The 115,343-nt window shown below is 52.4% G+C and carries 107 protein-coding genes, 2 tRNA genes and 3 rRNA genes (1 of these 112 only partly in view); 50 read left to right on the plus strand and 62 right to left on the minus strand.

Translation table 11 applies throughout. From position 1 onward, the window contains the following. Positions 1 to 55: 55 nt before the first annotated feature. The 4 genes from OLG56_RS21020 to cpxP all read right to left on the minus strand — a co-directional run bounded on the left by OLG56_RS21020 (position 56) and on the right by cpxP (position 3,946). Positions 56 to 1,045 (minus strand): sulfate ABC transporter substrate-binding protein, encoded by a 990-nt coding sequence (locus OLG56_RS21020; RefSeq protein WP_000758713.1) that lies wholly within the window; start codon positions 1,043 to 1,045, stop codon positions 56 to 58. A 203-nt stretch (positions 1,046 to 1,248) separates the two neighbouring features. After that, the gene (gene pfkA, locus OLG56_RS21025) at positions 1,249 to 2,211 is read right to left on the minus strand and encodes a 6-phosphofructokinase (RefSeq protein ID WP_000591793.1); all 963 of its coding nucleotides are present in this window, start codon (positions 2,209 to 2,211) and stop codon (positions 1,249 to 1,251) included. A gap of 184 nt (positions 2,212 to 2,395) precedes the next feature. Then, positions 2,396 to 3,298 carry a CDF family cation-efflux transporter FieF gene (gene fieF, locus OLG56_RS21030; RefSeq protein ID WP_001077322.1) on the minus strand — a complete coding sequence of 301 codons (903 nt, stop codon included), beginning with the start codon at positions 3,296 to 3,298 and terminating at the stop codon, positions 2,396 to 2,398. 147 nt (positions 3,299 to 3,445) lie between these two features. Continuing rightward, a complete protein-coding gene (cpxP, locus tag OLG56_RS21035) occupies positions 3,446 to 3,946 on the minus strand; it encodes a cell-envelope stress modulator CpxP (RefSeq protein ID WP_001233463.1) in 501 nt (166 codons plus the stop codon). A 150-nt stretch (positions 3,947 to 4,096) separates the two neighbouring features. Between cpxP and cpxR the strand changes: the two genes are divergently transcribed. Continuing rightward, positions 4,097 to 4,795, plus strand: a complete 699-nt coding sequence (gene cpxR / locus OLG56_RS21040; protein WP_001033731.1) for an envelope stress response regulator transcription factor CpxR — start codon at positions 4,097 to 4,099, stop codon at positions 4,793 to 4,795. Beyond that, positions 4,792 to 6,165, plus strand: coding sequence for an envelope stress sensor histidine kinase CpxA (cpxA, locus tag OLG56_RS21045; RefSeq protein WP_000580402.1), 1,374 nt, complete (start codon positions 4,792 to 4,794; stop codon positions 6,163 to 6,165). Before cpxR ends, cpxA begins: the two co-directional genes overlap by 4 nt. A gap of 50 nt (positions 6,166 to 6,215) precedes the next feature. Here cpxA and OLG56_RS21050 read toward each other — a convergent pair whose 3' ends face one another. The 3 genes from OLG56_RS21050 to sodA form a co-directional block, all read right to left on the minus strand. After that, a complete protein-coding gene (locus OLG56_RS21050; protein ID WP_000133441.1) occupies positions 6,216 to 6,611 on the minus strand; it encodes a nuclear transport factor 2 family protein in 396 nt (131 codons plus the stop codon). A gap of 11 nt (positions 6,612 to 6,622) precedes the next feature. Next, the gene (gene yiiM, locus OLG56_RS21055) at positions 6,623 to 7,312 is read right to left on the minus strand and encodes a 6-hydroxyaminopurine reductase (RefSeq protein WP_031602029.1); all 690 of its coding nucleotides are present in this window, start codon (positions 7,310 to 7,312) and stop codon (positions 6,623 to 6,625) included. Between the two features lie 69 nt (positions 7,313 to 7,381). Further along, positions 7,382 to 8,002, minus strand: coding sequence for a superoxide dismutase [Mn] (gene sodA / locus OLG56_RS21060; protein WP_000122632.1), 621 nt, complete (start codon positions 8,000 to 8,002; stop codon positions 7,382 to 7,384). A gap of 328 nt (positions 8,003 to 8,330) precedes the next feature. Here sodA and OLG56_RS21065 point away from each other — a divergent pair, with 328 nt between their 5' ends. The 3 genes from OLG56_RS21065 to OLG56_RS21075 are packed head-to-tail and all read left to right on the plus strand — an operon-like array spanning position 8,331 to position 11,148. Beyond that, positions 8,331 to 9,314, plus strand: coding sequence for a TRAP transporter substrate-binding protein (locus OLG56_RS21065; protein WP_001661631.1), 984 nt, complete (start codon positions 8,331 to 8,333; stop codon positions 9,312 to 9,314). Positions 9,315 to 9,332: 18 nt separating this feature from the next. Next, positions 9,333 to 9,848, plus strand: coding sequence for a TRAP transporter small permease (locus OLG56_RS21070; RefSeq protein WP_001091413.1), 516 nt, complete (start codon positions 9,333 to 9,335; stop codon positions 9,846 to 9,848). After that, the gene (locus tag OLG56_RS21075; RefSeq protein ID WP_000566800.1) at positions 9,841 to 11,148 is read left to right on the plus strand and encodes a TRAP transporter large permease; all 1,308 of its coding nucleotides are present in this window, start codon (positions 9,841 to 9,843) and stop codon (positions 11,146 to 11,148) included. Before OLG56_RS21070 ends, OLG56_RS21075 begins: the two co-directional genes overlap by 8 nt. 157 nt (positions 11,149 to 11,305) lie before the next feature. On the opposite strand, the gene OLG56_RS21080 is transcribed toward OLG56_RS21075, so the two are convergent. Continuing rightward, positions 11,306 to 11,989 carry an oligogalacturonate-specific porin KdgM family protein gene (locus tag OLG56_RS21080; protein WP_072274997.1) on the minus strand — a complete coding sequence of 228 codons (684 nt, stop codon included), beginning with the start codon at positions 11,987 to 11,989 and terminating at the stop codon, positions 11,306 to 11,308. A 618-nt stretch (positions 11,990 to 12,607) separates the two neighbouring features. Between OLG56_RS21080 and rhaT the strand changes: the two genes are divergently transcribed. After that, complete coding sequence (gene rhaT / locus OLG56_RS21085; RefSeq protein ID WP_000063541.1) at positions 12,608 to 13,642, plus strand: L-rhamnose/proton symporter RhaT; 1,035 nt, start codon at positions 12,608 to 12,610, stop codon at positions 13,640 to 13,642. On the opposite strand, the gene rhaR is transcribed toward rhaT, so the two are convergent. Both rhaR and rhaS read right to left on the minus strand, forming a co-directional pair. Further along, complete coding sequence (gene rhaR / locus OLG56_RS21090; protein WP_000013292.1) at positions 13,639 to 14,487, minus strand: HTH-type transcriptional activator RhaR; 849 nt, start codon at positions 14,485 to 14,487, stop codon at positions 13,639 to 13,641. The genes rhaT and rhaR overlap by 4 nt on opposite strands. Before the next feature lie 152 nt (positions 14,488 to 14,639). After that, positions 14,640 to 15,476, minus strand: a complete 837-nt coding sequence (gene rhaS / locus OLG56_RS21095) for an HTH-type transcriptional activator RhaS (RefSeq protein ID WP_001636299.1) — start codon at positions 15,474 to 15,476, stop codon at positions 14,640 to 14,642. Between the two features lie 287 nt (positions 15,477 to 15,763). Here rhaS and rhaB point away from each other — a divergent pair, with 287 nt between their 5' ends. From rhaB to rhaM, 5 genes are all read left to right on the plus strand, one after another. Then, on the plus strand, positions 15,764 to 17,233 hold the full coding sequence (rhaB, locus tag OLG56_RS21100; RefSeq protein WP_000143965.1) for a rhamnulokinase: 1,470 nt from the start codon (positions 15,764 to 15,766) through the stop codon (positions 17,231 to 17,233). Beyond that, on the plus strand, positions 17,230 to 18,489 hold the full coding sequence (locus tag OLG56_RS21105; RefSeq protein WP_000211472.1) for an L-rhamnose isomerase: 1,260 nt from the start codon (positions 17,230 to 17,232) through the stop codon (positions 18,487 to 18,489). The genes rhaB and OLG56_RS21105 overlap by 4 nt, the downstream gene beginning before the upstream one ends. Positions 18,490 to 18,631: 142 nt before the next feature. After that, positions 18,632 to 19,459, plus strand: a complete 828-nt coding sequence (gene rhaD, locus OLG56_RS21110) for a rhamnulose-1-phosphate aldolase (protein WP_024154911.1) — start codon at positions 18,632 to 18,634, stop codon at positions 19,457 to 19,459. Positions 19,460 to 19,584: 125 nt separating this feature from the next. Continuing rightward, positions 19,585 to 20,733, plus strand: a complete 1,149-nt coding sequence (fucO, locus tag OLG56_RS21115) for a lactaldehyde reductase (RefSeq protein WP_000009252.1) — start codon at positions 19,585 to 19,587, stop codon at positions 20,731 to 20,733. Further along, complete coding sequence (rhaM, locus tag OLG56_RS21120; protein WP_000619473.1) at positions 20,730 to 21,044, plus strand: L-rhamnose mutarotase; 315 nt, start codon at positions 20,730 to 20,732, stop codon at positions 21,042 to 21,044. Before fucO ends, rhaM begins: the two co-directional genes overlap by 4 nt. A gap of 88 nt (positions 21,045 to 21,132) precedes the next feature. Here the strand turns inward: rhaM and OLG56_RS21125 are convergent, their stop codons facing one another. Further along, positions 21,133 to 21,681, minus strand: a complete 549-nt coding sequence (locus tag OLG56_RS21125; protein ID WP_001517951.1) for a helix-turn-helix domain-containing protein — start codon at positions 21,679 to 21,681, stop codon at positions 21,133 to 21,135. 100 nt (positions 21,682 to 21,781) lie between these two features. Here OLG56_RS21125 and OLG56_RS21130 point away from each other — a divergent pair, with 100 nt between their 5' ends. Beyond that, the gene (locus OLG56_RS21130; protein ID WP_000683586.1) at positions 21,782 to 22,441 is read left to right on the plus strand and encodes an AzlC family ABC transporter permease; all 660 of its coding nucleotides are present in this window, start codon (positions 21,782 to 21,784) and stop codon (positions 22,439 to 22,441) included. Further along, positions 22,441 to 22,764: an AzlD domain-containing protein gene (locus OLG56_RS21135; protein ID WP_000527677.1), complete on the plus strand. Its 324-nt coding sequence runs from the start codon at positions 22,441 to 22,443 to the stop codon at positions 22,762 to 22,764. The genes OLG56_RS21130 and OLG56_RS21135 overlap by 1 nt, the downstream gene beginning before the upstream one ends. Positions 22,765 to 23,119: 355 nt before the next feature. Here the strand turns inward: OLG56_RS21135 and OLG56_RS21140 are convergent, their stop codons facing one another. Together OLG56_RS21140 and fdhD are read right to left on the minus strand one after the other, a co-directional pair. Continuing rightward, positions 23,120 to 24,220: a YiiG family protein gene (locus tag OLG56_RS21140; RefSeq protein WP_061377451.1), complete on the minus strand. Its 1,101-nt coding sequence runs from the start codon at positions 24,218 to 24,220 to the stop codon at positions 23,120 to 23,122. A gap of 192 nt (positions 24,221 to 24,412) precedes the next feature. Continuing rightward, the gene (gene fdhD, locus OLG56_RS21145) at positions 24,413 to 25,249 is read right to left on the minus strand and encodes a formate dehydrogenase accessory sulfurtransferase FdhD (RefSeq protein WP_001059743.1); all 837 of its coding nucleotides are present in this window, start codon (positions 25,247 to 25,249) and stop codon (positions 24,413 to 24,415) included. A 194-nt stretch (positions 25,250 to 25,443) separates the two neighbouring features. Between fdhD and fdnG the strand changes: the two genes are divergently transcribed. From fdnG to fdhE, 4 genes are read left to right on the plus strand one after another with little or no spacing between them, the layout of a single operon-like run. Beyond that, positions 25,444 to 28,494, plus strand: a complete 3,051-nt coding sequence (gene fdnG / locus OLG56_RS21150; RefSeq protein ID WP_077248424.1) for a formate dehydrogenase-N subunit alpha — start codon at positions 25,444 to 25,446, stop codon at positions 28,492 to 28,494. Positions 28,495 to 28,506: 12 nt separating this feature from the next. Then, positions 28,507 to 29,409 (plus strand): formate dehydrogenase subunit beta, encoded by a 903-nt coding sequence (fdxH, locus tag OLG56_RS21155; protein WP_000331361.1) that lies wholly within the window; start codon positions 28,507 to 28,509, stop codon positions 29,407 to 29,409. After that, a complete protein-coding gene (gene fdoI, locus OLG56_RS21160) occupies positions 29,406 to 30,041 on the plus strand; it encodes a formate dehydrogenase cytochrome b556 subunit (RefSeq protein WP_023205206.1) in 636 nt (211 codons plus the stop codon). The genes fdxH and fdoI overlap by 4 nt, the downstream gene beginning before the upstream one ends. Further along, positions 30,038 to 30,967, plus strand: a complete 930-nt coding sequence (gene fdhE / locus OLG56_RS21165; protein WP_000027730.1) for a formate dehydrogenase accessory protein FdhE — start codon at positions 30,038 to 30,040, stop codon at positions 30,965 to 30,967. Before fdoI ends, fdhE begins: the two co-directional genes overlap by 4 nt. A 46-nt stretch (positions 30,968 to 31,013) precedes the next feature. On the opposite strand, the gene OLG56_RS21170 is transcribed toward fdhE, so the two are convergent. Together OLG56_RS21170 and OLG56_RS21175 are read right to left on the minus strand one after the other, a co-directional pair. Next, entirely contained in the window at positions 31,014 to 31,304 is a 291-nt protein-coding gene (locus tag OLG56_RS21170; protein WP_000362050.1) for a helix-turn-helix domain-containing protein, read from the minus strand. Beyond that, positions 31,305 to 31,616 carry a hypothetical protein gene (locus tag OLG56_RS21175; RefSeq protein WP_023205205.1) on the minus strand — a complete coding sequence of 104 codons (312 nt, stop codon included), beginning with the start codon at positions 31,614 to 31,616 and terminating at the stop codon, positions 31,305 to 31,307. A 217-nt stretch (positions 31,617 to 31,833) separates the two neighbouring features. Here OLG56_RS21175 and OLG56_RS21180 point away from each other — a divergent pair, with 217 nt between their 5' ends. The 3 genes from OLG56_RS21180 to OLG56_RS21190 all read left to right on the plus strand — a co-directional run bounded on the left by OLG56_RS21180 (position 31,834) and on the right by OLG56_RS21190 (position 33,603). Beyond that, complete coding sequence (locus OLG56_RS21180; protein ID WP_001631559.1) at positions 31,834 to 32,763, plus strand: alpha/beta hydrolase; 930 nt, start codon at positions 31,834 to 31,836, stop codon at positions 32,761 to 32,763. Positions 32,764 to 32,848: 85 nt separating this feature from the next. Next, positions 32,849 to 33,160: a type II toxin-antitoxin system HigB family toxin gene (locus OLG56_RS21185; RefSeq protein ID WP_000558166.1), complete on the plus strand. Its 312-nt coding sequence runs from the start codon at positions 32,849 to 32,851 to the stop codon at positions 33,158 to 33,160. Beyond that, entirely contained in the window at positions 33,157 to 33,603 is a 447-nt protein-coding gene (locus tag OLG56_RS21190; protein ID WP_001259009.1) for a helix-turn-helix domain-containing protein, read from the plus strand. Before OLG56_RS21185 ends, OLG56_RS21190 begins: the two co-directional genes overlap by 4 nt. A 14-nt stretch (positions 33,604 to 33,617) precedes the next feature. On the opposite strand, the gene fabY is transcribed toward OLG56_RS21190, so the two are convergent. The 6 genes from fabY to OLG56_RS21220 all read right to left on the minus strand — a co-directional run bounded on the left by fabY (position 33,618) and on the right by OLG56_RS21220 (position 38,427). After that, positions 33,618 to 34,559 (minus strand): fatty acid biosynthesis protein FabY, encoded by a 942-nt coding sequence (gene fabY, locus OLG56_RS21195; protein ID WP_001518251.1) that lies wholly within the window; start codon positions 34,557 to 34,559, stop codon positions 33,618 to 33,620. Between the two features lie 44 nt (positions 34,560 to 34,603). Next, positions 34,604 to 35,041: a D-aminoacyl-tRNA deacylase gene (dtd, locus tag OLG56_RS21200; RefSeq protein ID WP_000560969.1), complete on the minus strand. Its 438-nt coding sequence runs from the start codon at positions 35,039 to 35,041 to the stop codon at positions 34,604 to 34,606. Further along, positions 35,038 to 35,910 (minus strand): virulence factor BrkB family protein, encoded by an 873-nt coding sequence (locus tag OLG56_RS21205; protein ID WP_000921423.1) that lies wholly within the window; start codon positions 35,908 to 35,910, stop codon positions 35,038 to 35,040. Before OLG56_RS21205 ends, dtd begins: the two co-directional genes overlap by 4 nt. Then, positions 35,904 to 36,503, minus strand: coding sequence for a glucose-1-phosphatase (gene yihX / locus OLG56_RS21210; RefSeq protein WP_000965695.1), 600 nt, complete (start codon positions 36,501 to 36,503; stop codon positions 35,904 to 35,906). Before yihX ends, OLG56_RS21205 begins: the two co-directional genes overlap by 7 nt. 190 nt (positions 36,504 to 36,693) lie before the next feature. Further along, on the minus strand, positions 36,694 to 37,497 hold the full coding sequence (locus OLG56_RS21215; RefSeq protein ID WP_023137059.1) for a DeoR/GlpR family DNA-binding transcription regulator: 804 nt from the start codon (positions 37,495 to 37,497) through the stop codon (positions 36,694 to 36,696). A gap of 33 nt (positions 37,498 to 37,530) precedes the next feature. Next, a complete protein-coding gene (locus OLG56_RS21220; RefSeq protein ID WP_001520529.1) occupies positions 37,531 to 38,427 on the minus strand; it encodes a sugar kinase in 897 nt (298 codons plus the stop codon). Between the two features lie 164 nt (positions 38,428 to 38,591). Between OLG56_RS21220 and yihU the strand changes: the two genes are divergently transcribed. The 14 genes from yihU (at position 38,592) to OLG56_RS21290 (ending at position 53,990) form a co-directional block, all read left to right on the plus strand. Further along, positions 38,592 to 39,488: a sulfolactaldehyde 3-reductase gene (yihU, locus tag OLG56_RS21225; protein WP_000268248.1), complete on the plus strand. Its 897-nt coding sequence runs from the start codon at positions 38,592 to 38,594 to the stop codon at positions 39,486 to 39,488. Between the two features lie 22 nt (positions 39,489 to 39,510). After that, positions 39,511 to 40,389: a sulfofructosephosphate aldolase gene (yihT, locus tag OLG56_RS21230; RefSeq protein WP_001067413.1), complete on the plus strand. Its 879-nt coding sequence runs from the start codon at positions 39,511 to 39,513 to the stop codon at positions 40,387 to 40,389. A gap of 15 nt (positions 40,390 to 40,404) precedes the next feature. After that, positions 40,405 to 41,646, plus strand: a complete 1,242-nt coding sequence (yihS, locus tag OLG56_RS21235; protein ID WP_000870942.1) for a sulfoquinovose isomerase — start codon at positions 40,405 to 40,407, stop codon at positions 41,644 to 41,646. A gap of 3 nt (positions 41,647 to 41,649) precedes the next feature. Then, complete coding sequence (locus OLG56_RS21240) at positions 41,650 to 42,507, plus strand: aldose-1-epimerase (protein WP_015406200.1); 858 nt, start codon at positions 41,650 to 41,652, stop codon at positions 42,505 to 42,507. A 43-nt stretch (positions 42,508 to 42,550) separates the two neighbouring features. Further along, on the plus strand, positions 42,551 to 44,587 hold the full coding sequence (locus tag OLG56_RS21245; protein ID WP_061377452.1) for an alpha-glucosidase: 2,037 nt from the start codon (positions 42,551 to 42,553) through the stop codon (positions 44,585 to 44,587). 45 nt (positions 44,588 to 44,632) lie between these two features. Then, positions 44,633 to 46,015 (plus strand): MFS transporter, encoded by a 1,383-nt coding sequence (locus OLG56_RS21250; protein WP_000084245.1) that lies wholly within the window; start codon positions 44,633 to 44,635, stop codon positions 46,013 to 46,015. A 45-nt stretch (positions 46,016 to 46,060) separates the two neighbouring features. Beyond that, positions 46,061 to 47,482 (plus strand): MFS transporter, encoded by a 1,422-nt coding sequence (locus OLG56_RS21255; protein WP_207011595.1) that lies wholly within the window; start codon positions 46,061 to 46,063, stop codon positions 47,480 to 47,482. Between the two features lie 67 nt (positions 47,483 to 47,549). Beyond that, positions 47,550 to 48,242, plus strand: coding sequence for a porin OmpL (ompL, locus tag OLG56_RS21260; RefSeq protein WP_000838828.1), 693 nt, complete (start codon positions 47,550 to 47,552; stop codon positions 48,240 to 48,242). A 156-nt stretch (positions 48,243 to 48,398) separates the two neighbouring features. Further along, positions 48,399 to 49,247 (plus strand): STM4015 family protein, encoded by an 849-nt coding sequence (locus OLG56_RS21265; RefSeq protein ID WP_061377453.1) that lies wholly within the window; start codon positions 48,399 to 48,401, stop codon positions 49,245 to 49,247. A 12-nt stretch (positions 49,248 to 49,259) separates the two neighbouring features. Then, positions 49,260 to 50,285 carry an STM4014 family protein gene (locus OLG56_RS21270; protein WP_077948852.1) on the plus strand — a complete coding sequence of 342 codons (1,026 nt, stop codon included), beginning with the start codon at positions 49,260 to 49,262 and terminating at the stop codon, positions 50,283 to 50,285. Beyond that, the gene (locus tag OLG56_RS21275; protein ID WP_061377455.1) at positions 50,278 to 51,153 is read left to right on the plus strand and encodes an STM4013/SEN3800 family hydrolase; all 876 of its coding nucleotides are present in this window, start codon (positions 50,278 to 50,280) and stop codon (positions 51,151 to 51,153) included. The genes OLG56_RS21270 and OLG56_RS21275 overlap by 8 nt, the downstream gene beginning before the upstream one ends. A gap of 1 nt (position 51,154) precedes the next feature. Beyond that, complete coding sequence (locus tag OLG56_RS21280) at positions 51,155 to 52,396, plus strand: STM4012 family radical SAM protein (RefSeq protein WP_061377456.1); 1,242 nt, start codon at positions 51,155 to 51,157, stop codon at positions 52,394 to 52,396. Then, entirely contained in the window at positions 52,393 to 53,271 is an 879-nt protein-coding gene (locus OLG56_RS21285; protein WP_039519504.1) for an STM4011 family radical SAM protein, read from the plus strand. Before OLG56_RS21280 ends, OLG56_RS21285 begins: the two co-directional genes overlap by 4 nt. Next, positions 53,256 to 53,990: a Cof-type HAD-IIB family hydrolase gene (locus OLG56_RS21290; protein WP_017441906.1), complete on the plus strand. Its 735-nt coding sequence runs from the start codon at positions 53,256 to 53,258 to the stop codon at positions 53,988 to 53,990. Before OLG56_RS21285 ends, OLG56_RS21290 begins: the two co-directional genes overlap by 16 nt. 54 nt (positions 53,991 to 54,044) lie before the next feature. On the opposite strand, the gene typA is transcribed toward OLG56_RS21290, so the two are convergent. Next, the gene (gene typA, locus OLG56_RS21295; RefSeq protein WP_000572060.1) at positions 54,045 to 55,868 is read right to left on the minus strand and encodes a ribosome-dependent GTPase TypA; all 1,824 of its coding nucleotides are present in this window, start codon (positions 55,866 to 55,868) and stop codon (positions 54,045 to 54,047) included. Positions 55,869 to 56,243: 375 nt separating this feature from the next. On the opposite strand from typA, the gene glnA reads away from it, so the two are divergent. The 4 genes from glnA (at position 56,244) to OLG56_RS21315 (ending at position 60,618) form a co-directional block, all read left to right on the plus strand. Next, complete coding sequence (glnA, locus tag OLG56_RS21300; RefSeq protein ID WP_061377457.1) at positions 56,244 to 57,653, plus strand: glutamate--ammonia ligase; 1,410 nt, start codon at positions 56,244 to 56,246, stop codon at positions 57,651 to 57,653. Positions 57,654 to 57,927: 274 nt separating this feature from the next. Then, positions 57,928 to 58,977 (plus strand): nitrogen regulation protein NR(II), encoded by a 1,050-nt coding sequence (gene glnL / locus OLG56_RS21305; protein ID WP_000146189.1) that lies wholly within the window; start codon positions 57,928 to 57,930, stop codon positions 58,975 to 58,977. 8 nt (positions 58,978 to 58,985) lie between these two features. Then, on the plus strand, positions 58,986 to 60,395 hold the full coding sequence (gene glnG / locus OLG56_RS21310; protein ID WP_001188782.1) for a nitrogen regulation protein NR(I): 1,410 nt from the start codon (positions 58,986 to 58,988) through the stop codon (positions 60,393 to 60,395). A gap of 112 nt (positions 60,396 to 60,507) precedes the next feature. Further along, a complete protein-coding gene (locus OLG56_RS21315; RefSeq protein WP_001578131.1) occupies positions 60,508 to 60,618 on the plus strand; it encodes a YshB family small membrane protein in 111 nt (36 codons plus the stop codon). An 89-nt stretch (positions 60,619 to 60,707) separates the two neighbouring features. Here the strand turns inward: OLG56_RS21315 and hemN are convergent, their stop codons facing one another. The 3 genes from hemN to OLG56_RS21330 all read right to left on the minus strand — a co-directional run bounded on the left by hemN (position 60,708) and on the right by OLG56_RS21330 (position 63,128). Beyond that, positions 60,708 to 62,081, minus strand: a complete 1,374-nt coding sequence (hemN, locus tag OLG56_RS21320; protein ID WP_061377458.1) for an oxygen-independent coproporphyrinogen III oxidase — start codon at positions 62,079 to 62,081, stop codon at positions 60,708 to 60,710. Positions 62,082 to 62,269: 188 nt separating this feature from the next. Beyond that, positions 62,270 to 62,785, minus strand: coding sequence for a Der GTPase-activating protein YihI (yihI, locus tag OLG56_RS21325; RefSeq protein ID WP_000743292.1), 516 nt, complete (start codon positions 62,783 to 62,785; stop codon positions 62,270 to 62,272). Positions 62,786 to 62,903: 118 nt separating this feature from the next. Continuing rightward, complete coding sequence (locus tag OLG56_RS21330; protein ID WP_001541209.1) at positions 62,904 to 63,128, minus strand: hypothetical protein; 225 nt, start codon at positions 63,126 to 63,128, stop codon at positions 62,904 to 62,906. A gap of 239 nt (positions 63,129 to 63,367) precedes the next feature. Between OLG56_RS21330 and yihA the strand changes: the two genes are divergently transcribed. Further along, entirely contained in the window at positions 63,368 to 64,000 is a 633-nt protein-coding gene (gene yihA, locus OLG56_RS21335; RefSeq protein ID WP_000183327.1) for a ribosome biogenesis GTP-binding protein YihA/YsxC, read from the plus strand. Between the two features lie 120 nt (positions 64,001 to 64,120). Here yihA and spfP read toward each other — a convergent pair whose 3' ends face one another. Then, positions 64,121 to 64,168 carry a small protein SpfP gene (gene spfP / locus OLG56_RS22425; RefSeq protein WP_071892919.1) on the minus strand — a complete coding sequence of 16 codons (48 nt, stop codon included), beginning with the start codon at positions 64,166 to 64,168 and terminating at the stop codon, positions 64,121 to 64,123. Between the two features lie 166 nt (positions 64,169 to 64,334). Then, on the minus strand, positions 64,335 to 67,121 hold the full coding sequence (gene polA / locus OLG56_RS21340; RefSeq protein WP_061377459.1) for a DNA polymerase I: 2,787 nt from the start codon (positions 67,119 to 67,121) through the stop codon (positions 64,335 to 64,337). A gap of 387 nt (positions 67,122 to 67,508) precedes the next feature. Here polA and yihG point away from each other — a divergent pair, with 387 nt between their 5' ends. After that, positions 67,509 to 68,417, plus strand: coding sequence for a 1-acylglycerol-3-phosphate O-acyltransferase, YihG family (gene yihG, locus OLG56_RS21345; protein WP_058344369.1), 909 nt, complete (start codon positions 67,509 to 67,511; stop codon positions 68,415 to 68,417). Positions 68,418 to 68,429: 12 nt separating this feature from the next. Here the strand turns inward: yihG and dsbA are convergent, their stop codons facing one another. The 3 genes from dsbA to OLG56_RS21360 form a co-directional block, all read right to left on the minus strand. Beyond that, on the minus strand, positions 68,430 to 69,053 hold the full coding sequence (gene dsbA, locus OLG56_RS21350; RefSeq protein WP_000725364.1) for a thiol:disulfide interchange protein DsbA: 624 nt from the start codon (positions 69,051 to 69,053) through the stop codon (positions 68,430 to 68,432). A gap of 16 nt (positions 69,054 to 69,069) precedes the next feature. Then, positions 69,070 to 70,056 (minus strand): serine/threonine protein kinase, encoded by a 987-nt coding sequence (locus OLG56_RS21355; protein ID WP_061377460.1) that lies wholly within the window; start codon positions 70,054 to 70,056, stop codon positions 69,070 to 69,072. Positions 70,057 to 70,132: 76 nt separating this feature from the next. Then, a complete protein-coding gene (locus tag OLG56_RS21360) occupies positions 70,133 to 70,402 on the minus strand; it encodes a YihD family protein (protein ID WP_000649858.1) in 270 nt (89 codons plus the stop codon). A gap of 69 nt (positions 70,403 to 70,471) precedes the next feature. On the opposite strand from OLG56_RS21360, the gene mobA reads away from it, so the two are divergent. Next, positions 70,472 to 71,056: a molybdenum cofactor guanylyltransferase MobA gene (mobA, locus tag OLG56_RS21365; RefSeq protein WP_023219928.1), complete on the plus strand. Its 585-nt coding sequence runs from the start codon at positions 70,472 to 70,474 to the stop codon at positions 71,054 to 71,056. Beyond that, the gene (mobB, locus tag OLG56_RS21370) at positions 71,053 to 71,568 is read left to right on the plus strand and encodes a molybdopterin-guanine dinucleotide biosynthesis protein MobB (protein ID WP_072197361.1); all 516 of its coding nucleotides are present in this window, start codon (positions 71,053 to 71,055) and stop codon (positions 71,566 to 71,568) included. The genes mobA and mobB overlap by 4 nt, the downstream gene beginning before the upstream one ends. Positions 71,569 to 71,871: 303 nt before the next feature. Here mobB and rrf read toward each other — a convergent pair. The 9 genes from rrf to pepQ all read right to left on the minus strand — a co-directional run bounded on the left by rrf (position 71,872) and on the right by pepQ (position 81,612). Next, positions 71,872 to 71,987 (minus strand): 5S ribosomal RNA (gene rrf, locus OLG56_RS21375). Positions 71,988 to 72,182: 195 nt separating this feature from the next. Then, positions 72,183 to 75,187, minus strand: a 23S ribosomal RNA gene (locus OLG56_RS21380). Between the two features lie 182 nt (positions 75,188 to 75,369). After that, positions 75,370 to 75,445: transfer RNA gene (locus tag OLG56_RS21385), tRNA-Ala, on the minus strand. Positions 75,446 to 75,554: 109 nt separating this feature from the next. After that, positions 75,555 to 75,631, minus strand: a tRNA-Ile gene (locus tag OLG56_RS21390). 69 nt (positions 75,632 to 75,700) lie between these two features. Continuing rightward, positions 75,701 to 77,242: ribosomal RNA gene (locus OLG56_RS21395) — 16S ribosomal RNA — on the minus strand. Together the 16S, 23S and 5S rRNA genes with 2 tRNA genes alongside form the textbook arrangement of a ribosomal RNA operon. A gap of 377 nt (positions 77,243 to 77,619) precedes the next feature. Next, on the minus strand, positions 77,620 to 78,165 hold the full coding sequence (gene hemG / locus OLG56_RS21400; RefSeq protein ID WP_000853983.1) for a menaquinone-dependent protoporphyrinogen IX dehydrogenase: 546 nt from the start codon (positions 78,163 to 78,165) through the stop codon (positions 77,620 to 77,622). An 11-nt stretch (positions 78,166 to 78,176) separates the two neighbouring features. Beyond that, complete coding sequence (gene trkH, locus OLG56_RS21405; protein WP_000545688.1) at positions 78,177 to 79,628, minus strand: Trk system potassium transporter TrkH; 1,452 nt, start codon at positions 79,626 to 79,628, stop codon at positions 78,177 to 78,179. Positions 79,629 to 79,666: 38 nt separating this feature from the next. Then, complete coding sequence (locus OLG56_RS21410) at positions 79,667 to 80,281, minus strand: IMPACT family protein (RefSeq protein ID WP_000378893.1); 615 nt, start codon at positions 80,279 to 80,281, stop codon at positions 79,667 to 79,669. Next, the gene (gene pepQ, locus OLG56_RS21415; protein WP_000444529.1) at positions 80,281 to 81,612 is read right to left on the minus strand and encodes a Xaa-Pro dipeptidase; all 1,332 of its coding nucleotides are present in this window, start codon (positions 81,610 to 81,612) and stop codon (positions 80,281 to 80,283) included. The genes OLG56_RS21410 and pepQ overlap by 1 nt, the downstream gene beginning before the upstream one ends. A gap of 189 nt (positions 81,613 to 81,801) precedes the next feature. On the opposite strand from pepQ, the gene fadB reads away from it, so the two are divergent. Then, a complete protein-coding gene (gene fadB, locus OLG56_RS21420) occupies positions 81,802 to 83,991 on the plus strand; it encodes a fatty acid oxidation complex subunit alpha FadB (protein WP_061377487.1) in 2,190 nt (729 codons plus the stop codon). Between the two features lie 9 nt (positions 83,992 to 84,000). Beyond that, on the plus strand, positions 84,001 to 85,164 hold the full coding sequence (fadA, locus tag OLG56_RS21425; protein WP_000438778.1) for an acetyl-CoA C-acyltransferase FadA: 1,164 nt from the start codon (positions 84,001 to 84,003) through the stop codon (positions 85,162 to 85,164). A gap of 196 nt (positions 85,165 to 85,360) precedes the next feature. Here fadA and OLG56_RS21430 read toward each other — a convergent pair whose 3' ends face one another. The 3 genes from OLG56_RS21430 to ubiD form a co-directional block, all read right to left on the minus strand. Continuing rightward, entirely contained in the window at positions 85,361 to 87,184 is a 1,824-nt protein-coding gene (locus OLG56_RS21430) for an aryl-sulfate sulfotransferase (RefSeq protein WP_000669888.1), read from the minus strand. A 253-nt stretch (positions 87,185 to 87,437) separates the two neighbouring features. Beyond that, positions 87,438 to 88,139 (minus strand): NAD(P)H-flavin reductase, encoded by a 702-nt coding sequence (gene fre / locus OLG56_RS21435; RefSeq protein WP_000209836.1) that lies wholly within the window; start codon positions 88,137 to 88,139, stop codon positions 87,438 to 87,440. Between the two features lie 83 nt (positions 88,140 to 88,222). Next, a complete protein-coding gene (gene ubiD / locus OLG56_RS21440; protein WP_000339760.1) occupies positions 88,223 to 89,701 on the minus strand; it encodes a 4-hydroxy-3-polyprenylbenzoate decarboxylase in 1,479 nt (492 codons plus the stop codon). Positions 89,702 to 89,886: 185 nt separating this feature from the next. Between ubiD and rfaH the strand changes: the two genes are divergently transcribed. Next, positions 89,887 to 90,375 carry a transcription/translation regulatory transformer protein RfaH gene (rfaH, locus tag OLG56_RS21445; protein WP_001192410.1) on the plus strand — a complete coding sequence of 163 codons (489 nt, stop codon included), beginning with the start codon at positions 89,887 to 89,889 and terminating at the stop codon, positions 90,373 to 90,375. Between the two features lie 7 nt (positions 90,376 to 90,382). Here the strand turns inward: rfaH and tatD are convergent, their stop codons facing one another. From tatD to udp, 9 genes are all read right to left on the minus strand, one after another. Beyond that, the gene (gene tatD, locus OLG56_RS21450; RefSeq protein ID WP_000459642.1) at positions 90,383 to 91,165 is read right to left on the minus strand and encodes a 3'-5' ssDNA/RNA exonuclease TatD; all 783 of its coding nucleotides are present in this window, start codon (positions 91,163 to 91,165) and stop codon (positions 90,383 to 90,385) included. Between the two features lie 41 nt (positions 91,166 to 91,206). Next, a complete protein-coding gene (gene tatC / locus OLG56_RS21455; RefSeq protein ID WP_000257554.1) occupies positions 91,207 to 91,986 on the minus strand; it encodes a Sec-independent protein translocase subunit TatC in 780 nt (259 codons plus the stop codon). A gap of 2 nt (positions 91,987 to 91,988) precedes the next feature. Beyond that, positions 91,989 to 92,537 carry a Sec-independent protein translocase protein TatB gene (gene tatB / locus OLG56_RS21460; protein WP_000459615.1) on the minus strand — a complete coding sequence of 183 codons (549 nt, stop codon included), beginning with the start codon at positions 92,535 to 92,537 and terminating at the stop codon, positions 91,989 to 91,991. A gap of 3 nt (positions 92,538 to 92,540) precedes the next feature. Then, the gene (tatA, locus tag OLG56_RS21465) at positions 92,541 to 92,795 is read right to left on the minus strand and encodes a Sec-independent protein translocase subunit TatA (RefSeq protein WP_000508972.1); all 255 of its coding nucleotides are present in this window, start codon (positions 92,793 to 92,795) and stop codon (positions 92,541 to 92,543) included. 205 nt (positions 92,796 to 93,000) lie between these two features. Continuing rightward, positions 93,001 to 94,641 carry a ubiquinone biosynthesis regulatory protein kinase UbiB gene (ubiB, locus tag OLG56_RS21470; protein WP_000187559.1) on the minus strand — a complete coding sequence of 547 codons (1,641 nt, stop codon included), beginning with the start codon at positions 94,639 to 94,641 and terminating at the stop codon, positions 93,001 to 93,003. Further along, a complete protein-coding gene (ubiJ, locus tag OLG56_RS21475) occupies positions 94,638 to 95,243 on the minus strand; it encodes a ubiquinone biosynthesis protein UbiJ (protein ID WP_023212417.1) in 606 nt (201 codons plus the stop codon). Before ubiJ ends, ubiB begins: the two co-directional genes overlap by 4 nt. Positions 95,244 to 95,252: 9 nt before the next feature. Continuing rightward, a complete protein-coding gene (ubiE, locus tag OLG56_RS21480) occupies positions 95,253 to 96,008 on the minus strand; it encodes a bifunctional demethylmenaquinone methyltransferase/2-methoxy-6-polyprenyl-1,4-benzoquinol methylase UbiE (RefSeq protein WP_000229009.1) in 756 nt (251 codons plus the stop codon). Between the two features lie 95 nt (positions 96,009 to 96,103). Continuing rightward, positions 96,104 to 97,534, minus strand: a complete 1,431-nt coding sequence (gene rmuC / locus OLG56_RS21485; protein WP_072275002.1) for a DNA recombination protein RmuC — start codon at positions 97,532 to 97,534, stop codon at positions 96,104 to 96,106. A 139-nt stretch (positions 97,535 to 97,673) separates the two neighbouring features. Continuing rightward, a complete protein-coding gene (udp, locus tag OLG56_RS21490) occupies positions 97,674 to 98,435 on the minus strand; it encodes a uridine phosphorylase (RefSeq protein WP_000045169.1) in 762 nt (253 codons plus the stop codon). 258 nt (positions 98,436 to 98,693) lie between these two features. On the opposite strand from udp, the gene OLG56_RS21495 reads away from it, so the two are divergent. Then, positions 98,694 to 99,506 (plus strand): dienelactone hydrolase family protein, encoded by an 813-nt coding sequence (locus OLG56_RS21495; protein ID WP_000213963.1) that lies wholly within the window; start codon positions 98,694 to 98,696, stop codon positions 99,504 to 99,506. A gap of 79 nt (positions 99,507 to 99,585) precedes the next feature. On the opposite strand, the gene OLG56_RS21500 is transcribed toward OLG56_RS21495, so the two are convergent. Further along, a complete protein-coding gene (locus OLG56_RS21500) occupies positions 99,586 to 100,929 on the minus strand; it encodes an anaerobic sulfatase maturase (protein ID WP_207011603.1) in 1,344 nt (447 codons plus the stop codon). Between the two features lie 334 nt (positions 100,930 to 101,263). After that, positions 101,264 to 103,528, minus strand: coding sequence for a 5-methyltetrahydropteroyltriglutamate--homocysteine S-methyltransferase (metE, locus tag OLG56_RS21505; RefSeq protein ID WP_061377485.1), 2,265 nt, complete (start codon positions 103,526 to 103,528; stop codon positions 101,264 to 101,266). A gap of 248 nt (positions 103,529 to 103,776) precedes the next feature. Between metE and metR the strand changes: the two genes are divergently transcribed. After that, positions 103,777 to 104,730 carry an HTH-type transcriptional regulator MetR gene (metR, locus tag OLG56_RS21510; RefSeq protein ID WP_000569786.1) on the plus strand — a complete coding sequence of 318 codons (954 nt, stop codon included), beginning with the start codon at positions 103,777 to 103,779 and terminating at the stop codon, positions 104,728 to 104,730. Here metR and OLG56_RS21515 read toward each other — a convergent pair. From OLG56_RS21515 to pldB, 3 genes are all read right to left on the minus strand, one after another. Continuing rightward, positions 104,618 to 105,517, minus strand: a complete 900-nt coding sequence (locus tag OLG56_RS21515) for a carboxylate/amino acid/amine transporter (RefSeq protein ID WP_001196254.1) — start codon at positions 105,515 to 105,517, stop codon at positions 104,618 to 104,620. The genes metR and OLG56_RS21515 overlap by 113 nt on opposite strands. An 80-nt stretch (positions 105,518 to 105,597) precedes the next feature. Continuing rightward, positions 105,598 to 106,398 carry a sugar/pyridoxal phosphate phosphatase YigL gene (yigL, locus tag OLG56_RS21520; RefSeq protein ID WP_023233069.1) on the minus strand — a complete coding sequence of 267 codons (801 nt, stop codon included), beginning with the start codon at positions 106,396 to 106,398 and terminating at the stop codon, positions 105,598 to 105,600. A gap of 15 nt (positions 106,399 to 106,413) precedes the next feature. Continuing rightward, positions 106,414 to 107,430, minus strand: a complete 1,017-nt coding sequence (gene pldB / locus OLG56_RS21525; RefSeq protein ID WP_031602143.1) for a lysophospholipase L2 — start codon at positions 107,428 to 107,430, stop codon at positions 106,414 to 106,416. Between the two features lie 110 nt (positions 107,431 to 107,540). On the opposite strand from pldB, the gene rhtB reads away from it, so the two are divergent. Further along, a complete protein-coding gene (rhtB, locus tag OLG56_RS21530; protein WP_000142520.1) occupies positions 107,541 to 108,161 on the plus strand; it encodes a homoserine/homoserine lactone efflux protein in 621 nt (206 codons plus the stop codon). A 39-nt stretch (positions 108,162 to 108,200) separates the two neighbouring features. Here rhtB and rhtC read toward each other — a convergent pair whose 3' ends face one another. The 3 genes from rhtC to pldA form a co-directional block, all read right to left on the minus strand. Beyond that, complete coding sequence (gene rhtC / locus OLG56_RS21535) at positions 108,201 to 108,821, minus strand: threonine export protein RhtC (RefSeq protein ID WP_000980078.1); 621 nt, start codon at positions 108,819 to 108,821, stop codon at positions 108,201 to 108,203. Between the two features lie 63 nt (positions 108,822 to 108,884). Further along, complete coding sequence (gene recQ, locus OLG56_RS21540; protein ID WP_001533487.1) at positions 108,885 to 110,714, minus strand: ATP-dependent DNA helicase RecQ; 1,830 nt, start codon at positions 110,712 to 110,714, stop codon at positions 108,885 to 108,887. A gap of 83 nt (positions 110,715 to 110,797) precedes the next feature. Beyond that, positions 110,798 to 111,667, minus strand: a complete 870-nt coding sequence (gene pldA, locus OLG56_RS21545; protein ID WP_001201692.1) for a phospholipase A — start codon at positions 111,665 to 111,667, stop codon at positions 110,798 to 110,800. 164 nt (positions 111,668 to 111,831) lie between these two features. Here pldA and yigI point away from each other — a divergent pair, with 164 nt between their 5' ends. Next, positions 111,832 to 112,299, plus strand: coding sequence for an acyl-CoA thioesterase YigI (gene yigI, locus OLG56_RS21550; RefSeq protein ID WP_001277136.1), 468 nt, complete (start codon positions 111,832 to 111,834; stop codon positions 112,297 to 112,299). A 43-nt stretch (positions 112,300 to 112,342) separates the two neighbouring features. Continuing rightward, positions 112,343 to 113,239, plus strand: a complete 897-nt coding sequence (gene rarD / locus OLG56_RS21555; RefSeq protein ID WP_061377484.1) for an EamA family transporter RarD — start codon at positions 112,343 to 112,345, stop codon at positions 113,237 to 113,239. 73 nt (positions 113,240 to 113,312) lie between these two features. On the opposite strand, the gene corA is transcribed toward rarD, so the two are convergent. The 3 genes from corA to uvrD all read right to left on the minus strand — a co-directional run. Further along, the gene (corA, locus tag OLG56_RS21560; RefSeq protein WP_000947139.1) at positions 113,313 to 114,263 is read right to left on the minus strand and encodes a magnesium/cobalt transporter CorA; all 951 of its coding nucleotides are present in this window, start codon (positions 114,261 to 114,263) and stop codon (positions 113,313 to 113,315) included. Positions 114,264 to 114,418: 155 nt separating this feature from the next. Beyond that, positions 114,419 to 114,475, minus strand: a complete 57-nt coding sequence (ysgD, locus tag OLG56_RS21565; RefSeq protein WP_213083418.1) for a YsgD/CorL family protein — start codon at positions 114,473 to 114,475, stop codon at positions 114,419 to 114,421. A 259-nt stretch (positions 114,476 to 114,734) separates the two neighbouring features. Then, positions 114,735 to 115,343, minus strand: the 3' portion of a protein-coding gene (gene uvrD / locus OLG56_RS21570) for a DNA helicase II (RefSeq protein WP_000383436.1). The gene runs 1,554 nt beyond the window's last position; the window shows 609 of its 2,163 coding nt (coding positions 1,555–2,163); its start codon lies off the right edge, out of view — the gene reads right to left on this strand; it ends in the stop codon at positions 114,735 to 114,737.

Here is a 115,343-nt window from a genome sequence, read left to right on the forward strand (position 1 = left end):
ATTGTGGCAAAGAAAAAACCCGGTAACATAATACGTTACCGGGTTTATAAACGGTTTAGCGTTTGCTGATTTGGTCGAACGTACCACCATTAGCGAAGTGATCTTTTTGCGCCTTCGCCCAGCCGCCAAACACCTCGTCAATGGTGAAAAGCTTCAGCTTCGGAAACGCATCGTCGTATTTTTTCACCACGTCAGCATCGCGCGGACGGTAGAAGTTTTTCGCTGCTATCTCCTGCCCTTCCGGCGAGTAGAGATACTTGAGATACGCTTCCGCTACCGCTTTGGTGTCTTTCTTTTCCACCACTTTGTCGACCACGGAAACGGTCGGCTCTGCGAGAATAGATTCACTCGGGGTCACTATCTCGAATTTATCTTTACCCAGTTCATTCGTCGCCAGTAGCGCTTCGTTTTCCCAGGCGATCAGCACATCACCGATACCGCGTTCAACGAAAGTATTGGTTGAGCCACGCGCACCGGAGTCCAGCACTTCAACGTTTTTAAACAGGGCTTTGACAAAGTCCTGCGCTTTGGCCTGATCGTTATTGTTGTGGTGCAGGGCGTAGCCCCATGCTGCCAGATAGTTCCAGCGTGCGCCGCCGGAGCTTTTCGGGTTTGGCGTAATCACCGACACACCGGGTTTAATCAGATCGTTCCAGTCATGAATTTGTTTTGGATTGCCTTTGCGGACCAGGAAAACGATGGTGGAGGTGTAAGGTGCTGAGTTATCCGGCAGACGCTTGATCCAGTTTTTATCGATACGACCACGTTCAGCAATAGCGTCCACATCGTAAGCCAGCGCCAGCGTCACGACATCGGCTTCAATGCCGTTAATGACGGAAGTCGCCTGTTTACCCGAACCGCCGTGCGATTGGCGGATCACGACGTTGTCGCCGGTTTCCTGCTTCCAGTGCGCGCTAAACGCTTTGTTGTACTGCTCGTACAGCTCACGCGTTGGATCATACGATACGTTAAGTAACTGAATATCCTTTGCCAGAATGCTGGTTGACGCCAGCAATAATGTGAATCCCACGCCCCACTTTTTCATCGCCCGACTCGCTTATGTTGTGTTGTGATGAGCAAAGCGTGCCAGAAAGAGATCCAAACATTAAAGAATAAAAAAAGATTGGCTATAACTTCGAGGAATAAATCTGAGGGATTACCGGATGGCGGCTAGCGCCTAATCCGGCCTACACGTTTCTGCAACCTGTAGGCCGGATTAGCGTAGCGCCATCAGGCGCGCAAAAACAATCAGTACAGTTTTTTCGCGCACTCCATCCAGTCGCTTTTGAACGGACGCTTCATGTTTTCAATCGCATCGATGATGTCATGATGAACAAGCTGCTCGTTCTGGATACCGACACAACGACCGCCATGGCCTTCCAGCAGCAGGTCAATAGCATACGCGCCCATACGGGAAGCCAGAATGCGATCGTAAGGTACCGGGGAACCACCGCGCTGAATGTGGCCGAGCACCGTCGCACGCGTTTCACGGCCCGTTTCTTTTTCAATAAAGTGCGCCAGTTCGTCAACATCGCACATATGCTCAGTAATAGCGACGATAGCGTGTTTTTTCCCTTTCGCGATCCCGGCTTTGATTTCCGCCACCAGATCTTCGCGATTAAATTCAACTTCCGGCACCACGATAAACTCACAGCCGCCAGCAATAGCCGCCGCCAACGTCAGGTCGCCGCAATAACGGCCCATCACCTCAACGATAGAGATACGCTGGTGAGAAGAGGAGGTGTCACGCAGACGGTCAATCGCTTCCACTACAGTGCCGAGAGCAGTGAAGTAGCCGATAGTGTAGTCGGTGCCTTTGATGTCGTTATCGATAGTGCCTGGCAGACCGATGCACGGGAAGCCCATTTCAGTCAGACGTTTTGCACCCATATAAGAACCGTCGCCGCCAATAACTACCAGCGCATCGATACCGCGTTTTTTCAGGTTTTCGATCGCGACAGCGCGAATATTTTCGTCACGGAATTCCGGGAAACGGGCGGAACCGAGGAAAGTACCGCCACGGTTGATCATGTCAGATACGCTGTAACGGTCAAGCTGAACCATACGATCTTCATACAGGCCCAGATAGCCGTCATAAATGCCCATGACTTCCAGCCCTTCCGTCAACGCTGCGCGCACAACACCGCGGATTGCCGCGTTCATGCCCGGCGCATCACCGCCGCTTGTCAACACACCGATTTTCTTAATCATGACTACCTCTGAACTTTGGAATGCAAAATGAAATCTATTGCCGGAAGCCGATTTCGCACTTCGAAACGATCCAACGAATATACAGATAGTATAACAATCCCTTCCTGCTGAATTGATTCAGGTCAGGCCAAATGGCGGTAATTTATACACAAAATGCTGGCCTGGCTCACTTTTTAACAATCAATTATACAAGCTCGAACTTCTTGCCTTCCGTGGGGACGACTGAACAGGGATCCTGATGAATAATGACATCTGAACCCGGAAAACGCCGCAAAATCGCCTGCTCTACCTGTTCAGCCACTAAATGCGCCTGAACGAGCGGCAGATTATCTTCCATTTCCAAATGAATCTGAATAAAGCGGGTCGGCCCTGACTGCCGCGTGCGGAGATCGTGCGCGCCGCTGACTCCCGGCCATGACGTCACGATATCAATAATTTCCTGTCGTTCCGCATCGGGCAGCGCGCGATCCAATAATGACTGCACCGCCTCATACCCCATACGCAACGCGCTATACAAAATATAGATGCCGATACCTAACGCAAACAGAGCATCCGCACGATGCCAACCGTACCAGGATAATCCAAGCGCGATAAGAATCGCTCCGTTCATCATAACATCAGACTGATAATGAAGCATATCCGCCCGTACCGCCTGACTTTGGGTCTTGCGTACCACCCAGCGCTGAAACGTGACCAGTATAATAGTGCATATCAGAGCGATGACGGTAACGCCAATCCCCACGCCGGGGTCGTTCATTGGCGTCGGCTTAATCAGATTCTGGATACTGGTCAAAAACAGAAACAACGCCGAACCGGAAATAAACATACTTTGCGCCAGTGCCGCCAGCGACTCCGCTTTACCGTGACCAAACGTATGTTCATCATCTGCGGGTTGCAGCGAATAACGCACGACCAACAAATTCGTCAATGACGCGGCAATATCCACCAGCGAGTCCACCAACGCCGCCAGAATACTCACCGATCCCGTATACCACCACGCAAAAATTTTGATCAAAAGTAACGCTGATGCCATCGCTGTTGCCGCGATAGCCGCCCGGCTAACCAGCCGTCCATAGGTTTGATTCATAAATACTCCCGCTATCTTCTGCCGGTAGTATAACGGATGGTTTAAAACAGTAAGCTAATAACAGAATGACAAACTGGAGATAAAAAAAACCCCCACATCATGTGGGGGAAGACAGGGATGGTGTCTATGGCAAGGAAAACAGGGTTGTTACTGGGAACGTGAGTTGCTACTACTCAATAATTTCAACGATGAACTTTTTTGCCATTGCGCCACGTCGCGCAGTTGCTCCATTCGTTGCTGATGCTTTTCATTCAAAACCGCTTGCTGCTCCGGCGTTAACAGGCGATACATCTGGTTACGCACGCGGGCCATTTCGACCTGGCGGGCAACCTGCTCTTGCGCCATTTTTTCTGCCTGAGCGCGCACAGCGCTTTCATCAAATTTTTCTGCGGTGACAAGCCGATGCATTGTCTCCATTTCGCTAACATTAACAGGAGGCTGTTCGTGCCTTGCCTGTTGCATAAGATCTCGCATCTGCTGACGCTGATGTTCGGTTAAACTTATGCCGTCAAACATATGATTTTGCGCGCTACGCTGCGTGGCCCCGTCACCGGGGTGCCAGTTATCGCTTGTAACAACTTCAGCTGCGTGGCTTAAAAAACTGAATGCCAGCGTTGAGGCCATAACAGCAGCGGTAACTTTGCGCATCGCTTGCTCCCAAAATCTTTTCTGTCGCGATTCAACGAGAGACAGTTTACGATTCGGGCTGCAAACATGCGTCAGGGGGTGTAAAACAACGTAAAGTCATGGATTAGCGACGCCTGATGACGTAATTTCTGCCTCGGAGGTACGTAAACAATGAATAAAATCCTGTTAGTTGATGATGACCGAGAGCTGACTTCCCTGTTAAAAGAGCTCCTCGAAATGGAAGGTTTTAATGTCCTGGTGGCCCACGACGGCGAGCAGGCGCTTGAGCTTTTGGATGACAGCATCGATTTACTTTTGCTTGACGTCATGATGCCGAAGAAAAACGGTATCGATACGTTGAAAGCGCTTCGCCAGACACACCAGACGCCTGTCATTATGCTGACCGCGCGCGGCAGCGAGCTGGATCGCGTTCTCGGCCTTGAGCTGGGCGCGGACGACTATTTGCCCAAACCGTTTAACGACCGCGAGCTGGTAGCGCGCATCAGGGCTATTTTGCGCCGTTCCCACTGGAGCGAACAGCAGCAGAGCAGCGACAACGGCTCGCCGACGCTGGAAGTCGATGCGCTAAGCCTTAATCCGGGCCGCCAGGAAGCCAGTTTCGATGGCCAAACGCTGGAGCTGACCGGTACGGAGTTCACCCTGCTCTATTTGCTGGCGCAACACCTCGGCCAGGTGGTTTCCCGTGAACATTTAAGTCAGGAAGTGCTGGGCAAGCGCCTGACGCCGTTCGATCGCGCTATTGATATGCATATTTCTAACCTGCGCCGCAAACTGCCGGAACGCAAAGACGGTCACCCGTGGTTTAAAACATTGCGTGGTCGCGGCTATCTGATGGTTTCCGCTTCATGATAGGAAGTTTAACCGCGCGCATCTTCGCCATCTTCTGGTTGACGCTGGCGCTGGTGCTAATGCTGGTCCTGATGTTGCCCAAGCTCGATTCACGCCAGATGACCGAGCTGCTGGACAGCGAGCAGCGCCAGGGATTGATGATAGAGCAACATGTAGAAGCTGAACTTGCGAACGATCCACCCAACGACCTGATGTGGTGGCGTCGCCTGTTCCGCGCGATCGATAAGTGGGCGCCGCCTGGACAGCGGTTATTACTGGTGACCTCTGAAGGACGCGTGATCGGCGCTGAACGCAGCGAAATGCAGATCATTCGTAACTTCATTGGTCAGGCGGATAACGCCGATCATCCGCAGAAGAAAAAATATGGCCGCGTAGAGATGGTGGGGCCGTTCTCCGTTCGCGACGGAGAGGATAATTACCAGCTTTACCTGATTCGACCGGCCAGCAGTTCGCAATCCGATTTTATTAATCTGCTGTTTGACCGCCCGCTTCTGTTGCTCATTGTCACGATGCTGGTCAGTTCGCCGCTCTTGCTATGGCTGGCATGGAGTCTGGCGAAACCGGCGCGTAAGTTGAAAAACGCGGCTGATGAAGTGGCGCAAGGCAACCTGCGTCAGCATCCGGAACTGGAGGCGGGTCCGCAGGAGTTCCTCGCCGCTGGCGCCAGTTTTAACCAGATGGTGACGGCGCTGGAACGGATGATGACCTCGCAGCAGCGTTTGCTGTCAGACATCTCCCATGAGCTGCGAACGCCCCTTACGCGCCTGCAACTGGGTACCGCGCTGCTGCGTCGTCGTGGCGGCGAAAGCAAAGAGCTGGAGCGTATTGAAACCGAAGCGCAGCGTCTGGACAGCATGATCAATGACCTGCTGGTGATGTCGCGTAACCAACAGAAAAACGCGCTGGTCAGCGAAACGATGAAAGCCAATCAGCTATGGGGCGAAGTGCTGGATAACGCCGCCTTTGAAGCCGAACAGATGGGCAAGTCGTTAACGGTAAATTATCCGCCGGGGCCGTGGCCGCTCTATGGCAACCCAAACGCGCTGGAAAGCGCGCTGGAAAATATTGTTCGTAATGCGCTGCGCTATTCACATACGAAGATTGAAGTCGGCTTCTCGGTGGATAAAGACGGTATTACGATCACGGTCGATGACGACGGGCCGGGCGTCAGCCCTGAAGACCGTGAGCAGATCTTCCGTCCGTTCTATCGCACTGATGAGGCGCGCGACCGCGAGTCTGGCGGCACCGGGCTGGGGCTGGCGATTGTTGAAAGCGCCATGCAGCAGCACCGCGGCTGGGTGAAGGCTGACGATAGCCCACTGGGTGGGTTGCGGCTCACGCTGTGGCTACCGCTGTACAAGCGAACCTAAAAACCATCGGCCTGCGAATGCAGGCCGATTTTTTATCTCGCCATCAAGATTTAACGGGAAATGTCTGGCGCTAAAATCCACTCGGCGCTGTCATTCCACACGTCCATCCGGGTAATTTTGCCATCGCGCACTTCGAAGCGGTCGATAAAGCGGTTATCGGCAAACGGGCGACCGTCGGGCCATTCGCCATACAACGTACCGTTGGAATAAATCACAACGTAATCATCATGCTGCACCGCATCAAACTCGCCCAGCGCCTTCTTCACCCACTTGTAGCGAGCGCCGTTAAACTGCGCGATATCTGCCGCGCCCGCCATCGCCCGGCCTCCGGTGAAGGTAATTTTCACCTCCGGGTGCATATACGTTGCGGCGCGTTCAGCATCAGGAATCATCGAGGCCACCAAAAATTCTTTTACGATCGCCACCGCATTTTCAGCTTCAGTCATAACCCTTCCTTTCATTTTGGCGGAGTTTTATCACCCCACAGCCGTCTGGCGCTATCTTCAATTTTGCCGCTCAAACGACGCTTCTGCATGGTGCGGCTCCAGCTCGCCGACAGCCCGGCGGCGCTCAGCAGCCGATGATATTGTTCGTCATCAAACGGCATAGACCAGGCGATAACACCCGCTTCATGAACCGAGACATCGCTCAGACGCGACGCCAGTTCCAGCGGCGCATCGCTGGAGACTTTACCTGGCGCAATGACCCGATACAGCCAGCCGGTTTTTCCGCTGTTCTGCATAAGGAGGGCCATGTCGCTGATGGAAAAGTAGAAATTAAGTTTAAAGCATGGAGAGCGCGGCTGAGTGACCTGGATCAACGCCTCGCCCCAGCGGTAGATATCGCCAATAAACACGTTGTGTTCGGTCATTCCGTTCGTCGACAGATTCTCGCCAAACGCCGGGGCGCAAAACAGCGTCGCCTGCTCGGGGAACTGGCGAATCCAATCAGCATAGTGTTCGCGGGGGTAATGGCATAGCGCGCGGTCGGGGCCGCCATGGATTTTCTTTTCGGCCTGCTGATCGCCTGCCAGACCCAGCTCGGTCAGCATAAGTTCGCCGTCGATTTGCACCTTGGCGATAGCGCTCGGGCGGCTGCCGTCATAGTCACGAATTTTGCCAATAAACACGTCAACCGGATAATGCATCTGCTGCTCCTTACGCGGATACAAAAAAAGCGAGTCATCAGACTCGCTTCTACAGACGTGCAATGCAAATTATTTTTTAGCGGCGAAACGCGCTGCTGCTTCGTCCCAGTTCACCACGTTCCAGAACTCTTTGATGTAGTCCGGGCGGCGGTTCTGGAATTTCAGGTAGTAAGCGTGTTCCCACACGTCCAGACCCAGGATCGGGAAGCCGGAAGCGCCGGAAATGGCTTCACCCATCAGCGGGGAATCCTGGTTTGCGGTAGAAACCACAGCCAGTTTGTCGCCTTTCAGCACCAGCCACGCCCAGCCGGAGCCGAAACGGGTTGCTGCTGCTTTTTCGAATTCAGCTTTGAAGTTGTCAACGGAACCGAAGTCACGCTCGATAGCCGCTTTCAGGTCGCCCTGCAGAGTGGTGCCTTTTTTCAGCCCTTTCCAGAACAGGCTGTGGTTAGCGTGGCCGCCGGCGTTGTTACGCAGCACGGTTTTTTTGTCCGCTGGCACCTGGTCCAGTTTAGTAATCAGTTCTTCAACCGGCAGGTCAGCAAACTCAGGCAGGTTTTCCAGCGCCGCGTTAGCGTTGTTGACATAGGTTTGATGGTGTTTGGTGTGGTGAATCTCCATCGTCTGCTTATCGAAGTGCGGTTCCAGTGCATCATAAGCGTACGGCAGGGATGGCAGTGTATAACTCATAATCATCTCCATTATTGTCGAGCGGCACAGTGTTAACGCCGCGTAAGCAGTTGGTTCATTATAGTTAATTAAATGATATTGAAAATGATTATCAATGCCGTACTTTTTCCAGGGTTATAAACGTTACGGCATCCGCTGAAAAAAACCGTTTTTTACGCCTCCAACCGAAACCGCCTGTTGATGAATTCCTGGAAATCATGAAATGTGAAACAGGGTTTCAAAATCTTTCTTTTGGTGCCAAATTTTGTCATCGGTGGCAAAATCAAGAAGGTTATAATTTCATCATGCAATTACATTCCCGGTAAATTATTACAATTGCGAGGGAATTATGAAGCAACCTGGTTTTATACGTCTGGCTACGTTGGCCTTACTCTCTACACTCTCTTTCTTCTCCCACGGCGAAACCATTTTGCGCCTGGCCTACGCTGAAAATAGCCAGCCGGTAAAAGATGCGTTGCACTTCCTGGGGCAGCAAGTTGAAGAGAAAACGGGCGGCGATATCAAAGTACAGTACTTCCCGGACGGACAGCTTGGCGGCGAGCGCGAACTGGTGGAGTTGACGCAGGTCGGCGTCGTCGACATCACTAAAGTGTCGTCCGGGCTGATGGAGAGTTTTTCGCCTGAGTACGGCGTGTTCTCACTTCCCTACCTGTTTGCCAACGTCGAGGAATACTACCGCGTAATGGATAACCCACAGGTGATGGAGCCTGTCTATCAGTCCACCGCCGCGCAGGGGTTTGTCGGCGTAGGCTGGTATGATTCCGGCGCGCGTAATTTTTATATGAGCAAAGCGCCGGTTAAACGCATTGAGGATTTACGCGGGAAGAAGATCCGCGTCATGCAGAGTGAGACGGCGATCCAAACTCTCAAACTGCTGGGCGCTTCGCCTATCGCCATGAGCCAGGCGGAGGTCTATACCTCGTTACAACAAGGCATACTCGACGGCGCGGAAAACAATGAGTTCGCTCTCACCATCGCCCGCCACGGTGAAGTCGCCCGTTATTACACCTACGATATGCACACCCGCATTCCCGATATCCTGTTAATGAGTACCCTCACGCTGGAAAAGCTGACGCCGGAACAGCAGCGCATCGTCGAAGCCGCCATCAAGGCGTCGATCGAATTTGAGAAAGCCGCATGGGACAAGGAAATAGAGAAAACCAGGCTGGCGGCGGTAAAAGATTTCAACGTTGAATTCTACGAGATCGACAAAAAGCCCTTCCAGAAGGCAGTACAGCCTATTTACGACGGTCTGAAAAACAAGCCGCGGCTTTACGGGCTGTATCAACGTATCCAGACAGCAAAAAATTAATCTAATCAGGAAATTAAGATGAACACATTCAGAAAAGGACTTGATTTATTGCTGGGCGCTATCTGTTGCCTGGTGCTGGCGATAATGGTTGGCATCGCCTGCTGGCAGGTGGTGAGCCGCTACATTCTGGGCGTTCCCAGCACCCTTACCGAAGAGATGCTGCGATTTCTCCTGGTGTGGGTATCAATGCTGGGCATGGCTTTTGTCGCCGGTCAAAAACAGCATATCAGCCTGACTCTCTTACTGGATAAGGTGTCGCCGACGATTCGCGGCTGGTGGGATATTATTCTGCAGGTCATTTTTATCGCGTTTTCCATTTGGGTATTGATTATCGGCGGCTTAAAGATTTCTGCGATTTCTATGCTGCAAATCTCCCCTGCGCTGGGCATTCCGATGGGGAAAATTTATTACGCGCTCCCCTGCGCGGGCGTACTGATCATCCTCTATGGGCTGCTGAATATCGTTGACGCCCTGAAAGCTATCCATTCCGCCACGGATACCACTGAGCACACTCTGGAGAAATCACATGATTGACCCTATTTTTGCGTCCTGTACGCTAATTGCCGTCTTTGTTGTTTTACTGGCCATGGGCGCGCCTATCGGGATCTGCATCGTCATCGCCTCTTTCAGCACCATGATGCTGGTACTGCCTTTCGATATTTCGATGTTCGCCACCGCGCAAAAAATGTTCTCCAGCCTGGACAGTTTTGCCTTGCTGGCCGTGCCGTTCTTCGTTTTGTCCGGGGTGATCATGAATAGCGGGGGAATTGCCGCCCGGCTGGTCAATTTTGCCAAACTGTTTACTGGCAAACTGCCCGGCTCGCTCTCTTACACCAACATCGTCGGCAATATGATGTTTGGTGCAATTTCCGGATCGGCAATTGCCGCCTCAACCTCCATCGGCGGCGTGATGGTGCCGATGAGCGCGCGCGAAGGTTACGATCGCGGCTTTGCGGCCGCGGTGAATATCGCCTCCGCGCCGACGGGAATGTTAATTCCGCCCACCACGGCTTTTATCCTTTATGCGCTGGCAAGCGGGGGAACATCGATTGCCGCTCTGTTCGCCGGCGGTCTGGTTGCGGGTGTGCTGTGGGGCGTTGGCTGTATGCTGGTCACGCTGGTGGTCGCTAAGCGTCGAAATTATCGGGTTTTCTTCACCGTCCAAAAAGGCATGGCGCTAAAAGTTGCCGTTGAGGCCATTCCCAGCCTGCTGCTGATCGTGATTATTGTCGGCGGCATTGTGCAGGGGATTTTCACCGCCATTGAAGCCTCCGCGATTGCCGTGGTGTATACGTTATTGCTGACGATGGTGTTTTACCGCACGCTGAAAATTAAGGATTTGCCTTCGATTTTGCTCCAGACAGTGGTAATGACCGGGGTCATCATGTTCCTGCTGGCAACCTCTTCGGCGATGTCCTTCTCGATGTCGATCACCAATATTCCTGCGGCGCTGAGCGATATGATCCTCGGTATTTCCGCCAATAAACTGGTTATCCTGTTAGTCATTACCGTCTTTTTGTTGATTATCGGCGCATTTATGGATATCGGTCCGGCCATTCTGATTTTTACCCCGATTCTGCTGCCGATCATGGCTAAACTGGGCGTCGATCCGGTGCATTTCGGCATTATCATGATCTATAACCTGGCGATTGGCACTATTACGCCGCCAGTTGGCAGTGGTTTATATGTCGGGGCGAGCGTCGGTAAGGTCAAAGTTGAGGAAGTGATTAAACCGTTGCTGCCTTTTTACGGCGCGATTATCGGCGTTCTGTTATTAATTACCTACATTCCGGAAATCACACTGTTCTTACCCCGTCTACTGGGCATCATGTAAGCGCATAGTTTCCTGCACATCTCGTTGCCGGATGGCGATTCGCGTCTTATCCGGCCAACGCACGATAATAATTATCCGCAGGTCATCACCAGGTAAAAAAAACCGGCTACCTATAAAGTAGCCGGAAAAGGGAATAAATAATAAACAGGGAGAATGATTAGAATGTGTAGCCTATACCCACGCGGAAACGGGTTTGTCTTTCATCGCTGTTGCTATTGACGGAAACATTACCTACCTCAACGAATGGCGACCATTGGTCAATAATATAGGCAGTTCTGAAGTTATATTCATAATTATCTTTGCCGCCATCGTAAAGATCATATTTATCGGCTTTCTTATAAATTCCTTCGATTGTCCAGTCAAAATTGTTCCATTTATAACCCGCCCAGACATCCATACGATTGATGGTATCATCATCACGGATATCAGAAGAACGGCGTACATATTCAAAACGATAGCGCGCGCCAACCCACCAGCTTTCATTTAATGTCCACGTCGCGCGGAAGTAAGGCTTATAGGTAGAGTAACCGTTGCCTGTTTCCAGCACAAAACCCGGTTGCCAGGCGACATCACCGGTTTTAAATTGGTAGCTTATCGTATATTCGTTGCCCTGTGTTTCCAGGTCATTAAACGCTTTATTGGTGTCATCCCCGCCTGATTTTGAGATAGCTTCTATCGCAAAACCAACACCATTCGCAAACCGATGAGAAATATACGCACGGTCATAGTTAGCTTTACTATCATCAAGATATTCATGACGAACATCGACATATACTGCATGCGCATTTGTTACAACAAGAGGTAATAGTAAGAAAAGAGATTTTCTCATAATAGAATCCATTTAATTTAAAATTAAAACGTTGTTTTATGTCAGGCCGTTACAACCATAATACGCAATGTGAATGGCGACAATATAGGCAAAGATCTTTAATTTAAAATTGGGATAATGTTCAAAAAGCAAAATAAAATAAATGAAATTTATATTCGCCATATAACATAAAAATCAAAACACCATCAACAAAGCCAATATAGGGATTTCCCTATATTTATATTTCATTGATTCCTAACGTTAATTTCAATATATTTAAATTGTAAATACAAATAAAACAACTAAATAATTACTGTATAACTACCCTTTTATCAAACGGTAAGTCAGACTATTCCCATTATGTGATCTCACGCAGTGTTTTCTTTGCATTGTTGCCAGCTAAGTCGTTTCGTGTCGTTATGATGAAGGTATTTTAGAAAACCAATATTACCCACTGATTTAAATAACATCCAGACGGTCATGATGAGCTCCGACTTTTTTAAAACGTGAAGTTAATCACTTCATTAACGTGCTGATTGCCAGAATACACCCAACGGCGGCAATCGTTATAAGGTTACCAGGCTGCGTAATTTTTAAACTCATGCAAACGGAAGGGGTATCCCGTCCATAAAAAATAATGAGGAACATGTCATGAGTAACGCGATTACGATGGGTATTTTCTGGCATTTGATAGGGGCGGCCAGTGCAGCCTGCTTCTATGCTCCGTTCAAGCAAGTGAAACAGTGGTCATGGGAAACCATGTGGTCAGTGGGCGGCATCGTCTCCTGGCTTATTCTGCCGTGGACAATTAGCGCTCTGTTACTGCCTGATTTCTGGGCCTATTATGGACAGTTTAACCTCTCCACCCTTTTACCGGTTTTTCTGTTCGGCGCCATGTGGGGCATCGGCAATATTAACTACGGTCTGACCATGCGTTATCTCGGGATGTCGATGGGTATCGGCATCGCTATCGGCATTACGCTTATCGTCGGCACGCTGATGACGCCTATCATCAACGGTAACTTCGATGTGTTAATCCATACCGAAGGGGGACGCATGACGCTACTTGGCGTTTTTGTCGCGCTGATCGGCGTCGGGATTGTGACGCGCGCCGGACAGTTAAAAGAACGCAAAATGGGCATTAAAGCGGAGGAGTTCAATCTGAAGAAAGGGCTTCTGCTGGCAGTGATGTGCGGTATTTTCTCGGCGGGGATGTCTTTTGCCATGAACGCCGCGAAACCGATGCATGAAGCTGCTGCCGCGCTTGGCGTTGACCCGCTCTATGTCGCGCTGCCGAGTTACGTGGTGATTATGGGCGGCGGCGCGCTTGTGAACCTCGGTTTCTGTTTTATCCGCCTGGCAAAAGTGCAAAATCTGTCGATAAAAGCCGACTTCTCGCTGGCAAGACCGTTGATTATCAGCAATATTCTGCTGTCCGCGCTTGGCGGTCTGATGTGGTATTTACAGTTCTTTTTTTATGCCTGGGGTCACGCGCGCATTCCCGCGCAATATGACTACATGAGCTGGATGCTGCACATGAGCTTCTATGTGCTGTGCGGGGGGCTTGTCGGTCTGGTGCTAAAAGAGTGGAAAAATGCTGGCCGCCGTCCCGTTGCCGTATTAAGCCTCGGCTGCGTGGTAATTATTATCGCGGCGAATATTGTCGGTTTAGGCATGGCCAGTTAATCGCTTTGATTACTGAGATGACGCCATTGGCTCGGCGTCATCCCGGTTTCCCGCGTGAACACCACTGAAAAATAATTACTATCTTCAAAGCCGCACTGCATCGAAATCTCGCTAATCATCAGCGGGCTATGCTGAAGCAGATACTGCGCGTGGCAAATACGGACCTGGCGTAAATATTGATTAATCGTCATCCCGGTTTGGGCGCGAAACTGCTGCCGCAGCACCCGTTCGCTGCATTGTTCCTGCTGGCAAAACGCATCCAGCGCAAAGGGACGCTCAAGGCTATTAGCCAAAGCGGTAATTAATTTATCCAACAGGGTTTCTCTGGAAGTTGCCGGAAGATCGTCGGTCGCGTAGCGATGCCGTTTTAACGTCATCACCAGTTGACCAAACAGCAATTCCGCCATCTCATTCGCCAGCGGATCGCGCCCATTACTCTCATGTTCAAGCTGGTTAATGACCTGCCGCGCCTGATTCATTCCCATACTGCCCAGCCGCCAGTGAGGATGCCACTGCGCTCCCTGAAAGCCGGGAATCATCGCCTGCCAGTTTACATTGAGTTTCAAACGCTCCGGGCAGTAAATGATATTTTGCAGCACCAGATCGTTAACGGAGGTATAGGAGTGTTTGTCTTCAGCACGAATGTAAAACAGATCGCCGCGGGTAATTCTGTATGGGCGCTCATTAAGAACGTGTAGGCCATTGCCCCGCCAGACCATCACCAGTTCACAAAACTCATGCGTATGTTCCGCAAAAACATCCTGTGGATAGCGATCGGCAACCGTAACGGCCTGCTGCTCATCAGTAAAAAAATCTTTTTTCAAAAGGATTAACTGATTTGCCACCGCAGCACCTCATGTTGAATGCTTGCCGGATGGCGCTACGCTTATTCTGTCTACCGCTCGCCGCCGTAGGCCAGGTAAGGCGCAGCCGCCATCCGGTATTAAAGGGTATAATTATCAGCATATTGGCGACGAAAACGTTGATAGCGTTCGCGTTACTGGATTATCGCATCGCGTCCCTGACGGATATCCCGCGGCGACCAGTTAAATTCTCGGCGAAACAGAGTCGAAAAGTGGTTACTGTCGCCAAAACCGCAGCGGTACGCGATTTCTGTCACGCTATGATCGCTATGGCGTAATAAATGCCGGGCTTTGATCAAACGCAGGCGATTAAGGTAACGTTGCGGCGTCAGCCCGGTATGCTGTTTAAGCTGACGATGCAGCGTGCGTAGCGACAGCGAAAACTGTTCAGCTACCGCCTCCCAGCAGACCTCCTCCGCAAAATGGTCTTCCAGCCATGCCATCAGTTGGTTGAGTTTGGCGTCGTTATTGGTTGCGCCTTCCATCAGGCTACTGCGGCGCAACAACACCAGTAGTTGCATAAACAAAATTTCGCGATTCGCCACGGCAGGCGCATCCATGCTGTCTCCGGCGCGCTCCATCAGACCGACCAACTGGCGCACCTGCTGCAACACACTCTGATTCACCCGCCAGTGCGAAGGATAGTAACCATCCTGCTCCTGCGGCAGCAATTGATCCAGCCCCGCCAGGAATTGGAAAGCGTCCGGCGAACGCCACAGTACATTCGTCAGGCATAGGTTGTCGGTATGTTCATATAAATGCCGGTCGTGATCGCGAACAAAACACACGGTACCGCCGCTGATGGTATACGGCTGCCCGTTGAATACATGAATGCCCGTACCGTGTTCCACAATCACGATTTCATGAAAATCATGATGATGTTCAGGGAAAGCGGCTTGCGGCAGACGGGGTTCAATCGCCACGGGCGCTTTACCTGATGGAAAAAAATCCACGCTATGCAGTACGGTCATGGTTGCTTCCTCCTGAATTCAACATGTCCGAATAGTAATTAAGGGCTATCGGCCTCACCTTAAATTTTTGACGCTAAAGCGCGCAAACATGGTCTTTTTTTCAAGAAAAGGCGGGAAAAAGCGGGAAATGCGGACGACATCACACCGGCCTATTAGTAGAAACTGTGAACGCTATCACGTTCATCTTTGCCTTGTTGCCAGCGGCTCATTTTCCTGTCAGTAACGAGAAGGTAGGTCTTTGAGGGCTTTTTTAGACTGTGCGCAATGACTCTAAGAAGGACCTGATTATGACTTTTCGCCATTGTGTCGCGGTTGATCTCGGCGCATCCAGCGGGCGCGTGATGCTGGCGCGTTACGACAGCAAACACCGTACCCTGACGCTACGTGAAATTCACCGTTTTGTGAACTGCCTACAAAAAACAGACGGGTTTGACACCTGGGACATCGACAGTCTGGAAAAGGATATCCGTCTTGGTCTGAAGAAAGTCTGCAATGAAGGCATTCTTATCGACAGCATCGGCATCGACACCTGGGGCGTCGATTATGTCCTGCTGGATAAACAAGGTCAGCGTGTCGGCCTGCCGGTCTCCTACCGCGATAACCGTACCACGGGCATCATGCCGCAAGCGCTGGTCCAGATCGGCAAAAGCGAAATCTATCGCCGCAGCGGGATTCAGTTTCTGCCGTTTAACACCATCTATCAGCTACGCGCGCTGACGAAACAACAGCCTGAGTTAACGGCGCAGGTCGCTCATGCGCTGCTGATGCCCGATTATTTCAGCTACCGCCTGACCGGTGAAATGAACTGGGAATACACCAACGCCACGACCACCCAATTGGTCAATATCAATACCGATGACTGGGACGATACCCTGCTGGCGTGGACCGGCGCGAAAAAGAGCTGGTTCGGTCGCCCCTCGCACCCTGGCAATGTTATCGGCGACTGGATTTGCCCGCAGGGCAACCGTATTCCGGTGGTAGCCGTCGCCAGCCACGATACCGCCAGCGCCGTTATTGCCTCTCCGCTGGCAAATAAACATAGCGCTTACCTGTCTTCAGGCACCTGGTCGTTGATGGGTTTTGAAAGCAAAATGCCCTACACCACTGACGAGGCGCTGGCTGCCAATATCACCAACGAAGGCGGCGCGGAAGGGCGTTATCGGGTACTGAAAAACATTATGGGTTTGTGGCTGCTCCAGCGTGTGCTGAAAGAACGGCGCATTACCGATCTGCCTGCGCTTATCGCCCAAACAGAAGCGCTGCCGGCCTGCCGTTTCCTGATTAACCCGAATGACGATCGCTTTATCAATCCTGACGATATGCGCGCTGAAATCCAGGCAGCCTGTCGCGAGACCGACCAGCCCGTTCCCGTCAGCGATGCCGAACTGGCGCGCTGCATTTTCGACAGTCTGGCGCTGTTGTATGCCGACATTCTGCACGAACTGGCAAATCTGCGCGGCGAAAAATTTACCCAACTGCATATTGTCGGCGGCGGATGCCAAAACGCGCTACTTAACCAGTTGTGCGCCGATGCATGTGGTATTCGCGTGATGGCCGGGCCGGTTGAAGCCTCCACCCTTGGCAATATTGGTATTCAGCTTATGACCCTCGACGAATTAAACAACGTCGATGACTTCCGTCAGGTCGTCAGCGCTAACTACGACCTGACAACCTATATCCCTAATCCTGATAGTGAAATTGCCCGCCACGTTGCGCAGTTTCAACCCAAACGACAGACAAAGGAGCTTTGCGCATGACCACTCAACTGGAACAAGCCTGGGAACTGGCAAAACAACGTTTCGCCGCAGTAGGTATTGATGTCGAGGAGGCGCTGCGCCAGCTCGATCGCCTGCCGGTTTCCATGCACTGCTGGCAGGGCGACGATGTTGCCGGATTCGAGAACCCGGAAGGTTCGTTGACGGGCGGAATTCAGTCAACCGGCAACTATCCGGGCAAAGCGCGTAACGCCACCGAACTGCGCGCCGATCTGGAGCAGGCGCTGCGTCTGATCCCTGGCCCAAAACGGCTGAACCTGCACGCCATTTATCTTGAGTCGGATACGCCGGTTGCTCGCGACCAGATCAAACCGGAGCATTTTAAAAACTGGGTGGAGTGGGCGAAAGCGAACCGGCTGGGGCTGGATTTCAACCCCACCTGTTTTTCTCATCCACTGAGCGCTGACGGTTTTACCCTCTCTCATCCCGACGCGAAAATTCGCCAGTTCTGGATCGATCACTGCAAGGCCAGCCGCCGCGTCTCGGCATACTTTGGTGAGCAGCTCGGTACGCCGTCGGTGATGAACATCTGGATCCCGGACGGCATGAAAGACATTACCGTCGACCGTTTAGCTCCGCGCCAGCGCCTGCTGGAAGCGCTGGATGAGGTCATTAGCGAGAAATTCGACCCGGCGCACCACATCGACGCCGTCGAAAGCAAACTGTTTGGCATCGGCGCGGAAAGCTACACCGTCGGCTCCAATGAGTTCTACATGGGCTACGCCACCAGCCGTCAGACCGCGCTGTGCCTGGATGCGGGCCACTTCCATCCCACTGAAGTGATTTCCGACAAAATTTCCGCCGCCATGCTCTACGTGCCACGGCTGCTGCTGCACGTCAGCCGCCCGGTACGCTGGGATAGCGACCACGTGGTACTCCTGGACGATGAAACTCAGGCGATTGCCAGCGAGATCGTCCGTCATAACCTGTTCGACCGTGTGCATATCGGTCTGGATTTCTTCGACGCCTCTATCAACCGTGTAGCCGCGTGGGTTATCGGTACCCGCAACATGAAAAAAGCGCTGCTGCGCGCTCTGCTGGAACCCACAGATCAACTGCGTCAGCTTGAGGCCAGCGGCGATTACACCGCGCGTCTGGCGCTGCTGGAAGAGCAGAAATCTCTGCCGTGGCAGGCCGTCTGGGAAATGTATTGCCAGCGTCACGACACGCCGACTGGCAGCCAGTGGCTGGACAGCGTTCGCACCTACGAAAAAGAGATCCTGAGCAAACGTAGCTGACAGCGACACCTGATCTGTAGGCCGGATAAGACGCCCGCGTCGCCATCCGGCAATAAATGAAACACGATTGCCGGATGGCGCTGCGCTTATCCGGCCTACGTAAGACCCGAATAACCTTCGGGCAATAAATGGGAACACGAACATGCAAAATATTACCGATTCCTGGTTTGTCCAGGGCATGATTAAAGCCACGTCTGATGCGTGGCTGAAAGGGTGGGACGAACGTAATGGCGGTAACCTGACGCTACGTCTGGATGAAGCCGACATCGCGCCTTTTGCGGCTAATTTCCACGAAAAACCGCGCTATATCGCGCTAAGTCAACCCATGCCGATGCTGGCGAATACGCCGTTTATCGTTACCGGTTCCGGCAAATTCTTCCGCAACGTTCAGCTCGATCCGGCAGCCAATTTAGGCGTGGTCAAAATCGACAGCGACGGCGCAGGCTACCACATTCTGTGGGGCTTAACCCACGACGCGGTCCCCACCTCTGAACTCCCGGCGCATTTCCTCTCCCACTGCGAACGCATCAAAGCCACCCACGGCAAAGACCGCGTCATTATGCATTGCCATGCGACTAACCTGATCGCCCTCACCTACGTACTGGAAAACAACACTGCGCTGATCACCCGCAAACTGTGGGAAGGCAGCACCGAATGCCTGGTGGTATTCCCGGACGGTGTCGGCATTCTGCCGTGGATGGTGCCAGGCACCGATGAAATCGGCCAGGCCACCGCGCAAGAGATGCAGAAACATTCGCTGGTGCTGTGGCCGTTCCACGGCGTGTTCGGAAGCGGACCTACGCTGGATGAAACCTTCGGTTTGATAGATACCGCAGAGAAATCCGCTGAGGTATTAGTCAAAATCTATTCGATGGGCGGTATGAAGCAGACCATCACGCGCGAAGAACTGGTCGCCCTCGGCAAACGTTTTGGCGTGACACCGCTGGCCAGCGCCGTAGCGCTGTACTGATACCTCCCAACTCAACGCCGGATGCAGCTTGCCTTATCCGGCCTACAGGTCGGTGCGCATTTTACCGTAGGCCCGATAAGCGTAGCGCCATCGGGCAACAGGGAATCTTTTTAAGGAGAATAGTGATGAGCTTTATGTTGGCACTGCCAAAAATTAGCCTGCATGGCGCTGGAGCGATTGCCGATATGGTGAACCTCGTGGCGAATAAGCAATGGGGCAAAGCGCTGATCGTTACCGATGGTCAACTGGTAAAGCTGGGCCTGCTGGATAGCCTGTTTAGCGCACTGGATGAACATCAAATGTCTTACCACCTGTTTGATGAGGTGTTCCCAAACCCGACAGAAGAGCTGGTGCAGAAAGGTTTTGCGGCGTATCAGAGCGCAGAATGTGACTACATTATCGCCTTCGGCGGCGGCAGCCCGATCGATACCGCTAAAGCGGTGAAAATTCTGACCGCCAACCCAGGTCCATCTACCGCCTACTCCGGCGTCGGCAAAGTGAAAAACGCCGGCGTACCGCTGGTAGCGATTAACACTACGGCAGGTACCGCGGCCGAGATGACCAGCAACGCGGTGATTATCGACTCTGCCCGTAAGGTCAAAGAGGTGATCATCGACCCGAATATCATCCCGGATATTGCCGTGGATGACGCCAGCGTTATGCTGGAAATCCCGGCGTCTGTGACCGCCGCAACCGGCATGGATGCCCTGACCCATGCGGTGGAAGCCTATGTCTCCGTTGGCGCGCATCCGCTCACCGACGCTAACGCGCTGGAAGCGATTCGCTTAATCAATGTGTGGCTACCGAAAGCGGTTGACGATGGTCATAACCTCGAAGCCCGTGAGCAAATGGCATTCGGCCAGTACCTGGCGGGTATGGCGTTCAACAGCGCCGGTTTGGGGCTGGTTCACGCGCTGGCGCACCAGCCGGGCGCAACCCACAACCTGCCGCACGGCGTCTGCAACGCTATCCTGCTGCCAATTGTCGAGAACTTTAACCGTCCGAACGCCGTCGCGCGTTTTGCCCGCATCGCACAGGCGATGGGCGTGGAGACGCGCGGTATGTCTGACGAAGCCGCAAGTCAGGAAGCGATTAACGCTATCCGTACGCTGAGCAAACGCGTCGGCATTCCAGACGGTTTCAGCACGTTGGGCGTCACAAAAGAAGATATCGAAGGCTGGCTGGATAAAGCCCTCGCCGACCCGTGCGCGCCGTGTAACCCGCGCACCGCCAGCCGCGATGAAGTTCGCGAGCTGTACCTGGAGGCGTTATGATCCGCAAAGCCTTTGTGATGCAGGTAAATGCCGACGCGCACGAGGAGTATCAGCGTCGTCATAACCCAATCTGGCCGGAGCTGGAAGCCGTATTAAAATCTCACGGCGCGCATCACTACGCGATTTATCTCGATCAGGAGCGCAATCTGCTGTTCGCCACCATTGAGATTGAATCCGAGGAGCGCTGGAACGCCGTGGCCAGCACCGACGTTTGCCAGCGTTGGTGGAAACATATGCGTGACGTTATGCCCGCGAATCCGGATAACAGCCCGGTCAGCGCAGAGCTAAAAGAGGTGTTCTATCTGCAGTAAGTCGTGTGCCCGGTGGCGCAAGCTTACCGGGCCTACGGTTTTATTTTTTGTCGGCCGGATAAGGCGGTTACGCCGCCATCCGGCAATTTCAATTCTGCTCCGCTACCAGGATAGCCTGAGTATCCGGTTCCAGCGCTTTAAAGATATGCGCCTGGTCGCCGGGATAACAAATGTAATCGCCCTCCGCCAGCTCTTCCGGCGCCTCGGTTAAGCCGACGAGGGCTTTTCCCTGCGTAACAATAATATGTTCCACCGACCCCGGCGGATGCGGGTGAGAGATCCGGTCGGCCCCCGGCTGCGTCAACAGCAGATAGATATCACGCCGCGCGCCGGGTGGACACGCCGCCAGTAATATCGCCTGATAATGCGCCTGCTCCGCCACGACTTTGGTGCCTTCTCCGCGGCGAATCACTTGCGTTTTTTGTACCTGCGGCTCCAGCAGCCTGGCAAAGGGAATGTCGAGCGCGACGCATAGCGACCATAACGTCTCCAGGCTGGGGTTGCCGTTCCCTGCTTCCAGTTGTGAAAGCGTAGATTTAGCGATGCCTGCGCGCCGCGCAATCTCCGCCAGCGACAGTCCGGTTCGCTGGCGTTCGCGCACCAGGCTTCTGGCAATGACGCTAATAGGTTGTGTCATAAAGCATCCAACGTTCACTATAACGAACGAAATGTTCGTCTTGTAAAGCAAATCTGTTCCGTTCATTATAATGAAAATTCGTTCGATATGACTAAAGAAGATGAAACACTATTTTTCCTGTCTCAAGGGAGACACGATAAAAGCGATATTTTTAGTGTGCCTGGCCGTGGGCGTCGTCGGCATGTCCTATGGCTCACTGGCGATGGCCTACGGCTTCCCTCTGTGGGTGCCGTTTGTCCTCTCTATTTTTGTACTGGCGGGCGCGTCCGAATTTATGTTTATCGGCATTGTTGCCAGCGGCGGCAATCCGTTAGCGGCGGCGGCGGCAGGACTGCTGGTGAATGCGCGCCACGTGCCGTTTGGCGTAACGGTGCGCGATTTGGTTGGCACCCGCGCCGCCAGCTTTTTCGGCTGCCATATTATGAATGATGAGAGCGTGGTGTTCGGCCTGTCGCAAAAAACACCCGAACAACGTAAAGCCGCCTACTGGCTATGCGGTCTGGGCGTCGCCCTATTCTGGCCGATTGGCACACTGATTGGCGCAGGTGTCGGCAAACTGCTCCCGGCCCCAGAAACCATCGGTCTGGATGCCGTATTCCCGGCAATCTTACTGGCGCTGGTGATCCCGGCGTTTAAAAACCGCACCACATTGATTCGTGGTTGCAGCGGCGCCGCGCTGTCGCTTGCCGCCGTTCCCTTTGTGGCTGCCGGATTGCCGGTGTTGCTTTCGCTGCTTGGCCTACTGGCGAGGAAAAAATAATGGGCAATATGACGCTATTTATTATCGGTATTGCTCTTTTATCTGCGGGAACCTATTTGATGCGCCTCGGCGGCGCGAAACTTGGCAGCCGTCTGGCGCTGTCTGAGCGTTCACAGGCGCTGCTCTCGGATGCGGCAACGGTGCTGCTATTCTCCGTCGCGCTGGCAACCACCTTTTACGAAGGCGAACATTTTGCCGGAATGGCGCGCGTTCTTGGGGTTGGCTTCGCCGTATTTTTAGCCTGGCGTAAAATGCCGCTTATTGTGGTGATTATCGCCGCTGCGGTAGTGACCGCGTTATTACGAATGGCGGGTATTAATTAACGTCTTACAGAACAGTTGGACGTGACACCCTATAAGTGATGAAGGCTGGGCCGCCCTATGCTGAAGTGGCTCAGAATTTTCGCATCAGGCGGGATAAATGCTTTCCATATAAATGCCGATCCTCAATTACACTACCAGTACCTTCCAGCGTGACGTCAACATCTTATGATAGCTTCAGATTACTGGTTTTTCTAATAGCTCTCTTTAGTTAATGTTTACGTCAGCTATTTTTACGGATATTGCCTGATGAAGAATACATAAACGAAAAAAGCGCCTGATCGGCGCTTTTTATTGGCGTTATAGCGTAATTTTATAGGCGCTTGCGCCAGCCTGCACGCAGTTAATGCGCCATCACTCAACGCAGGCGGTTATAATCATCCACCATCTCGTTATAACTTCTCAACGACGCCGGATAAGAATCCGCAACCATCCATCCTGTTGCAGGGTCCTGCACCCGTTTCTTTTCAAAATCAGAATACTCAACATTGTCTCTGATGCGACGAATATATTTTTTAGCTTGTAGCTGATAATCAGCCGCAGAGCTGATGAAAGAAGAATTACGGCCATCAGTATTCACTTCTTTCAATTGCGCAATCATTGTTTCCAGTTCCGCGACTTTTTTCATCATCGCTTCGGCATCAAAGGTATCGGCAGAAATAACCTTGTTGATCTGCTTTGCCGAGATCATGACAGCCAGAGAATAATAGTTAAATGTTTTACCTTCCGCTTCTTCTATTCTCTTCAACTGTGTCAATTGCCGCCTGTCATTTATCTCCTGAATAGCCTCATGATATTTTTCCGAGACGGGTTTAAAATCCTCGATATTCTTCAGTAATGTCTGATGCAGCGCCTTACCTTTAGCAAAGGCATCATCTTTATAGTTTTCCTGGGTATAATATTTTTCCATTTCGTTAATGGTATTACCCAGCGCGGCGGCGCTATCAATATAGCTAACGGCAACGCCATCAATAGGCTCAAGTAATGGCGTTAAGGCGGCCACCTGTTTCATCTCTTTCTGGCAATTCGTTATGTAAGACTCCGTAATACCATAAATGCCATAAACCAGGCTCTCTTTCCCTGTCGGACCTTTTTTAAAGTCTTTCACCCAATCCGCGTAACGCGCCAGACTGTGCTGAACGGGCAACTGAAGTTTATTAAAACAATCGATATAGACATCCATTTTTTCACTATAAACTTCTTCAGCGTCAACCTCCGGCTGAGCTGGCGTTTCTGGCTTCGCCGCCGGGGGCTGAGTTGCCGTTTCTGGCTTCGCTGCTGGGGGCTGCGCTGGACTTTCGCCAGATTGCGTTTCCGGCGCCTGAGAAGGCGCTGGCGTCGCAGGCTGACTGCTGGCGGCCGGCGTCGCCTCGGTTTTAACATTATTGTCATCACATCCTGTTGCGCCCAGGGTCATTAGCGCAATGATTATCGCTGAGGATAATAAATTCCTTTTCATTTAATTGCCTTTTGTATATTTACGTTGGGGTTCTCTTATTTTAACGAAAATATGGCCTCGCCACTATACGTCATTCCGTTATTAAGAGAGGCTGTAAAATCCAGAAAATATATATTTCATACACCATCATTCTACATAAAATATATATTAAATTAATAATATATATTTTACGCAAATGTAGAGGGTACTATTTTAGTCTGCGATTAACCGCTGCGGATGGGTATAAATCGTCGCCCGACCCGGCTTACAGAACCCCACCAGCGTAAGATTACACCGTTCAGCGACGTCAACCGCGAGCGTGGTGGCAGCAGAAACCGCAAACAAAATTTCTACACCGCACATCGCCGACTTCTGCACCATTTCGTAACTCGCGCGACTGGAAACCAGCGCCGCGCCTTGCCGCCATTCCTCACCTTCCGTAGCGCGGCGGCCGAGCAGTTTATCCAGCGCAACGTGGCGTCCGACATCTTCATGGCCCCCCGCCAGTTCACCCGACGGCATGACCCACGCCGCAGCGTGCGTACAACCCGTCAGCTTACCCGTCGGTTGAAAATCATTCAGATGTTTTAACGCGCGATCAAGGTTACCGAGATTAAACGTTTGGCTAAACGGCAGGGGTTGCACCGGCTTACCGATGTCATTGAGCTGTTCCACGCCACACACGCCGCAACCGGTGCGTCCGGCCAGCGCGCGACGACGCGCTTTCAGCCCCATAAATCGACGGCTGGAAAGATCAATCTGCACTTCAAGTCCGTTACAGGACGGTACAACGTCCATGCCATAGATTTCACGCGGGCTGTCAATGATCCCTTCCGACAGAGAAAACCCCATTGCAAAATGCGTCAGATCTTTTGGAGAGGCCATCATAACGACATGCGAAATACCGTTATACACCAGTGCCACAGGCACTTCCTCGGCAACATCATCAAGTTGGGGGGACTGCAAATCCTCGCGTTTCCAGAGAGTCAACTGGCGTGAGGTTGTGAAATCAGTCACATTTAGGACTTCTTCAGACAGTATATTGTTCACTTTCTTTTAACCATATAAGAACACACACACCAACATTATGGTATTCTGTTACAACTCCTCCCGGATGGAGGAAAATTTATCCAATTCTGAACCTTTGCGGGCCCGTCCGCAAAGAAAAATAACAACCACTCCCTGAGCGTTTCGGATAGAGAAATGTGAAAGAGAAGTGACAATGTCGAAACAAGGAGCAAACCATGCAGGTCAGCAGAAGGCAGTTCTTTAAGATCTGCGCTGGCGGTATGGCAGGCACCACGGCGGCGGCACTGGGCTTCGCGCCCGGCGTAGCGCTAGCGGAAACACGGCAATATAAACTGCTGCGCACCCGCGAAACCCGTAACACCTGCACCTACTGTTCCGTTGGCTGCGGGCTGTTGATGTACAGCCTCGGCGACGGTGCGAAAAACGCCAAAGCATCTATTTTCCATATCGAAGGGGACCCGGATCATCCGGTAAGCCGTGGCGCGCTGTGCCCGAAAGGGGCCGGTCTGGTGGACTTTATCCACTCTGAAAGCCGCCTGAAATTCCCGCAATACCGCGCGCCGGGTTCAGATAAGTGGCAACAGATCAGTTGGGAAGAAGCGTTTGACCGCATCGCTAAACTGATGAAGGAAGATCGCGACGCCAACTATCAGGCGCAGAACGCCGAAGGCGTTACCGTTAACCGCTGGCTCACCACCGGGATGCTGTGCGCTTCCGCATCCAGTAACGAGACGGGTTATTTAACGCAAAAATTCTCCCGCGCGCTGGGTATGCTCGCGGTCGACAACCAGGCGCGTGTCTGACACGGACCAACGGTAGCAAGTCTTGCTCCAACATTTGGTCGCGGTGCGATGACCAACCACTGGGTCGACATCAAGAACGCCAACCTCGTCGTGGTGATGGGCGGTAACGCCGCAGAAGCTCACCCGGTCGGGTTCCGCTGGGCGATGGAAGCCAAAATTCACAACGGCGCGAAGCTGATTGTGATCGATCCGCGCTTTACGCGTACCGCGTCGGTGGCCGATTTCTATGCGCCAATACGCTCTGGTACTGACATTGCCTTCTTGTCAGGCGTGATGCTGTATCTGCTGACCAACGAAAAATACAACCGTGAATACACCGAGGCCTATACCAATGCCAGCCTGATCGTGCGTGAAGATTTTGGCTTCGATGATGGTCTGTTCACCGGCTACGACGCAGACAAGCGGCAGTACGATAAAACCAGTTGGCACTATGAGCTGGACGAAAACGGTTTTGCCAAACGCGATACGACACTGCAACACCCGCGCTGTGTCTGGAATCTGTTGAAACAGCATGTCTCACGCTATACGCCGGACGTGGTAGAAAATATCTGCGGTACGCCGAAAGCGGACTTCCTGAAAGTGTGCGAGTACATTGCAGAAACCAGCGCAAAAGATAAAACCGCGTCGTTCCTGTACGCGCTGGGCTGGACGCAGCATTCCATCGGCGCGCAGAACATCCGTACTATGGCGATGATCCAGCTTCTGCTCGGTAACATGGGGATGGCGGGCGGCGGCGTTAACGCCCTGCGCGGTCACTCCAATATTCAGGGACTGACCGACTTAGGACTGCTGTCGCAAAGTCTGCCGGGCTACCTGACGCTGCCGAGCGAAAAACAGACCGACCTGCAAACCTATCTGGCTGCCAATACGCCGAAGCCATTGTTGAAGGATCAGGTCAACTACTGGGGCAACTATCCGAAATTCTTCGTCTCGATGATGAAGGCCTTCTTTGGTGATAAAGCGACAGCGGAAAACAGCTGGGGCTTTGACTGGCTACCGAAGTGGGACAAAGGGTACGATGTACTGCAGTACTTCGAGATGATGAAACAGGGTAAGGTCAACGGCTATATCTGCCAGGGCTTTAACCCGGTGGCCTCATTCCCGAACAAAAACAAAGTGGTCGCGTCGCTTTCCAAACTGAAGTACCTGGTGACTATCGATCCGCTCAACACCGAAACGTCCACCTTCTGGCAAAACCACGGTGAGTCGAACGACGTTGATCCCGCAAAAATCCAGACCGAAGTGTTCCGTCTGCCTTCCACCTGTTTTGCCGAGGAAAATGGTTCCATCGTTAACTCCGGTCGCTGGTTACAGTGGCACTGGAAGGGCGCGGACGCCCCGGGAATTGCCATGACCGACGGCGAAATCCTCGCCGGTATCTTCTTACGCCTGCGTAAGATGTACTCTGAACAGGGCGGCGCCAACCCGGAACAGGTGTTGAATATGACCTGGAACTACACCAAACCATACGAACCCGCCTCTGAAGAAGTGGCGATGGAAAGTAACGGTAAAGCGCTGGCCGATCTTATCGACCCGGCAACCGGCGCGGTGGTGGTGAAGAAAGGTCAACAGCTCAGTTCGTTCGCGCAACTGCGCGATGACGGTACGACGTCCAGCGGCTGCTGGATTTTCGCCGGTAGCTGGACGCCGGAAGGCAACATGATGGCGCGTCGTGATAACGCCGACCCGTCTGGTCTCGGCAACACGCTGGGCTGGGCATGGGCATGGCCGCTTAATCGCCGCATCCTCTATAACCGCGCTTCCGCCGATCCGCAGGGTAACCCCTGGGACCCGAAACGTCAGCTACTGAAATGGGAAGGCGGAAAATGGGCCGGATGGGATATTCCGGACTACAGCGCCGCCGCGCCCGGCAGCGACGTCGGACCATTTATCATGCAGCCGGAAGGGATGGGTCGCCTGTTTGCCATCGATAAGATGGCGGAAGGGCCGTTCCCGGAACACTACGAACCGTTTGAAACGCCGCTGGGCACTAACCCGCTGCACCCGAACGTTATCTCTAACCCTGCCGCCCGTATCTTTAAAGACGATGCCGACGCGCTGGGTAAAGCGGATAAGTTCCCGTATGTCGGAACCACTTACCGTCTGACCGAGCACTTCCACTACTGGACCAAGCACGCGTTGCTTAACGCTATCGCCCAGCCGGAACAGTTTGTGGAAATTGGCGAGAAACTGGCGAATAAGCTCGGCATCGCGCATGGCGATACCGTGAAGGTCTCCTCGAACCGCGGCTATATCAAAGCCAAAGCGGTGGTGACCAAGCGTATTCGCACGCTGAAAGCGGACGGCAAGGATATCGATACCATCGGTATTCCTATTCACTGGGGCTACGAAGGCGTGGCGAAAAAAGGTTTTATCGCCAATACGTTAACGCCTTTCGTCGGCGATGCGAACACGCAAACGCCGGAGTTTAAATCCTTCCTTGTGAACGTGGAAAAGGTGTAACGGAGACGACCTATGGCTTATCAATCGCAAGACATCATTCGTCGTTCCGCCACTAACGGTTTCACCCCCGCGCCCCAGGCGCGGGACCACCAGGAAGAGGTGGCGAAACTCATCGACGTCACCACCTGTATCGGCTGTAAAGCGTGTCAGGTGGCGTGCTCCGAGTGGAACGACATCCGTGATGAAGTGGGCAATAACGTTGGGGTGTATGACAACCCGGCGGACTTAACCGCGAAATCCTGGACGGTGATGCGCTTCTCGGAAGTGGAACAGAACGACAAACTGGAGTGGCTGATCCGTAAGGATGGCTGTATGCACTGCGCCGATCCCGGCTGCCTGAAGGCCTGTCCGGCGGAAGGGGCGATCATTCAGTACGCTAACGGTATTGTCGACTTCCAGTCCGAGCAGTGTATCGGCTGCGGCTACTGTATCGCTGGCTGCCCGTTCAACGTGCCGCGCCTCAACCCGGAAGACAACCGCGTCTATAAATGTACGCTGTGCGTCGACCGCGTGACCGTGGGGCAAGAACCGGCCTGCGTGAAGACCTGTCCAACCGGCGCCATTCATTTTGGCTCGAAAGAGGATATGAAAACGCTGGCGGGCGAGCGGGTGGCGGAACTCAAAACCCGTGGTTATGACAACGCGGGTCTGTACGATCCGGCGGGCGTAGGCGGTACGCATGTCATGTACGTGCTGCATCATGCCGACAAGCCGAATCTGTATCACGGTCTGCCGGAAAACCCGGAAATCAGCGAAACCGTTAAGTTCTGGAAAGGCGTCTGGAAACCGCTCGCCGCGTTCGGTTTTGCCGCGACCTTTGCCGCCAGCGTCTTCCACTATGTCGGCGTCGGCCCGAACCGCGCGGAAGAGGAAGATGACAACCTGCATGAAGAGAAAGACGAGGTGCGCAAATGAAACGACGTGACACCATCGTGCGCTATACGGCGCCGGAACGCATCAACCACTGGATCGTCGCCTTCTGCTTCGTGCTGGCGGCGGTGAGCGGGCTGGGCTTTTTATTCCCATCCTTCAACTGGTTGATGCATATCCTGGGCACCCCACAACTGGCGCGAATTCTGCACCCGTTTGTGGGCGTGGTTATGTTTGCCTCGTTCATCATCATGTTTTTCCGTTATTGGCACCACAATCTAATCAATCGGGATGATATCTTTTGGGCGAAGAATATTCGTAAGATCGTCGTCAACGAGGAAGTGGGTGACACCGGGCGTTATAACTTCGGTCAGAAATGCGTATTCTGGGCGGCGATTATCTTCCTGGTGCTGCTGCTGGTGAGCGGGGTAATTATCTGGCGTCCGTACTTTGCGCCTGCTTTCTCAATCCCGGTGATCCGATTCGCGTTAATGTTGCATTCTTTTGCCGCAGTAGCGTTAATTGTGGTTATCATGGTGCATATCTACGCCGCCCTTTGGGTGAAAGGCACCATTACCGCGATGGTGGAAGGCTGGGTAACCCAGTCGTGGGCGAAGAAACATCACCCGCGCTGGTACCGAGAAGTCCGCAAGACAACGGAAAAAGAAACTGAATGAGTATTCGCATAATCCCGCAAGATGAGCTGGGGTCGAGCGAGAAACGTACGGCGGATATGATTCCGCCGTTATTGTTCCCCCGACTCAAAAACGTCTACAACCGCCGCGCCGAACGTCTGCGCGAGCTGGCTGAAAATAACCCGCTGGGCGATTACCTGCGCTTTGCCGCGCTTATCGCGCACGCGCAGGAAGTGGTGCTGTACGACCATCCGCTGGAGATGGATCTGACCGCACGTATTAAAGAAGCGAACGACCAGGGCAAACCGCCGCTGGATATCCACGTGCTGCCGCGTGATAAGCACTGGCAAAAACTGCTGCATTCGTTAATTGCCGAGCTAAAACCCGAGATGAGTGGCCCCGCGCTGGCGGTGATTGAGAACCTGGAGAAAGCCTCAGAGCAGGAACTGGAGCAGATGGCCAGCGCGCTGTTTGCCTCGGATTTTGCCTCCGTCAGCAGCGATAAAGCCCCGTTTATCTGGGCCGCGCTCTCCCTTTACTGGGCGCAAATGGCCAGCTTGATTCCAGGCAAAGCCCGCGCGGAATACGGTGAAGCGCGCCAGTATTGCCCGGTGTGCGGTTCGATGCCGGTCTCCAGCATGGTGCAGATCGGCACCACGCAGGGGCTGCGTTATCTGCACTGTAACCTGTGCGAAACCGAATGGCACGTCGTGCGCGTAAAATGCAGTAACTGCGAACAGAGCCGCGACTTACACTACTGGTCGCTGGAAAATGAGCAGGCTGCGGTGAAAGCCGAAAGCTGCGGCGATTGCGGGACTTACCTGAAGATTCTCTATCAGGAAAAAGACCCGAAAGTAGAAGCAGTGGCCGACGACCTCGCCTCGCTGGTGCTGGACGCGCGCATGGAACAGGAGGGCTTCGCCCGCAGTTCCATCAACCCGTTCCTGTTCCCGGGGGAAGGGGAGTAAGTTCTCTGGTATACCGGCTAGCAATCTACGTTAGCCGGATCATTGCTCAATAACGCAATGCTTGTATAACGTTTCTCGGGTCGTTGGCAATGGCGCGAAGTAATGCTTTGGCTGGCCCTGTCGGTGAGCGTCTTCCTTGCTCCCAGTTGCGCAGCGTATCCACGTTGACCGAAATCAGTTCTGCAAACTTAGATTGCGACAACCCAGATGCCTGCCGTATTTCTTTAATCTTCATTGCATCAATATGAAAGGTACGAGAAGGCTCACGGGTCCCTTCAATGATTTCATTCATTTGAGACATACTTTGAGTTAATCGCTCAAATAACACTTTATCCATCTACCACCTCTCATTCAGCATACGAAGTACCGCTTTTTCCTGCGGCGTGAGATCATCTTTAATGCCTTTTTGATAAATCAGAAGCAAGCGAACCTCATACCGTTGACTACGATGAAAATAGATAATTCGCACGCCACTACGCTTTCCTTTGCCTCGCGCTCCCCAGTGCATTTTTCTCAGGCCGCCCGTTTCCTGAATGACATCACCACAATCTGGATGCTGAGCCATAAAAACCTGAAGCTTATGGTATTCATCATCATCGAGCAGTTTTTTAACATCTTCAGTAAAGAGTTCCGTTTCTATAAATTGCATACTCCATACGCCATTGGCTTATAGTAGTGAAAATAATTTATACGTCAATGGCGTATAGCATCATCATTTCACAGTACAAAAATTAAAAACCCAGCGCCAACCGCATTCCATTTTTTGCGAACCTCTATCCAGAATCATTATCCCCTCGTTTCACCACTTTCCATCCCCAACGAACCAGGTTATAAACTGTACATACATACAGTCAAGGGAGCGTTATATGCCACTGGAAAAAGGAATTGCCGAACTGGTCGCCGGGTTTATCGCCGCGGGTCGCCCCTCTTCACGAGAGCAGAATATTGATGACCGAAGAGCGGGCTATATTGCCAGCACGACGCTGGCGGGTGAGAAAGAAATTCGGGTGAGTTCGGAAGATATCGTGCTGGAAGGGATGACATTTCGCGTCGTTTCGCCGCCAAACGCATCCGGTTCTCTACCCTGTATCCTCTACTATCACGGCGGCTGTTTTGTTAGCGGCGGCTTTCTGACTCATGACCCCCAGCTACGGCAACTGGCCTGGAAAAGCGGCTGTAAGGTGATTGCCATTCAGTATCGCCTTGCGCCAGAGCACACCTTCCCTGCGGCTCATGACGACGCTGAACGCGGGGCCAATATCGTCCATCAATACGCGGAACAGTTAGGCATCGATCGTGAACGTATCACGCTTGCTGGCGACAGCGCAGGCGGGCACCTGGCATTGGTCAGCGCGCTACGCCTGAAATCCACCGCCCACTGGTCTCCGGCGAAGCTGCTGTTGATCTACCCGATGCTTGACGCTACTGCCAGTTTCCCCAGCTATGCCAGCAACGGGCAAGACTACATCATCACCCGCGATACGCTGTTATCGGGTTTCGAAATGTATCTCCAGGATACCGACCTCCGCCACCCGGAAGCCAGTCCGATATGGCGTGAAGATTTTGCCGGTTTACCGCCGGTGCATATCCTCACCGCAGAGTTCGACCCACTGCGTGATGAAGGCGAAGCGCTATATCACCGTCTGAACGACCAGGGTGTGGAATGTACTTGCCAGCGCTATCTCGGCGTTATCCACGGGTTTTTCCAGCTCGGAGGCGTGAGCCAAGCGGCACGAAGCGCCATGCGAGATGTGGCCTGGCGTGTTGTAAGTCCATCAACAGGCAAAATGACCTAAAATTCAATTTTGTTTTCAACTTGAAAACTGGATAACGTTGCGCTAAATTGTTTTCAGGTTGAAAACTTTGTAATGGAACTACATTGTGCATGTTATCAGCCGAAAACCGTTCAATGAAGCGATGCTCATGTATCCAAACCATGAGCTTGCTCTCACTGAGTTGCTGAATGTTCTGGAGAAAAAAACATTCACTCAGCCTGAAGAGATGAAGCGGTATATTCCTTCACTGGATAATTTTAAGTACAGAGATAAATGGTGGGTGATTGATGTTTCTGGTAACAGCCTGAGACTCATTTCCTACATAGATTTCAGGTTACATAAGATATTTGTGAAACATATCGTTTCCCATGCCGAATATGACAAACTGACCGCATATTATCGGGGTAATAAAGAATGAGAACTCATCGTCAGATGGATGCAACCAGCGCAAAAAAGATCGTTGATACCTTCAGCGATGCGGTAAAAAGCGTCCCACTGATGGGGGAAGACCGAAATGACAATGAGTATCGCAGGGCACTAGCGCTAGTGGAGTTTCTGGTCGACCACGACGATCTTGAAAACCCACTATTTGAATTGCTCTGTGCCCGAATCAGTGAATACGAAAAACATGCGCCGGAATTCAAAGCACTCAACCAACACCTGGAGAAAACGCCCCCTGGCGTTTCAGTATTGCGAACGCTCATGGATCAATACGGTCTCAAAGCAGCAGATCTTGCCAACGAACTTGGTTCTAAATCGAACGTCAGCAACATCTTAAATGGCCGCAGAGCACTAACGGTTAATCATATTAAAGCGCTTACACAACGCTTTAAACTACCAGCGGATGCCTTCATCGAGTAGTTGGATATGTCCAGCTACTCCTCCTCATTCCCGCCCTCTTCATACGGGCCGAACGGTTTCGCAGGTAGTACGATATAAATGCCTTCGAAAATTGCCCCTGCGGTCTCGCCGCCCAACAGTTCAACCTGCAACTGGACACGCGCTTTTTTACCCCGCGCCAGCCTGTCCAAATCACCGCTTAGCGAGCCCAAATCAGCCACGGCGTTTGGCTTTCCGCTAATCGGTTTACTGTAGCGAATATGGGCGTCAGCAAGAATAATCGTCCCGCCCAGGTGACGTTCACGGAGCATCAGCCAGATAAGTCCCCATCCAGTCAGCGTCGCCAGGGAGAACAGGCTGCCGGCAAACACCGTGTGATGCGGATTTTGATTACCGGTTTCCGGCATCGTGGTAATAAATTTTTGCCCGGTGTACTGCTGAATGCGCACCCCCATCTTTTCGCTCAATGGAATGTGCTCATACCAGGCCTGCTGAAGCTGCCCGCACCAGTCGCCGCGATGCAGGATATCATCCAGCGATGCTACCGGTTTAATCATCAGAAAATGGCGGATTGGCGTAGTTGTGGGCGTAGTAATCTCCCCTTGATTGACAAATCCGAGTTTGGCAAAGAACTCAACCGCATCTTCGCGCGCGCTGCAGGTGACGCGCTTAACGCCTTCCTGGCGGGCAACAGACTCCAGGGTCATTGCCATTAATGTCCCCAGCCCTTTATCCTGTACCGAGGGATGTACAGCCATAAAACGAATAGACGCCTCGTTATCTGCATTGATATACAGGCGGCCCACTGCAACTAAGTTTCCTTCTTCGTCCACCACCATTTGATGGTGCGCCAACGCATCCCAGCCATCCCGTTCCGACCCTTTCGGCTGGTGCAGCGGTTTACGCAGCATCTCCCAGCGAAACTGGTAGTAACGTTCTAATTCTTCTTCTGTTTGCGGAACTCGAAGGTGATACATAGCCGTACTCTCTCTTGTTATCCGCGGCCACGCCGGAAGCTGACTCATACCTGGAGCCAGAATGTCACGGGACCGTCATTAACCAGCTCAACCTGCATATCGGCAGCGAAGCGTCCGGTTTGCGTGTTTATCGCCTGCTGGCGGCAGCGTTCGACAAAATATTCATAAAGCGCCTGCGCGCGATCCGGCGCAGCCCCGCCGGAAAAGCTTGGTCGCATACCGCGCTCGGTATCTGCCGCCAGCGTAAACTGCGACACCACCAGCACGCTGCCGCCAGCCTGTTGTACATTCAGATTCATCTTGCCGTCAGCATCGCTGAAGATACGGTATCCCAGCACGCGCTCGCACAGACGATTCGCTTTTTGTTCGTCATCTTCTTTTTCGACACCCAATAACACCAAAAGTCCTGGGCCGATTTCACCCGTCACCTCGTCCTCCACGGTGACGCTGGCACGGGTTACGCGTTGAATTAATGCAATCATGGTTGGTCAGCTTCTTCTTGTTCTGCGGCTTGTTTGAGTTTTCGGTATTCCCCGAGAGTGACAGTTATTTCTGCGCCAAGCAAGACTATACACCAGGTCCAGTATACCCAGACAAACAGGATTGGGATCACTGCCAGTACGCCATAAATGAGCTGATATGACGGGAACATGGTGATATAAAGCGCGAAACCTTTCTTTCCGGCCTCGAACAGCAACGCTGCGACAAACGCGCCGACAAGGGCGTCACGGTTCGGTACGCGAGTTGTTGGGACAATACTGTAAAGTAACCAGAATGAGATCCACGAGAGCAGCAGCGGAAGGATGCGCAATACATTGTCGATGACCGTATTCAGATCGCTGGCCCAGCGTAAAGAAAGCAGGTAGGAGCTGATCGCCAGGCTGGCGCCAGCGAGAAGCGGGCCGAGCGTGAGGATCATCCAGTACACCGCAAAAGAGTACACTTTTGGCCGTGTGCGTTTGCTGCGCCAGATAGTGTTTAAGGCGCTATCAATGGCGTACATCAACAGCAATGCCGTCACAATCAGTCCACAGGCGCCCACCGCCGTCATTTTGTTGGAATTAGCGACAAACTGCTCAATATAGCGCTGAATCACGTCTCCGGTGGCTGGCATAAAGTTAGCAAAAATAAAATGGCGTAACTGAATGCTGACATCAGAAAACATCGGAAAAGCAGCGAAAAGGGCAAAAACGACGGCAATAAGCGGTACTAAGGAGAGTAATGAGACATAGGCGAGGTTTCCCGCCAGAGTCGTCATATTATCCTCATCGATACGCTGCCATAATAGCTTGAGCCAGGCCCGAACAGGGCGCGTATGGCGTCCAGCTTTTTGGTGAACGGTTTTTAGCATAACAGCTTCGCGAAATAGTCAGGGATGGTGGCTTTATCCTTCACCAGAATGCTGGTGATCCCCAACTGGTTGGCCCCTTCTATATTATCGGCATTGTCGTCGAAAAAGACCGCATCGGCAGCGGAAAAACCTTCTTTCTGCAGGACGTGCTGATAAATACGCGCTTCCGGCTTACGCATTCCCAAATCCTGCGATAAATAGATATGGTCGGCGGCAGCGCGCACCTCCGGGTATTCCTCCGGCCAGAAGTGGGTATGCAGTCGGTTAGTATTGGATAGCACCACCACGCGATGCCCCTGCTCGCGCAGTTTATGCATGATAGCAATCACTTCGGGCCGTAATCCGACAAATACCGCCTGCCAGCCGTGCGCAAATTGTTCATAACTGAGCGATAACGCCATTTCATGACAGAAAGCTTCAGCAAACGCTTCGTCCGTTATCTCACCGCGTTCATGTTGGTGAAAAGTCTCGCCCATCGTAAATTTTTGCTTCAGCGAAGCCAGCGGTACTCGACTCAGATCGCTCCACACACCTAATACGCGGTTAAAGTCGATGTCGACAATCACATTACCTAAATCAAAGATGTAGAGCATGTCATTCTCCTTGCTAACCGGGGATGAATAACTGTAGCGGGAAAGGAGAAGTTTGACTATGTATCCCTTTATAAATCAATTAACAAAAAGACAATAGAAACGCAGACGATGCCCAATATCGCCTGCATCACAGCGCCGTTTTATTGGCCGGATAAAGCGCTGACGCGACCATCCGGCGCAAGGGCGCTTGTCACGCTGAAATGGCGTCGTCCAGCGAAGGACTCACCTGAACCACTTCGATTTGCTGGGATTGAAGTAAATTCTGTAATGCCGGACCGGGATACTCGTCCGTAAACAGAGCGGTAATCTGTGACACATTGCCGATCTCAACCGCCGCAGAAGCATGGTATTTCGTATGATCGGCGGCCAGCAGAATATGTCGCGAGTGGGCCATCATGGTTTTCACTACGCTGGCTTCGTTGACATCAAACTCCAGTAACGCGCCATCGCTCTCTATCGCGCCTACGCTGGTGACGAGATAGTCCGCCCGGAACCCCGCGACAAACGCCGCCGCGGATGGCCCGATAATGCCGCTATTATGCGGGCGCAGCGTGCCGCCCGGCACCATCACTTCAAAACGAGGGTTATTATAAAGAATGTGCGCGACGCGCAGGCTATTGGTGATAATGCGCAGATGATTATGGTTGAGCAGCGCGCGCGCCACCTGCTCAACCGTCGTTCCAATCGTGATAAATATCGTGGAGCCATCCGGAATATAGTCAGCCACGGCTTCCGCAATGGCTTTTTTCTCTTGCGTCCAGGAGACCTCTCGCTGCTCAAAGGCGGTGTTGACCACACTGGACGCTCTGCCAGCGCCGCCGTGATGACGCGTAATCAGCCCCTGCTCGCTTAATTTACGAATATCGCGGCGAACCGTCTGGGTAGAGACCTCCAACAAACTGGCTAACTCATCGATATTCATATAGCCGCGCTCATCAATTAGCATTAACAGCCGATCGTGTCGCGGATTACCGGTCAGTTCGGTAAGACTCATGAGCATTCCTCTAAAAGCTTCCTACTGCTCATATTATACAAAAAGTGACAAGAAAGATCGGGTTTGCTCACAATCAGGGATACCCGCCCGGCCACCTGGGCGCGTACACTTCAGCGCGGCAACGCCGCTGGCGAATCTGACAGCCTCTTCGATGGCGTATCCGCTTGCCAGGCCAAATGCCAGTGCGCCATGAAAAACATCACCCGCGCCGGTAGTATCCACCACCTCCACGGTAAAACCCGGTTGGTGGCGCACCGCCGCTTTTTCCAACCAGTTGCAGCCTTCGCTGCCTCGCGTGACATAGACATGTCCATTTGTGAGCATTTGTGCTTTTTTTAGCGCATCAATGGCTTCGCTCATCCCCGTCAGGCGTGCCAGCCCTGGCTCGGAGAAGGCGGCGTGGTCGCTTAACGCCACCAGCTCGCTAATATCCTGCGGCGTAATATCGCCATCAAGAACAGTCATGACGCCAGCCTGACGCGCCAGCGTAAACGCCTGTTTTGCGCCGTCATGCCAGCGCACATCCGCCAACACCACATCCCACTGCGAAAAATCGATGTCGTTAAGCCAGTCGGCGTCAGGTAATAAATCCGGGCTGGGATAATTAACGATAATCCGCTCTCCTTTGGCATCCACCATAATCGCTGACTGCGACGACATGGCCTGCGTGTAGCGGCGGGTATAACGGGTATTTACCCCCAGGGATTCCAGTTCCGCCAGCAGGCTGTTTCCGGTGTCGTCATCGCCCACACGGCCAATAAAGTCCACCTGCGCGCCCAATTTCGCCGCAGCCACGGCAGCGGTCGCCGCAGGCCCGCCGCCCACTTCCGTATAGCGCTTCGCCACATATTTACCCCCTTCTGTCGGTAATCCTTCCACGTAATAGATGCGATCCATCACGGTAATACCTACACAAGCAATACGAACCATGGTCATTCCTCAAGCATTTTCGATGTGCTCATTTTAATTTCACGAAATGTTTAAAAAGTGACGGCTGTCAATTTTTTGACTATAAATTACAAATACGATCACAAACAGACAGAAAAATGCTCATTAATGACAAAAAATGACACCACCGTGTTCAGGAGAACGATATGGCAGTTATAGCATTTATCGGGTTGGGACAGATGGGCTCTCCTATGGCGAGCAATCTGCTAAAGCAGGGCCATCAACTCAGCGTCTTCGATGTTAATCCCGACGCCGTACAGCGTCTGGTAGACAAAGGCGCGCAACCTGCAAGCAGCCCGGCTCAGGCAACCATCGGCGCTGAATTTGTTATCACCATGCTCCCGAACGGCGATCTGGTTCGTTCCGTTTTGTTTGGCGAGCAAGGCGTTTGTGAAACTCTTTCCCGTGAAGCGCTGGTCATTGATATGTCCACTATTCATCCGTTGCAAACCGATAAGCTGATTGCCGACATGCAGAGCAAAGGGTTCAGCATGATGGATGTGCCGGTAGGCCGGACATCCGACAACGCGATTACCGGCACATTGTTGCTGCTGGCAGGCGGTACGGCGGAGCAAGTAGAGCGCGCTACCCCTGTTCTGATGGCGATGGGTAATGAGCTGGTCAACACCGGCGGCCCGGGAATGGGTATTCGCGTAAAACTGATCAACAACTACATGAGTATTGCGCTAAATGCGCTCTCCGCCGAAGCCGCCGTGCTGTGTGAAGCGCTGGGGCTTTCCTTCGACGTGGCTTTAAAAGTGATGAGCGGCACTGCCGCAGGCAAAGGGCATTTCACCACCACCTGGCCGAATAAAGTGATGAAAGGGGATCTGTCTCCCGCCTTCATGATCGATCTGGCGCACAAAGATCTTGGCATCGCGTTGGATGTCGCCAATCAACTGCACGTACCGATGCCGCTCGGCGCCGCCTCCCGTGAAGTTTATAACCTGGCGCGGGCCGCAGGCCGCGGTCGGGAAGACTGGAGCGCCATCCTGGAACAGGTGCGCATCAGCGCCGGGCTGACCGCCAACGTAAAAAAGTAACGACTGTATAAAGGAAAATTGAATGAACAACTACACCATCAAAGACATTACGCGAGCGTCCGGCGGGTTTGCCATGCTGGCTGTCGATCAGCGCGAGGCGATGCGTTTAATGTTTGCTGCTGCTGGTGCGAAAACACCCGTTGCCGATAGCGTGCTGACGGATTTCAAAGTGAATGCGGCGAAAATTCTTTCCCCGTATGCCTCTGCCGTTCTGCTGGATCAGCAGTTCTGTTATCGCCAGGCCGTAGAACAAAACGCGGTCGCTAAAAGCTGCGCCATGATCGTCGCGGCGGATGATTTCATCCCGGGCAACGGTATTCCCGTTGATAACGTGGTCATTGATAAAAAAATTAATGCGCAGGCGGTAAAACGGGATGGCGCGAAAGCCTTAAAACTGTTGGTGCTGTGGCGCAGCGACGAAGACGCGCAGCAGCGTCTGGATATGGTCAAAGAATTCAATGAATTATGTCACTCCAATGGTTTGCTGAGCATTATCGAACCGGTTGTACGCCCGCCGCGCTGCGGCGACAAGTTCGATCGCGAGCAGGCGATTATCGATGCGGCCAAAGAGCTGGGCGACAGCGGCGCCGATCTTTACAAAGTTGAAATGCCGCTCTACGGCAAAGGCGCGCGTTCCGATCTTCTTACCGCCTCACAACGCCTGAATGGGCATATCAATATGCCGTGGGTCATCCTCTCTTCCGGTGTGGACGAAAAACTGTTCCCTCGCGCGGTCAGGGTCGCCATGGAAGCTGGCGCATCCGGGTTCCTGGCGGGACGCGCGGTCTGGTCATCAGTGATTGGTTTACCGGATACCGAGCTGATGCTACGTGATGTTTCCGCGCCTAAATTGCAACGTCTGGGCGAGATCGTCGATGAAATGATGGCAAAACGTCGTTAATACGAGGATGAAAGAATGAAATGGTTTAACACGTTGAGCCACAACCGCTGGCTGGAGCAGGAAACCGACCGCATCTTTAATTTCGGTAAAAACGCCGTGGTGCCGACAGGCTTCGGCTGGCTGGGAAATAAAGGGCAAATCAAAGAAGAGATGGGCACCCATCTTTGGATCACGGCGCGTATGCTGCACGTTTATTCCGTGGCGGCGTCGATGGGCCGACCGGGCGCTTATGATCTGGTCGATCACGGTATCAAAGCCATGAACGGCGCGCTGCGCGATAAAAAATACGGCGGCTGGTATGCCTGCGTTAACGATCAGGGCGTGGTGGATGCCTCTAAGCAGGGTTATCAACACTTCTTCGCCCTGCTGGGCGCGGCCAGCGCCGTCACGACCGGGCATCCTGAAGCCAGGAAATTGCTGGATTACACCATAGAAGTGATTGAGAAATACTTCTGGAGTGAAGAAGAGCAGATGTGCCTGGAGTCCTGGGATGAAGCCTTTAGCAAAACCGAAGACTACCGTGGCGGCAACGCCAATATGCACGCCGTCGAAGCGTTCCTGATTGTTTATGACGTTACCCATGACAAAAAATGGCTGGATCGCGCGCTACGTATCGCGTCGGTAATTATTCATGATGTGGCGCGCAACGGTGATTACCGCGTCAATGAACACTTCGATTCACAGTGGAACCCTATCCGCGACTACAACAAAGATAATCCTGCCCACCGTTTCCGCGCCTACGGCGGTACGCCAGGTCACTGGATTGAGTGGGGCCGTCTGATGCTCCATCTCCATGCTGCGCTGGAGGCCCGCTTCGAAACGCCACCCGCCTGGCTGCTGGAAGACGCGAAAGGTCTGTTCCATGCCACTATCCGCGACGCCTGGGCGCCAGATGGCGCAGACGGCTTTGTCTACTCAGTCGACTGGGACGGTAAACCTATCGTACGTGAACGCGTGCGCTGGCCGATTGTGGAAGCGATGGGTACGGCCTACGCCCTCTACACCCTGACGGGCGATAGCCAGTATGAAGAGTGGTATCAGAAATGGTGGGACTACTGCATTAAGTACCTGATGGACTATGAAAATGGTTCCTGGTGGCAAGAGCTGGACGCCGATAACAAAGTGACCACCAAAGTGTGGGACGGCAAGCAAGATATTTACCATCTGCTGCACTGCCTGGTCATTCCTCGTCTGCCACTGGCGCCAGGCCTGGCGCCAGCGGTCGCGGCAGGTCTCCTGGATATCAACGCGAAATAGGTCATGAGGATGGCAGCCATGCACAGCGGTGGAAAAACTATTCAGCTTAATGCGGGCCATTACCAGGCGAAAATCGTCACGGTTGGCGCAGGTCTGGCGGAACTGACCCATCATGGACGCCATGTGGTCATCCCGCATAAACCGGAAGAAATACCCATGGCGCATCTGGGGAAAGTATTGATTCCCTGGCCCAATCGCGTGACAAATGGCTGCTACTCCTATAACGGCAAGGTTTTCCAGCTTGCCGTTAACGACCCGGTTTCGCAGACCGCCATTCACGGTCTGTTAGCCTGGCGAGACTGGCAGATTAATTATCAGTCGGCGACGGAAGCGTCGCTAACGATTTTTCTGCCGCCCTCTTACGGCTATCCCTTTGCGTTGATATCGGAAGTAATTTATCGGTTAGATGCCGCCAGTGGGCTGCGCGTATTGATTCGTACGCAAAACATTGGCGATGAATCAGCCCCTTATGGCGCGGGCGCACATCCTTATTTGACTTGTAATCTGCAAAGCATCGATAGCTGTGTATTAACACTGCCTGCAAGCGAAGAATTGCCCGCAGGCAGGGATTTTTCCGCATCATGCCTGCTCGGCGAAACGCGCCTTGATCATGCGGTTAAGACCGCGACTACCCCGGCTGAGTGGGAGGTCAGACTTACCAGCCCAACGCAGAACATGTCTACATTTTTACGCAGCAATCAACCCTGGCTACAGATCTATACCGGCGAAAAACTCAGCCGAAAAGGTCTCGCGGTAGAGCCTATGAGCTGCCCGCCCGATGCATTTAATTCCGGGATCGCGCTGATTCATCTTGCCCCAAAAGCGATCCATCAACTGCATTTTTCCATCGGCTGCGACTAGCCCAAATGGATTACCGAATTACCCTACATTCACGGAGATTACAATGAATTCTCTACCACAACGGTCAACCGATTTTGAACTGACAACATCACAGGATGGTTTTGCGCTTAACTGGCAGCAGCGCCTGATTTTACGCCACAGCACCGAAAATCCCTGTCTGTGGATTGGCGCGGGCGTTGCCGACATTGACATGTTTCGCGGCAACTTCAGCATCAAAGACAAACTTAACGAGAAGATTGCATTAACGGAGGCCACGGTCAGCGAGCTACCCGACGGCTGGCTGGTACAATTCAGCCGTGGCGCAACAATTAGCGCCACCCTTCGCATCTCCGCCGATGAGGCGGGACGCCTGAAGCTGGATCTGCAAAACGACGACCTGCACCATAACCGTATCTGGTTACGCCTCGCGGCTAATCCAGACGACCATATCTACGGCTGCGGCGAACAGTTCTCTTATTTCGATTTGCGCGGCAAGCCGTTCCCGCTGTGGACCAGCGAACAGGGCGTTGGCCGTAATAAAACCAGCTATGTCACCTGGCAGGCAGACTGTAAAGAGAATGCCGGCGGCGACTATTACTGGACCTTCTTCCCGCAACCGACCTTTGTCAGCACGCAGAAGTATTACTGCCACGTCGATAATAGCTGCTATATGAATTTCGACTTCAGCGCGCCGGAGTATCACGAACTGGCGCTGTGGGAAGATAAAACTACGCTGCGTTTTGAGTGTGCCGACACCTACATCGCCCTGCTGGAAAAACTGACTGCGCTGTTAGGTCGCCAGCCGGAGCTGCCGGACTGGGTTTACAACGGCGTCACGCTAGGCATTCAGGGCGGTACGGAAGTTTGCCAGCAAAAACTGGATACCATGCGCAACGCAGGCGTAAAAGTGAACGGTATTTGGGCACAGGACTGGTCCGGTATCCGCATGACCTCCTTTGGCAAGCGCGTGATGTGGAACTGGAAGTGGAATAGCGACAACTATCCGCAACTGGATAGCCGGATCAAACAGTGGAAAGAAGAAGGCGTCCAGTTCCTCTCTTATATCAACCCATACGTCGCCAGTGATAAAGACCTCTGCGCCGAGGCAGCGAAACACGGCTATCTGGCGAAAGACGCCACGGGCGGCGACTATCTGGTCGAGTTTGGCGAATTCTATGGCGGCGTGGTCGATCTGACCAATCCTGAAGCTTACGACTGGTTCAAAGACGTCATCAAAAAGAACATGATCGCGCTCGGCTGCAGCGGCTGGATGGCGGATTTCGGCGAATATCTGCCGACCGACACGTATCTGCACAACGGCGTCAGCGCAGAGATCATGCATAACGCCTGGCCTGCGCTGTGGGCGAAATGTAACTACGAAGCGCTACAGGAGACCGGCAAACTCGGCGAGATCCTGTTCTTTATGCGTGCGGGTTACACCGGTAGCCAGAAGTATTCCACCATGATGTGGGCAGGCGACCAGAACGTTGACTGGAGCCTTGATGATGGTCTGGCCTCGGTAGTACCTGCGGCATTGTCGCTGGCGATGATCGGCCATGGTCTGCATCACAGCGATATCGGCGGCTACACCACCCTGTTTGACATGAAACGCAGCAAAGAGTTGCTGCTGCGCTGGTGCGATTTCAGCGCCTTTACGCCGATGATGCGCACCCATGAAGGCAACCGCCCCGGCGATAACTGGCAGTTCGACGGCGACGCGGAAACTATTGCCCACTTTGCCCGTATGACCACCGTCTTTACCACGCTGAAACCGTATCTCAAGCAGGCGGTGGCGCAAAACGCGGCTACCGGTCTGCCGGTCATGCGTCCGCTATTCCTGCACTACGAGAACGATGCCGCAACCTACACCCTGAAATATCAATATCTGCTCGGTCAGGATCTGCTGGTCGCGCCGGTTCACGAGCAGGGGCGTTGCGACTGGACGCTGTATCTGCCGGAAGATCACTGGGTGAATATCTGGACCGGCGAAGCTCACCACGGCGGTGAAATTACCGTGGATGCGCCCATTGGCAAGCCGCCGGTCTTCTATCGCGCGAAGAGCGAGTGGGCTTTACTTTTTGCTTCTTTACGGAATATCTAATACGGCTCGCCCGCAGGGAAACCTGCGGGCAGATGGAGAAGAATAATGAGTCAAACATCATCGAATCCGGCAACCCTACGCTTGCCGTTTAAAGAAAAACTTGCCTATGGACTGGGGGATTTAGGTTCCAATATCCTGTTAGATATCGGGACCCTCTATTTACTCAAATTTTATACCGATGTGCTGGGTTTACCAGGGACTTACGGCGGGATCATTTTCCTGATCGCCAAATTTTTCACCGCATTTACCGATATGGGTACCGGCATTATGCTCGACTCGCGGCGTAAAATTGGTCCGAAGGGCAAATTCCGCCCGTTCGTGCTTTACGCGGCATTTCCAGTAACGCTACTGGCGATTGCTAACTTTGTCGGCACACCGTTTGAGGTGACGGGAAAAACCGTCGTCGCAACGATACTGTTTATGCTGTACGGGCTGGTTTTCAGCATGATGAACTGCTCGTATGGCGCGATGGTGCCCGCGATTACCAAGAACCCGGATGAACGCGCCTCGCTTGCCGCGTGGCGTCAGGGCGGCGCCACTCTCGGCCTGCTGCTGTGTACCGTTGGCTTTGTGCCGGTCATGAACCTGATCGAAGGCAATGCCCAACTCAGCTATATTTTCGCCGCCACGCTATTTTCATTGTTTGGCCTGCTATTTATGTGGCTGTGCTACGCCGGCGTTAAAGAGCGCTACGTCGAAGTGAAACCTGTCGATAACGCGCAAAAGCCCGGATTATTGCAGTCGTTCCGCGCCATCGCCGGTAACCGTCCGCTGTTTATTCTGTGTATCGCCAACCTTTGTACTCTCGGCGCCTTCAACGTCAAACTGGCGATTCAGGTTTATTACACCCAGTACGTTCTTAACGACCCGATCCTCCTCTCCTGGATGGGCTTCTTTAGCATGGGCTGTATTTTTATCGGCGTCTTTTTGATGCCCGGCGCAGTAAGGCGTTTTGGCAAGAAGAAAGTCTATATCGGCGGGCTGTTAATATGGGTGGCGGGCGATCTGCTCAACTACTTCTTTGGCGGCGGCTCGGTCAGTTTTGTCGCCTTCTCCTGCCTGGCGTTCTTCGGTTCCGCCTTCGTCAACAGCCTGAACTGGGCGCTGGTTTCCGACACGGTGGAGTACGGTGAATGGCGCACCGGCGTCCGCTCGGAAGGGACGGTTTACACCGGCTTCACGTTCTTCCGTAAGGTCTCCCAGGCGCTGGCAGGGTTCTTCCCCGGCTGGATGCTGACGCAAATCGGTTATATCCCGAATGTGGTGCAATCGGCAGGCACCGTCGAAGGCCTACGCCAGTTGATCTTTATTTATCCTTGCGTGCTGGCGGTCATCACCATTATTGCGATGGGCTGTTTCTACAACCTCAACGAGAAGATGTACGTGCGAATTGTGGAAGAGATTGAGGCCCGGAAACATACGGTTTAACAACAATAAAATATAACGCCCTGCGGGGCGTTTTGAGAGGCGATTATGTCTAATCATGATCCGCTAACGCTAAAGTTGAGCCTGCGGGAAAAATGCGCCTATGGCGTGGGCGATTTCGGCTCAAATCTGATGCTGTGTATCGGTACGCTGTATCTACTGAAGTTTTATACCGATGAACTCGGGATGCCTGCATATTACGGTGGAATTATCTTTCTGGTGGCGAAATTCTTCACCGCTTTTACCGATATGCTCACCGGCGTATTGCTGGACTCACGCCGTAATATTGGCGCAAAAGGAAAGTTTCGGCCTTTTATTCTGTATGCGTCATTTCCGGTGGCTCTGGTTGCTACTGCGCAATTCTTTGCCACTCACTTTACTTTACCCGTTAAAACAGCCTTCGCGACGGTGCTGTTTATGTTGTTCGGTCTGTTCTACAGCCTGATGAACTGCTCATACGGCGCGATGGTACCCGCTATTACCAAAAATCCGCATGAGCGGGCCCAGCTCGCCGCATGGCGACAAGGCGGCGCTACCATTGGCCTTCTTCTTTGTACCGTAGGTTTTATGCCCATTCAGGCGCTGTTTACCCGTTCCCCTTCGCTGGGTTATCTGATTGCAGTAGTCATTTTTTCGGTCTGCGGGCTGTTCAGCATGTGGTGGTGCTTTAGCGGGGTGAAAGAACGGTATATCGAAACCGTACCTGACACGCATAAACCCAGCATATTGAAGTCCTTCTGCGCGATTTTTCGTAATCCGCCGCTGCTGGTGCTCTGCGTTGCCAATTTGTGCACGCTGGCCGCCTTTAATATCAAGCTGGCCATTCAGGTTTATTACACTCAGTACGTGCTGAACGATATTCATTTGTTGTCATGGATGGGTTTTTTCAGCATGGGCTGTATCCTGATTGGTGTTTTATTAGTACCTGCTGCGGTAAAACGCTTCGGGAAAAAACAGGTTTATCTTGGTGGTCTGATATTGTGGGCCGTTGGCGATATCCTGAATTTTATCTGGGGTGGAACGTCATTCCTGTTTGTTATTTTCTCTTGTATCGCCTTCTTCGGTACCGCTTTCGTCAACAGCCTGAACTGGGCGCTGGTTCCGGATACGGTTGACTACGGTGAATGGAAAACGGGTATTCGCGCTGAAGGCTCGGTGTATACGGGTTATACCTTTTCCCGCAAAATTTCCGCTGCGCTTGCTGGCTTTTTGCCAGGTATTATGCTGACGCAAATCGGTTATATCCCCAACATAGCTCAAAGTGACACCACGTTGCTTGGTTTGCGTCAGCTCATTTTTTTATGGCCTTGCGGTCTTGCCATTATCGCAGCACTAACGATGGGCTTTTTTTATAAGCTCAATGAACAACGTTTCGCTTTTATTATCGAGGAAATTGCCCAACGAAAGAAAACAGGTAATCAAATTGTCGCGACTAATAATAAACAAAGTATTTCTACTGTAAATAATTAAACGACGCTTGCCGCTTTATCCATCCCGATGGATGGCGGCTTCCCTATATTTGAAAAATGGATTTATTATGAAATCTCTGAATACTCTAGTGATATTAACTTCAGTAATATCCACCTCTGTTTTTGCTGGCGCTTATGTAGAAAACCGTGAGGCCTATAACCTGGCGTCTGACCAAATGGAGTTTATGCTGCGCGTCGGCTATAACTCCGATATGGGGGCCGGAATTATGTTGACCAATACCTATACGCTACAGCGTGATGATGAATTAAAGCATGGTTATAATGAGATTGAGGGCTGGTATCCGTTATTTAAACCTACAGATAAATTAACCATCCAGCCAGGCGGGTTAATAAACGACAAAAGCATTGGTTCCGGCGGCGCCGTCTATCTGGATGTTAACTATAAATTTACCCCGTGGTTTAATCTTACGGTACGTAACCGATATAATCACAATAATTATAGTTCAACCGATTTGAATGGCGAACTGGATAATAATGACAGCTATGAAATCGGTAACTATTGGAATTTTATCATTACCGATAAATTTTCTTATACCTTTGAACCACACTATTTTTATAACGTTAATGATTTTAATAGTAGTAATGGTACGAAGCATCATTGGGAAATCACTAATACCTTCCGGTATCGTATCAATGAACACTGGCTGCCCTATTTTGAATTACGCTGGTTAGATCGTAACGTGGGCCCCTACCATAGAGAGCAAAACCAGATTCGTATCGGGGCGAAGTATTTCTTCTGATATTATCGCCTCTATTTTCCGAATCTGCATCACAGCGGGTAGTTGTTCTGCCCGCTCATTCATCCTGAATCAGACTCCCGATATCCTGCCCCTAAGCGCCATGATAATATTCACAAAGCGTTTTACCGTATTCATGCTTATAGAGAAGGGAAACAAATGAATAAGCGATTTAATATTGATTGGGACAATGAATTAACCCAGGAACAGCTCATTAATTTAATTTTAACCGATGAAGATCTGCCAAAGCTTCGCTCGCTGACCATTGGTAACTGGGGTGATTGTTGGGAAGACGAAACCTGCCAGCCTATTATTGATATGATTGTGGAAAACGCCCCCCGCTTTTCTCACCTGGAATCACTGTTTATCGGTGATATGGAGAGCGAAGACTGCGAGATCTCCTGGATTAAACAAGGTGACTATTCCAGGCTCTATGCGGCGTTGCCCAATCTGAAAGAACTGATTATTAAAGGCGCGTCGGATCTACGACTGGGCGCTATACATCATGAGAAACTGGAGCACCTGGAAATCATTTCCGGCGGCATCCCTTCTAACGTACTTGCCGAACTACAAAATGCGCAGCTCCCTGCATTAAAAACGCTGAAGCTCTTCCTGGGCGTAGAGGAATACGGTTTTGACGGTTCGCTGGATAACGTGATGGCGCTGGCATCCAAAGATCTTTTCCCTCAGCTCACCCATCTGGGGTTGATGAACAGCGAAGAGCAGGATGGTATCGTCCGCCGGGTGCTGGAAAGTAATATCCTGCCGCAGCTTAACGTGCTGGAACTCTCATGCGGTACCTTAACGGACAACGGCGCAGAGGCGCTGCTGGAGCATAAAGACCGAATTGCGCATCTGGAAACACTCGATCTCCACCACCACTATTTGACGCCGGAGATGCAGGAAAAGCTAAAAGCCACACTGCCGATAAACCTGAATCTTTCAGAAGCTCTGGAGCCTGAAGATTACGATGGCGATATTTATATGAATGCGATGTACACCGAGTGATTGTGTTGGGGAATGTGCACATTCCCCTACTCACCGATAAAGGGATTTATTGTGATTACGCTCATTGGCCCCCGTCAGAGCAAGCGCACGCATTATTTTATGCAGGCTGCCGCCGTACTTGGGGAACCCGTCACGGCGCTGACTCATCCGCACGCGCTGGACGCTTCGCTGACCTCTGGCATCGTTAAAATCGACCCGCCAGTACACAGTGAAACTGACATCCGCAAAATAAACGCGATCGGTCTGGACTATATCCATTTTTTGCAGAACATGGCGGCGCGTCCTGGCGTCACCTGGCTTAACCATCCGGCGGGCCTCATTCACCTGTTGGATAAAAAACGCTGCAAGCGGCGCTTACTGGAACACGGCATCCCCACGCCGCCGTTGGTAGCGGAAGACGTAAAAAGTTTTGCACAGCTCACCGCCATCATGGAGGAAAAAAGGGTCGCCAGCGTGTTCATTAAGCCCTCGCTGGGTTCTGGCGCGGCGGGCGTTATCGCTTTGCGCCGCCACCCTGATGGCATAAAGCAGGTGCTTTACAGCGCGATTGCCATATCAGGACAACAGCTATTTAACAGCAAAAAAATCCAACAGTATCGTCAGAAAGAAGATATCCAGCTCATTATTGATGGCGTTCTTCAGCAGGAAAACCTCGTCGAACAGTGGCTGCCCAAAGCCAGCGTAAAGCATAAAACCTATGATTTACGCATCGTCTGCCTGGATGGCGAAATTATCTGGCGAGTGGTCAGAACCTCCTCGCAACCCATTACTAACTTACATCTGCAAAACCAGGCTTACTGCTTCGAAAGTCTGGAGTTATCTGCCGCAAAAGTGACTGAGATCGATACGCTCTGTCAAAATGCCATGCGACTTTTCCCTGGCATTCGCTTAGCGGGTATTGATGTTTTACTTACCACCAGCCTGACGCCGTATATTATTGAAATTAATGGCCAGGGTGATTTGATTTATCAGGATGCGCAGCAGAATAATCTAATTTATCAGGCGCAAATCCGGGCCATGAGGAAGCAAAATGTATAATTCAATGGATGAAGTCCCCGTCTCGCTGCACGCGTCGATTGACACAGGCGATGGCGAATTCGATATGAATGCGCTAATTAGTAATAACGCTCATATTCTTTTTATTGTGCTGGACTCGTTACGCTACGACATTGCGCTTCAGGAACAAACCGCCGGAAATACGCCCAACCTTAACCATTATGGACAATGGACGAAATGCGAGGCGGCCGGTAATTTTACCTGGCCTTCGCATCACGCCATGTTTTCAGGTTTTATGCCAAAACCTATTGATTATACCGTTAATCAGACCATGCTGTTTTTCCCAAAAGATATCGGACTTGGTCGTAAAGGGCCGAAAAATGCATTTGCCTTTGATGACGCAACATGGATAAAAAGTCTGGAAAATAAAGGCTACCAGACCATCTGTATTGGCGGCGTCTCTTTCTTTAATAACCGCTCCGGCATGGGAAAAGTGTTCCCGTCGATGTTTAAAGAGAGTTACTGGCATCCACGCTTTGCCTGTACGGTTAAAGAAAGTATGGATAACCAGATCCATTATATCCAGAAAATCATGGCCGAGCGTGCTGGCAGCCAACCGGTCATGATGTATATCAATATCGACACGATTCATTACCCTAACCATTTTTACGTGGAGGGCGCGGCCCCTGGCGATACCGTTGAGACTCATGCCGCCGCGCTACGCTATATCGACGCCCGCATCGACGGATTACTAAACATTTTCCGCCAAACCGGCGGCGAAACGTTCGTTATTGTCTGTTCCGATCACGGCACCTGCTATGGCGAAGACGGGAAATATTTCCATAGTTTTAATCATCCGATCGTTAATACCGTTCCCTATATGCATTTCTTGCTGAGCTGTAATCATTAATATGAATAACAATGATATTTATCGTCAGTATATGTACAGTTATCCGCATAAGACGGCTTATCGGGAGCTGGAGAACGTCAGCTTTAGCGAAGTAAAACCGCGCATTTACGAGCACGACACACATCTGTATGTTCATATGCCGTTTTGTCAAAGTCGCTGCGGGTTCTGTAATTTATTTACCTGTACAGGCGCAGATAATACGTTCATTGATAGCTATATCGACACGATTATTACCCAGGGCCGACAAATGGCGCTGGCGCCCGTCTACTGGGCAAGCTTTACCGTAGGCGGCGGCACACCTCTGCTATTAAATATTACGCAATTAGAGAAGTTATTTTTTTCCGTCTTTGATGTGCTCAATGTTGACTGGAATATTTATAAAACGATTGAAACTTCCCCTACGGATACCACGGCAGAAAAAGTAGCGCTATTAAACGCCTTTTCCGTTAATCGCGTCAGTATTGGCGTACAAAGTTTTCATGATAATGAGTTACATACGCTGCACCGCCGCCACAATGCCGCCAGCGCGCACCAGGCGCTGGAATGGCTAAAGGCGGGTCATTTTCCATCACTCAATATTGATATTATTTACGGCATTCCCGGACAGACTCACGCAAGCCTGACGGAATCGTTACATCAGGCGCTCGTTTATCAACCGGAAGAGCTGTTTCTTTATCCGCTTTATAATATGCCTCGCCAGGAAAATATGCATAGCTACTACGTTTTAGCCCGCGATCTTTTATGCAACGCGGGCTACACCCAAACGTCCATGCGCCGTTTCGTCCTTAATCCAGCGCCATCCGCCGCGGCGGAAAGCTGCGGATTTGAAAACTCACTGGCGCTCGGCGCGGGCGGCAGAAGTTATCTTGGCAATCTGCATTACTGTTCGCCGTGGTCGTCGAACCTGCAAACATCACGAAAAATCATTCAGGCGTTTATCGACAGCGCGGATAAAACCGTCATTAATCACGGTTATCTGCTCCCCCCTGATGAAATGAAACGCCGCTTTATCATTAAAAATCTATTTTTCTGGCAGGGACTTTCTCTTAGCGATTATCAGCAATATTTTGCCAGCGATGCGCTAAGGGATTTCCCCGACCTTGAACTCTTCATACGGCAGGGTTACTGCTATCAGAATGGCAGTCGCCTCCGGCTAACGGAGACCGGTATGGCATTATCCGATTGCCTTGCTCCTGTGTTCGTTTCGCCTGAGGTGATGCTACGGGAGAATCGGCAGAGATGAGCATCCCCGCCCTGCGCGATATTCACACGCTGTTTTATCGCGGCTACCTTAAATCGTGTAATTATCATTGCGGCTATTGCCCGTTCCATAAACACGCCCGCAACGATAAAAAACGCGACGAAGCCGCGCTATGGCGCATGGTTGACCATTTGCCTCTTTTAGGTACGCCGTTGAATGTGATGATTACGCCTTATGGCGAGGCGCTACGCTTGCGTTATTACATGGCGGCGTTGGCAGAAATTAGCCGCTATCCTCATGTTCAGGCGGTCGGCATACAAACTAACGCCTCTTTTTCGTTAATGTCATTGCTGGAATCATTTCGTGCCGGCGGCGGAGATATCTCAAAGCTTCGGTTATGGTGTTCTTTTCATCCCTCACAAATTACCGCTGAGCGCTTTCTCCAGCAGTGTTTAGCGCTCTCTGCCGCCGGAATAACCTGGTGCGCGGGGGCTGTCGCCAGTATGAAAGATATCGACCAGTTTCGTTGGCTACGCCAGCGGTTGCCTGACCAGAATTATTTTTGGTTTAACGCCAACGAGTGTGCCAATACCCGGCATACCGTGGAGGAAACCATCGCCTTCGGCGAACTCGATCCGCTGTATGTGATTGAAACACAGCAGTGGCCAGCGCAGCTGGATATCTGTACCGCAGGAAGAAAAAGTATTTTTATGAATGCAGAAGGCGATCTTTTTGCTTGTCATATCAGCAAAATTAAAATGGGTAATTTATATCAGCAACGGCTTAATTCTCCCGCCTGCCAGGCAAAACAATGCCACTGTTTTCTCGCTTATCAGCACCGCCTCGATATTCCATTGCTGAATCACCTGGATACCTCACGCTGTTTTAGGATCGGGCGCTCATGCGATATCGTTTAATCGCTTTTGATCTTGATGGAACGCTGCTAAACCGTAATAAACAAATTCTGCCAGAGTCGCTAACCGCTATCCGTCAGATGCAGGACATGGGCTGCCGAATAATGCTTGTCACCGGTCGCTCTCATCGTGAAGCCTATGCGTATTATCAAACGCTGGCGCTCACCGAACCGATGATCTGTTGTAACGGAAGTTATATTTATCAACCGGCTCAACAGCAGGTCCTTCACCCGCTGCCGCTGACGCACTTACAAACGGAAAAAATACTGGCGCGGGTATATCCGCTTAAACCGACAATTCGTGCTGATGATAAAATAATCTTTCAGGCTGATGAGCTAAGCAGTAGGGAGAATATTTGGCAAATCAGCGTCGTTCATCGGCACATAAAACAACTACAAAATATTGCTGAGTTTATACAGCATGAATTACAGCTAAGCTGTACCTGGTCCTGGCATCATCAACTGGATATTCTTCAGAAGGGATGTAGCAAAGGACAAAGCCTCGCCAGATATGCACAGCAACAGCATATCGCAATGCGCGAAGTGATGGCGTTTGGCGATAATGATAACGATGCGGAAATGCTACGTTTAGCCGGATTGGGCGTCGCGATGGGGAATGCCAGCGCTCGGGCAAAGATGTATGCGGATAGCGTCATTGGTCGGCATAATACGCCAGCGATTGCTGATTTTTTGGCAACCTTATCTCTTTATCAATGTGAATAAAAAAACCCCGCCGAGTTTTCATTTCGACAGGGTTTTTATCCGTAAGAACGTTAATTACTCTTCTTTCTGACCACGGTTCGCACGGCGGCGATCGTTTTCCGTCAGGTGACGTTTACGGATACGGATAGAGGTTGGGGTGACTTCTACCAGTTCGTCGTCATCAATGAACTCCAGCGCTTGCTCAAGGCTCATTTTAATTGGCGGAACCAGAATCACCGCTTCATCCGTACCAGACGCACGCATGTTGGTCAGTTTCTTACCGGTCAGGCAGTTTACCGTCAGGTCGTTGGAGCGACTGTGAATACCAATAATCTGGCCTTCATAAACTTCCGCGCCGTGGCCCAGGAACAGCTTACCGCGATCCTGCAAACCGAACAGCGCAAACGCCACCGCTTTACCCTGACCGTTAGAGATCAGTACGCCGTTCTGACGCTGGCCCACTTCACCCGGACGAATATCGTCGTAATGGCTGAAGGTGGAGTACAGCAGACCCGTACCGGAAGTCATGGTCATGAATTCTGAACGGAAACCAATCAGCCCACGGCTTGGGATCACGTAGTCGAGACGTACGCGGCCTTTACCGTCCGGATTCATGTTTTTCAGGTCGCCTTTACGCTCGCCCAGCGCCTGCATGACAGACCCCTGGTGCTGCTCTTCGACGTCCAGCGTCACGTTTTCGTACGGCTCTTGTTTACGACCGTCGATTTCACGGAAGATAACTTTCGGACGGGATACCGCCAGTTCGAAACCTTCACGACGCATATTTTCAATCAGCACGGACAGGTGCAGTTCGCCACGACCGGATACACGGAACGCATCCGCATCTTCGGTTTCTTCAACGCGCAGCGCCACGTTATGCACCAGCTCTTTGTTCAGACGGTCAAGAATCTGACGAGAAGTCACAAACTTACCTTCTTTACCGCAGAACGGCGAGGTGTTAACGCAGAAGAACATAGACACGGTCGGCTCATCAACGGACAGCGCCGGCAGCGCTTCAACGTTCTGCGGGTCGCAGATGGTGTCGGAAATGTTCAGCTCGCCCAGACCGGTGATCGCAATGATATCGCCCGCTTCGGCGATATCGCTGTCGATACGCTCCAGACCCAGATGCGTCAGCACTTTACCTACTTTCGCGTTACGGGTTTTCCCTTCACTATCGATGATAGTGACCTGCTGGTTCGGCTTCACTTTGCCGCGTTTGATACGGCCAATGCCGATAACGCCAACGTAGTTGTTGTAGTCCAGCTGGGAGATCTGCATCTGCAACGGACCATCGAGGTCAACGTCCGGCGCCGGAACATGATCAATGATCGCCTGATACAGCGGGGTCATGTCTTCCGCCATATCTTCGTGGTCCAGACCCGCGATACCGTTCAGCGCCGAAGCGTAGATGATCGGGAAGTCCAGCTGTTCGTCGGTCGCGTCGAGGTTAACAAACAGGTCGAATACCTGGTCAACAACCCAGTCAGGGCGCGCGCCAGGACGGTCAACCTTGTTGATAACCACAATGGGTTTCAGGCCATGAGCAAAGGCTTTTTTGGTCACGAAGCGCGTTTGCGGCATCGGGCCGTCAAATGCGTCAACCACCAGCAGCACAGAGTCAACCATGGACATGACGCGCTCTACTTCACCACCGAAGTCAGCGTGCCCGGGAGTATCAACGATGTTGATACGGTAATCATTCCATTTAATAGCGGTGTTTTTAGCGAGGATAGTAATACCACGCTCTTTCTCCAAATCGTTGGAGTCCATCACTCGCTCTTGAGTTTCGGCACGCGCGTCGAACGTACCGGATTGCTGGAGCAGCTTATCAACCAGGGTAGTTTTACCATGGTCAACGTGCGCGATGATGGCGATGTTACGCAAATTTTCGATCACAACTTTGCCTCAGGCATTAGAAATAGCGCGTTATTGTACACGGATTAATCGCACTACAAAACAGGATCACAAACATCCTCCGCAAACAAGTATTGCAGAGTCTCTTTGTGATCGCTTTCACGGAGCGTTAAAAGGGTGGCTTGCGTTCTATTGCACCAATGTGGTGCTTAATGTTCACATTGAAGCACTATTTTGGTGCAACATAGTCACCGTGGTGCAGCCCTTTTGCACGATGGTGCGCATGATAACGCCTTTTGGGGGCAATGTGAAAGTTGGCACAGATTTCGCTTTATATTTTTACGGCGACACGGCCAGCAGAATTGAAGATCTCGTTACCACGACGACCGACCATGACCAATCCGGGAGAGTACAAGTATGTCCGCTGAACACGTTTTGACGATGCTGAACGAGCACGAAGTGAAGTTTGTCGATCTGCGCTTCACCGATACCAAAGGCAAAGAACAGCACGTCACGATTCCTGCTCATCAGGTAAATGCCGAATTCTTTGAAGAAGGCAAAATGTTTGACGGCTCCTCTATCGGCGGCTGGAAAGGCATTAACGAATCCGACATGGTGCTGATGCCAGACGCACCCACCGCAGTGATTGACCCGTTCTTCGCAGACTCTACCCTGATTATCCGTTGCGACATCCTGGAGCCTGGCACTCTGCAAGGTTATGACCGTGACCCACGTTCCATCGCAAAACGTGCGGAAGACTACCTGCGCGCGACCGGTATCGCCGATACCGTCCTGTTTGGGCCGGAACCTGAATTCTTCCTGTTCGACGACATCCGCTTCGGCGCATCTATCTCCGGCTCACATGTGGCGATTGACGATATTGAAGGCGCCTGGAACTCCTCTACCAAGTACGAAGGTGGCAACAAAGGCCATCGTCCGGGCGTGAAAGGCGGTTATTTCCCGGTTCCGCCAGTTGACTCCGCGCAGGATATCCGTTCTGAAATGTGTCTGGTCATGGAGCAGATGGGCCTGGTCGTTGAAGCGCACCACCACGAAGTAGCGACCGCAGGTCAGAACGAAGTGGCGACCCGCTTTAACACCATGACCAAAAAAGCCGACGAAATTCAGATTTACAAATATGTCGTACATAACGTGGCTCACCGCTTCGGTAAGACCGCGACCTTTATGCCAAAACCGATGTTCGGCGATAACGGTTCCGGTATGCACTGCCACATGTCGCTGGCGAAGAACGGCACCAACCTGTTCTCTGGCGACAAATATGCCGGTCTATCTGAGCAGGCGCTGTACTACATCGGCGGCGTCATCAAACACGCCAAAGCTATCAACGCCCTGGCGAACCCGACCACCAACTCCTACAAGCGTCTGGTCCCGGGTTACGAAGCGCCGGTGATGCTGGCCTACTCCGCCCGTAACCGTTCCGCCTCCATCCGTATTCCGGTGGTGGCGTCTCCGAAAGCGCGCCGTATCGAAGTTCGCTTCCCGGACCCGGCGGCTAACCCGTATCTGTGCTTTGCCGCCCTGCTGATGGCCGGTCTGGACGGGATTAAGAATAAGATTCACCCGGGCGAAGCCATGGACAAAAACCTGTATGACCTGCCGCCGGAAGAAGCGAAAGAGATCCCACAGGTAGCGGGTTCTCTGGAAGAAGCGCTGAACGCGCTGGACCTGGACCGCGAGTTCCTGAAAGCAGGCGGCGTGTTCACTGATGAAGCGATCGATGCGTATATTGCGCTGCGTCGCGAAGAAGATGACCGCGTGCGTATGACCCCGCACCCGGTAGAGTTTGAGCTGTACTACAGCGTTTAATCGTATATTAAAAATCCGACGAATTTCGCGTTGCTGCAAGGCGGCAACTGAGCACATGCCCAGGAGCATAGATAGCGATGTGACTGGGGTAAGCGAAGGCAGCCAACGCAGCAGCAGCGTGAAAGACGTCAGGAGTTTTTGAGTTGCCGTGGAAACTTTCAGCCCATCCCAGGATGGGCTTTTTTCTCCACCAACAATCTGATCTCACGCGCTTTTTAGTGGTAAAAAGCTATAATGCACTAAAATGGTGCAACCTTTTCCAGGAGACTGCTGAATGGCAAGCGGCATACAGCCCGATGCTGGGCAGATCCTCAATTCGTTAATCAACAGCGTGCTGGTGGTCGACGACGCGCTGGCAATCCATTACGCCAACCCTGCCGCGCAGCAGTTGCTCGCGCAAAGCTCACGCAAACTGTTCGGGACGCCGTTACCTGAACTGTTGAGCTATTTTTCGTTAAACATTGACCTGATGCGCGAAAGTTTAGCGGCAGGGCAAGGCTTTACCGATAACGAAGTGACGCTGGTGATTGATAGTCGCTCGCATATTCTCTCTTTGACCGCCCAACGTCTGCCCGACGATTTTATACTGCTCGAAATGGCGCCGATGGATAACCAGCGTCGTCTGAGTCAGGAGCAGTTGCAGCACGCGCAGCAAATCGCCGCCCGCGATCTGGTGCGCGGTCTGGCGCACGAAATCAAAAATCCGCTCGGCGGCCTGCGCGGCGCGGCGCAGCTACTCAGCAAGGCGCTGCCCGACCCGGCGCTAATGGAATATACCAAAGTCATCATTGAACAGGCCGACAGACTACGCAACCTTGTCGATCGTTTGCTGGGGCCGCAGCACCCGGGAATGCACATTACCGAGAGCATACATAAAGTCGCGGAGCGCGTGGTGGCGCTGGTGTCGATGGAACTGCCGGATAATGTCCGGCTTATCCGCGATTACGACCCCAGTCTGCCAGAACTGCCGCATGACCCGGAACAAATTGAGCAAGTACTGCTGAATATTGTCCGCAATGCCTTGCAGGCGCTGGGGCCGGATGGCGGCGAAATTACGCTGCGTACCCGTACCGCCTTCCAGTTAACGCTGCATGGCGAACGCTATCGCCTGGCGGCGCGTATAGACGTTGAAGACAATGGGCCGGGCATTCCTCCCCATTTACAGGATACGCTGTTCTACCCGATGGTCAGCGGTCGCGAAGGCGGCACCGGGCTTGGGTTATCTATCGCCCGCAATCTTATCGATCAACACGCCGGCAAAATTGAATTTACCAGTTGGCCGGGGCATACCGAGTTTTCGGTTTACCTGCCGATTCGGAAATAGAGGTGTTTATGCAACGAGGAATAGTCTGGGTCGTCGATGATGATAGTTCCATCCGTTGGGTGCTTGAACGTGCTCTCGCCGGGGCAGGGTTGACCTGTACCACCTTTGAGAATGGTAATGAAGTACTGGCTGCGCTGGCCAGTAAAACGCCGGACGTCTTGCTGTCGGATATCCGAATGCCGGGAATGGACGGGCTGGCGCTATTAAAGCAGATTAAACAGCGTCACCCGATGCTTCCGGTCATCATTATGACCGCGCATTCCGATTTAGATGCCGCCGTGAGCGCCTATCAGCAGGGGGCGTTTGATTATCTGCCTAAACCGTTTGATATTGATGAAGCCGTCGCTCTGGTCGAGCGCGCGATTAGCCACTATCAGGAGCAGCAGCAACCGCGTAATATCGAGGTTAACGGCCCGACAACAGACATGATAGGCGAAGCGCCCGCCATGCAGGATGTGTTTCGCATTATTGGTCGGCTGTCGCGTTCTTCGATTAGCGTGTTGATTAACGGCGAATCAGGAACTGGTAAAGAACTGGTCGCCCATGCGCTACATCGTCATAGCCCGCGCGCCAAAGCGCCGTTTATCGCGCTCAATATGGCGGCCATCCCGAAAGATTTGATTGAATCCGAACTGTTTGGCCATGAGAAAGGCGCTTTTACCGGGGCGAATACCATCCGGCAGGGCCGTTTCGAGCAGGCTGACGGCGGCACGCTGTTTCTGGACGAAATTGGCGATATGCCGCTGGATGTCCAGACTCGTCTGTTACGCGTGCTGGCTGACGGACAGTTCTACCGCGTGGGCGGGTACGCGCCGGTAAAAGTGGATGTGCGCATTATCGCCGCCACCCACCAGAACCTCGAACGACGCGTTCAGGAAGGGAAATTCCGCGAAGACCTGTTCCACCGCCTGAACGTGATTCGTATCCATCTTCCGCCGTTGCGCGAGCGCCGTGAGGATATTCCGCGCCTGGCGCGCCATTTTTTGCAGGTCGCCGCCCGTGAATTAGGCGTGGAAGCCAAATTATTACATCCGGAAACCGAAACGGCGTTAACGCGCCTGGCATGGCCTGGTAACGTGCGTCAGTTAGAAAATACCTGCCGCTGGCTCACCGTCATGGCCGCCGGACAGGAGGTATTGATCCAGGATTTACCGGGCGAACTGTTTGAAGCCTCGGCGCCGGATAGCCCGTCCCACCTGCCGCCGGATAGCTGGGCTACATTACTGGCGCAATGGGCGGACCGCGCCTTGCGATCCGGTCATCAAAACCTGCTTTCTGAAGCGCAGCCAGAACTGGAAAGAACGCTACTGACCACGGCGTTACGCCATACGCAGGGTCATAAACAGGAAGCCGCCAGGCTGCTCGGTTGGGGGCGAAACACCCTAACGCGGAAGTTGAAAGAGCTGGGAATGGAGTAAACATTACCCGCGAGTGTAAAGATTAATAATTGAGCGCAAAACGCTGCTATTTTGCGCTTTACTGTTCCGATGAGTTCAGTATGATCATGCCCGGCAAACGGGGGGATTCATTATGTTAGAATCTATTATTAATCTGGTATCGAGTGGAGCGGTCGACAGCCACACGCCACAAACTGCGCTAGCCGCCGTATTGTGTGCCGCGCTGGTGGGACTGTTCAGCTGACAATGTGCCGGATGGCGCTAATGCTTATCCGGCCTACAGGTTGTCGCAACGTGTAGGCCCGGTAAGCGCAGCGCCACCGGGCAACCCGGCTAAATGACGCGCGAGAACTGCTGCATCCGCGCTTTCTGGCGCAGATACGCGTCAAAGCACATGCAGATATTGCGGATCAGCAAACGACCTTTCGCCGTCACCTGAATTCCCTTCTCGCTAATATCCACCAGCCCATCTTTTGCCAGCGGCGACAGTAACTGCAAATCTTCGGCAAAATACTCAGCGAAATGCAAACCCCACTGTTGTTCGACAGCGTTAAAATCCAGGCGGAAGTTACAAATCAGCGCTTTGATAACATCGCGACGAATGCAATCATCACGGGTCAGCGTAATACCACGCCATAGCGCATTGCCCCGCTCATCCACTTGCTGGTAATAACGCTTCAGCTCTTTCTGGTTCTGCATGTAGCCATCGCCAATCATGCTGATAGCAGAAACCCCCATCCCCAGCAGATCGGTATCGCCCTGGGTCGTATAGCCCTGAAAATTACGGTGCAGCACGCCTTCGCGCTGCGCGACGGCCAGTTCGTCGTCCGGACGGGCAAAATGGTCCATCCCGATAAACTGATAACCGGCCTGAGTAAGCGATACGATCGTCTCCTGCAAAATATCCAGTTTCTGCTGCGCGCTGGGTAAATCGGCATCTTTAATTTTACGCTGGGCGGCAAAAAGCGTTGGCAGATGCGCATAGTTAAAGACGCTCAAACGATCGGGGTTCAGTTCCGTCACACGCTTCAGCGTGAAAGCGAAGCTTTCCGGCGTCTGTTTCGGTAGACCGTAGATCAAATCGATATTGGTCGAGGTAAAATCGATATCGCGGGCGTGATTAAGCAACGCAAAGATGAATTCTTCATCCTGCTCGCGGTTAACCAAGCGCTGCACCTCTTTATTAAAGTCCTGCACCCCCATACTCAGGCGGTTAAAACCTTCCGCACGTAAATGATCGAGCACATCCAGCTCAATTTCACGGGGATCGACTTCGATCGAGATTTCCGCGTCGGTATTAAAGTGGAAATTTTCACGCAACAGCGTCATTAAGCGGCTGATTTGCGCTTTATTCAGGTAAGTAGGCGTACCGCCGCCCCAGTGAAGCTGGCTGACATGACGGTCTGCAAACAGCGGCGCGCGATGACGAATTTCCTGCTCAAGCGCGTCAAGGTACTGGTCAGCTTTATGCTGTTGGCGGGTGACAATCTTGTTGCAGCCGCAGAAATAACACAACTTGTGACAAAACGGGATATGCACATACAGCGAGAGCGGACGTTCAGGATAACGCGCCACAGCCTGCAAGAATGCGGCGTCCTCGAAGTCTTCAGAAAACTCCAGCGCGGTTGGGTACGAGGTATATCGTGGCCCGGAATAGTTATATTTCTGGATCAGGGCCAGATCCCAGTCTATTTGCTGTTCAGACATGCTCACTCCTTCCGATGGCGTCTCTGGCGGGTACGGCGTACCGGCTTCACGCCATGACGGGCGGCAAGCCGGCTGCGCAGCCATTTCTGTCGCCGCGACAATCGCTGTAGTTTAACGAATAACCACACCAGATAACATATAACCGGAAGGGTTATAAGCAGGACGGGCAAGCCCACGGTGTAAACCCGTTAGTTGCCGCCTCTTAGCAGGCGCATCATATCTTCCTGCTTCTCGTCCTCTTCGTCGTCTTCTTCGTCGTCATCGTAAGACAGACCAAGCTTCTGCATCAGTTCATCAATACGATCCAGTTTGGCATCTACCCAGGCTTGATCTTCCGCACTCAGGGTTTCGCCCGCTTCCAGACGTTCTAACAGCGCATCCAGGCGCTCATCCGTTTCCAGTAAATCCAACTCCGCCTGCGGTGAAAGCATAGGTTTCTCACTTTTCGGTTTATGCTGTTGGGTCACTTTTTCAGTCACGCCCAATGGAACAGGTGTTTTACTGCCAATGCGTGGATCTTTTTGTTGATTCTGATTGCCGCCGCCCGAAGCAGAATTGCCGCCCGCCGCGCGACTTCCCGGCGCATGACCGCGATGTTTTTTCAGGCGTTTACGGTCGCGCGCCTCCTGGTTTAACTCTTCACGCGTTTTACGACGCTGTTTGCCAAAGGCTTTACTGCGCGGTGCAGAGGTTGGTTTTTTCATGATGTCAGATCTTTAAGCCGTTTTATTCAGTATAGAATTGAGGCGGAATCTAGCAGAAAGCAAGCAAAGAAAAAAGGCGACAGAGTAATCTGCCGCCTTTTTTCTTGACTCACGACCCTTAACGGGTTCCACCATCCCTGTTGGCTATCAACACGCCCTGTTTTTCCCTTAGCCTGGAACATTCCATGTTGTTTCCATTTCCTTTTACTAACGTCTCCGGACGTTTGTCTTCCTGACAATCCTGTGTCTTCGCCTCCTGGCGCTCCTGACCCTCATCCTGAGTCGTTGATCCTGTTAGCGTCCTCGCTATGTGCATTACTTTACTCTTTTGGGGTAAACTCACAAGATACCGACACGGCAAATCCCTTTTTTTCAGACAATTACCTTTCTATAAATTCATGATTTAACTATATTAACTGGCTTTGAGCCTGACAACGACTCTGTCATGTCGCATAAGTGCAATGGACAATGTCTCACAAAGCGTATGGCTTTTACTTACAGCACCGACGCGCCGAAAAATCCGTCTTTTGCTGGCGTTCAGGTATAATCGCCACAATGCTTTGACTGACGGAGACGACCGCTTTGACTAACCTGAATTATCAACAGACGCATTTTGTGATGAGTGCGCCTGATATTCGCCATTTACCTTCCGATTGCGGAATTGAAGTGGCTTTTGCTGGCCGTTCCAATGCAGGCAAATCCAGCGCCCTGAACACGTTGACCAACCAAAAAAGCCTTGCGCGCACCTCTAAAACGCCGGGCCGTACCCAATTGATTAACCTGTTTGAAGTCGTAGATGGCAAACGGTTGGTCGACCTGCCGGGCTATGGCTACGCGGAAGTCCCGGAAGAGATGAAACGCAAGTGGCAACGCGCGCTGGGGGAATATCTGGAGAAACGTCAAAGCCTACAGGGCTTAGTCGTTTTAATGGATATCCGCCATCCGTTGAAAGACCTCGACCAGCAGATGATCCAGTGGGCTGTAGAGAGCAATATCCAGGTTCTGGTTCTGCTGACCAAAGCGGACAAACTGGCCAGCGGCGCGCGCAAGGCGCAGTTGAATATGGTACGTGAAGCCGTGCTGGCCTTTAATGGCGATGTGCAGGTAGAAGCGTTTTCCTCGCTGAAAAAGCAGGGAGTGGATAAGTTACGTCAGAAGCTGGATAGCTGGTTTAGCGAACTGGCACCGGTCGAAGAGATTCAGGACGGGGAATAATCATCCGCTATGCCGGATGGCGCCGCTGCGCGTCTTATCCGGCCTACGGTGCGAGCGAAACTTTTCTTACGCCCAATAAAAAACGCCCCAGTCATAAACTGACTGGGGCGGCTAAAATATTCAGCCAAATCCGATTACGTGAAGTAAAAGGTCTGAAAGATAGAACATCTTACCTCTGTACCCTACGTGAATAACTTTACTCTTTTTTGAGCAACACAGAAAGACCTTTTCGTAATTTTTTTTCATTCTTTACATAGGGAATTCTAATACCCATCACAAAACCCCCGTGCTTATGTTGCTTAATTACGAAAAAAGCGCGTTATTCCTTAAATGCTTAGTGCGCTTGATCCCAATTTTCTCCGCTACCGACTTCCACCAGCAACGGCACATCAATACGCGTGCAGTTTTCCATCAACTGATGGATACGTTTTGATACCGCATCTAAGTCGTCTTTATGCACCTCGAACACTAATTCATCGTGTACCTGCATAATCATCCGCACGCGCGGCTGCTCGGCCTGTAGCCAGGCATCGACGGCAATCATGGCGCGCTTGATGATATCGGCAGCCGTTCCTTGCATGGGAGCATTGATCGCCGCGCGTTCCGCCCCCGCGCGCCGCGCCGCGTTGCTGGATTTAATATCCGGCAGGTAAAGGCGGCGTCCCTCCAGCGTTTCCACATAACCTTGTTCTTTTGCCTGAGCGCGTGTGCGCTCCATATATTCCAGCACGCCAGGGTAGCGTTCGAAGTAGAGATCCATATACTTCTGCGCCTCTTTACGCGGAATATTAAGCTGGCGAGAAAGACCGAAGGCGCTCATCCCGTAAATCAGGCCAAAGTTAATGGCTTTCGCACTTCGGCGCTGTTCCCCGGTCACGCTATCCAGCGGCAAGCCAAAGACTTCCGCCGCCGTTGCGCGGTGAATATCCTTCCCTTCGGCGAACGCCGTAAGCAGTCCTTTATCACGGGAAAGATGCGCCATAATACGCAGCTCAATCTGTGAATAGTCCGCAGATACGATGAGATAATCCTCAGGCGCAATAAATGCCTGACGAATGCGGCGGCCTTCCTCATTGCGCACCGGAATATTTTGCAGGTTCGGATCGGTGGACGATAAACGTCCCGTCGCCGTTACCGCCTGATGATAGGAGGTGTGGACGCGCCCGGTTTTCGGGTTAATCATCAGCGGCAGCTTATCGGTATAGGTGGATTTTAGCTTCGCCAGACCACGATACTCCAGAATCACTTTCGGCAGCGGATAGTCCAGCGCTAGCTCCTCCAGCACCTCTTCCGACGTTGACGGCGCGCCGCCAGGCGTTTTCTTCAGCGGCTTAATACCCTGCTTTTCAAACAGGATGGTCTGCAACTGCTTCGTTGAGGACAGGTTGAACGCCTCGCCCGCAATGTCATGCGCTTTCTTTTCCAGTTCCGCCAGACGTAGTGTGATTTCTTCCGAATGTTTGTGCAGGACGGCAGGATCGATTTTTACGCCATTGCGCTCAACGCGTGACAGCACCGGCACCAGCGGCATTTCGATGTTTTCGAAAACATTCAGCGGGCCTTTGTGCTGCTGGAGCTCTGGCCACATTTTGAGATGCAACTGTAACGTGACATCCGCATCTTCTGCCGCATAGCGCCCCGCTTCCTCCAGTGCGATCTGGTTAAAGGTGAGCTGGTTTTTACCTTTACCGGCAATGTCTTCAAAGGTGATAGTTTTGTGCTTCAGCCAACGATCGGACAAGCTGTCCATATCATGGCGTCCGGCGACGCTGTTCAGAATGTAAGACTCAAGCATGGTATCGAAGGCGATACCGCGCAGCTCAATACCGTAATTTTGCAAGACGCCGCGATCGTACTTGAGGTTTTGCCCCACTTTGCGCACTTTTTCATCTTCCAGCAGCGGCTTCAGCAGTTCCAGAGCACGCTGGCGGGAAATTTGATCCGGAGCGTCCAGATAATCATGCGCGACAGGTACATACGCGGCAACGTCAGGTTCGATGGCAAACGAGAGGCCCACCAGGTTGGCGGCGATATTATCCAGGCTGTCGGTCTCCGTGTCGAAAGCAAAAACTGGCGCTTTTTTCAGCTTTTCAATCCAGCTTTCCAGCGTAACGTCGTCCAGGATAGTGACATAATTTTCATAAGAGAGCGCCGCTGCCGGTTCGCTGGGCGATTCATCAATAACGACCGTTTCCTGCGGTTTGGCCGCCGGTTTCGCGCCCTTTGCCTGTAGCCATTTGCCGGACTCAACGTCCGCCGTCCAGCGCTTAAACTCATATTTTTTAAACAGGCCCAGCAGTTCATCCGCAATCGGCTGCTGTACTTCAAGCTGTTCGCAGGTCAGCTCCAGTTCAACATCCGTTTTAATGGTGGCGAGTTTATAAGACAGGTACGCTACGTCTTTATTCTGCGCTAATTTAGCGGCCATCGTTTTGGCGCCGCGGAAAGTGAGACCGGCAATTTTTTCCGGCTCGGCGTACAGCGTATCCAGGCCGCCCAATCCCTGAAGCAAAGCTTGCGCCGTCTTCTCACCCACGCCAGGTACGCCCGGAATATTATCCGAGGAGTCCCCCATCAGCGCCAGAAAGTCGATAATCAGCTCAGGCGGCACGCCGTACTTATTAACGACTTCATCCGGGCCGAGGATGGTGTTAGTCATGGTGTTGATCAGCGTAATATTCGGCGTCACCAACTGTGCCATATCTTTATCGCCGGTGCTGATTAATACCGGACGCCCCACCTTCTCCGCCTCTCGCGCCAGTGTACCGATAACGTCATCCGCTTCTACGCCAGAGACCGCCAGCAGAGGTAACCCCATGGCTTTAACCATGGCATGTAACGGCTCTATTTGCGCACGCAGATCATCCGGCATCGGAGGGCGATGCGATTTGTAATGTTCAAAGAGCTCATCACGGAAGGTTTTTCCTTTGGCGTCAAACACCACCGCAGCATGCGTCGGCTGATACTGCATGATCAGGCTGCGCAACATGTTGAGGACACCATACATTGCGCCCGTAGGTTCTCCCGCGCTGTTGGTTAACGGCGGAAACGCATGATAGGCGCGATAGAGATAGGATGAGCCATCTACGAGAATAAGTGGGTTTTCTGGGATCTGAACCATAATGTCCGTGCCTGTTTAACAGATTATGGTTAAAGGATGCCACATACAGGAGGAAAACTTGAGTTTTTCGCCGCATTTGCGGAAAAGTTTTGTCGATCTTCAGGATCGCTCGCAAAAAAACCTGTGGATAACTTTGTGTGTAAATTCTTACCATTACTTTAAAATCAGCGCGATAGCCTTCTCCTCTTAATAATTACCCATTATTTTCAATGAGTTGTTAACATCACGTTTTTCTGATTATCTGATTCATGCCGTTATCATAATGTGGATAGTTGTTACGAGTGTTTCTATTTCACTCAGCGCCATCATTAGCATCGTTTTCTGATAGAATCAGCCTCTTGCGCCCTTTTCGCGCACCGTTTATGGCTAACTTTTGAATAATTTATTATGACGAGAATACTCGCGGCTATCACGCTCCCATTGAGTATCGTATTGACCATCCTGGTCACTATTGTTTGCTCAGTACCGATCATCGTTGCCGGTATGGTAAAGCTCCTTTTGCCTGTTCCCGGTATCTGGCGCAAGGTCTCCATTTTCTGCAATTTCATGATGTATTGCTGGTGTGCTGGTCTTGCAGCGCTGTTACGCCTTAATCCGCACTTGCAATGGGATGTAGAAGGGTTAGAAGGGCTGAGCAAGAAAAATTGGTATTTACTGATTTGTAATCATCGCAGCTGGGCCGATATCGTTGTGCTTTGCGTTCTGTTCCGCAAGCATATCCCAATGAATAAGTACTTTCTTAAACAGCAATTGGCCTGGGTGCCGTTCATTGGCCTGGCGTGCTGGGCATTAGATATGCCGTTTATGAAGCGCTACTCCCGTAGCTACCTGCTCCGCCACCCCGATCGACGCGGCAAAGATGTTGAAACAACTCGTCGCTCTTGCGAAAAGTTTCGTCGGTATCCCACCACTATCGTTAACTTTGTTGAAGGCTCGCGATTTACGCATGAGAAACGTCAGCAAACGCATTCACCTTATCAACATCTGTTGCCGCCAAAAGCAGCCGGGATTGCAATGGCGATTAATGTTTTAGGCTCACAGTTCGATAAGCTGCTTAATATTACGTTGTGTTACCCAAACAACGATAGTCACCCCTTCTACGATATGCTAAGCGGTAGGCTGACGCGTATTGTTATTCGGGTGCAACTGGAACCCATAAATGAAGAACTGCACGGCGATTACGTGAACGACAAAACATTCAAACGCCGTTTTCAACGTTGGCTTAATACGCTGTGGGATAAGAAAGATATACAGATAGAAGAGATTAAAACATCTTATAAAAACGCCGGTCAGTGACCGGCGTTCTTTTTATTTTTTATCAACCAAATATTTCACGGTATCAGCATACTGCTGAACAAAAACATCCATGCTGCTGGTATCCATGCCTTGTGGGTTAATCTGGTATTTGCCATTGACGAACATCGCCGGAACGCCCTGCAGTTGCAGGTCAGCCGCGGCTTTCTCCTGTTGCGCAACCAGTGATTTCACCACGAAGCTGTTCCATGCCGCATCGTAATCTTCGCCTTTGACGCCCGCATCAACGAACACTTTACGGATATCCGCGGCAGATTGTACTGTCTGGGTTTTCTGTACGGCTTCAAACAGCGGGACCGTGACTTTATCTTCTACACCCAACGCCATCGCCACCGCCCATGCCTGGGTGAGCTCCTTGCCCAACGGCCCCAGGAACTCAACGTGGTACTTGGTCATTTTGGTGCCTTCCGGCAGCTTTTTCTTCACATTGTCAGACACATGAAGCACTTCTTCAAACTGATAACAATGTGGGCAGTAGAAGGAGAAAAACTCCAGTACCTGGGGTTCGCCAGCGACCGGTTTATCCAGCGTGATATACTGTTTACCGTCGCTGATCTGTGCTGCCGAGGCGCTAAAAGCTAAAACCATACCAGCCAGCGCCAGCCAAATCTTTTTCATGATCAACTCTCTCCGATTAATACATTGGCGTTAATTGTAAAGGGGGTTCGTGCAAAATTTTAGTCTGCTCAATAAAAGTCGTTGTCTGTCGCTGCCAGTAATCTTCCCCTGTTAACCAGGGAAAGTTTTTTGGAAACGCAGGATCGCCCCAACGACGAATCAACCAGGCAAGATAATAAACTAAACGCATGGCGCGTAAAGGTTCAATGAGACCAATTTCAGCCGTATCGAACTCACTAACTTCTTCATAAGCTTCAATAATGGTTTCAAGCTGCATTCGCTGTTCGGCTTTGTCGCCGTTCAGCAGCATCCATAAATCCTGTATCGCCGGGCCGTTACGGGCATCATCTAAATCGACAAACAGCGGTCCATCACGCCATAGAATGTTGCCGGCATGACAATCGCCGTGCAATCGCAGCGTGGCGAAATCGGTGCGCCAGCATTCGGTAACTGCAGACAGTAGAGTATCAGTGGCTTTCAGGAAAGCCGCTTTTTGCCCGGAGGGAATCAGTGCGGCATCTTCGAATACCTGGCGAGGTTCAAAAAGATACTCTGCAAGCCCAATGTCAGGCCGGGAAGTGAAAGGACGTTTTCGCCCCGTCTGATGCAATCGACCAAGATAACGCCCTACCGCCTCCATCTGATCAATATTGTCTGCTTCAAACTGACGACCGCCTACGCTGGGGAAAATGGCATAATGATAGCCCTGATGCGCTAACAGCGTCTGGCCATTAAACGCGAGCGGAGCAGCAACCGGAACCTCATCCTTCACCAGTTCAAGCGCGAATTGGTGTTCTTCCCGAATTTGCTCAACAGACCAGCGTTCAGGACGATAAAACTTAACGACAAAACGTCGACGGTCTTCATCCTGAAACTGATAGACGCGGTTTTCATAACTGTTTAGTGGAGTCAGCCCGGAATCCACCCTGATCCCCTGTTCAAACAGCGCATCCATGATGGTTTCCGGGTGTAGCGTCTGGAAAGTAAAAGCGTTGTCGTTCATCCCATCATCCGGAAAATACTACGAATGATTCAGGATATCATTTCGTGACGATTTCGGTGGCGCCGCTTACAAGGTTTTACTCTTTAATAACGCCGCGGGCGCGTAAAAGCGCCGTTTTAAAGTCCTCTTCATAGTCTTTTTGAATCCCTGGAATGGCGGCGTCTTTGGCGGAATCGCGCATTTTCAGATGGTAGATCAGGATATCATCAGTTAAATCTTCCAGTTTGCCGTCAAAACCTGACTCTTTCGCCAGTTTCTGCAAAAATTGCGTCAGATTAAGATCAGGCTCTTTCTGCCAGGCTGGCTGGAGGAGTTCAATGACTTCATTCAGGCGTTTACATTTCATAGCTGTGCTCCTTATTCTTGATACAGACACGGTAGCAGGGTCAATCCCACAATAAAAGAGGCGATATCGGTGAATCTGGATGAAGTAATAACCGGCGTGGTGCTGGCAGGCGGTAAAGCCCGGCGGATGGGAGGTGCGGATAAAGGTCTGCTTGAACTGGACGGGAAACCGCTCTGGCGACACGTTGCCGACGCGCTCGCGCCACAACTTGCTACGGTCGTCATTAGTGCTAATCGCCATCTGGATATCTACCAGGCCAGCGGCCTGAAAGTCATTCCGGATTCAATCGCTGACTTTCCCGGTCCGCTGGCGGGTATGCTTTCCGTTTTTCAGCAGGTAGCAGGCGACTGGTTTCTGTTTTGTCCCTGTGACAATCCCTGTATCCCCCACAACCTGGTCGATCGTTTAGCAGCGCAGCGTCATGGCGCACCCGTGGTTTGGGTTCATGATGGAGAACGCGATCATCCAACGATCGCGTTGATTAATCGTGCCGTTGAGCCCCAGTTGACAGATTATTTGCAAGCAGGCGAGCGGCGAGTAATGATTTTTATGCGGCAGGTAGGCGGACACGCCGTTGATTTCAGCGATTGTAAGGAGGCATTTGTGAACGTCAACACGCCGGAGGAACTCGCGCAATGGCAAAAGAGACCATGATACCGCTACTCGCCATTGCCGCGTGGAGCGGCACGGGAAAAACAACACTGCTGAAAAAACTGATCCCAGCACTTTGTGCGCACGGTATTCGGCCAGGGCTGATTAAGCATACCCATCATGATATGGATGTCGATAAGCCGGGTAAAGATAGCTACGAGCTGCGTAAAGCCGGGGCGGCACAGACGCTGGTTGCCAGTCAGCAGCGCTGGGCGTTAATGACGGAAACGCCGGAGCAAGAAGAGTTGGATCTGGCATGGCTGGTGAGTCGGATGGATACATCAAAACTGGATCTGGTGCTGGTAGAAGGGTTTAAACACGAAGCAGTTGCGAAGATCTTACTTTTTCGTCAGGGATGTGGGCACAACGAGGAAGAATTAATTCTTGATGAGCATGTTATTGCGGTTGCCAGTGATATTCCACTTGCAGTAGCGGTACCCGTTTTGGATCTTAATGATGTATCGCAGATTTCTGCCTTCATTTTGCGGTGGTTAGAGAAAGCACGCACCTTGTAGGCCGGATAAGGCGAAGCTGCCATCCGGCGGTGCCGGTTGCCTGATGGCGCTGCGCTTATCAGGCCTGCATTTTTAAATGTTACCACACACGCAAAAAAGCCCGTCCGTCTGGATGGGCTTCTTCACGAAATTGATGCCTGGCAGTTTATGGCGGGCGTCCTGCCCGCCACCCTCCGGGCCGTTGCTGCGCAACGTTCAAATCCGCTCCCGGCGGATTTGTCCTCCTCAGGAGAGTGCTCACCGACAGACTACAGATAAAACAAAAGGCCCTGTCTTCCGACAGGGCCCTTCGTTTTATTTGATGCCTGGCAGTTCCCTACTCTCGCATGGGGAGACCCCACACTACCATCGGCGCTACGGCGTTTCACTTCTGAGTTCGGCATGGGGTCAGGTGGGACCACCGCGCTAGTGCCGCCAGGCAAATTCTTTGTGCTCTGTCCTGTGTCTTTTACGCTGATACGGCGTTGGCTGTTCTTGCGAACGTCAGTCACATACTTCTGTATGCTCCTTCCGTCGCCGCGTTTGCCGCCTTGTCTCAGCGCAAAATCCTTCGGACTCTGAATCTGAGCTGAAAATTGTTGTCTTCTCAACCGCCAAAACATCTTCGGCGTTGTAAGGTTAAGCCTCACGGTTCATTAGTACCGGTTAGCTCAACGCATCGCTGCGCTTACACACCCGGCCTATCAACGTCGTCGTCTTCAACGTTCCTTCAGGAGACTCTAAGTCTCAGGGAGAACTCATCTCGGGGCAAGTTTCGTGCTTAGATGCTTTCAGCACTTATCTCTTCCGCATTTAGCTACCGGGCAGTGCCATTGGCATGACAACCCGAACACCAGTGATGCGTCCACTCCGGTCCTCTCGTACTAGGAGCAGCCCCCCTCAGTTCTCCAGCGCCCACGGCAGATAGGGACCGAACTGTCTCACGACGTTCTAAACCCAGCTCGCGTACCACTTTAAATGGCGAACAGCCATACCCTTGGGACCTACTTCAGCCCCAGGATGTGATGAGCCGACATCGAGGTGCCAAACACCGCCGTCGATATGAACTCTTGGGCGGTATCAGCCTGTTATCCCCGGAGTACCTTTTATCCGTTGAGCGATGGCCCTTCCATTCAGAACCACCGGATCACTATGACCTGCTTTCGCACCTGCTCGCGCCGTCACGCTCGCAGTCAAGCTGGCTTATGCCATTGCACTAACCTCCTGATGTCCGACCAGGATTAGCCAACCTTCGTGCTCCTCCGTTACTCTTTAGGAGGAGACCGCCCCAGTCAAACTACCCACCAGACACTGTCCGCAACCCGGATCACGGGTCCACGTTAGAACATCAAACATTAAAGGGTGGTATTTCAAGGCCGGCTCCATGCAGACTGGCGTCCACACTTCAAAGCCTCCCACCTATCCTACACATCAAGGCTCAATGTTCAGTGTCAAGCTATAGTAAAGGTTCACGGGGTCTTTCCGTCTTGCCGCGGGTACACTGCATCTTCACAGCGAGTTCAATTTCACTGAGTCTCGGGTGGAGACAGCCTGGCCATCATTACGCCATTCGTGCAGGTCGGAACTTACCCGACAAGGAATTTCGCTACCTTAGGACCGTTATAGTTACGGCCGCCGTTTACCGGGGCTTCGATCAGGAGCTTCGCTTGCGCTGACCCCATCAATTAACCTTCCGGCACCGGGCAGGCGTCACACCGTATACGTCCACTTTCGTGTTTGCACAGTGCTGTGTTTTTAATAAACAGTTGCAGCCAGCTGGTATCTTCGACTGACTTCAGCTCCATGAGTAAATCACTTCACCTACATGTCAGCGTGCCTTCTCCCGAAGTTACGGCACCATTTTGCCTAGTTCCTTCACCCGAGTTCTCTCAAGCGCCTTGGTATTCTCTACCTGACCACCTGTGTCGGTTTGGGGTACGATTTGATGTTACCTGATGCTTAGAGGCTTTTCCTGGAAGCAGGGCATTTGTTGCTTCAGCACCGTAGTGCCTCGTCATCACGCCTCAGCCTTGATTTTCCGGATTTGCCTGGAAAACCAGCCTACACGCTTAAACCGGGACAACCGTCGCCCGGCCAACATAGCCTTCTCCGTCCCCCCTTCGCAGTAACACCAAGTACGGGAATATTAACCCGTTTCCCATCGACTACGCCTTTCGGCCTCGCCTTAGGGGTCGACTCACCCTGCCCCGATTAACGTTGGACAGGAACCCTTGGTCTTCCGGCGAGCGGGCTTTTCACCCGCTTTATCGTTACTTATGTCAGCATTCGCACTTCTGATACCTCCAGCATGCCTCACGACACACCTTCACAGGCTTACAGAACGCTCCCCTACCCAACAACACCTGAGTGTCGCTGCCGCAGCTTCGGTGCATGGTTTAGCCCCGTTACATCTTCCGCGCAGGCCGACTCGACCAGTGAGCTATTACGCTTTCTTTAAATGATGGCTGCTTCTAAGCCAACATCCTGGCTGTCTGGGCCTTCCCACATCGTTTCCCACTTAACCATGACTTTGGGACCTTAGCTGGCGGTCTGGGTTGTTTCCCTCTTCACGACGGACGTTAGCACCCGCCGTGTGTCTCCCGTGATAACATTCTCCGGTATTCGCAGTTTGCATCGGGTTGGTAAGCCGGGATGGCCCCCTAGCCGAAACAGTGCTCTACCCCCGGAGATGAATTCACGAGGCGCTACCTAAATAGCTTTCGGGGAGAACCAGCTATCTCCCGGTTTGATTGGCCTTTCACCCCCAGCCACAGGTCATCCGCTAATTTTTCAACATTAGTCGGTTCGGTCCTCCAGTTAGTGTTACCCAACCTTCAACCTGCCCATGGCTAGATCACCGGGTTTCGGGTCTATACCCTGCAACTTAACGCCCGGTTAAGACTCGGTTTCCCTCCGGCTCCCCTATTCGGTTAACCTTGCTACAGAATATAAGTCGCTGACCCATTATACAAAAGGTACGCAGTCACCCCACCACTAAGCCCCCTCTGCTTCTTTTGCGGTTGAACGTCGCTTGCGCTCCGTTAACCGTATCCTCAGCAAAGGATGCGTATGTGGAGTTCACCACTGGCTTAGTGGTGGGGCTCCCACTGCTTGTACGTACACGGTTTCAGGTTCTTTTTCACTCCCCTCGCCGGGGTTCTTTTCGCCTTTCCCTCACGGTACTGGTTCACTATCGGTCAGTCAGGAGTATTTAGCCTTGGAGGATGGTCCCCCCATATTCAGACAGGATACCACGTGTCCCGCCCTACTCATCGAGCTCACAGCATGTGCGCTTTTGTGTACGGGGCTGTCACCCTGTATCGCGCGCCTTTCCAGACGCTTCCACTAACACACATGCTGATTCAGGCTCTGGGCTCCTCCCCGTTCGCTCGCCGCTACTGGGGGAATCTCGGTTGATTTCTTTTCCTCGGGGTACTTAGATGTTTCAGTTCCCCCGGTTCGCCTCATTAACCTATGGATTCAGTTAATGATAGTGTGACGAGTCACACTGGGTTTCCCCATTCGGAAATCGCCGGTTATAACGGTTCATATCACCTTACCGGCGCTTATCGCAGATTAGCACGTCCTTCATCGCCTCTGACTGCCAGGGCATCCACCGTGTACGCTTAGTCGCTTAACCTCACAACCCGAAGATGTTTCTTGTGATTCATCATCGTGTTGCGAAAATTTGAGAGACTCACGAACAACTTTCGTTGTTCTGTGTTTCAATTTTCAGCTTGATCCAGATTTTTAAAGAGCAAAACTTCGCAGTGAACCCTTTCAGGTACACTCTGAAGTATTTTTTCGTAAACACTCACGAGATGGTGGAGCTATGCGGGATCGAACCGCAGACCTCCTGCGTGCAAAGCAGGCGCTCTCCCAGCTGAGCTATAGCCCCATCGTGTAGTCAGAACCTCTTACCTTTGATTCGTTTCCGGGCGCGGCGTGGTGAAGCGAAGCATACTGAAGTATGCGAGCTTTGCCACAACAAAGCACGGGAGCGAATCTGGTAGGCCTGAGTGGACTTGAACCACCGACCTCACCCTTATCAGGGGTGCGCTCTAACCACCTGAGCTACAAGCCTGTAGAGGTTTTACTGCTCGTTTTTCATCAGACAATCTGTGTGAGCACTGCAAAGTACGCTTCTTTAAGGTAAGGAGGTGATCCAACCGCAGGTTCCCCTACGGTTACCTTGTTACGACTTCACCCCAGTCATGAATCACAAAGTGGTAAGCGCCCTCCCGAAGGTTAAGCTACCTACTTCTTTTGCAACCCACTCCCATGGTGTGACGGGCGGTGTGTACAAGGCCCGGGAACGTATTCACCGTGGCATTCTGATCCACGATTACTAGCGATTCCGACTTCATGGAGTCGAGTTGCAGACTCCAATCCGGACTACGACGCACTTTATGAGGTCCGCTTGCTCTCGCGAGGTCGCTTCTCTTTGTATGCGCCATTGTAGCACGTGTGTAGCCCTGGTCGTAAGGGCCATGATGACTTGACGTCATCCCCACCTTCCTCCAGTTTATCACTGGCAGTCTCCTTTGAGTTCCCGACCTAATCGCTGGCAACAAAGGATAAGGGTTGCGCTCGTTGCGGGACTTAACCCAACATTTCACAACACGAGCTGACGACAGCCATGCAGCACCTGTCTCACAGTTCCCGAAGGCACCAATCCATCTCTGGAAAGTTCTGTGGATGTCAAGACCAGGTAAGGTTCTTCGCGTTGCATCGAATTAAACCACATGCTCCACCGCTTGTGCGGGCCCCCGTCAATTCATTTGAGTTTTAACCTTGCGGCCGTACTCCCCAGGCGGTCTACTTAACGCGTTAGCTCCGGAAGCCACGCCTCAAGGGCACAACCTCCAAGTAGACATCGTTTACGGCGTGGACTACCAGGGTATCTAATCCTGTTTGCTCCCCACGCTTTCGCACCTGAGCGTCAGTCTTTGTCCAGGGGGCCGCCTTCGCCACCGGTATTCCTCCAGATCTCTACGCATTTCACCGCTACACCTGGAATTCTACCCCCCTCTACAAGACTCAAGCCTGCCAGTTTCGAATGCAGTTCCCAGGTTGAGCCCGGGGATTTCACATCCGACTTGACAGACCGCCTGCGTGCGCTTTACGCCCAGTAATTCCGATTAACGCTTGCACCCTCCGTATTACCGCGGCTGCTGGCACGGAGTTAGCCGGTGCTTCTTCTGCGGGTAACGTCAATTGCTGCGGTTATTAACCACAACACCTTCCTCCCCGCTGAAAGTACTTTACAACCCGAAGGCCTTCTTCATACACGCGGCATGGCTGCATCAGGCTTGCGCCCATTGTGCAATATTCCCCACTGCTGCCTCCCGTAGGAGTCTGGACCGTGTCTCAGTTCCAGTGTGGCTGGTCATCCTCTCAGACCAGCTAGGGATCGTCGCCTTGGTGAGCCGTTACCTCACCAACAAGCTAATCCCATCTGGGCACATCTGATGGCAAGAGGCCCGAAGGTCCCCCTCTTTGGTCTTGCGACGTTATGCGGTATTAGCCACCGTTTCCAGTAGTTATCCCCCTCCATCAGGCAGTTTCCCAGACATTACTCACCCGTCCGCCACTCGTCAGCAAAACAGCAAGCTGCTTCCTGTTACCGTTCGACTTGCATGTGTTAGGCCTGCCGCCAGCGTTCAATCTGAGCCATGATCAAACTCTTCAATTTAAAAGTTTGATGCTCAAAGAATTAAACTTCGTAATGAATTACGTGTTCACTCTTGAGACTTGGTATTCATTTTTCGTCCGAGGACGTCAAGAATCCGTATCTTCGAGTGCCCACACAGATTGTCTGATAAATTGTTAAAGAGCAGTGCCGCTTCGCTTTTTCTCAGCGGCGCGGGGTGTGCATATTACGCTTTCCCGCTTCAGAGTCAAGCGTTTATTTTCGCTTTTCTCCGTGAGGTTCTGGTCTGAACCCCGCTGACCCGGCGGCCTGTATGCCGTTGTTCCGTGTCAGTGGTGGCGCATTATAGGGAGTTATTTCTGCCTGACAAGAGGAAATTTAAAATAATTTTCTGAGTGCGCACTTTTTATTCTTTGCGTTTATTTTGCCGACGATTTGTTGGTTAAATGGGCTATTTCACGGGCAAAGTGCGTAACCTGCTCCCAGTCGGTGTACACCACCTCTTTACTGGTATCCGTTTCGCCGCCCGACATCTTCATAATAAGCTTGATCATCAGACGGTCATACCAGCGATAGCGGGGATAGCGAAGCGCGCCTGCAATGACGGCACAGTAGTCAGGTCGCCACGGAGAGCTCATTAAAAACTTACGCGCGTAGCTGTTAGTCTGCGGCGTCCGTTTTTCAGCTTTACGCGCCACCAGGTTAACGGAATAAAAGGCACTCGGCATTCCGTTCAACCGCGTGGCGTATTTCTTAACGAACTCCTGAAAGGCGCTGTGGTAGTGACCATAACGAATAGACGCGCCAATCACTACGCGATCATAGCTATCCCAGTCCGGCTCTTCTGCGCGATGCAGATTAACGACATCGGCCCAGATCCCCATCTCTTTGAGTTCAGAAGCCAGATAAGAGGCAATTTCGCGCGTTTGCCCGTCCCGGGTAGAGAAAAGAATCAATGTTTTCACGTGTTACTCCATTATTCACGCCAGAAAGTCGGGGTAAAAAGTACCAGCAAAGTGAATACTTCCAGACGACCAAATAGCATGTTGGCGATGAGTATCCATTTCGCAACCGGATTCATACTGGCGAAGTTATCAGCAACCACCCCCAGCCCCGGTCCCAGGTTATTAAGCGTAGCCACTACCGAGGCGAAAGCCGAGAAATCATCTACGCCTGTAGCGATAATAGCCAGCATACTGACGATAAATACCAGCGCGTAGGCAGAAAAGAATCCCCAGACGGCTTCCAGAATACGTTCTGGCAGCGCCCGGTTCCCCAGCTTAATACTGTAAACGGCATTCGGATGCACCAGACGTTTGAGTTCGCGGTTCCCCTGTTTAAACAACAACAGAATACGGATGACCTTTAACCCCCCGCCCGTTGACCCGGCGCAACCGCCAATAAACGCGGAACATAGCAGCAAGACGGGCAAAAACAGCGGCCAGCGCGCAATGCTGTCCGTGGTAAACCCTGCCGTTGTCGCCATAGACACGACCTGGAAGAATGCCTGATTTAGCGTTGTCAGCGCCGAGTCGTAAATATTATGGAACCACAGTACCAGCGTGCAGATCACCACCAGCGTCAACTGTACGCCGATGAACATGCGGAATTCCGGATCGCGCCAGTATACTTTCAGGCTACGCCCGCTTAATAAAGAGAAATGCAGGCCATAGTTACAACCGGAGATCAGCAGGAAAATAGCGATGATGGTATTAATAGTGGGACTATCAAAATAGCCTACGCTGGCGTCATGCGTTGAGAAGCCGCCGATAGCGATAGTGGAGAAGCTGTGTCCGATAGCGTCAAACGCGGGCATCCCTGCAAACCATAGCGCCAGCGCGCAGGCTACCGTTAGCAAAACATAGATAAGCCACAGCGTTTTCGCCGTCTCGGCAATACGCGGGCGCATTTTGTTATCTTTGAGCGGCCCCGGCATTTCTGCCCGATAGAGCTGCATCCCCCCGACGCCGAGGATAGGGAGAATCGCCACCGCCAGCACAATGATCCCCATACCCCCAAACCATTGCAGCATCTGACGATAAAAGAGAATGGCGTGCGGTAATGAATCCAGCCCCACCAGCGTAGTGGCGCCCGTGGTGGTTAACCCGGAGAACGATTCAAAAAAAGCATCGGTAATGGTGAGGTTTGGGCTTTCCGAGAAAATAAACGGCAGCGCACCCACGCTGCCCAGCACGGTCCAGAACAGCACCACGATAAGAAATCCTTCGCGGGATTTCAGCTCGCCCTTTTCCCTACGGTTCGGCCACCACAGTATGGAACCGATCGCCAGCGCGACAAAAAAGGTCTGCGTGAACGCTCTTCCTGCGCCATCACGATATATTAGCGCTACCAGTCCCGGGAGAATCATTGTCCCCGAAAATAAGATAACCAGTAGTCCAACGATTCGGGTAATGGCGCGAAAATGCATCTCTGCCGCTTCCTTTATTCTTAAAAATGAGGTGGGGATTATTCTTCAATCGCTAACAATTGCAATGAACCACGGCTAAAATCCGCCAGTTTTGTGGAAAATGCATTCACATGAGCAAAAGGAAGCGCCACCCTGAGCCGAACAGACGCCTGATAATCGCTGGAAACGATCTTCCCGGCAAACTGTCCTAATAATGCTTCGATTCCGGCCAACTGACCGTACTCACACTGCAAAGTATATTCGGTTAATGGCGTCTTGCGTTGTGTGGCAAGCTGACGTAATGCCTGATTCACACCGCCGCCATAGGCTTTTACCAGCCCGCCCGTACCCAGCAGAATACCACCATAGTAGCGCACGACGACGGCAGTAATTTCTCCGACGCCGCTGCCCATCAATTGCGCAAGCATCGGCTTGCCCGCCGTTCCCGCCGGTTCGCCGTCGTCTGAAAAGCCCAGTTGCTGTGAGTCGTCCGGCGCACCCGCCACCCACGCCACACAATGGTGGCGCGCATCAGGGTGCTCAGCTCTGACTAACTCAACAAACGCTTTCGCCGCGTCTACGCCATCGGTATGCGCCAATAGCGTAATAAAGCGGCTTTTTTTGATCTCTTCAACAACGGTGACCGGCGCTGCAGGGATTAACCAACTGTCCATTACGCCAGTTTTAAATCCCGCGTCATGTTTTCCACGCCGTTTTCGTGGATGACCACGTTATCTTCAATGCGAATACCGCCGAAAGGCTTGAGCGCTTCAATTTTCTGCCAGTTGAAGTGCTTGCTGAATGGCCCTTCGCGCCACGGCGCTAACAGCGATTCGATGAAGTAAATCCCCGGTTCGATGGTCAACACCATTCGCGGCTGTAACACACGCGTGCAGCGCAGATACGGGTATTTGGACGGCGCGGCGAGATGCGTACCGGAATCATCTTGCATAAACCCGGCCACATCGTGTACCTGCAGACCCAACGGATGACCAATACCGTGCGGCATAAACGGCCCGGTGAGATCATTTTCCACCATCGCCTCTTCACTCATGTCGGTAATGATTTGATGTTTACGCAGCAGCTTCGCGATGCGTTGATGGAACTGAATATGATAATCCACATAGCTGACGCCCGCCTTCATGGTAGCGATCAGCGCCAACTGTTCGTCGTTAACATCTTTCACCAGGTGGGCGTAGTCGTTATCGCTTTTCGCCGACCAGGTTCGCGTCAGATCCGCCGCGTAGCCGTTGTATTCCGCGCCCGCATCCAGCAGGAAACTGCGCATTTCAGACGGTGCCTGATGATCCAGTTTCGTGTAATGCAGCACGGCGGCATGTTCGTTCAGCGCCACAATGTTGCTGTACGGAACATCGGTATCGCGATGTCCCGTGGCGGTCAGGTACGCCAGGTTGATGTCAAACTCGCTCATGCCGGAACGGAAGGCCTCTTCCGCCGCCCGATGACCGCTCACCGCCATTTTCTGCGCTTCGCGCATACAGGCCAGTTCATAATCCGTTTTATAGGCGCGGTAGTAATGCAGATAGTCGATAACACCTTTCGGGTTGATGTTGCTGGCAGCGATATCCAATTGTAGCGCGCGCTCAGGAACCGGGCCGATATAGCCGATATTGCCACGCGCGGCAGGCAGTTGGCTGCCGATGCCATCCGCTTTCGGTAAGGCGACGACCTCGACTTCTTCTGTCCAGAAGGACGTTGGCAGCGGTTCAACGTTATGCCAGTAATCGACCGGCAGATAAAACCACAATTTGGGTTTGTTGACGCCATCGACCAGCAGCCAGCAATTTGGAACCTGAGTTACCGGCACCCACGCTTTAAACTGTGGATTGACCTTAAACGGATAAGGGTGATCGTCGAGAAAGACGTTGAAAAGCTCGCCGGAATGAATAAGTAACGCATCCAGCTTAAAGCGCGCCAGAACATCGCGCGTCCGTTCTTGTAAGGTAACAATATGATTTTTATAGAGCGCGGCCAGTGATTCCATTTTTTACCCTTCTGTTTTTTTGACCTCAAGTTCCCGCATCTTAGCACATCGCCCCACGAGAGCGTGATCTCTGCCGAGCGTGATCACATCGGCATTTCTTTAATCATTTATTTGCATTTTATTAACACAAAATACACACTTCGCTTCATCTGGTACGACCAGATCACCTTGTGGATTCAGGAGACTGACATGCTTTATAAAGGCGACACCCTGTACCTCGACTGGCTGGAAGATGGCATCGCCGAACTGGTGTTCGATGCTCCAGGCTCGGTCAATAAACTCGACACCGCAACCGTCGCCAGCCTCGGCCAGGCGCTTGAGGTGCTGGAAAAGCAACACGATTTAAAAGGGCTGCTGCTGCGCTCGAATAAAGCGGCCTTTATTGTCGGCGCGGACATCACCGAATTTCTTTCACTGTTCCTCGTCCCCGAAGAGCAGTTAAGCCAATGGCTGCATTTCGCTAACAGCGTCTTTAACCGTCTGGAAGATTTACCCGTACCGACCCTTGCCGCCGTAAACGGCTATGCGCTGGGCGGCGGGTGCGAATGCGTGCTGGCCACCGATTACCGTCTGGCGACGCCAGACCTCCGTATCGGTCTGCCGGAAACTAAACTGGGCATCATGCCGGGTTTCGGCGGCTCCGTTCGTCTGCCGCGTATGCTGGGCGCGGACAGCGCGCTGGAGATCATTGCCGCCGGGAAAGATGTCGGTGCTGAACACGCGCTGAAAATCGGCCTTGTGGACGGCGTGGTCAAACAAGAGAAGCTAATTGAAGGCGCGATAGCGGTGTTACGCCAGGCCATTACCGGCGATCTCGACTGGAGAGCTAAACGCCAGCCGAAACTGGAACCGTTGAAACTCAGCAAAATTGAAGCAGCGATGAGCTTTACCATCGCTAAAGGCATGGTCGCACAAACGGCGGGTAAACATTATCCGGCGCCGATGACCGCAGTGAAAACCATTGAAGCCGCCGCGCGTTTTGGTCGTGAAGAAGCGCTGAATCTGGAAAATAAAAGCTTTGTTCCGCTGGCGCATACCAATGAGGCTCGTGCGCTGGTCGGTATCTTCCTCAACGATCAATATGTAAAAGGTAAAGCCAAAAAGCTGACCAAAGATATTGAGACGCCGAAACAGGCAGCCGTACTGGGCGCGGGCATTATGGGCGGTGGTATCGCTTACCAGTCGGCCTGGAAAGGCGTACCGGTCATCATGAAAGATATCAACGATAAATCGTTGAACCTCGGCATGACCGAAGCGGCCAAGCTGCTGAACAAACAGCTGGAGCGCGGCAAGATCGACGGTCTGAAGCTGGCGGGCGTCATTTCGACCATCCACCCGACTCTCGATTATGCCGGTTTCGATCGCGTAGATGTTGTTGTCGAAGCGGTGGTCGAAAATCCAAAAGTCAAAAAAGCGGTACTGGCGGAAACCGAGCAGAAAGTGCGCCCGGAAACCGTGCTGGCCTCAAATACCTCTACCATCCCAATTCGCGAACTGGCTAGCGCCCTGGAACGTCCGGAAAACTTTTGCGGAATGCACTTCTTCAACCCGGTACACCGGATGCCGCTGGTTGAAATCATCCGCGGTGAGAAGAGTTCAGACGAAACCATTGCCAAAGTCGTCGCCTGGGCAAGCAAAATGGGCAAGACGCCGATTGTAGTCAACGACTGCCCCGGCTTCTTTGTTAACCGCGTGCTGTTCCCCTATTTCGCCGGTTTCAGTCAACTGCTGCGCGACGGCGCGGATTTCCGCAAAGTCGATAAAGTGATGGAAAAACAGTTCGGCTGGCCGATGGGCCCGGCCTATCTGCTGGATGTTGTCGGCATTGATACCGCGCATCACGCGCAGGCGGTAATGGCGGCAGGCTTCCCGCAACGGATGCAGAAAGAGTATCGCGACGCGATCGACGCATTGTTTGACGCCAGCCGTTTTGGGCAAAAAAACGGTCTGGGCTTCTGGCGCTATAAAGAAGACAACAAGGGTAAGCCGAAGAAAGAAGAAGATGCCGCGGTGGATGACCTGCTGGCAAGCGTCAGCCAGCCGAAACGCGACTTCAGCGACGACGAGATAATCGCCCGTATGACGATCCCGATGATTAACGAAGTGGTTCGCTGTCTGGAAGAAGGCATTATCGCAAGCCCGGCGGAAGCCGATATGGCGCTGGTCTACGGCCTGGGCTTCCCTCCGTTCCACGGCGGCGCATTCCGCTGGCTGGATACACAGGGCAGCGCGAAATATCTTGATATGGCGCAGCAGTATCAACACCTCGGCCCGCTGTATGAAGTGCCGGAAGGGCTGCGTAATAAAGCGCGCCATAACGAACCGTATTATCCCCCGGTTGAACCAGCCCGTCCGGTTGGTTCTCTGAAAACGGCTTAAGGAGTCACAATGGAACAGGTTGTCATTGTCGATGCTATTCGCACCCCGATGGGCCGTTCGAAGGGCGGCGCGTTTCGCAACGTGCGGGCAGAAGATCTCTCCGCCCACTTAATGCGTAGCCTGCTGGCGCGTAATCCGTCGCTTACAGCGGCGACCCTCGATGATATTTACTGGGGCTGCGTACAACAAACGCTGGAGCAAGGCTTCAACATTGCCCGTAACGCCGCGCTGCTGGCAGAAATTCCCCATTCGGTACCGGCGGTCACCGTCAACCGTCTGTGTGGTTCCTCGATGCAGGCGTTACACGATGCAGCGCGAATGATCATGACCGGCGATGCGCAGGTTTGTCTGGTTGGCGGCGTGGAGCATATGGGGCACGTGCCGATGAGTCACGGTGTGGATTTTCACCCGGGTCTGAGTCGCAACGTCGCCAAAGCGGCAGGGATGATGGGGCTAACGGCGGAAATGCTCTCCCGCCTGCACGGCATTAGCCGGGAAATGCAGGACCAGTTCGCCGCGCGTTCTCACGCTCGCGCCTGGGCCGCCACCCAGTCTGGCGCATTCAAAACGGAGATTATCCCGACTGGCGGTCATGATGCAGACGGCGTGTTGAAGCAGTTTAACTACGATGAAGTGATCCGCCCGGAAACCACGGTCGAAGCGCTATCAACACTGCGTCCGGCATTTGATCCGGTTAGTGGCACGGTCACGGCGGGCACCTCATCCGCGCTTTCCGATGGCGCAGCCGCCATGCTGGTAATGAGCGAAAGTCGTGCCCGTGAGCTGGGTCTGAAACCTCGCGCCCGTATTCGTTCAATGGCAGTGGTTGGTTGTGATCCGTCAATTATGGGTTACGGGCCGGTTCCGGCGTCAAAACTGGCGTTGAAAAAAGCGGGACTGTCGGCCAGCGATATCGATGTGTTTGAGATGAACGAAGCGTTTGCCGCACAGATCCTGCCATGCATTAAGGATCTGGGATTGATGGAGCAGATAGACGAGAAGATCAACCTCAACGGCGGCGCGATCGCGCTTGGTCATCCGCTCGGCTGCTCCGGAGCACGTATCAGCACCACGCTTATCAACCTGATGGAGCGCAAAGACGCGCAGTTTGGTCTGGCGACGATGTGTATTGGTCTGGGTCAGGGCATCGCCACGGTGTTTGAGCGGGTTTAATCAAAGATAATATCCCCTAAATAACTCGCATTGCAGCGCAGCGGCAACTGAGCGAATCCCCGGGAACATAGATAACTATGTGCCCGGGGTGAGCAAAGGCAGCCAACAAAGAGGCTGCGCGAATTATGACGGGAAACAGTTTAGTTGCCGTTTTTCCCGCCCGTCAGGGGCGGGTTTTTTCACCGTATGGCCCGCTCTACTCAGTAAGCGCTTTGGTCAGGCTAAATGGCATAGCCTGATATCCACGCGCACCATGTATTTGCATTTCGACCACAGGCTCTTTTTCTCCCCATTTGAACTCTTCCAGATACGGATTAGGCAAGCTGGTAAATGCGCCTACCGACAAATCAAACGCACCACCTGCTGTTGCGGAATACACGAACACAGAATTCTTGTCAGTCTGGTACTCGGTGATAGAGGTTACCGGGCTAAACCACTCGTTCCCGCGCTCTTTACCGTATTGCCAGATCTGTTGGACTGTCTTGTTTTTCTGGTCGATTTTGTAAATCACGGAGCGGCTGTATTTCATACTCTGCATAGCAGGCTGTTCTAAGCCGCGGCCATCGCCATTGTCGAAAGCGGAAAGGTATAAGATATCGCCTTTACTCTTACTATCAATTTTAAAGGCCGTATGTTGCGTCCATGTCCAGTCGAAGTCACCCTCGCAGCCACTGTCCTGGCAGGCGATTTTTTGGCCTTTGCTATCCACTGGCGTCAGAATTGCGGCATTAAATGGCGCTTTCCAGCCAGCAGGCGTACCCAGTATCCACTTCACTTTCTTATCGCGGCCGATTTTGATAATCGCACTCTGGTGGCGGGAGCTGATGATGATGGAATCATCTTCACTGTCATAGTCGACGCTGTTGACATGCGCCCAGTTGCGGCCAGCCCCACTACCCACGATATCCCCGAATTTGTCGGAGGAGTCCAGCGCCGCCAGATCTTCTTCGCTCAACGTATGGCCGGACTGGCTGGCGTCGATATTCAGGCACACAGCGCCCTGATCGAGGGTTTTCATTATCACATCACGATAAGGATCGAGGATATCAAACAGACGCCATTCATCCACTACCACGCCGTTCTGATCAACTTCGGCAATCACATCACGCACGGTACGAACATTTTTTCCATCAGGACGTTTATAGTTAGAGCTGGCTACACGCAGGAAGTAGTGACCGTTGGCCGCGTTATCCATTGAGTGTGAAAAATCGTTATAATTATCCGGCAGGCGGCGGTTAAAGATTTCACGCCCCATGATATCGTATTTCACATAACGCTGACCGTAGCCCCACGATAGTGCGCCATCCTGGTTTTGTTTAAAGCCCATCATAACGCCAGCACGATAAATTGACTTTAAATCATAAATTGAACTTGGATTCATAAACCAACGAATATCACCGGAGGTGTCGATAATAGCGTTAGCTGTAGTGAAGTTCCATTCTAATGCACCCCCAGTAGGGTTGTTCCAGACAGTACGCGTTCCATTGCCAGACTTATCTTTCGTATTATTCAAAAGATACAAGCGATCTTTAAATTCTGGGGAAACCTTTTTAACATCGATAGTAAAGAGTGCTGATTGTTCTTCTTTTGTACCCGCCGATTCAATATAGGCAGGCGGTGCATACATTTTATAGCTTTCTTTTATATTTTCGGTTTTACTACCCTGGATTCTTGTATATTCAACTTCAACGGTATTGACATAATCCGGGTAAAGACCAAAGACGGGAATACCGCCATACGTTAAAAGGTATTTATTATTAACTTTATACGCGATCTCCTGGCCATTTTCTTTGGGTACAATCCGTACATGCACGTCACGTAACTGGTAACCGCCATTACGAATAACGGCGGTTAGCGGCGCGATATCATAGGGGTTCATAACAACTTCGCCAATTTTTCCCTGGACCTGATAGTCCACTTTAGCGCCGCTGGCGCCGCCGATGGCGAAAGCAGTAGAAGGTACTGATGACAAAATTGCAACAGATAATGCGAGAGAAGTTAAAGCATATTTAAATTTCATAACACTCTCCATCTTATAAATAAATAACTAACTTTCCATTTTATGTTTCTTTTATAAAAATAAATGAAGCATATATAATTAACTATTTTTATTGATAGCCTCAGGACATAATATTACTTAATTTATTACACGCAATACAAAGCCTGTAGATATTCAATATCATAAGGTTTTATAGTTGACGATTAATTAATATTTAAGAGGACTTTTAGGTAGGCTAACGTAAAAAGGGACGCTACTGCGTCCCATAAAATAGTTAAATAAATGCGAACGCATCGCCAAACAGACGATCTTCCCGCGCGTTACGCTCATGACAGAACAGATCGCGGGCGATCTTCGCCATCTCAAAACGTCCGGCAATATAAATATCGTGCCCCGCCAGCGTACCATAATCCTGCAATACCGCCGTAAGTACCGTTCCTGTACGTCCACGCCAGCCTTCTTCCGGCTGCTCGACAACAGGTTCAATACGCAAATTCGGATGGTTAACAGAGAGTGCTTCCAGCTCAGAGAGATCATAGAGGTGCTTTTCTTCGCGACCGCCCCAGTAAATGGTAACATCGCGGGCCGGGTTGCGCGCTAACGCCGTCAACAGGATGGAGCGCGCATAAGAAAAGCCCGTACCGCCCGCGATCAGAATCAACGGACGCTCTTCATCGTCACGTAGCCAGGCGTCGCCATGCGGAATATCGACGACGATTTCCCGGTCTTTCAGAATTCGATCCATGACCGCCATTGCATACAGATTGAGCTCGGAAGCGCCAATGTGTAATTCAATAAACCCTTTCTCGTCCGGCGTTGAGGCCATCGAAAACGGGCGTTTGTCACGCTCGTCCATTACGACCATCAAATACTGACCAGCGCGGAATGTAAACGCCGCGTCCGGCACTAAACGAACCCGATATACGGTATCGGTGATAGCTTCTACCGAGGTCACTTTACAGCTTAAGGTTGTCATGCGCTCCCTCTGTCGGGTGTCGGGTCAATACCGACATTTCAAGCCGAGTCGCCGCAGCCTGAAATGTCGATGTCCGCTTTCAGTTATTTAAAGATAGCCAGCTCATCCCAAATCGCATCAATACGCGCGGTAACTTCAGGATCTTTAACAATAGGACGACCCCACTCGCGTTGGGTTTCGCCCGGCCATTTGTTTGTGGCATCCAGCCCCATTTTTGAACCCAGCCCGGAGACCGGCGAGGCAAAATCCAGGTAGTCAATCGGCGTATTTTCAACCAGCACCGTATCCCGCGCAGGGTCCATACGGGTGGTAATCGCCCAGATCACATCATTCCAGTCGCGTGCGTTAACGTCATCATCGCAAACGATAACAAATTTCGTATACATAAACTGGCGCAAAAACGACCAGACGCCCATCATGACGCGTTTCGCATGACCAGCGTACTGCTTTTTCATCGTCACTACCGCCAGGCGGTAAGAACACCCTTCCGGCGGCAGATAAAAGTCGACGATTTCCGGAAACTGTTTTTGCAGAATAGGCACGAAGACTTCATTGAGCGCCACCCCTAATACCGCAGGCTCATCGGGCGGACGCCCGGTATAGGTGGAGTGATAGATGGCATCCTCACGCTGCGTAATATGCGTGACGGTAAAGACCGGAAAGTTATCCACTTCATTATAATAGCCCGTATGATCGCCATACGGTCCTTCCGGCGCCATCTCTCCCGGCTCAATGTAACCTTCAAGGATAATCTCGGCGCTGGCAGGCACTTCCAGATCGTTAGAAAGGCATTTAACCACTTCAGTTTTCGTGCCGCGCAGCAGGCCCGCAAAGGCATACTCCGACAGAGTATCGGGAACAGGAGTCACGGCGCCAAGTATCGTCGCCGGATCGGCGCCCAATGCGACAGAGACCGGGAAACGTTCACCCGGACGCGCGGCTAACCACTCCTGAAAATCCAGCGCGCCGCCGCGGTGAGACAGCCAGCGCATAATCAGCTTATTTTTACCTATCAACTGCTGACGATAAATGCCCAGATTTTGCCGTTCTTTGTGCGGGCCACGCGTTACCGTCAGTCCCCAGGTAATCAGCGGCGCGGCGTCGTCCGGCCAACAGGTCATGACAGGAAGACGCGTTAAATCGACATCATCGCCAGACGCGATTTTCTGCTGGCAAGGCGCGCCGCGTAACCGTTTCGTCGGCATATTCAGCACTTGCTTAAACTGCGGCAGCTTGTCAAACAGATCGCGAAAGCCTTTCGGCGGCTCAGGTTCTTTCAGAAACGCTAATAATTTACCCACTTCCCGTAATGCGGAAACATCATCCTGCCCCATGCCCATCGCCACGCGTTTTGGCGTGCCAAAAAGGTTGCACAGCACCGGCATGGCGTAACCTTTAGGATTTTCAAACAGCAACGCCGGTCCACCGGCACGCAGCGTGCGGTCAGCGATTTCCGTGATTTCCAGATGAGGATCCACAGGTAGCGTGATGCGTTTTAGTTCCCCCTGCTGCTCAAGTAGCGTCAGGAAGTCGCGTAAATCGTGATATTTCATGGCGTCCATTGTAGCCTCTCGGTAAGCGCATCATTATACGGCGTTCATCATCGGGATGCTGTATTTTTGTTAAATTAGCGTGAACTCTGGCAACCAACGCTAATCCAGATACGGCTTAAAGGATGAAGTGTATAATTAACTTCGCGCATGGCTTTTGCTATGCTTGCGCCCCGAACAAGCGGATAAGAGTCATTATGCAATCCTGGTATTTACTGTACTGCAAACGCGGGCAACTTCAGCGTGCTCAGGAACACCTCGAAAGACAAGCGGTAAGTTGCCTGACACCGATGATCACCCTGGAAAAAATGGTACGCGGAAAACGTACCTCCGTCAGCGAACCGCTCTTTCCTAATTATCTGTTCGTTGAATTTGATCCGGAAGTGATACATACCACTACAATCAACGCCACGCGCGGCGTCAGCCATTTTGTGCGCTTTGGCGCGCATCCTGCGATCGTGCCTTCCAGCGTTATTCATCAGCTTTCTATCTACAAGCCCGAAGGCGTTGTCGATCCTGAAACCCCCTATCCCGGCGATAGCGTCATCATCACGGAAGGCGCATTTGAAGGGCTGAAAGCGATTTTTACCGAACCGGATGGCGAAACGCGTTCGATGTTACTGCTTAATTTACTCAATAAAGAAGTGAAGCAGAGCGTAAAAAACACCGGTTTTCGCAAGATTTAGCGATCGTTCAGAATACGACCTCAAATAAGGTTCTGGCGTTGGCATCTGTCATCGCCGCTAACCATTGCGGATCTTCACCACGCCATAGCGCTATGCGCTCCAGGATGTGAGGCAGATACGCGGGCTCGTTGCGTCGTGACGTTGGTTTCGGCGTAAGATCGCGAGGCAACAGATACGGCGCGTCGGTTTCTATCAGTAGCTTTTCCGCTGGAATAAACGGTAAGAGTTCACGTAGCTCAAGCCCGCGTCGTTCGTCGCAAACCCACCCGGTAATACCTATATAGAGCCCTCTGTCCACACAGGCCTGCATTTGCTGGCGTGAACCGGTAAAGCAGTGCAGTATTGCACCAGGAAGACTATCCAGCCAGGGATCAAGCAATGCCAGAAATCGCTCATGCGCGTCCCGGCAGTGCATAAAGATTGGCATCTGCAATTCGGCGGCAATTTGTAGCTGCGCCTGAAAGGCACGTTCCTGCTCCTGCGGCGTGGAAAAATTGCGATTGAAATCCAGCCCGCACTCACCGATAGCGACGACTTCCGGCTGGTTCGCCAGCGCAATAATGGCGTCTTCAGACGCGGATGACCACTGACTGCTGTCATGGGGATGGACGCCAGCCGTCGACCAACAATGGGGGTAGCGCCGCGCCAGTTTTAACGCCTGCTGACTTTCATGGATGTTCGTTCCGGTCAGTAGCATACCTTTTACTCCCGCCGCAAACGCACGGGCGACCACATCATCACGATCTTTTGCAAACTGGCTACTGGTTAAATTAACGCCAATATCAAACATGCTTGCCCCCATATGACAACCGCCCTGGCGGGCGGTTGTGTTTAGTCTTCAGTGTGCTCGGCCTTTTCGGTTTCGGCCTCGTTATCTTCGTCGCGCGTCCGTCGCTTACCGACATAAAAGCGTGAGCAGAAAACGCCAATTTCAAACAGGCAGTACATCGGTATCGCCAGCAACGTTTGCGAGAAAACATCTGGCGGCGTAAGCAGCATTCCCACAATGAATGCCCCGACCAGGATATAAGGCCGTTTTTTACGCAAATCTTCTGGCGTGGTGATGCCCATCCAGCACAGCAACACAATCGCCACCGGCACTTCAAAGGCTACGCCAAAGGCCATAAAAAGCGCCATAACAAAGCTAAGATAGCTGGCGATATCTGTCGAAACCTGTACCCCTTCCGGCGCCGTATGCGTCAGGAAACCAAAGGCCAAAGGGAATACGACAAAATAGGCGAAGGCCATACCAATGTAGAAAAGCAGCGAGCTGGATACCAGCAGCGGTACGACCAGACGACGCTCATGCTTATACAGCGCCGGGGCGATAAAGGCCCAAACCTGGTACAAAATGACAGGCGCGGATAAGATCAAAGACACCATGAAGGTGAGTTTGATAGGCGTAAAAAACGGCGACGCCACATCCGTCGCAATCATTGTCGCCCCTTGCGGCATCTGTTTAATCAGCGGTGCGGCGACTAAATGATAAATATCATTGGCGAAATAAATTAACGCCAGAAAAATCAGAAGTACTGCGACGATGCAGTTTAGCAGGCGCTTACGCAACTCGATCAGATGCGTGATAAGCGGTTGAGTATCTTCTACAGCCATGTTTACGGTTTATCACTCGACGAGGGGGAAGATTCGACAACAGGCGCAGCGGATTTCTTCTCGGCGTCTATCGTGGCTACGGAAGCGGTTTCCGTCGACTCAGGCACGTTATCTTTAACGGGCTCCGGCTTTTGTTCCGGCGCGCTCACCTGTGTTTCAGCGGCGGCAGGGGTGACGCCCTCATGCTGCGTTTCGTTCCCTTTTACCACCGGATTATGGATGGTATGCGCTTCATCGCTCGCTTGTTCGGGATCGTTAGCGCTGTAGGTGCGTTTCATCGACTCCGCCGCCTGACGCAGTTCATCCATAGATGCTTTCAGTTCGGGAGTCAGATTTTCCAGGCTCGCCTTTTCGACTTTTTTCAGACTGTCCTGGAACTCCTGAAGTTTCAGTTCCTGAGTCAGTTCATTCTGAACCGTTGTCGCAAGGGATCGCAACGCGCGAATCCAGCCCGCTACCGTTTTTACCGCTACTGGCAATCGTTGCGGCCCCAACACAATGAGGCCGATAACGAACACTAACAGCAGTTCGCTAAAACCGATATCAAACACGGATTATACCTGCTCTTTATCTTGGCTTTTAGCGTCTTCCTTTTTCGCTTCGCCTTGCTTATCCGCGATAGATTTAGCGGTAAAATCAGCGTCCTGACTGGTTTTATCCTGTTTGGCATCATCATCGCTCATGGCCTTTTTAAAGCCTTTGATAGACGCGCCAAGATCGGAACCGATGGAACCGAGTTTTTTGGTGCCGAACAGCAGTACGACGATAACGGCAACAATCAACAACTGCCAAATACTGATACCACCCATACATGTTCCTCTGTGATAGATGATGAATTATTAGGGCCGCATTATACACATTATCCTTCGCGCTGCCTCTTTGTTAACCGCTTTCGCCCGCCCTATTCACATACTTTTACATACGACCGGGACGACATTGACTTGCGGCCTGAGTACTGCCTCGAGTGATAATATGTACCTGCGTGACACAACCGGCGTTGAGCGATAAAAAATCTCAACGAGTTTTACGCCAGCCAACCAGCCAGACAACTACGCCGCCGACCATGAGCCAGCCAGGCATCAATCCCCATTCAGGGCGGTTGACGAGTAAGAATGACCCGCTCAGTAACAGCGTTGCGCCAATTCCCAATAAATAACGAGACTGACTTTGGCGCACATGGTTTACCTGTAACTCGCGCGCAATCTTATCAACACTGTGCTGTAAATATTTGCCCTGGCGCAAACTGTCGTACACCAGTTCAGGTATTTCTGGCATTTTTTCGACCCAGAACGGCGCTTTTTCTTTAAGAGCCCGCGTGAGAGCCGGAATACCCACCTGATCTTTGATCCAGGACTCAAGAAACGGCTTCGCCGTTTTCCACAAATCAAGCTGAGGATAAAGTTGCCGCCCAACCCCTTCAACATACAATAATGTTTTCTGCAACAACACCAGTTGCGGCTGGACTTCCATGTTAAATCGACGCGCTGTATTGAAAAGGTTTAACAACACATGACCAAACGAGATTTCCGCGAGCGGCTTTTCAAAGATAGGTTCACAGACGGTGCGGATGGCAAACTCAAAATCTTCAACGTTGGTATCTGGCGGAACCCAACCTGAATCGACATGCAGCTCCGCCACCTTTCGGTAATCGCGGTTAAAAAACGCGATAAAGTTTTCTGCCAGATAGCGCTTATCTTCTTTGTTTAGCGACCCGACGATACCACAGTCAATGCCGATATATTGCGGATTTTCAGGGTGTTCATGGCTGACAAAAATATTTCCCGGATGCATGTCCGCATGGAAAAAGCTGTCGCGGAAAACCTGGGTGAAGAAAACTTTAACCCCGCGTTCCGCCAGCAGTTTCATGTTGGTGCCGTTCTTTTCCAGCGCCGCCACATCCGAAACCGGAATGCCGTATATCCGCTCCATCACCATCATGTTCTGGCTACAGTAATCGGAGTACACCTCCGGGATATACAGCATGGGACTATTTTCAAAATTGCGGCGTAACTGAATCGCGTTGGCCGATTCCCGCAGCAGATTCAGCTCATCGATCAGCGTTTTCTCATACTCACGCACCACTTCCGTCGGGCGCAGACGACGCCCATCCGGCAACAGGCGTGGTACCCAGCGAGCAAGGCGATAAATCAGTTTCAGGTCTGCCTGAATTACCGGCAAAATATCCGGGCGAATGACCTTAATAACCACTTCTTTACCGTTTGATTTCAATCGCGCGGTATGTACCTGGGCGATTGACGCCGACGCTAAAGGCTGGATATCAAAGTCGTCAAACCAGGCTTCGACTGGTAGCCCCCCCATCGCCTCTTCAATCTGGGCTTTCGCCAGCCGACCATCGAATGGCGCGACTTTATCCTGGAGCAAAGCGAGCTGATCGGCGATTTGCGGCGGGAACAGGTCACGGCGTGTGGAGAGCATCTGACCAAATTTGATCCAGACCGGTCCCAGCTCTTGCAACGCCAGTCTTAATCGTTCACCCAGCAATTTATCTTTATGCCGGTTTGGCATCCAGAACAGCGAATAGCGCCATAATCGGAGTGGCAGTGTAAGACGCATTCGGGGGATGAGTTCATCAAGGCCGTAGCTTAAAAACGTGCGGATGATGAAATATAGGCGCCGTACTTCACCTGGCGTCATTTGGCCTCCAGTTTTTCCAGCCGTGTGGTCAGAGCATCTACGGCGCGTTCAACAGCCGCGGTTTCTTCGGCAAACCATGCGACTTCCAGCGGGCCAGGCGCCATACGCCACTCTTCAGTGATCGCTTCAGCGGCATAACGCTGCTGGCGTTGAAACCCGTGGCGCAGGAATTTAGCCCCGCCACGCACGACCTTACCGATACTTTCCGCCGCAATATCACCCGTGTATGGCGCCAACAGCTCCGCAGGATCGAATTCGGCGAGATCGGCGAGCGCCACAAAATTTTGCACGACCTGAATATCGCCCTGCACTTCCAGTTCGCCGCTGCGAATAAGCGCGGCCAACTGCTGACGATCGCGTAGTTTTGGCAAAACGCTAGCTTGAGTGATTACCGTACAGTCCGCTTCGCCTTCCCATGCCCCCAGCACATCAACCTGGCGTTCGCTGAATACCAGGACTAATGGCGTCGAAAATCCCTTTAGTTTCACACACAGTACTTTTCCCTGTAAGCGCGTTCTGGCTGATTTCAGCGCTGGCGAACGATACAGAAACGCATTGAGGAGACCTTCAATTCCTGCGGTCACTAAGGGTTTAAAAGGCATTCCACCCTCCTAGAATTTATAACCACGGTGCAATGCCACAACGCCCGCCGTCAGATTGTAATAATCCACGCTCTCAAATCCGGCGTCCTGCATCATGGCTTTTAAGGTATCCTGATCGGGATGCATACGGATGGATTCCGCGAGATACCGATAGCTATCCGCATCGTTCGCGACCATCGAGCCAATACGCGGTAAAATATGGAAAGAATAGGCGTCATACGCTTTACTCAGCGGCTCAATAATAGGCTTGGAAAATTCAAGCACCAGTAAACGTCCGCCGGGTTTCAACACACGGAACATTGACCGCAGCGCTTTTTCTTTTTCCGTTACATTGCGCAAACCAAACGAAATGGTAATGCAATCAAACGTATTATCAGGGAAAGGCAGAGCTTCGGCATTCGCCTGCACATACTCTACGTTGCCGATCACGCCGATATTACGCAGCTTCTCACGCCCCATTTTGAGCATAGAATCATTAATATCCGCCAGGATAACTTTGCCAGTTTCCCCGACCATACGTGAAAATTTCGCGGTAAGATCGCCCGTACCGCCCGCTAAATCGAGAACGGTTTGTCCACGACGCACGCCACTGCAATCAATGGTGAAGCGCTTCCACAAACGATGAATGCCAAATGACATTAAGTCATTCATCACATCGTACTTTGACGCCACAGAATGAAAAACGTGGGCCACCATGTCAGCTTTCTGCTCTTTAGCGACGGTCTGAAAGCCAAAGTGCGTCGTTTCTTGTGAATCTTCCACCATCTCAGTGCCTGCTTATCGATAAAAATGTTCAAGAAGTGTAACAGATTGGGCCAATTTGCCCTACTCTGCGCCAGGACTAAACTACTCCGTATGGGTTAACTTAACTGCTGCTTCACCCGTTCATCATTGGGATAATGTTCATCCTGCCGCCCTTCAGGGATCGATCGTAAACGATATTCTTCATCTTGCGTAACGGCCTGTTCCGCTAAATCCGGATTAATCTCGCGTTTGATTTCCACGCCTAGCCCCCGGAAGGCCTCTGCCTGCGCCAAAACGTTGCCACGCCCCGACGCAAGTTTTTTCATCGCCTGGCGGTAGTTATCCTGCGCTTTATCCAGACTCTGACCGATCGCTGACATATCATCAACGAACAACCGCATTTTATCGTAGAGCTTACTGGCTCTGTCTGCGATGTGCTGCGCATTGCGGCTCTGGTGTTCATAGCGCCACAGGTTGGCGATTGTCCGTAATGCCACCAGCAGCGTCGTGGGGCTTACCAGCATAATGTTATTTTTCAGCGCCTCGGTTATCAGTTCGGGCTGTTTATCTAACGCCAGCAGGAAAGCGGGTTCTACGGGGATAAACATCAGAACATAGTCCAGCGAGCGGAGGCCGGGAAGCTGCTGGTAGTCTTTACGCCCCAGTAAGCGAATATGATTGCGCACCGAGGCGATGTGCTCTTGTAAAGCGGCCTCGCGCGTATAGTCATCTTCAGCGTTAAAGTAACGCTCGTAGGCGACCAACGTCATTTTAGCGTCGATGACGACATCTTTGCCCTGCGGCAAGCGGACGATGACATCCGGCTGCATCCGCGAGCACGCATCGTTCTCAATACTGACCTGGGTTTCGTATTCGTAGCCTTCACGCAGTCCGGATGCCTCCAGCACCCGCGCCAGCACAACTTCGCCCCAGTTTCCTTGCGCCTTATTGTCCCCTTTCAGAGCGCGCGTCAGGTTGATCGCTTCCTGCGCCATTTGCGCGTTAAGCTGCTGCAAATTACGAATTTCGTGCGCCAGCGTATGCCGCTCCTGCGCTTCTTTGCCAAAACTCTCCTGAACCTGGCGGCGAAAACCGTCCAGTTGCTCACGCAGCGGCGTCAGCAGGCTATTCAGGCTTTGTCGGTTTTGTTCGTCTACGCGACGATTACTGTGTTCAAAGATACGGTTCGCCAGATTTTCAAACTGCTCGCTTAAACGCTGTTCGCTGTTGATCATCTGACGGATTTTGTCTTCCGCGTGTTGTTGAGTCGCTTCCAGACGGGTCGTGACTTCACGCAGATCGGCTTCCAGAGAGGTATTAATACTGTGCAGGCTGCGCAGTTCGTTATTAAGTAACTCGCATTCACTGCGCCAGTGCGCTTCTTGCGCTAATTGCTGCCGGGCCGCGCTAAGTTCGATATCCAGCTCACGCCGTTCTTCGATAAGATCGGCGCGGATTTGATCGGCGTGCGCTTTCGTCGCCAGCCAGCCAATCACCGCCCCAGCCGCCAGCGCCACGACGGCGCTTATCATAAGAGTAATATCCACAACACCTCTCCTGGAACCACACTGTCCTGCACAAAATAGAATTGTGCTGTATAAACGTCCAGTTTAAAAGGAATTTCCTGCGAGGCGCCACGCAAAAAGAAAAGGCCGAACGCGTCGGCCTTTGCAAAAGAGAGGAGAATTACAGCAGACGACGGGCCGCTTCCACGACGATTTTCACCGCGTGGCTTTCAGTTTGTTTCATCGTTTCCGCATTCGGAATCTCTTGTTGGGTACGGTTAACGATAACGCCCGCCACCATACCTGCGCGTAAACCCTGGCTTGCGCACATGGTTAACAGCGTAGCGGATTCCATTTCGTAGTTCATCACGCCCATCGCCTGCCACTCTTCCATAGAACCTTTGAAGCGACGAACAACGCGGCCAGAATAGGTGTCGTAACGTTCCTGACCCGGATAGAAAGTGTCGGAAGAGGCGGTTACGCCAACGTGAGTCGTGGCGCCAATCGATTTCGCGGCTTCAACCAGCGCGGTGGTGCAGGCAAAGTCGGCAACCGCCGGGAATTCCATCGGCGCAAAATGCAGGCTCGCCCCATCCAGACGTACGGATGCGGTCGTTACCAGAACGTCGCCGACGTTGATGTGCGGCTGAATAGCCCCCGTGGTGCCGATACGCAAGAAGGTACGAATACCCAGTTGCGCCAGTTCTTCCACGGCAATAGAAGTAGACGGGCCGCCGATACCGGTAGAGCAAACGATAACTGCTTTGCCATCCAGCTCAGCGCGCCAGGAGGTGAATTCGCGGTGAGATGCCAGCTTAACCGGCTTATCCATCAGCGCGGCGATCTTTTCCACACGCTCAGGATCGCCAGGGACGATGGCGAGCTGGGCCCCTTGTAAATCGTTTTTGGTGAGGCCGAGATGAAAAACATCAGACTTGGACATATAAAACTCCTCTGTGAATCGGGTTTGTCAGAAGAAGCAAAAAGACACTTTACCTAAGGCATAAAGATATTTTCGTGACAGCCATCACTATGGCGTAAAACAATTGCACTCGCTTACCATTAAAAAGTGATATACATCACAATAAATAATCAATATCGCCAGGCATTGCACAAAAGATAGCCGCTTTAAGGCAATGTGGTTTGTTACACACTGTCTATAGTTAAGATTGCGCTATTTTTTAAGGGTACGGAGAATACCATGACAACGACACATCCATCCGGCTTTGCACCTGCAGCTTCCCCACTTGCCCCTACGATGATTCATACGCCTGATGGGGCCATTAGCGCGGGGATAACGTCGATTCCCTCTCAGGGCGACGATATGCCAGCCTATTACGCCAGACCAAAGGCAAGCGACGGCGCGCTGCCTGTGGTCATTGTGGTACAGGAAATTTTTGGCGTACATGAACACATTCGCGATATTTGCCGACGACTGGCGCTGGAAGGCTATCTCGCTATCGCGCCGGGGCTCTATTTCCGCGAAGGCGACCCCAATGATTTCGCCGATATACCCACATTATTGAGCGGGCTGGTGGCTAAAGTACCCGATTCGCAAGTCCTTGCCGACCTGGATCACGTCGCCAGTTGGGCTTCGCGCAACGGCGGGGATGCGCATCGGCTAATGATCACCGGTTTTTGTTGGGGAGGCCGGATTACCTGGCTGTACGCCGCGCACAACCCACAGTTAAAAGCGGCGGTAGCGTGGTACGGCAAGCTGGTAGGCGACACGTCACTCAATTCGCCGAAGCATCCCGTTGACATCGCCACCGATCTTAACGCGCCGGTACTGGGTTTATACGGCGGGCAGGATACCAGTATTCCACAGGAGAGCGTGGAAACCATGCGTCAGGCGCTACGCGCCGCTAATGCGAAGGCGGAAATCGTGGTCTATCCCGATGCAGGGCACGCGTTTAATGCCGATTATCGTCCGGGCTACCACGAAGCCTCGGCGAAAGACGGCTGGCAAAGAATGCTGGAATGGTTCGCGCAGTACGGTGGGAAAAAAGGCTAACCACAGCGCATTACGATGTTTGTTGGGCCTACGAGACCGGAGTCGGTGTAGGCTCAACAAAGCGTCATCGCCACGTTAGCTATGCTTTACCACAGCATTTTTTATATTTTTTGCCGCTGCCGCAGGGACAGAGATGGTTACGACTGACGGCTCCTGTATCTTTACGCGCGTCCTGCGCCAGCCAGCGCATGATCGATGCCATCGGATAGCCTTGCGCCAGCAGCTCCCGCCAGACATTCATATACGGCGTAACGTGCTGGAAAAAATGCTTATAGCCCGCACACAAGTAATTATGCGCAGGATGACCGGACGGCGAGACGGCAAAGCGATGCTTCGGACAGCCGCCATGACACGCAAAGCGGTAGTCACAGCGACGACAATCGGCGGTCAGGGTCTCCCGCTTGGCCTCGCCAAACGCAATAGCCCGCTCGCTATTATTTAAGGTTTTGATGCTGTGCTGGTGGATATTCCCCAGCAGATGCTCCGGGTAGACAAAGTGGTCGCAGTTGTAGAGATCGCCGTTCGACTCCAACGCGAAGGCATGTCCACAAGTCTCGGAATGCACACACAGTATCGGCTTCTGCGCCGTCCAGGCGGCTAACGCCACGTCAAACATCTGCACATAGACGCGGTCTACGTCGCGACGAACCCAGATATCAAAGATCTGGTTGAGAAATTCGCCATATTGCCACGACGGTACCGTCCATGGCGCCAGCGTCGCCGCGCTTTCGCCGGGCATCACCAGATTAAGTACCGATGAGTTATCGGTGCTCATTCGCTCCACCAGCGGGATAAACTGAATAAAACGCGATCCCGCCGCCAGAAGAAATTCGTAGACGTCTGCTGCATGACCGACGTTATGTTTTCCCACGACGGTTAAGGTATTAAAGTCGACATGGTGCGCTTTAAGCCGCGCCATTGCTGCGACGACCTGCTCATGAGTTTCTTTTCCAGCGCGATTAAGCCGATAGTGGTTGTGTAACGACGCCGGGCCGTCGATAGAGAGACCGATGAGAAAATGCTGTTCAGCGAAAAAGCGCGCCCACTCGTCATTCACCAGGATGCCGTTCGTCTGCAACGCATGAGTGATTTTTCGCCCATCGCCGTACTTTTCACATAATGCGACAACCCGACGGAAAAACGGTAGCCCCATCATGGTCGGTTCGCCGCCCTGCCAGGCAAAGTCAATGCGGTCGCCACTCTGCGCGGCAATATGCTGGCGTATAAACTGTTCCAGCGTCTCGTCCGACATCCGCCAGTTTTTATTGCGTTCCGGGTACAGCGCCTCTTTTTCAAGATAGAAGCAATATGTGCAATCAATATTGCAGATCGCGCCGCCGGGTTTGGCCATTACGTGACAACCTGCTACCGCCATGTCAGACATCTCCGTTAAAAAATAAGGTTCACCAGCGCCATGAGACAATGCGACGTTTACCGTCGCCAGGGAACATAACAGAATGGAAAACCTCGTTTTGTGCTATGAGAGCGCTGGGCGATCATGACAGGAAAAACGATCTGCGAGGCAATAAAATCCGCCGCGCTGCTTCCGGGGACACTATCCGCCTGATTGTTATTCATACGGAGAACCTTTTTATTATCAAGATCGCCAAATAGCCAGATCCTGAAAAAGACAGCGCGGAAAATAAGAAAAAGGGAAATGAGAAGAAAGAGGCGCTGTTAATCAGGTCAGACACGGGCGCTACCCGTCAAAAGGTAGCGCCGCATTGCTGTCGGATAAACGCAGCGGCCAGGATGGGTTATTTCGCCTGACGCAGATTGTGCGCCGCTTTGACCATGTTCGCTAACGCCGCGCGGGTTTCCGGCCAACCGCGAGTTTTCAGACCGCAGTCCGGATTCACCCACAGGCGTTGTGCCGGAATACGCTGTGCCGCCTTCTTCAGCAGGGCTTCAATCCACTCGACGCTCGGCACGTTCGGCGAGTGAATATCGTACACGCCCGGCCCGATTTCGTTCGGGTAGTCGAACGCTTCGAACGACTCCAGCAACTCCATATCCGAGCGGGAGGTCTCAATGGTGATCACATCCGCGTCCAGCGCGGCGATCGAATCCATAATGTCGTTGAACTCGCAGTAACACATGTGGGTGTGGATCTGAGTTTCATCCTTCGCCACCGCCGCGTTGATGCGGAAGGCTTCCACACCCCATTCCAGATAGGCGTCCCAGTCGCTGCGACGCAGCGGTAGACCTTCGCGCAGCGCCGGTTCGTCGATCTGAATAATCCCAATCCCCGCCGCCTCCAGATCCGCGACTTCATCACGCAGCGCCAGCGCAATCTGTTTCGCAATCGTTTCGCGGGTCACGTCTTCGCGGGGGAATGACCAGCAAAGAATAGTCACCGGGCCAGTCAACATCCCTTTTACCGGCTTGTCGGTCAGCGACTGGGCATATTTCGCCCACTCCACGGTAATCGGTGCCGGACGGCTGATATCGCCAATCACTACCGGCGGTTTCACACAGCGGGAGCCATAGCTTTGCACCCAACCATTCTGGGTAAAGACGAAGCCGTCCAGATGCTCGCCGAAGTATTCCACCATGTCGTTTCGCTCGGCTTCGCCGTGTACCAGCACATCCAGCCCTAAACGCTCCTGCTCAATGATAGCCTGTTTGATATGTTCGGCGATGCCGGTGCGGTAGTGGTTCGCGTCGAGGTTGCCCTTTTTGAAGTCCAGACGCAGACCGCGAATTTCCGTGGTTTGCGGAAACGAACCGATAGTCGTCGTCGGCCAGGCGGGAAGTTTAAAGCGGGCGCGTTGCGCTTCAGCGCGCACCTCATACGGATTCTCACGCTGGCTGTCCTGCGCAGTGATCGCCGCCAGGCGTTTTTCTACCGCGGCATTATGTACGCGGCGGGAGTGACGACGAGCCTGAATCGGTGCGCTCCATTCCTCAAGCGCCGCCGTTTCGCCGCTGTTCAGCGCATCGCGCAGCAACGCCAGTTCACCGCATTTTTGCAGCGCAAAGGCAAACCAGCTTTTTACTTCCGTATCCAGACGCGTTTCAACGCTGAGATCGATCGGGCTGTGCAGTAAAGAGCAGGAGGATGCTACCCACAGCGCGCGTTTGCCCACAATGGCGTTAATCTGCGCGTATTTTTCGGTCAAATCGGCGCGCCAGACATTACGCCCGTTAATCAAGCCTGCGGAGAGCAGCCAGTCGACCGGCAGACGTTGATGCAGTTTCGCTACATCATCTTTGCCATGAATGAGGTCAACATGTAGCCCCTGTACCGGTAGCGCGATAATAGTGTCCAGGTTTGGCGTCACGCCTTCAAAATAGGTCGTCAGCAACAGCCTCACCTGGCCGGCGAGCGCGTCGTAAGCCGGTTTGAAGGCATCCAGCCACGCCTGCGGCAGTTCCAGCACCAGCGCTGGCTCATCAATTTGGACCCACTCAATACCACGCTTCGCCAGTTCAGCCAGCACGTGCTGATACACTGGCAAAATGTCTTTCAGCAACGTCAGGCGGTCAAACGGCTCGCCTTTCACTTTACCCAGCCACAGATACGTGACAGGCCCCAGCAGTACGGGTTTGATCTTATGCCCCAGCGCCAGCGCTTCGTCCACTTCCTCTAGCAACTGTGTCCAGGTGAGTCTGAACTGCTGGCCTTTGCTGAACTCCGGTACTATGTAGTGATAATTAGTATTAAACCATTTGGTCATTTCCGCTGCCGCCGCCGGTTCGCCGGTTGGCGCGCGACCGCGGCCAATGCGGAACAGAGTGTCGATGTCCACGGAACCGTCGTTGTTCTGATGACGAGCCGGCACATTGCCTAACAGCAGGCTGGTGGTCAGAACATGGTCGTACCAGGCAAAGTCGCCTACCGGTAACAGGTCAATACCCGCTTGTTTCTGCTGCTCCCAGTGACGCGCGCGCAGTTCGCGCCCCACCGCCAGTAACGCTTCACGCGTTGAGTTCCCCGCCCAGTAGCTCTCTTGCGCTTTTTTCAACTCGCGACGCAGGCCAACGCGAGGAAAACCGAGGGTGTGAGTCAATATTGTCATTTTACTTCCTCTCTTATTTTATTGAATCTGAAAGTAAAACTCTAAATAGTTCGGCTTGCAGGAAGGCGGCGACACAGCGCATCCCCAGGAGCTTACTGAAGTAAGTGACTGGGGTAAGCAAGGAAGCCAACGCATCTGCAAGTCGAAATATGACGAGTTTTAGACGTCTGGATGTTTACACATCCATAATGTAAAGGTACTGTATATTCCTCAAGCGCAATTTGTTCATGGCGAAGTGAAGGACTTTCATGATCGAAATTAAACATCTGAAAACACTCCAGGCATTGCGGAATAGTGGATCGCTGGCTGCCGCGGCGGCGGTGCTGCACCAGACCCAATCCGCTCTGTCTCATCAGTTCAGCGATCTGGAACAACGCCTTGGCTTCCGCCTGTTCGTGCGTAAAAGCCAGCCGCTGCGCTTTACGCCGCAGGGGGAAGTTCTGCTGCAACTGGCAAACCAGGTGCTGCCGCAAATCAGCCGTGCGCTGCAGGCGTGCAACGAACCGCAGCAAACTCGTCTGCGCATCGCTATTGAATGTCATAGCTGTATTCAGTGGCTGACCCCGGCGCTGGAAAACTTCCGTGCAAGCTGGCCGCAGGTAGAAATGGATTTCACATCCGGCGTCACTTTTGATCCGCAACCGGCCTTGCAACAAGGCGAGCTGGATTTGGTGATGACGTCGGATATTTTGCCGCGCAGCGGGCTGCATTATTCGCCGATGTTTGATTTTGAAGTCCGACTGGTGCTGGCGCCCGACCATCCGCTGGCCAGCAAAACGCAGATTACGCCGGAAGATTTAGCCAGCGAAACGCTGTTGATTTACCCGGTACAGCGCAGCCGACTGGATGTCTGGCGACATTTCCTGCAACCGGCGGGTATCAGTCCGCTGCTGAAAAGCGTGGATAATACGCTACTGCTGATTCAGATGGTGGCGGCCAGAATGGGTATTGCCGCCCTGCCGCACTGGGTGGTGGAAAGCGTTGAGCGCCAGGGTCTGGTGGTGACCAAAACCCTGGGCGATGGTCTGTGGAGCCGCCTGTATGCCGCCGTGCGCGACGGCGACCAGCGTCAGGCGGTGACCGAGGCGTTTATTCGCTCGACGCGGGATCACGCCTGCGATCATCTGCCGTTTGTGCGGAGCGCGGAGCGACCCATTTTCGATGCACCCACAGCGAAGCCAGGATCACAGCCGCGCCTGTAATAAAGCTTGGCCAGTGGGGCTGCTGATGCCAGATGGCAAGATTAACCAGCAGTCCTGCGGGAACATGCATATTATTCATGATACCCAGCGTCCCGGCGTCTACCTGGGTAGCGCCATAGTTCCACATAAAGTAGCCAATGCCGGACGCCACCACGCCGAGAAACACCAGAATGCTCCATTGCAGCGTGGTTTCCGGCAGCTTTTGCGCGTTCCCCAACAGCGACCACGCCACCGCCGCCACCAAAAACGCCCCCAGATAGAACCACGCAAAGGCGTTGTGCTGCGGCATGGGACGGGTCTCCATCAGACGTTTATACCCCACCATTCCGATAGCGAAACTGATATTAGAAAGCTGCACCAGGAGCAAACCGACCCAAAAATGGTCGGTCACGCGATCGTAGCGAATAATCCCGGCGCCAATCACCGCCAGCAACGCGCTAAATGCATAGCCCCAGCGCAAACGACGCTGACTCATCACATCGTAAATCAGCGTGATATAGAGCGGCGTCAGAACGGTAAACAGCAACAGTTCGGATACGGTCAGGTAGAGGTAAGCATGGAAGCTCAACATATACATGATGCCAAGCTGCATCGCCCCCACCAGCATATACAGGCTGATGGTTTTTAGGTTGTGCCCGCGAGAACGCAAAAACGGCAGAAAAACGAGCGCCGCCAGCCCAACGCGTATCAGCACCGCGAAATAGCTATCGACATGCCCGGCAAGATACTCGCCAAATAGACTAAAGGAGAAAGCCCACAGGATAGTGGTAATGATGAGTAGCGCCACAATGGATGTCTCTTAAAACAGGGAACACCCATTGTAGCGGAGAGTGAAGTTGACAACTGGTCAACTAACAAACAATCACATCAACGTAAGAAAAGATCGCGCAGGTAATGCGGCACGGCGTTATCCGCGTTGATGCCGATCACCTCAAGTTCGGGATACAGGTCTTTCAGACGCTGGTGCGCATTGCCCATGATGCAGCCTTTGCCCGCCATCGTGAGCATTTCAGCGTCGTTCATTCCGTCGCCAAAGGCGATACACTCTTTCAGGCTGTACCCCATCGCCTGAGCGACCGCTTCCAGCGCATGACCTTTCGACACTCCGCCCGCCATCACTTCCAGACAGGTTAGCGTAGAGAAGCTCACGTTTACCCGATCGCCCCAGCGCGCGTTAATCGCCTGCTCCAGCGGCAACAACTTTTCATGAGTGTCGCTGGTGAAAAACACTTTGCTGACGCCCTCCGGCTCCAGCAGCGCAGGCTCAAACAGCGAATAGTTAAATACCGCCTCTTTGAAAAAACGCATTTCATCGGGGCGATGACGATTCATAAACCATTCGTCGTCGCGATAAACGTTAGTCACGATGTCCGGGTTCGCATTCACCACTCCGAACAGGTCTCTGGCAATGTCGCTGTCCAGATTATGCGTAAAAACCAAATTCCCGTCGGTATCGTGCACTCGCGCGCCGTTGGAGGTGATCATGTAAGACTTGATTTCAAGATTATCGCGGATTTGCCCTACATCGACATGATGACGACCAGTGGCAAAGACAAAATGGATGCCGCGTGCGGTCAACAGCTTCAGAGTCTCTTTGGCATAAGGGGACAACGTATGGTCGGGGGAGAGCAGCGTGCCATCTAAATCAGACGCAACAACCTGATACATAATAAAATTTAACCTCTAAGCAAAGCGATTTCCGCTGGATAAATTAGGCTTGTTGAAAAATTCAACAATGGCGTTAAGCGCGACTGAGCGCATGGCGTCCTTTTCAAAAAGGATCTCATGGTACGCGCCTTTGATAACCAGCGGTTTTCCCCCTTCACAAGGGTATCCCGCCGCGGCGCGAATTTCACAAAAACGATCGTGGGTGCGGTTATCCACTACCCGCTCTTCTTCCGCCTGAATCAGTAGCGTAGGCGTCGTGTCATCGCTCGCCCCAGCCAGAACCTGTTCACCCGCCAGAATGCCTTCGCGTACCCAATGCCAGGTGGGGCCGCCAACGCGCAGCTGCGGCTCGTCGGCATAAAATCGTAAGTTGCGCTGATAACGCTGGCGGCTGTGGGTCAGCGCATTCATCCCAAACGGCAACGCCCGCCACTGACCGGTACCAATAGCGTAATCTTCACGGATACGCTGGTGCCCTTCGGCCCAGTCGAGAATATGGCGCACCATAAAGGAAGGCAAGCGTATCACAATACCAAACATCGGCGCGGTGAGCGCAATAGCGTCGCACCGCACACGATGGCGTTGCAGGAACAGAGTGGCTATCGCGCCCCCCATTGAGTGCGCCAGGATATAACGCTTACGCCACGGCCCCGCCTCAATTTCCTGCTGCCAGAACGCCGCTAAGTCCTCAACATAATCGTTAAAATGATCGACATGACCCCGATGCGGGTCCGATAACATCCGCCCGGAGCGCCCTTGACCACGGTGGTCGATGATGAAGATATCAAAACCGAGATGAAAAAGGTCATACGCCAGTTCAGCGTATTTTACATAACTCTCAATGCGGCCAGGACAAATGACGATCGTCCGATCGTTGGAATCATTTCGAAAACGGACAAAGCGCACCGGAATGTTACCCACGCCGATAAACTCCGCCTCTTCCCGCTGACGCCAGAAATCGGTCAGCGGCCCCATAGCAAAAGCGGCAAACGCATTTTCTCTTGTTTCCCAGTCATTTTGCTGCTGAAACATCGGGTTTTCGGCCTCGTTTACCAGGTAAAATCGTTTTTTGCGTCGTGCCTGACACAACACAGCGGCAGTAGCGTATTGTGGCACAAAAACAGACAACCAGGGAGTTTCGCATGACCTTTGAATGGTGGTTCGCCTATCTACTGACCTCAACTCTGCTGAGTCTTTCTCCGGGTTCAGGCGCCATCAATACCATGACGACGTCTATCAACCATGGATATCGTGGCGCAGCGGCTTCTATCGCCGGACTCCAGACCGGGCTGGGGATACATATCGTACTGGTGGGCGTCGGACTGGGTACGCTCTTTTCGCGCTCGCTCATCGCTTTTGAAATTCTGAAATGGGCTGGCGCGGCTTATCTTATCTGGCTGGGTATCCAGCAATGGCGCGCCGCAGGCGCTATCGATCTGCATACTCTCGCCCAGACGCAATCGCGGGGTCGGCTGTTCAAACGGGCGATATTTGTCAATCTAACCAATCCCAAAAGCATTGTCTTTCTTGCCGCCCTGTTTCCGCAATTCATCATGCCGCAGCAACCGCAACTGGCGCAGTACCTCATTCTCGGCGTCACCACGATTGTGGTGGATATGATTGTGATGACCGGTTACGCCACACTGGCGCAGCGCATTGCCGCCTGGATTAAAGGACCAAAGCAGATGAAGGCGCTGAATAAAGCGTTTGGTTCGTTGTTTATGCTGGTAGGCGCGCTCCTGGCGTCGGCAAGACACGCGTGATAGTCGTGCCGGATGATGTTTATCCGGCCCGGAGGTAAATTAGCGCGAAATAATCAGGTGAATACCAAAGCCCGCAAACAAAGCGCCGGCAAAGCCATCAATCCATTTCGCCAGACGCTGATAGCCGCGGCGCATTTTCGGCAGCGCGAACAGGCTGGCGACTACGGTAAACCAGGCCAGCGTTTCCAGGGTAATTAACGCGAAAATACCCCAGCGCGCCGCAGCGCCGACGTTATCGCCGACAAACAGTGAAAAAACGGAACCAAAATAGATAATCGCTTTCGGATTCGACAGATTGGTCAACAGCCCTTTGAGAAAGCTGCGCCCGCTCTGCGCCAGTTCAATGTGCGGAGAAGACGCCGCCGCATCCTGTTTTTTCAGCGCGCCATGCAGCATCTGATAGCCCATCCAGCACAGATACAGGCCGCCGCCTACCATAATGATCGTATGCAGCCAGGCCATTTTTTCGATGATGAGATGCAGGCCAAGCAGCGCCACGCCCGCCCATACCATCACGCCGCAGGTAATGCCCAGTACGCCCATCATCGCTTCTTTACGCGAACGGCTGACAGCAGTTTGAGACACGAAGAAAAAGTCGGGGCCGGGGCTCATTAGCGCAACAATGTGCACCATTGCCACGGTGAAAAATAGCATCATCATAAAAATGGCTCGCGGGGAAATAGTTCAGTGAGTCACCATCCTGGCACTTTTTTGCCGGGCTGACTACTCTTCGTCATCACCATCGACATGCGCGCGGATGAGCGCCATGAATTCTTTCCCGAAGCGCTCCAGTTTGCGCATCCCAACCCCGTTAACGCTTAACATCTCGCTGGCGGAAACCGGCATCTGTTCCGCCATCTCTATCAGCGTGGCGTCGTTAAAGACCACATACGGCGGGATATTCTCTTCATCAGCGATAGCTTTACGCAGCTTGCGCAACTTAGCGAACAATTTGCGATCGTAATTACCGCCGAACGATTTCTGCATCACGCGGGGTTTGAGGGCGACGATGCGCGGCACCGCAAGCTTTAGCGGAACGTCTCCACGGAGTACCGGACGCGCGGCATCCGTCAACTGTAATGCGGAGTGCTGCGCAATATTTTGCATTACCAGCCCCAGATGAATGAGCTGGCGAATCACGCTCACCCAGTGCTCATGGCTCTTTTCGCGTCCCATGCCATAAACCTTGAGTTTGTCATGACCGAAATCGCGGATGCGTTGGTTATTCGCGCCGCGGATCACCTCGACAACGTAGCCCATGCCAAAACGCTGGTTAACCCGACCAATGGTAGAAAGCGCAATCTGGGCATCGTTTAAGCCATCATATTGTTTGGGCGGATCAAGACAGATATCGCAGTTGCCGCACGGTTCTTGTCGGCCTTCGCCAAAGTAATTAAGCAATACCAGGCGTCGGCAGGTTTGCGCTTCGGCAAAAGCGCCCATCGCATTCAGTTTATGCCGTTCAATATCCTGAAGCTGTCCGGCTGGTTTCTCTTCCAGACAACGACGTAGCCAGGCCATGTCAGCCGGATCGTAAAATAGCATGGCTTCCGCAGGCAGTCCGTCGCGCCCGGCGCGGCCCGTTTCCTGATAGTAGGATTCAATATTGCGCGGGATATCGAAATGCACAACGAAACGTACGTTAGGTTTGTTTATGCCCATTCCAAAAGCGACGGTCGCCACCACGATTTGCAGATCGTCGCGCTGAAATTTTTCCTGCACATCGGCGCGAATAGCGTTTTCCAGCCCCGCATGATAGGCCGCCGCGCTAATGCCACGACTTTGCAAGCGCGCGGCGGTATCTTCCACTTTCGCCCGACTGTTGCAGTAGATGATACCCGATTTGCCGCGTTGCTCCTGAACATAGCGCATTAGCTGGTCGAGCGGCTTAAACTTCTCCATCAGCATGTAGCGGATATTCGGTCGGTCAAAGCTACTGATCTGGATTAACGGATCGTTAAGCCCAAGCAGACGAATAATATCCTGGCGCGTGGTGTCGTCGGCGGTGGCGGTCAATGCCATAAACGGCAAAGCGGGAAAACGCTGGCGAAGCTGACCGAGAGCCGCATATTCCGGACGGAAATCATGTCCCCATTGCGAAATACAGTGCGCTTCATCCACCGCCAGCAATACCGGATTCCAGTGCGCCAGATGATCAAGAAAGTTGTCCAGCATCAGGCGTTCCGGCGCAATATACAGCAGACGAATCTGTCCGGTACGGCACCCCGCCATCACCTCAAGCTGCTGCTCGCGGCTTTGAGTGGAGTTCAGACAGGCCGCCGCCACCCCGTTCGCCAGTAGCTGATCGACCTGGTCTTTCATCAACGAGATCAGGGGCGAAACGACGACGGTCAATCCGTCCAGCAACAACGCGGGGATTTGATAGCACAGAGATTTGCCGCCGCCGGTGGGCATGACGACCAGACAGTCGCGACCGGAGAGCGCAGTATCAATAATCGCTTCCTGACCCGGGCGAAACTGTTGGTAGCCAAAGGTTTCCTGCAAAACCTGTTTGGCCCCTGATTCCAGATTCAACACTTCCGCCTGCGCCACATTAACCCCGTTCACCATAAATCAAAACAGGCGCTATTTTCAGCGCCTGCGAGAGAAACTGCAATGTTTAAAACACAATCCAATCAGAAGATATCGTTAAGCATCACGCCGACGCCGACACGTGTCTGATTAAAATTATAGTCGATCAGCGATTCGCCATAGCCGCTGTACACCTGAGTATAAAGCCGGACATGTTTAGTGACCGGATAGCTTAATCCAACTTCCGCGCCGCCGTAGCCTGTATTCCAGTTGTACTGGCCTTTGGCGCTTAATACCGCCTCGCCCAGGTGATAACCGATTTTAAGCTGGTAATAACCCATATATTTGGTGATGTCCGGATTATCGTCGGTACTGCCAATCACGTACCACGGTTTGACCTCTACCAGCCAGTTACCGTTTTCGGCCATCAGACGGGTATACAGACGGTTCCAGCTACGCGAGGTGGGGTCCGAACGTCCGTTAGAGTCATGGTTGTAGCCCATCTCTACGTCGCGCAACGTCCAGCCGGCAAAGCGATAATCGGTAGCAAAACCAAGAAAAAGCTGCGGTTCGTAGTTGGTTTCGCGAAACGGCGAAGACTCTTTACTGTTGGAAAGCTGCCACCAGGATTTCTGCGTATAGGAAGCACCCAGTACCGAGTTCGGCCCCAGTATTCCGCGCCACAGCGGAAACGCCAGGCTCAACTGAAATTTCACTTCATCTTTACGTGCGTTTTCAGACCAGTTGTAGGTACTTATGGCCTCTTTGTTCAGATCGCTGGTGTTCGTGTAGATCAAGTAGTTCGTGTCATAAGGGTAAAGCGTAAAAGGGTTATCATGCTCCTGTAGCATGTTAGCGATGATACTTCCCCGTACTGCAGGCGCATCATGAACCTCTTTTATCGTAGCTTCTTGTGCATATGCCGCTAATGGCAGTAGCGTGGCTGGCAACAACCCTCTCAAAATCGCCCGCATTCTTGACGTTCTCCTGACGAAGTATTTTCAGCTTGAATCATTCTCTGCCAACCATTTTTACATATTTACACACATAGCCGTTAGTTATCCCTTCTTAAAGTAGAAAACAACAATTAAGAAGCATAATATCAACATTTCATTAACCAATGAGGTGTCAGGAATCTATGTCCGCTGTACTTACCGCTGAACAAGCTCTGAAATTAGTGGGTGAAATGTTTGTCTACCACATGCCGTTTAATCGGGCGTTAGGGCTGGAGCTGGAACGCTATGAAAAAGCGTTCGCCCAACTGGCCTTTAACAACCAGCCGATGATGGTCGGCAACTGGGCGCAAAGCATTTTACACGGCGGCGTGATCGCCTCTGCGCTGGATGTCGCCGCCGGACTGGTATGCGTCGGCAGCACGCTAACTCGCCACGAAACCATCAGCGAAGATGAACTACGCCAGCGCCTGTCGCGGATGGGAACGATTGACCTGCGCGTCGATTACCTGCGTCCGGGCAGAGGCAACCGCTTTACGGCCACCAGTAGCCTGCTGCGCGCAGGGAATAAAGTGGCCGTCGCCCGCGTGGAATTACACAATGAAGATCAGCTGTACATCGCCAGCGCCACCGCTACTTATATGGTGGGATAAAAGCAGGTAAACTGTTGTTACACTTCAGATACGAGTTTTCCGGATGGACGCAAAACAAACATGGCAGGGCGTATTACTCGCTCTTGCCGCCTATTTTATTTGGGGGATCGCCCCCGCGTATTTCAAGCTGATCTATTACGTTCCCGCAGATGAGATCCTGACGCACCGCGTGATTTGGTCATTTTTCTTTATGGTGGCGCTGCTTAGCGTCAGCCGGCAGTGGCGACAGGTTAAGCGCTTACTGAAAACGCCAAAGAAGATTTTTCTGCTGGCCCTGTCCGCCGTACTGGTCGGCGGTAACTGGCTATTGTTCATTTGGGCGGTAAATAATCACCATATGCTGGAGGCCAGCCTGGGTTATTTCATTAATCCGCTGGTTAACATCTTGCTGGGGATGATTTTTCTTGGCGAACGCTTCCGTCGAATGCAGTGGCTGGCGGTGATTCTGGCGGTGTGCGGCGTGCTGGTGCAACTCTGGACCTTTGGCTCGCTGCCGATTATCGCGCTGGGGCTGGCGTTTAGTTTTGCGTTTTACGGCCTGGTGCGTAAGAAGATCGCCGTTGAAGCGCAGACGGGTATGCTGGTCGAAACGCTATGGCTGTTGCCGGTCGCGGCAATTTATCTGTTTGGCATCGCCGATAGCCCTACCAGCCATATGGGGCAAAACGCACTATCGTTGAACTTGCTGTTAATGGCGGCGGGTGTGGTCACTACGATTCCGCTGCTGTGCTTCACCGGAGCGGCTACGCGTCTGCGTCTTTCTACACTGGGCTTCTTTCAGTATATCGGCCCAACGCTGATGTTTTTACTGGCGGTGACGTTTTATGGCGAAGTGCCGGGCGCGGATAAGATGGTGACATTTGCGTTTATCTGGGTCGCGCTGGCGATTTTCGTGATGGATGCTGTCTATACCCATCGCAGACCGCGCATGAAAATGTAGCGTTTTTTGCCGGATGGCGACGTAAATGCCTGATCCTGTAGGCCTGGTAAGCGTAGCGCCACCAGGCACAATATTACAGCCAGTTCTTGCGCTTAAAGTACAGATACGGCGCAAGCCCCGCCAGAATCATAAAGATAATCGCGCCTGGATAACCAAAGCTCCACTTCAGTTCCGGCATAAACTCGAAGTTCATCCCATAGCTGGAAGCGACCAGCGTCGGCGGCAGGAACACCACGGAAACCACCGAGAAGATTTTGATAATGCGGTTCTGCTCGATGTTGATAAAACCCATCGCCGCCTGCATCAGAAAGTTCACCTTCTGGAACAGCGATTCATTGTGCGGCAGCAGAGATTCGATATCGCGCAGGATCTCACGCGCCTGCTCCAGCTGCCCGCCCGGTAAGCGCGCCTTGCGCACCAGGAAGTTCAGCGCGCGTTGGGTATCCATCAGACACAGGCGTACCTTCCAGCCGATATCTTCCAGTTCCGCCAGCGTGGAGAGCGCTTCGTCGTATTCATCGCCCTGATGCCCTTCCATAATGACGCGGCTCAGTTTTTCCAGATCGCTGTAGATGTTTTCGATTTCATCCGCTAACTGTTCAATTTTGGTTTCGAACAGATCGAGCAGTAATTCGTATGCATTACCGTCGACCATCGCCTGGCTGCGGGCGCGCATACGATACAGACGGAAGGCGGGCAGTTCGCGTTCACGCAGCGTAAACAGACGGCCATCGCGAATAGTGAATGCCACCGTAGAGTTACCGGCATGATCTTCCGCATCTTCGAAGAAGAAGAAGGAGTGGATATGCAATCCGTCTTCGTCTTCAAAGAAGCGCGCGGATGCTTCGATATCTTCCAGTTCAGGACGCGTCGCCAGACTCTGGCCCAGCTCAGATTGTACGCGCAATCGCTCGTCGTCGTCCGGTTCGACCAAATCAACCCATACGGCATCAATCAGGCTTTGTGACTCCTCGACTTCCAGCCGGGTCAGTCGGTTTTTTTCCAGTTGAAATGCGCTCAGCATGACCGGGACTCCCAATGCGTAAAAATATCGGACAGTTCAGATGGGCACACAGAAACAAATTGGGTTTCAGACCATTAAACAGCCTGACTCAACGCGACGGGAAAAAATGAAAGGTCGCTGACAACCGCTAAGGCTATCAGCAAAAAGGGATAGCCTTAGGAGTTGATCCTGGATAACAGGATAATGAGCCAGTATCTACTGGGTGTGTCCAAGGCGAATGTCCTCTTAGCGTAATCGTGGGCGCATGTTACGCCAGCAAAAATTTGCCGTCAACACGCAACGAAACGCGAAAAAGCAATAATTTCCCCTTATGCAGAAAGGTTAGCAGAGTGAGAGTATTTATCTATGATTTCAGAATATTAACATCACTATATCGCCGGATGGCGGCTTCGCCTTATCCGGCCTACAAATCAAAATGTTAGCCAGCGCGTAGGCCGGATAAGAGGTGCCATCCGGCAATATGAGAGCCGGTCAAACCGTTTCCAGCTTCGCATACGCGGCAACCAGCCATTTGATCCCTTGCCCCTGAAAAGCCACCTGCAACCGGCTATGCTCGCCGCTGCCCTCCAGGTTGACAATAGTTCCCTCGCCGAACTTCGCATGGCGCACGCGTTGGCCGAGTTTGTAGCCTGTGTCGTTTTCCGCCAGCGGCGTTCCCATTCGTTGATGGCTCACCGGACGACTGACGGTGGCGCGCAGACGGACCTCTTCCACGCACTCCTCCGGCAGTTCGCCGATAAAACGCGACGGGCGATGGTAGACCTCTTTACCGTACAGACGACGCGTTTCGGCATAGGTTAGCGTTAGTTTCTGCATGGCACGGGTAACGCCGACGTAGGCCAGACGACGCTCCTCTTCCAAACGCCCGCCCTCATCCAGCGACATCTGGCTGGGGAACATGCCCTCTTCCATACCGACAATAAACACCTGCGGAAACTCCAGCCCTTTGGCCGAGTGCAGCGTCATCAGCTGTACTGCATCCTGCCAGGTATCCGCCTGCCCCTCGCCCGCTTCCAGCGCCGCATGAGAGAGGAAGGCCTGCAACGGCATTAAATCTTCATCTTCGTCGTTGTAGCTGAA

Source organism: Salmonella sp. 2018103 (assembly GCF_026247685.1).
GTDB lineage: Bacteria > Pseudomonadota > Gammaproteobacteria > Enterobacterales > Enterobacteriaceae > Salmonella > Salmonella enterica.

What these genes read in the sequence shown, in the direction of transcription:
- OLG56_RS21020 (WP_000758713.1), bottom strand. Translation starts at nt 1,045, where the DNA reads ATGAAAAAGTGGGGCGTGGGATTCACATTATTGCTGGCGTCAACCAGC.
- pfkA (WP_000591793.1), bottom strand. Translation starts at nt 2,211, where the DNA reads ATGATTAAGAAAATCGGTGTGTTGACAAGCGGCGGTGATGCGCCGGGC.
- fieF (WP_001077322.1), bottom strand. Translation starts at nt 3,298, where the DNA reads ATGAATCAAACCTATGGACGGCTGGTTAGCCGGGCGGCTATCGCGGCA.
- cpxP (WP_001233463.1), bottom strand. Translation starts at nt 3,946, where the DNA reads ATGCGCAAAGTTACCGCTGCTGTTATGGCCTCAACGCTGGCATTCAGT.
- cpxR (WP_001033731.1), top strand. Translation starts at nt 4,097, where the DNA reads ATGAATAAAATCCTGTTAGTTGATGATGACCGAGAGCTGACTTCCCTG.
- cpxA (WP_000580402.1), top strand. Translation starts at nt 4,792, where the DNA reads ATGATAGGAAGTTTAACCGCGCGCATCTTCGCCATCTTCTGGTTGACG.
- OLG56_RS21050 (WP_000133441.1), bottom strand. Translation starts at nt 6,611, where the DNA reads ATGACTGAAGCTGAAAATGCGGTGGCGATCGTAAAAGAATTTTTGGTG.
- yiiM (WP_031602029.1), bottom strand. Translation starts at nt 7,312, where the DNA reads ATGCATTATCCGGTTGACGTGTTTATTGGCAAAATTCGTGACTATGAC.
- sodA (WP_000122632.1), bottom strand. Translation starts at nt 8,002, where the DNA reads ATGAGTTATACACTGCCATCCCTGCCGTACGCTTATGATGCACTGGAA.
- OLG56_RS21065 (WP_001661631.1), top strand. Translation starts at nt 8,331, where the DNA reads ATGAAGCAACCTGGTTTTATACGTCTGGCTACGTTGGCCTTACTCTCT.
- OLG56_RS21070 (WP_001091413.1), top strand. Translation starts at nt 9,333, where the DNA reads ATGAACACATTCAGAAAAGGACTTGATTTATTGCTGGGCGCTATCTGT.
- OLG56_RS21075 (WP_000566800.1), top strand. Translation starts at nt 9,841, where the DNA reads ATGATTGACCCTATTTTTGCGTCCTGTACGCTAATTGCCGTCTTTGTT.
- OLG56_RS21080 (WP_072274997.1), bottom strand. Translation starts at nt 11,989, where the DNA reads ATGGATTCTATTATGAGAAAATCTCTTTTCTTACTATTACCTCTTGTT.
- rhaT (WP_000063541.1), top strand. Translation starts at nt 12,608, where the DNA reads ATGAGTAACGCGATTACGATGGGTATTTTCTGGCATTTGATAGGGGCG.
- rhaS (WP_001636299.1), bottom strand. Translation starts at nt 15,476, where the DNA reads ATGACCGTACTGCATAGCGTGGATTTTTTTCCATCAGGTAAAGCGCCC.
- rhaB (WP_000143965.1), top strand. Translation starts at nt 15,764, where the DNA reads ATGACTTTTCGCCATTGTGTCGCGGTTGATCTCGGCGCATCCAGCGGG.
- OLG56_RS21105 (WP_000211472.1), top strand. Translation starts at nt 17,230, where the DNA reads ATGACCACTCAACTGGAACAAGCCTGGGAACTGGCAAAACAACGTTTC.
- rhaD (WP_024154911.1), top strand. Translation starts at nt 18,632, where the DNA reads ATGCAAAATATTACCGATTCCTGGTTTGTCCAGGGCATGATTAAAGCC.
- fucO (WP_000009252.1), top strand. Translation starts at nt 19,585, where the DNA reads ATGAGCTTTATGTTGGCACTGCCAAAAATTAGCCTGCATGGCGCTGGA.
- rhaM (WP_000619473.1), top strand. Translation starts at nt 20,730, where the DNA reads ATGATCCGCAAAGCCTTTGTGATGCAGGTAAATGCCGACGCGCACGAG.
- OLG56_RS21125 (WP_001517951.1), bottom strand. Translation starts at nt 21,681, where the DNA reads ATGACACAACCTATTAGCGTCATTGCCAGAAGCCTGGTGCGCGAACGC.
- OLG56_RS21130 (WP_000683586.1), top strand. Translation starts at nt 21,782, where the DNA reads ATGAAACACTATTTTTCCTGTCTCAAGGGAGACACGATAAAAGCGATA.
- OLG56_RS21135 (WP_000527677.1), top strand. Translation starts at nt 22,441, where the DNA reads ATGGGCAATATGACGCTATTTATTATCGGTATTGCTCTTTTATCTGCG.
- OLG56_RS21140 (WP_061377451.1), bottom strand. Translation starts at nt 24,220, where the DNA reads ATGAAAAGGAATTTATTATCCTCAGCGATAATCATTGCGCTAATGACC.
- fdxH (WP_000331361.1), top strand. Translation starts at nt 28,507, where the DNA reads ATGGCTTATCAATCGCAAGACATCATTCGTCGTTCCGCCACTAACGGT.
- fdoI (WP_023205206.1), top strand. Translation starts at nt 29,406, where the DNA reads ATGAAACGACGTGACACCATCGTGCGCTATACGGCGCCGGAACGCATC.
- fdhE (WP_000027730.1), top strand. Translation starts at nt 30,038, where the DNA reads ATGAGTATTCGCATAATCCCGCAAGATGAGCTGGGGTCGAGCGAGAAA.
- OLG56_RS21170 (WP_000362050.1), bottom strand. Translation starts at nt 31,304, where the DNA reads ATGGATAAAGTGTTATTTGAGCGATTAACTCAAAGTATGTCTCAAATG.
- OLG56_RS21175 (WP_023205205.1), bottom strand. Translation starts at nt 31,616, where the DNA reads ATGCAATTTATAGAAACGGAACTCTTTACTGAAGATGTTAAAAAACTG.
- OLG56_RS21180 (WP_001631559.1), top strand. Translation starts at nt 31,834, where the DNA reads ATGCCACTGGAAAAAGGAATTGCCGAACTGGTCGCCGGGTTTATCGCC.
- OLG56_RS21190 (WP_001259009.1), top strand. Translation starts at nt 33,157, where the DNA reads ATGAGAACTCATCGTCAGATGGATGCAACCAGCGCAAAAAAGATCGTT.
- fabY (WP_001518251.1), bottom strand. Translation starts at nt 34,559, where the DNA reads ATGTATCACCTTCGAGTTCCGCAAACAGAAGAAGAATTAGAACGTTAC.
- dtd (WP_000560969.1), bottom strand. Translation starts at nt 35,041, where the DNA reads ATGATTGCATTAATTCAACGCGTAACCCGTGCCAGCGTCACCGTGGAG.
- OLG56_RS21205 (WP_000921423.1), bottom strand. Translation starts at nt 35,910, where the DNA reads ATGCTAAAAACCGTTCACCAAAAAGCTGGACGCCATACGCGCCCTGTT.
- yihX (WP_000965695.1), bottom strand. Translation starts at nt 36,503, where the DNA reads ATGCTCTACATCTTTGATTTAGGTAATGTGATTGTCGACATCGACTTT.
- OLG56_RS21215 (WP_023137059.1), bottom strand. Translation starts at nt 37,497, where the DNA reads ATGAGTCTTACCGAACTGACCGGTAATCCGCGACACGATCGGCTGTTA.
- OLG56_RS21220 (WP_001520529.1), bottom strand. Translation starts at nt 38,427, where the DNA reads ATGGTTCGTATTGCTTGTGTAGGTATTACCGTGATGGATCGCATCTAT.
- yihU (WP_000268248.1), top strand. Translation starts at nt 38,592, where the DNA reads ATGGCAGTTATAGCATTTATCGGGTTGGGACAGATGGGCTCTCCTATG.
- yihT (WP_001067413.1), top strand. Translation starts at nt 39,511, where the DNA reads ATGAACAACTACACCATCAAAGACATTACGCGAGCGTCCGGCGGGTTT.
- yihS (WP_000870942.1), top strand. Translation starts at nt 40,405, where the DNA reads ATGAAATGGTTTAACACGTTGAGCCACAACCGCTGGCTGGAGCAGGAA.
- OLG56_RS21240 (WP_015406200.1), top strand. Translation starts at nt 41,650, where the DNA reads ATGAGGATGGCAGCCATGCACAGCGGTGGAAAAACTATTCAGCTTAAT.
- OLG56_RS21245 (WP_061377452.1), top strand. Translation starts at nt 42,551, where the DNA reads ATGAATTCTCTACCACAACGGTCAACCGATTTTGAACTGACAACATCA.
- OLG56_RS21250 (WP_000084245.1), top strand. Translation starts at nt 44,633, where the DNA reads ATGAGTCAAACATCATCGAATCCGGCAACCCTACGCTTGCCGTTTAAA.
- OLG56_RS21255 (WP_207011595.1), top strand. Translation starts at nt 46,061, where the DNA reads ATGTCTAATCATGATCCGCTAACGCTAAAGTTGAGCCTGCGGGAAAAA.
- ompL (WP_000838828.1), top strand. Translation starts at nt 47,550, where the DNA reads ATGAAATCTCTGAATACTCTAGTGATATTAACTTCAGTAATATCCACC.
- OLG56_RS21265 (WP_061377453.1), top strand. Translation starts at nt 48,399, where the DNA reads ATGAATAAGCGATTTAATATTGATTGGGACAATGAATTAACCCAGGAA.
- OLG56_RS21270 (WP_077948852.1), top strand. Translation starts at nt 49,260, where the DNA reads ATGTGCACATTCCCCTACTCACCGATAAAGGGATTTATTGTGATTACG.
- OLG56_RS21275 (WP_061377455.1), top strand. Translation starts at nt 50,278, where the DNA reads ATGTATAATTCAATGGATGAAGTCCCCGTCTCGCTGCACGCGTCGATT.
- OLG56_RS21280 (WP_061377456.1), top strand. Translation starts at nt 51,155, where the DNA reads ATGAATAACAATGATATTTATCGTCAGTATATGTACAGTTATCCGCAT.
- OLG56_RS21285 (WP_039519504.1), top strand. Translation starts at nt 52,393, where the DNA reads ATGAGCATCCCCGCCCTGCGCGATATTCACACGCTGTTTTATCGCGGC.
- OLG56_RS21290 (WP_017441906.1), top strand. Translation starts at nt 53,256, where the DNA reads ATGCGATATCGTTTAATCGCTTTTGATCTTGATGGAACGCTGCTAAAC.
- glnA (WP_061377457.1), top strand. Translation starts at nt 56,244, where the DNA reads ATGTCCGCTGAACACGTTTTGACGATGCTGAACGAGCACGAAGTGAAG.
- glnL (WP_000146189.1), top strand. Translation starts at nt 57,928, where the DNA reads ATGGCAAGCGGCATACAGCCCGATGCTGGGCAGATCCTCAATTCGTTA.
- glnG (WP_001188782.1), top strand. Translation starts at nt 58,986, where the DNA reads ATGCAACGAGGAATAGTCTGGGTCGTCGATGATGATAGTTCCATCCGT.
- OLG56_RS21315 (WP_001578131.1), top strand. Translation starts at nt 60,508, where the DNA reads ATGTTAGAATCTATTATTAATCTGGTATCGAGTGGAGCGGTCGACAGC.
- hemN (WP_061377458.1), bottom strand. Translation starts at nt 62,081, where the DNA reads ATGTCTGAACAGCAAATAGACTGGGATCTGGCCCTGATCCAGAAATAT.
- yihI (WP_000743292.1), bottom strand. Translation starts at nt 62,785, where the DNA reads ATGAAAAAACCAACCTCTGCACCGCGCAGTAAAGCCTTTGGCAAACAG.
- polA (WP_061377459.1), bottom strand. Translation starts at nt 67,121, where the DNA reads ATGGTTCAGATCCCAGAAAACCCACTTATTCTCGTAGATGGCTCATCC.
- yihG (WP_058344369.1), top strand. Translation starts at nt 67,509, where the DNA reads ATGACGAGAATACTCGCGGCTATCACGCTCCCATTGAGTATCGTATTG.
- dsbA (WP_000725364.1), bottom strand. Translation starts at nt 69,053, where the DNA reads ATGAAAAAGATTTGGCTGGCGCTGGCTGGTATGGTTTTAGCTTTTAGC.
- OLG56_RS21355 (WP_061377460.1), bottom strand. Translation starts at nt 70,056, where the DNA reads ATGAACGACAACGCTTTTACTTTCCAGACGCTACACCCGGAAACCATC.
- OLG56_RS21360 (WP_000649858.1), bottom strand. Translation starts at nt 70,402, where the DNA reads ATGAAATGTAAACGCCTGAATGAAGTCATTGAACTCCTCCAGCCAGCC.
- mobB (WP_072197361.1), top strand. Translation starts at nt 71,053, where the DNA reads ATGATACCGCTACTCGCCATTGCCGCGTGGAGCGGCACGGGAAAAACA.
- trkH (WP_000545688.1), bottom strand. Translation starts at nt 79,628, where the DNA reads ATGCATTTTCGCGCCATTACCCGAATCGTTGGACTACTGGTTATCTTA.
- OLG56_RS21410 (WP_000378893.1), bottom strand. Translation starts at nt 80,281, where the DNA reads ATGGACAGTTGGTTAATCCCTGCAGCGCCGGTCACCGTTGTTGAAGAG.
- pepQ (WP_000444529.1), bottom strand. Translation starts at nt 81,612, where the DNA reads ATGGAATCACTGGCCGCGCTCTATAAAAATCATATTGTTACCTTACAA.
- fadB (WP_061377487.1), top strand. Translation starts at nt 81,802, where the DNA reads ATGCTTTATAAAGGCGACACCCTGTACCTCGACTGGCTGGAAGATGGC.
- fadA (WP_000438778.1), top strand. Translation starts at nt 84,001, where the DNA reads ATGGAACAGGTTGTCATTGTCGATGCTATTCGCACCCCGATGGGCCGT.
- OLG56_RS21430 (WP_000669888.1), bottom strand. Translation starts at nt 87,184, where the DNA reads ATGAAATTTAAATATGCTTTAACTTCTCTCGCATTATCTGTTGCAATT.
- fre (WP_000209836.1), bottom strand. Translation starts at nt 88,139, where the DNA reads ATGACAACCTTAAGCTGTAAAGTGACCTCGGTAGAAGCTATCACCGAT.
- ubiD (WP_000339760.1), bottom strand. Translation starts at nt 89,701, where the DNA reads ATGGACGCCATGAAATATCACGATTTACGCGACTTCCTGACGCTACTT.
- rfaH (WP_001192410.1), top strand. Translation starts at nt 89,887, where the DNA reads ATGCAATCCTGGTATTTACTGTACTGCAAACGCGGGCAACTTCAGCGT.
- tatD (WP_000459642.1), bottom strand. Translation starts at nt 91,165, where the DNA reads ATGTTTGATATTGGCGTTAATTTAACCAGTAGCCAGTTTGCAAAAGAT.
- tatC (WP_000257554.1), bottom strand. Translation starts at nt 91,986, where the DNA reads ATGGCTGTAGAAGATACTCAACCGCTTATCACGCATCTGATCGAGTTG.
- tatA (WP_000508972.1), bottom strand. Translation starts at nt 92,795, where the DNA reads ATGGGTGGTATCAGTATTTGGCAGTTGTTGATTGTTGCCGTTATCGTC.
- ubiB (WP_000187559.1), bottom strand. Translation starts at nt 94,641, where the DNA reads ATGACGCCAGGTGAAGTACGGCGCCTATATTTCATCATCCGCACGTTT.
- ubiJ (WP_023212417.1), bottom strand. Translation starts at nt 95,243, where the DNA reads ATGCCTTTTAAACCCTTAGTGACCGCAGGAATTGAAGGTCTCCTCAAT.
- ubiE (WP_000229009.1), bottom strand. Translation starts at nt 96,008, where the DNA reads ATGGTGGAAGATTCACAAGAAACGACGCACTTTGGCTTTCAGACCGTC.
- udp (WP_000045169.1), bottom strand. Translation starts at nt 98,435, where the DNA reads ATGTCCAAGTCTGATGTTTTTCATCTCGGCCTCACCAAAAACGATTTA.
- OLG56_RS21495 (WP_000213963.1), top strand. Translation starts at nt 98,694, where the DNA reads ATGACAACGACACATCCATCCGGCTTTGCACCTGCAGCTTCCCCACTT.
- metE (WP_061377485.1), bottom strand. Translation starts at nt 103,528, where the DNA reads ATGACAATATTGACTCACACCCTCGGTTTTCCTCGCGTTGGCCTGCGT.
- metR (WP_000569786.1), top strand. Translation starts at nt 103,777, where the DNA reads ATGATCGAAATTAAACATCTGAAAACACTCCAGGCATTGCGGAATAGT.
- yigL (WP_023233069.1), bottom strand. Translation starts at nt 106,398, where the DNA reads ATGTATCAGGTTGTTGCGTCTGATTTAGATGGCACGCTGCTCTCCCCC.
- pldB (WP_031602143.1), bottom strand. Translation starts at nt 107,430, where the DNA reads ATGTTTCAGCAGCAAAATGACTGGGAAACAAGAGAAAATGCGTTTGCC.
- rhtB (WP_000142520.1), top strand. Translation starts at nt 107,541, where the DNA reads ATGACCTTTGAATGGTGGTTCGCCTATCTACTGACCTCAACTCTGCTG.
- rhtC (WP_000980078.1), bottom strand. Translation starts at nt 108,821, where the DNA reads ATGATGATGCTATTTTTCACCGTGGCAATGGTGCACATTGTTGCGCTA.
- pldA (WP_001201692.1), bottom strand. Translation starts at nt 111,667, where the DNA reads ATGCGGGCGATTTTGAGAGGGTTGTTGCCAGCCACGCTACTGCCATTA.
- yigI (WP_001277136.1), top strand. Translation starts at nt 111,832, where the DNA reads ATGTCCGCTGTACTTACCGCTGAACAAGCTCTGAAATTAGTGGGTGAA.
- rarD (WP_061377484.1), top strand. Translation starts at nt 112,343, where the DNA reads ATGGACGCAAAACAAACATGGCAGGGCGTATTACTCGCTCTTGCCGCC.
- corA (WP_000947139.1), bottom strand. Translation starts at nt 114,263, where the DNA reads ATGCTGAGCGCATTTCAACTGGAAAAAAACCGACTGACCCGGCTGGAA.